Raw genomic sequence first — 115343 nt, 5'->3', positions numbered from 1 at the left:
CTCATTCCGGACATGCAGCCTCTTAATCTGCTTCCCGTCTTTGCTAACGGGGTTCAACCGTCGTTAAAGGGTGCAATCCCGACAGGAGGCTGGTTTGCACATTTCGCGCTCGTATCTTTTCTGCTGCCTAATTTGGTTAATCCGCAGAAGGCGATGAAGTGGGGGACTATCGCGGCTGTAGTAATTATGGTTACGCTGGTCTTAATCACGATGGCGACCTTATTTATATTCGGAGACATCACCTCTCAGCTGCAATACCCGGTCATGATGGCCATTCGTTATATTAACGTAGCCGATTTCTTCGAACATGTAGAGGCGATTATGGTGGCAATCTGGGTTATCGGTGCGTTTATTAAAATCTCGATTTACTTTTACGTGTTCGTGCTCGGAACCTCACAGCTGCTTCATTTAACCGAATTCCGTCCGATCGTATTTCCTAGCGGTATCCTGCTGGCCCTGTTCACGCTGTGGGTCTCTCCCAATATTCAAGAGTTCGCTCATTACCTCGGAACGAGTACGCCGTTTGAGAACATGACGTTTGAATTGGTTCTTCCGGCTGGCTTGCTTCTCGCCGCGATCTTGCGAAACAAATTCCAACCGCAAGTAAGGAGGGATGGAGGATGAACGACGCAGGTCGAAGATGCTCCGGCAAATGGCTGCTCTTGTCTGGTTGCGTCATTACCCTTCTCTCTCTCTCCGGTTGCTGGGATCGAAAAGAAGTCAACGATGTGGCGGTCATCCTCGCTACGGGTATCGATAAGAATGAATCCGGCGGCCTTGTGCTGTCCGTGCAAGTTTTTGTACCGAAAAAACGGAGCGGCGGCCAGGAAAACTCGCGATCAGGCGGGGGGGCACCCTCGACTTATGTGAGATCGGCCACCGGAGTGACGGAGGCTGATGCCTTCTCAAAGTTGCAAGAAATGTTCCCTCGCGATGCCATTTGGGGACATGACAAGATTCTGATATTTAGCGAGAAGGTCGCCAAGGAAGGCATTCGCGATACCGTCGACGTCAAGATGCGGTTTCCGGATGCTCGGATGCGATTGAAAATTTTTATCAGCGACGGAACAGCGAAGAGCGTACTTGCGCAGCAGCCTCCGCTAGAACAAAGCACAGCTAGCACGCTGCGGGCAATGACCAAGCTCCATTCCGTCATGGACGTGCCGATCAAATCGTTGGCACAAATGCTGGCCGGTAAATCCGGAGCAGCCGCATTACCGCTGGTTAAGAATCTCCCATCGGAGCAACCGTCGAGCCCTAATCAGTCAACACCGTACGTGAAGGGGACAGCCGTTCTCAAAGATGGCAGGATGATTGGGAAAATTGACGATGAATTAACCAGGTCGCTTCTCTTGCTTAGAAACGAATTAAGAACGAATATCTTAACGTTTGCTCCAAAAGAAGGGAAAGGCATGGTATCGCTGTCTTTAATAAGAAGTCATACTACAATGCGGCCTCGAATCAGCAATAAGAAGTGGAGCATGACAGCCAAAATCAACATCGAGGCGAGGCTAGTCGAAAGCACAAATGCCATTTCTTATAGAAACCCGCAATTAGCAAAACAATTGGAAGGTGAACTAAGCGAATATGTTGAAGGCCAAATAAAGTACCTATTTCAGCGAGTCCAATTGGAATTGCAGTCGGACATCTTTGAATTCGCCGAAATCTTTTACAGGAAATACCCGAACGAGTGGGAGCGCAATAAGGTGAATTGGGACGAGAAATTTCCGGAAGTCCAAGTTCACGTTCAAGTGGTTTCAAAAATCGTTACGCCAGGGTTAGTGGATGCTGGCGTCAACCGACCTGAAAACGAAGTGAAGAAGAAATAAAGGGGAAACCGCCATGAAATTGGGTTCTTTATTAGGGATCACGGTAATTTTCGTCATCATGATTGTAATGGAATGGCCAAAACTGCGACACCTCCGAAGAGAAAGAACCGCATTTGCCGCTCTTACGGCCATCGGATACATGCTTGCCTTGCTGCTGCTCTATTACCCGGAGGTACCTGGTCCAACGCAAATGTTCGAAACGTTCTATAAACCTTTGATCAGCATTCTGGAATAGAAATATGGTATAAATACAGCCAATAGTTAATCCATTTTGTGTGCTATGATGGAGATATTTGGAACGCTGCTTTCCGGATAATCAATCATCGGTAGAGGTGGGAACCAATGACGATTACGATTAGGGTAAACGGGGTATTAAGAAAGAGCGAGCGAAGCCCGAGGTCCTTGACTTATTTAAGAGAGGGGTATTAGCATGATTACGTTTAACCGCTTTAGTCAGCTTCCGGCTAACGAGATCGTCACACTATGGAACAAAGGCTTCGAAGGGTATTTCACGAATGCAGCCATGGATCTTGATCGATTTATGTCACGAACGGTCAATGAAGGGCTCTCTCTGGAGCATTCGCTGGCGATGATAATTGACAGCGAACCTGCCGGATTTGTGATGAACGGCTTTCGGACTGTCAATGGAGTGAAAACAGCTTGGAATGGCGGTACAGGAATTGCTCCCGCTCATCGAGGTAAAGGGTACGGAAAACAGCTTATGGCGCACAATGTACAGCTGTATCGGGAACAGAATGTGAATCATGCCTTGCTCGAAGCGATTATACAGAATGAACCGGCGATCAAGCTTTATCAAGGTGCCGGTTATCAAATAACAGGACAATTAGTTTGTTCCACACAGGAAGACGCTTTAGATCCCAGCATACTGCTGCCTAGCTTCCCGCAACGGTTTGTAATCAGGCATGCGAAACCGCGCGACGTCAGAATGCTCTCCTTCTATAATCACGATGCAGCTTGGCAGACAGGCTGGCAAAATCAGAATGATGGAGAATGCTGCATTATCGCAGATGGAGAAGATCTGGTGGGCTATGCGCTATTCAAACGAAATTACAGCGAAGACGGATTTCTGAATTCAATCGTGCTCTATCAATGCGAAGCAGCGCCGAGCAGGTCGGATTCCGGCAAGATTCTCAAAGCATTGCTCAAAGAAGTATTCAGTCCGCTGGAAATGCCTTATAAACGAATGACGTTGAATATCAGGCATACTAATGCGGAGCTTCTCGAGCTGCTTAATCGCCTTGGCTTCAAGCCATATATCGAACAAGTTCATATGTCGCTCCGGCTATAATGGACAACTTGCAACCGCTCTATCGAATGGCTTATGATTGTTTAGAAATGCTGCAATCATCTGTAATCATATGAAGGAGTGATTATTCGTGTTTGACATTATCATTATCGGAGCAGGCCCTGCAGGAGCTAGTGCAGGATTATTCGCAGCTAAGGCTGGCAAGAAGACACTTCTGATCGACAGCGATAAGAGCATGACGAAGAAGGCATGGATCGAGAATCATTACGGTTTGCTGGAAACGACAGGTCCAGAGCTCGTGGAAATCGGCAAGAAGCAAGCGGTTAAATTCGGTGCAGAGCTGATTCAAGATACAGTAGTCAATGTTACGAAGAGTGAGAACGGATTCAGCGTAGCGACGGAATCGCAGCAATTCGAAGGCAGTCATGTTATTGTGGCGACAGGGATCTCAACAGATCTGGCTGAGAAGATCGGTTTGTCGGTAAAAGAAGGCACTGAGCCGCGTATCAAACAAGTATTCGATGTGGATGCGAGCGGTAAATCGAACGTTGCCGGCGTCTGGGTTGCTGGTACAGCGGCCGGAGTCAGTGTGCATACGATCATCACTGCAGGCGACGGCGCTAAAGTTGCTATTAACGTAATCAGTGAGCTAAACGGCACGCGTTACGTGGATCATGATTTGTTGAAATAAATGTAGCTGAACCTGATAGATAATCAACAAAAGGAACTACCCTGAGCGGTAGTTCCTTTTGTTTGTGCGCCTGAATACGTATAGGCATGAGGGGAGAGAGTCGCATGATCTATGTCGTACAAGGTGGAGACACGTTAGAGCGAATAGCCGATCGCTTCGGATCAAGTGTCGCTCGGCTGCTGGAAGTGAATGTGATCTGTGACCCGCAATGGATTGTGGTAGGTCAACCGCTGCTGATCCCGGATGCAGGGATCGACTATCAAAGAGCAGGCGGATATCCCTATTATGTCGTTCAATATGGCGATACGCTAACCTGCTTATCGCCTCAGTTTCATCAAACACCGGCAGCATTTGCGGCTAGTAATCGACTTCCGATAGCAGCGCCTTTAACGGTTGGTAGTGAGCTTCTTGCTGGCTTCTCTGTGCCGGATCCGGCACGTTTAGCTTCCGAATGGGAACAAACCGCCACATCAGCAGCGTGTGATCTTAATTCCATGCAGCAGCATGGCATCTACTATATCGGTTCCTTTCAATGGGAGACACTCGGAGAATCGGCGGTTCCGTACCTTATGCCGCTGTTGAAACACGCCTGTGAGACGGTTCGGTATTACGCTGTAATGAGCTTAGGACGTATCGCAACAGGTGATGCAACTCGAGCTGCATTAGAATCGGCTGTACAAGATCAAACGCCGTATGTGTCAGAGCTTGCGAAGCTGGCTTTGCGCCGAGCGAAATTAGTGCCTGAGGTGACCAAACGGGTGCATCTCTTAACTGCGGATCAACGTTTGTATTCGGAACCTAACGGGAGTTCTGCTTCAATTCCACTTCCGGCTGGTACGGAGATCTTCTCGATGAGATGGAACATACCCAGCAGTACGAATGAAGAAGGTCCAAGAGGCGGATTGGAATATTACGATCAAGTGCAGGTTCGGAGCACCGGTCAGGTCGGTTATTTGGGCCGGGTTGGTTTCAACGATGCACAGATGATTTAATCGGAACGGGATGGTGGAAAAAGTACAATAACTACTGGAATCCGTTCATTGTCCGATATGCGCAACTCCTTGATAATAAAGGTAAACCAGCTTCATCCACTATCGAGGAGTGAAATGAACTATGCTGAATGCGGAACAGTTGAAGCAGTATCATGAACTGGGTTATGTCATCTTTGATCGCTTATTCACAGCCGAAGAAATGGACCGAATACGCGCCATTATTGACGTGTTTGATTGGGAAGGCGAAGAGGCGCTTAAGAAGGGCAGCAAAGGGTTCAACAACATTCCGAATCAAATCAATTTCACCTGTAATTTGGCCAGACGGCATGAGGAGCTTGAGAAATTTATCGGCGATCAGCGTTTTGTCGATCTGACCACTAGCGTATTAGGCGGTGACATTCGGCTGTATTGGGATCAATCCGTCTATAAACGTCCGGAAGCGAAGAAAGACTTCCCATGGCATCAGGATAACGGTTATGTACCGACTGATCCCGTTCATTATATGACCTGCTGGCTGGCGCTCGACGATGCCACGATAGAGAATGGCTGCATCTATATTCAGCCCGGCTCGCATCTGCAAGGTTATGTCGAGCATGTGCAGACGGACACAGGCTGGCAGTGTTATTTTGGCGAAGACCCCGGTCAACCGGTTCCCCTGCCTAAAGGCAGCATGGTGATCTTCCATTCGCTTCTCTTTCACCGCAGTACGCCTAATCAAAGTGACAGCACGCGCAAAGCCTATGTCATACAATATTCAGTAGAAGGCGCCAAGAATCCGGTGACGGGCAAAGTGTTCGACAATGGGCCGCTCATCGCTCAAGACGGTAGAGCGCTGATTGCCAAATGAGTGCCGTCATCGTCGTTTGTCTGCGGAATTTACAGGAGAATCGTCACGGTACAATGCTTGATCAGCTCGTCCTAGATGGCCATGATGTCTCGTTGTCTCATTGCCTGAATCAGTGCGTGGGCTGCAGAAGGGGACCGGCACTCTCCATCGATGGCTCCTGGATCGGTGCTGCCGATGAAGCGGCGCTTCGAAACGAGGTTGACGCGAGGCTGCCGAAATAATGTTTCCAAACTATACTACGGCTGGTGTAAACTAGGAGTATACTAGCTGATAGGATTGGCGGGGGAACCGGTGGAAACCAGATCGCTTACAAGCACTAGCTTCGATCAGTGGCAGGTCAACGTCTACATGGTCGATGAAGGTAAATACGAGACGCTAAATCATCAGCACATCATATATCCGAATTGGGTCATCAGCCATGTGCGGCAAGGCCAAGTGATTACAACGACGAATGGCGAACAGCACAAGGTACGTGAAGGAGGGGTTATGCTGCACCCTCCTTTTTTGCCGTTCTCCGAACGAGCGGACCAGTCCGGTTTGCATGAGTGGGTATCAGTTCAGGTTCAAACAAGCTATAACGTAGACCTGTTCCAGCTCTATCAAGTTCAGCCCGTGGTACAGCTGCTCGATGCGGAGGCGTATAGTCTCGTGTTCCAATCCATGCTTCGCACTTGGAAGAGCAGCTCATCCTTTCGCGAAGTGTCCCTCGCAGCAGACATGCTTCGATTGTCTACGATGATTCTCGAGAGCTGGGAAGCGCATGGTAGAATCGGACGCAGCGAAGCCTATTCCGCGAAGTATGACAGGTTCTTCCCAATCATTCGTTATATGGCGGACCATATGGCGATGAAGCTTTCTCGGGATATGCTGGCGGAGAAGGTACATTTGAATACGAATTATTTGGACCGGGCCTTCCATGAAGCTTACGGGATTAACCCGATGCAGATGCTCAGGCAGATGAGGCTGAATAAAGTGAAGCGTCTGCTTGAGACGACAGAAGAGCCGCTCAGCCAGCTGGCGCAATTATGCGGATTAGGTGACGCTGCCTACTTGAGCCGTCAGTTCGTGAAAACCTTCGGCATGACACCGGGCAAATACAAGCAGACGATTCGCTCCGCACAATCGAATTTTATGGCGGATAAGAAATAAAGAACCGGTGAAGCAAAAGTAACTGACTTTTGTTCACGCGGCACAAGTGGTACGATAATTAGGAAGAGTTTACAAGTTTGCAAAGTTGAGAGGAGTGGCAAGTAACAATGGAGAAATCAGGAATCAAGGCGATTCAGCTAAATATGCTGGTGAATGCGAATGACTTCATTGTCCACGCTGCTATCGTATGGGACGAGCAGGAGCTTATCCTTGTGGATACCGGAATTCCCGGACAAGTAGACGTGATTCGTGACGCGTTGGCGAAGGAAGGCTTCAATCTGGATGATCTGACCCAAATCATCATCACTCACCAGGATCGTGATCATATTGGCTCGCTTCCGGAGCTTGTGGAATTGTTTGAGGGGCGCGTTGAAGTGCTTGCTCACGAAGTTGGAGTCCCTTACATTGCCGGCGAGCTTCCGCTTCTGAAGAGCAAGACTCTGGTGCCTCCGGTTAAGGTGAATACCGTTCTGAACGATGGGGAGCTGCTGCCTGTTGCCGGTGGTTTGCAAGTCATCTATACACCGGGACATTCGCCGGATCACATCGCGATCTATCACATCCCAAGCAAGACGCTGGTTACAGGCGACTCGTTGACCTCAAACGAAGGCGTGCTGATGCCGCCGGCCGCAAACTTTACCCCGGACTGGGAGACGGCGATGGAGTCGGTTAAGAAATTCCAGAAGCTTGATATTGCAACAATGATCACCTATCATGGCGGCGTTTGTACGGATAATCTGCAAGAGCGATTGGCGGATATCGTGAAATGAATCCACAAATGATCATGATCCTGATTAAATTTCATTCCGTTCATACGGGGAACATGCAAGTGTCCGAATAATAGGGAGGAGATGTGTGGAAATGAATCAAGAAGTGAGCAGCTTTATTGAGGAATTGAAACAACCATGGCAGGCGGAGGCTTGTAATCAACTTCGTCAGATGGTTCATCAAACCGTGCCGGCGATCGATGAGCGTATCCAGTACAAGAAGCCGCATTTTCTGAAGGACGGCAAATACGCAGCAGTCATCAGCACGGCCAAAGATACGGTGACGTTCATGATCTTCAATACGACAAACGTTGATCTGTCTGGAGGTAAATTCGAAGGACCTGTAGAGCGAAGATGGATGAAATTTCGTGAAGGGGATCCGATTGATTTGCCACTACTAGCTAAGGTGCTAACCGAGGCGTCGAACACATTATAGGCGAGAGAGAGCGTGCACTCATCATGTATAAGGCGATATTGTTCGATCTAGACGGAACGCTTACCGATCCGAAGCAAGGAATAACCCGAGCCGTACAGTATGCGCTGGCGAAATACAAGATTATCGAAGATAATTTGGATCTGCTGGAGCCGTTTATCGGGCCGCCGCTTGCGAATTCTTTTCAAGAACGATACGGTTTCTCAGCGTCAGAAGCACGAACGGCGGTGGATTACTATCGCGAATATTTTACGGATAAAGGGATCTATGAGAATGAGTTGTATGGCGGTATACGAGAGCTGCTCGAACTGTTAGTAGAGCAGAAGAGGACTATCATCATTGCAACGTCCAAACCTACTGTATTTGCGGAGAAAATAGTAAGCTACTTCGAGATCGATTCTTATTTCGACTATGTCTGTGGCAGCAATCTCGATGGCACGATGTCGGATAAAAGTGAAATTATCGCGCATATTCTGCAATCGCAGCAGCTTACAGCGGCATCAGCGATAATGATCGGTGATCGCAAGCATGATTTGATCGGCGCTCAGCGTAACGGAGTTGCTTCTATTGGAGTAGGGTACGGCTATGGAAGCGAAGAAGAATTACAGGCGCATTCGCCGGAGTATTATGTACGGAATGTGCGGGAGCTGCAAGAGTTGTTTCAGCATGCAACAGCCGTTTAAGTCTCGCATTGGACTCCGTCAATCGATTAGCTTAATTGCTCTGCATAACTCAACCAACTGATGAACACCTTGAAATTGATTCCGAATTCGCGCATGAATGCCTTGGATTGCGGTCTCCGTCAGCTTCATGGCTTGCTCGACGCTCTGGTGCTCTACGGCATGAACGATATCCTTCAAGTTACGGAGCAGATACACGGTGCTTCTCAGCGTTCTGATAATCAGGATCTGGCGGATATGCAGAGCGGTGTACAGCCGATAGCCGTTGTCCGAGTCGCGTAATGGTGTGAGGAGCTCTTCCTTCTCCCAGTGACGCAGAGCAGCTGTCGTAACGCCGGCTAGAGCAGCCGCTTCTCCAATCGACATGGGATTCTTCCTTCTTGTATCAACGAAATCCGGCAATGCCAGCTGATGAAGCAGCTCCAAGGTCTGATCCGCTGCAGTCTTATCCTGCTGCAGGAGAGCTTGCTCCTTGTTCACGAGCCAGAACGCGGCATTCATCTGGCCTGCCTGAATGTGACGAAGAACATCACAGGTGACGGCAACGCCGAAACCGGCAAACATCGTTCGTAAGCACCGGAAATAAGCCAAATGGATATCCGTATAGAGACGGTAGCCGTTAGCGCCGCGTTCCGGAGCCGGAACAACACCCCAAGACTCATAATGTCGCAGCGCGCTTGTACTGAGGTTCAGCGCTCGGGCAATTTCGATTGGTTTGTATGTTCGTTGCATCTCTTCACCTCGATTCAAGAGCGTTAATGCTCAATATTACCAGAAGCTTGGAAGACTGGCAATTGCCTGAACGGTCGCTTGAATATGCGATCGTTCAGGCTTTTTGTTTGCTCTTCAACTTGATATGTAAAAATTTTAATATAAATCTATTGACGGCAGCCTGCATTGTGTAGTATTTTCTTAAAGGCCTAATATCTTATTCAGTAAGATAATGAGCAGGTAAGCAACTGATTAAGGAACGTAACGCATTGTTCAGAGCGGAGGGAGAAGGATTACACATTCAGGCGGAAATAAACTAGCCGAGCTTCAGCTCCTCATGGAACGTTTTGCGCAGAGGGCGAAGAATCGGATTAAGCTGCTTGAGAATCCGTTCAACCTCACCAGCGGTCATATCTTCGTATTGATGTATTTGCATCGAACGGGAATTTGCCGGGTGAATGATGTCGTGAAGCTCCTCGGCATTACATCAGGTGCTGCTACGGGATTGACGGATAAGCTTGTTTCACTTAGCCTCATTGAACGGACGAGACCGGAGGATGACCGCAGAGTCGTACAATTAAGCTTAACGGAGAAAGGCAAGGAAACAGTTGAGCTCATCCGTAAACAGCGAATGGAATGGTTCACCGGCTTGATTGGACAGATGGAAGATGATCAGGTAGATCTCATCACGGATGCGTTTAAGCTACTATTGCAAGCACTCGAGGAAAAATGACAGAAGGAAGTGGTACGATGACAAATTTAAGTCCAAAACAGCTTCGCTGGATCGTGACAGGACTTATGCTTGGCTTGCTGCTCGGATCGCTCGATCAAACGATTGTATCGACGGCCATGCCGCATGTAATTGCTGAGCTCGATGGTTTTAGTCTGTATAGCTGGGTATTTACGATTTATATGTTAACTTCAACAACGGCTGTTCCGATCTTCGGGAAGCTCGCCGATTTGTTCGGCAGAAGACTTGTGTACTTGATCGGGATGGGGTTGTTCCTTGTAGGATCGGCACTTTGCGGTCTGTCGCATAATATGACGGAGCTCATCATTTTCCGTGCGATTCAAGGTATCGGTGCAGGTGCGCTTATGCCAATCGCGATGACCATTATCGGAGACATCTATCCGCCGGACCGTCGCGGCAAAATGCAAGGTATTTTCGGCGCTGTATTCGGATTGTCCAGCGTTCTCGGTCCTGCAGTCGGCGGATTTATCGTTGACCATATTGCTTGGCAGTGGATATTCTACATTAATCTTCCGTTCGGGATATTCGCAGCCATTATTCTATCCATTGCACTGAAAGAATCAAGAAGCTCGGAGAAAAAATCGATCGACTGGGGCGGTGCATCTACGCTCACAGGTGCGGTCGTAGCTTTCTTGCTCGCTATTGAGATGGGCGGAAACGGTACATCCGAAGGCGGCATCACGAAATATCCGTGGGATTCCCCGCAAATCATTGGCTTGTTCGGAGCGAGCCTGCTGCTCATTCTGATTTTCATTTGGATCGAATCCAAAGTGAAGGAACCGATCATTCCACTGAAATTGTTTAAGCTTCAAGCGATTTCGGTTTCCAGTATTGTTGGTTTCATGATGGGCATGGGGATGTTCGGCGCGATAACGTACATTCCGCTGTATTCACAAGCAGTAATAGGGACATCGGCTTCGCACTCCGGTTACATTTTAACTCCGCTCATGCTGTCCTTGATTCTATCCAGCATCCTTGGCGGGATTCTGATTAAGAAGCTGAGCTACCGTACAATCGTAATGTCTGCTATGGCGATTATGACGGTCGGCTACCTGTTCATGTCGCAAATGGATGTGAATACAACCAGTCTGGAACTGATCCTGTACATGATTATTATCGGTTTCGGTATGGGAGCGCTTATGCCTGTACTCACAATCGCAGCTCAAAGCGCGGTTGGCCATGATCTGCGCGGTGTTGCAACTTCGACTACGCAATTCACACGCTCCATTGGCGGTACTGTTGGTGTTGCGATCATGGGCGTTATTATGACGAATCACATGACGAGCGGGCTTAAAGATATTCAAAGTGATTTCACAGATATCCCGGCAGATAAGCTTGCTCAGTTTGCCAATCCGCAATCCTTGCTTCAGCCGGAAGTGAAAGCACAAATTCCGGATAAGCTGCTTGCAGCCTTGCAAGGAATACTGAGCAATGCGATCACATCGGTGTTCGTGATCGGTATTGTAGTTGTCTTGATCGGTTTGGTTGCGGCTATCTTCTTCGGCAAGCTGCGTATGCCTAGAAGTGAAGAGAGCGCGAAAGCTGTCAAAGCTGAACTGAATATGCATTAGCTTCAAGATGGTGGACAGGTGGACAGTTGACAAAACTGTCCACTTTTTTATTTGCACCGATTCAGACACTGACGCTGTTCAAAGCTCTGTACAGAAGAAATGAGTAAAATAAGCGTTTTCCACTGAGACTAATATAGGGGTGTTTAAATATTGGGAAGTCATAAATCCAGAGCTATCCATTATGGTTGGTTAACGCTTTGTATTGTGCTGGCTTGCATTGTCTTTCTGCAGTTTAGAGCGTTGACCAATCAACGTAACGAGCAGCAAGAGATGCAGGCACTCTACGAGGAGAAAACGAATGATTATTTTCTGGAAATGCTTGCGAACTTGAACTCCTTTCAGCCGTTAGTGAAATCCTTGACCGAAATATCAGCTATCCATGATATGAAAGATCGCATTCATAACCAAAAGATACTCGATCTCGCCAAAGAACAGGCCAGCCAAGTGACCAATCAATTTGTGCTGTTGATTCAGGCTGCGGATCTCAAAGAGAAGGACCAGGAACTTCGACATCGAGTCAATAACTTGATTATGACCTCCCAGCAGCAGGAGGATGCAGCGCTTCTGGCTTTTGAAGCCGATCTCTGGAGAACCGTGTATAACACGAGCTCGAGGTACTGGTTAGGAAAGCCGCAGGTGATTGATCAACTATCACTTGAAGCTAATCGTGATGCCGCACTGGAGATGGCTAACCTGGATAAGACCATGCAGCAATTCAAAGAACGCGCGAACGAGATGAGGATGAGTGATCGATACGCAGGCATGCAAGTGGATTTCGTTACGTTATTAAAGAAGGACTTGTTGGAAGGTCTTGTCCCCCATTTGAAGAAGTTGACTGCTGTCAATGAGTCCTTCAACAAACGGAAGTCAGTGGGCTGAATGGATCAGTGGCAAAAAAATCCATACAAACCCTGCGGAAGCTGATATAATACGGCTTATTACTAATTTTCCGAAGAGGTGAGCTGCAATGTACATACCGAAACCTAGAGCGGGAGAATATAACTCCGTATGGGACAATTATTATGCAACGGTCGATGAAGGTGACATCCATCAGCTTCTCATCAATCAAGGGAAGCAAATTTGCGATTTGTATAGTTCGCTGACAGAGGAACAAAGTCTGTATCGTTATGCGGAAGGCAAGTGGAGTCTCAAAGACGTGCTGGGTCATATTATCGACACCGAACGCATGATGACTTACCGGATTCTTGTTGCCGGCAGGGGCGATTTGACACCTATGCCAAGGCATGCAGATGTGTATGTGAGTTTGACGAATTTTGATCGTCGTCCGTTAAGTGAACTGATCGAGGAGTACCGCACAGTGAGAGCATCCTCTGCATCGCTGGTAAATGGACTGACGGAGACGGAGATTCAGCAATTCTGCATTCTCAATGAAGTGAAAACGTCGGCTGCTGCCGGTGTGTATTTCATTCTTGGACATGCCCAGCATCATATGAATGTTGTGCATGAACGATATTTACCTCGTTTAACTTAAACTAGGAACCGCCGCGATCATCGTTCGCGGCTTATTTATATTATCGCTAATTCCGGTCATGAAGGAGCATCGTCAAATGCTGAAACTGTTTGAGTACAACTGGCAGGTCCGTGGGGACTGGCTTACATGGTGTGAGAACGTATCTGAAGAGGAATTACTGAAGAAACGTGTAGGTGGAGCAGGCAGTATTCTCTATACGCTGTTTCATATTATCGATGTCGAACACAGCTGGATCAGCAGCTTGCAAGGCGGGACTATGCCGGAGCTGCCGCCTTTTGATGCGTATGCTTCGATCGGTAAAATAAAGGAATTTTCGGCGCAATGTCATGCTGAAATCGCCCCATTCGTATATGGTTGGAATGACAGCTTGGAAGAGAAGATTCTGTCCGATATCAATGATGTAGGTGACACGGAGCGTTTTAAATACGGCGAGATTATGAGACATGTCCTTGCTCATGAAATTCATCATATGGGCCAGTTGTCGATTTGGTCGCGTGAGCTGGGATTGAAGCCGATTACGGCCAATCTCATCCGAAGAGGACTGTTCGAGTAGTATGATGCTGACGAGGAGCGTAAGTGGATGGCCAACAGCAGATTAAATCATAAAGCGGATGTATTTATAAGCAGTTCCAAGAAGTGGCGTGAAGAATATGAGGAGTTACGAAATATCGTTCTGGATTGCGAGCTGACGGAGGATTTCAAATGGATGCATCCTTGTTACACCTTCCAGGACAAGAACGTCGTCTTAATCCATGGATTCAAAGAATACTGCGCACTGCTGTTTCACAAAGGTGCTTTGTTAAAGGATCCGCATGGCATCTTAATTCAGCAAACCGAGAATGTGCAAGCAGCACGCCAGATTCGGTTTACCAGTGTACAACAAATCGTGGCCATGGAAGCCACCTTGAAAGCTTATATTCGCGAAGCTATTGAGGTGGAGCAATCCGGCTTGGAAGTGAACTATAAGAAGAACACGGAATATACCGTTGCTGAAGAATTTCAATCGAAGCTCGATGAAGTCCCGGCCTTGAAAACAGCGTTCGAAGCCTTAACTCCGGGACGACAACGAGCTTATCTACTCCATTTCGCTGAGCCCAAACAATCCAAAACACGAGCGGCGCGGGTCGATAAATATATGCAGCAAATTCTCAGCGGCAAAGGATTAAACGATTAGTTGCCTTCTTCCATGAGCTGCTTAATCAGACGTTTCGGAGCCGCGTGCAAATAGGCTTCCTTCAGCAGAAGGCTCATTTGATCCCAATCCGAAGGCGAATTCACGCCGACCCAGCCGCGATGTCCGATATACTTCGGTTTATAGAATTGATCCTGCTGCAGTATGATTTCTTGATTCTCCAGATCAGACTTAAACGTCATGCCATAATCGCTCATAATGATAAACGATTTATCTTTCACTTTGAACGTCGTATGACCATGTCCGTCGATGATTTCGGTTGTTTCGGGAAGTCGGCTGCAAATTTGTCTGACTTGCTCCAGCATGCGAATGCCTTCCGGTGTTTGCATCCCAATAGGGTGGTTCATGTTCATGTTGATGTCCTCCTTATGTATAGTCAGGCTGTCTGTTCCTCCTAGACAAGCACTGCATTCTCCTTATATAAACATGACAGGAAAGAGTTCGCATTTCAAGCAGATCATGCTGACTGCAACCTTTTGATCCGCAATGGAGTCAGTATAAGAGAAGTGCAGCTTGACTAATGAGGGGGTTAGAGAATGAAAACATCCGTTCTCTTTATGTGTCTACTTAGTGGAGTCGTCCTGGCAGCAGGCGTGTGGAGCTATATAGTTGTTCAAACGATCTAAGTAGGTTTTGTTAACTTTATTGATATAGCAAGTGAAGAGAAGAAGGTGGCCAGTCTGCAATTGTCGACCAGATGGCGAAGGATTCGAGCTTCAACCATTCTGCTGGGAATCGTCGTGATTCTCGGCGGAATGTTACTCTTGCTGGTGAGAATGCTGAATTCGCATCACACACCGAGAGTGGTTCGATATCCTGCGCATGATTATCTCTATACGGAGCGAGAAGCATCGAATGGATTCCAGCTTCATGTGCTGCAAACGCAGCCATCGAATATCACCTTCGAAACGATACGCCAGAATATTGCGTTATCCGATTATTACGGCATAAACGGTGGATTCTTCTATGAGTCCGCACTGCTCAGTATGGCGGTTGTGAACGGTAATCCGGTTGCCGGCGCATTAAATCATTATGGCTCCGGATCGGAAAATGCCAAGTACCCGCGCGGCACGCTCGTATGGGATGAAGCCGCTAATAAACTGAGTGTGCAGGTAGTATCGCATGTTTCTGAGCTGCGGGTAAGGGATCGAGCACATTTCTGGGCGCAAGGCGGAATTAGCATGAGCCTCGGTCGTGATGCAGTATGGCTGATGAATGCACAGCTTGAGCATGCACCTAATATGGACGAGGAAAGGCTTCGTACTGCAGCCGTATATGACAGCTCCGGGATGCTGTACCTAGTCGTTAGCAGTACAAAGGGAACACTTTCAGCTTTTCGATCTGCTATTATAGAGCAAATTGGAGAGGGTCAGCTGGCTGACGGGATATTTCTCGACGGGGATGGCTCATCGCAATTGCAAGCTGCCGAAACGGTGCTTTCAGGTGACAATAGGCCGGTCGTACAGATGATTAGGCTTATTCATTGAGTACTTTCCCAACATTCTACATTTACATAACGCGAAACGTGAGTATGCTAAGTTAACAGGGATTTCAATCGCAACATGAAGGAACAGACGCCGCAGTATATGAGGCGTCTTTTCTTGTTTTCGGTGAGGTTGGCATGGGAATTGCTCATTCAGCAGGTAGATGGCAAGTAGGAGATCACTGCGCGCGAAAGGCGCGGAAGGAGCGCGTTGAATGAAGAAGCATCGCATCTATGTATCCGTTGCGGAGCCGTTTCCGGGACCTAACGCGAAAGCGCTGCTAGAGAAGCGAAAGCAATATGTACCGTTAGGCATTGGCAATACGACGCCGATCTTTGTACAGCAGGCCAGCGGTGCACAGATAACGGACGTGGACGGCAATGTGTTCCTTGATTTTGCCGGTGCGATCGGCACGCTTAACGTCGGGCATTGTCCGCCTGAGATTGTGGATGCTGTACAGAAGCAAGCTTCGCATTTTATCCACACCAGCTTCCATGTGGCTATGTATGAGCCCTATATCCAGCTGGCAGAGAAATTAGCAGAGATTACACCGGGGAATTATCCGAAGAAAACCATACTGCTGAACAGTGGGGCTGAGGCGGTGGAGAACGCCGTAAAGATCGCGCGGAAGTTCACGGGGAAGCCGGGTATTGTGTCGTTTACGCGGGGCTTTCATGGACGTACATTGCTCGGAATGTCGCTTACCAGTAAAGTAAGACCTTACAAATATCGAATGGGGCCGTTTGCGCCAGCTACTTATAAAGCCATGTATCCATATCCGCTGCACAGACCCGAAGGAATGACAGAAGAGCAGTATGCCGCATTCTGTGTGGCGCAATTCGAGGATTTTCTATTGACGGAAGCCGCCCCCGAAGAGCTGGCAGCAGTCATTATGGAACCGGTGCAGGGCGAGGGAGGATTCATCGTTCCTCCTGTTTCATTCGTGCAAGGCATCTATGAGGTGTGCCGCAGAAATCAGATTCTGTTTATTTGTGATGAAATTCAAACCGGCTTCGGACGAACGGGAACGATGTTTGCTTCGAGCTATTTTGGCATAGAACCGGATCTGATTACAATGTCCAAATCTCTTGCAGCAGGCATCCCGCTAAGCGCCGTTACCGGTCGAGCAGAGATTATGGATGCTCCGACTCCGGGGGAGATTGGCGGTACGTACAGTGGCAGTCCGCTTGGCTGTGTCGCGGCACTTGCAGTTATTGAGAAGTTGGAAAGAGAAAAGCTCTGCGAACGTGCTACGGAAATCGGGAAGCGGATCATCGATTGCTTCACGGCTCTGCAAGAACGAGTTCCGGTCATTGCGGAAGTGCGCGGTTTAGGTGCGATGTGCGGCGTTGAATTTATCGATCCCTCGTCCAAGACGCCGATGAAGGAATTTACAGCGAAGGTCATTCAGGCTTCCTATGAGGCAGGTGTCATCTTGCTTAGTGCGGGCATCTATGGCAATGTGGTTCGATTCTTAACGCCGCTGGTCATAACAGATGAACAGCTGCAAGAGGGGCTGGATATCCTAAGTGATATCGTGGAACAGCTCTATTCGCAGGAACAACAAATCAGTTAAAGGAGGCTTGGCGGATGTTAAAGAAGCAGCTCTATATAGGTGGAGAGTGGTTGGAGGCCAAGTCCTACACGAAGTTGACAGCGCCATACTCCGGTGAGGTACTAGCAGAAATTCCGCTCGCTGACAGAGAGGAGACGGAGCGCGCAATCGAAGCCGCATACTCAGCAAGAGGGGTCATGGCGAAGTTGCCCGCTCATAAACGGGCCGCAATATTGGAGACATTAAGCCGCCTGCTGACCGAGCGCGCAGGGGAGGCAGCCCGAATGATCGCAATGGAGGCGGCCAAACCGCTTAAAGCTGCGTTAGCAGAAGTGGATCGTACCATTCAGACGTATAAGTTTGCTGCTGAAGAAGCGAAACGGCTCAGTGGCGAGATGATTCCGCTCGATGCCGTACCGGGCGGCGAAGGGCGAATCGGGTATACGATGAAGGAGCCGATTGGCGTCATCGGTGCGATTACGCCGTTTAATTTCCCCATGAATCTGGTCGCGCATAAAGTAGGGCCTGCCATTGCTTCCGGTAACACAATTGTGCTCAAGCCGGCATCGCAAACGCCGCTGTCCGCATTCTTCTTGGCCGAATTGCTGGAAGAAGCGGGTCTTCCCGCCGGTGCGCTGAATGTGGTGACGGGCTCTGGTTCCGTTATTGGAGATGTCATTGTTAAGCACGATAAAGTGAAGGCGATCTCGTTCACAGGCAGCCCGAAGGTCGGCATCGGTATTCGCAATCATGCCGGCTTGAAGCGTGTTGCGCTTGAGCTGGGCTCGAACTCTGCATTAATTATAGATAAAGGTGTCCAATTGGACAAAATCATTCCGCGCTGCGTGGTCGGCGCGTTCTCCTATCAGGGTCAGGTATGTATCTCCTTGCAGCGTATTTATGTGCATGCGGATATCTATGATGAGTTCGTTGCTGGATTCTGCGAGGCTGCAGCTAAGCTGAAGGTAGGCGACCCGCTTGATCCGGACACCGATCTATCGGCAATGATCACGCAAGGTGACGTCGTTCGCGCACTTGCCTGGATTGATGAAGCGGTTGAGCAAGGAGCAGTCGTTGCATGTGGAGGAAGCACTTCATCCGCAAAAATTCTTCAGCCTACCGTGTTATTGGGAGTAGATCGTTCCGCCAAAGTATGCTGCGAGGAAGTATTTGCTCCAATCGTGCTCATTAACCGGATTCGATATGTGGAGGAAGGAATCGAACTCATTAACGATTCCAGGTTCGGTCTCCATGCCGGGATCTACACGGATCGTATTCATACAGCGCTCGATGCAGCGGAGAAGCTGCATGTGGGAGGCGTCATGATTAACGATATTCCTACGTTCAGGGTGGATCACATGCCGTATGGCGGCGTGAAAGAGAGCGGGGTTGGCCGCGAAGGAGTCAAGTATGCGATCGATGAAATGACGGAAATCAAAACCGTTATTATTAATCGGACCTAGCCCAACCCGAATATACTATAGGAATCCACCTTCGAAGCAGGTGATTCTTATGAACTCCCGGTACGGGTTCGGGATGTATCAGCAGCAGAAGGCGCATATGCATATGTCGCCGCAGCTGCAGCAGGCGATCAAAATTTTGCAGCTGCCGACGACTGATTTGCTTGCGTTTATTCGGAATGAGCTTGAAGAGAATCCGTTCTTGGAAGCGTGGGATGGTCAGGGAGGAGCCGGACTTGGTACGGACTTCGCACGAGGTCCGCGAAGCGCGGCTCCACTCGATTACATCGCAGCAGATCAGGGGCCGACGATGGAGAAGCACTTGAAGGAACAGCTTCGTTTCGATTCGGAGATCACAGGTGCTAGGAGGAAAGTGGTCGACTTTATCATCGGAAATTTAGATGCAAACGGCTATTTGGACTGCCCGCCGGAGCAGATTGCTGCCAAACTGAAGATACCGCTTGCTGAGGTTGAGCAAGCGTTAAGTGATGTGCAAGGATTAGAGCCCGCTGGGGTCGGTGCCAGAAATTTGGCGGAATGTTTGCTGCTGCAAGTGAACCGAACGGAGGGCTTCAGCCCGCTGGTCATCCCGTTGATTACTTCACATCTGGAAGTGGTTGCGGATTATCATATTCAGAAATTAATGCGACTGCTGCATGCCTCGCATGAGGAGATCGTATCGGCCATCGCCTTCATCAGATCGCTGAACCCAAGACCCGGCGCCGTCTATCAGCCGAAACATGCCGATTACATCATCCCGGATGTGCTTATTCGAATGGTTGGGGATCAGTTTGTCGTATCCATTCAAGAGTCGGCGGCACCAAGACTAACGATGAACACCACGTATGTAGGAATCGCGAAGGAGCTGGGGAATTCGGATGAATCAGCACGATATTTCCTGGCGAAACGAAGCGCCGCTGCATTCTTGCTCAAATGCTTGGAGCAGCGCAGGCTGACGCTATTGCGGGTGACAAGAGCGATTGTGGAAGAACAAGCTGCTTTCTTTCGCGGAGGAGCGGATCACCTCAAACCGATGGTGCTCCGGCAAATTGCGGAGAAAGTAGGCTTGCATGAATCGACTGTCAGCCGAGCGGTTGCAGGCAAATATGCACAGACGCCTTGGGGCACCTGCGAGCTCGGTTATTTCTTTCCGTCGGGCTACAACAGCGGGCAGGAAGATGCGTCAACAGCAGGGAGTGTAAAGTCGAAGCTGCGGGAGATGGTGGAGCAGGAAGCGGGCAGTACGCCGTATTCGGACCAACAGCTGGCGTTAATGCTCGAGGGAGAGGGCATTCCCATTTCCAGGCGAACGGTCGCCAAGTATCGGGAGGAGCTTGGCATTGCCTCCTCCTTCAAACGTAAACGAGCCAAAGAGCAAGGGCCATAACTAGTAGTGCTCCGGGAGTATTTTGCACCATAAATTCATATCCTCGAACTTGTCATAGATATCGCAGTTCTTCGTCAGTCGACCCTGATAGTCATAACCTAATTGAAATAACGCGGCATTCATGCCGAAAGACAGTGCGCGTGATAGGGAGTAAGCAGAGCGGATATTACGTAGCTGTAAATCCTCTTCCAGCACATGAAGCAGCTGTCGCATTAGACCATGTCCGCGATAGGCAGGCAGCGTGAGGCAGTCCGTGAGCTCTGCATTGCGGAATTTGGTGTTGATTTCGGCAGAAGCCGCACTGATGATACGACCCTCATGCTCCACAACAACAAACACTGTGCCTTCTTCCATGACATGAGCCACATACGCGGGATCATTCATTGGAATCGGATAGGTTTGAAAAATCTGTCCATATAAGGAGGCCAGCTCTTGAGCATCCTTTGCGTCAGCATTGCGAATGGAGAACGGTTCCGCTAACGGTTCTCTATCTGGCTTCGGTTGCAGGGCATACACTTGCTCCAGAATGTGATCCTCTTCGATCCAGTGATCGCTCGCGCGTCTGGCGAGGTCGGTATATTTGGCCATACAGTACGCATCTTGCCCATCAAAATATCCCTTGTAAATCCCTTCAAGCATATAGCCCTTGGCTAGCAAGCTTCGCATATCCGTTTCCCGCGCCTTAACGAACAGTTTCGTAAACAGTGGATTGCCCATTAACTCCGTGAGACGGCTGCACAATGCATCCATATTTCCCTCGTAGTTGTAATCATCGATCCGCAGCCGCATGTTGAATTCATCTCTGCATAATTGAAGGGTGAAGTTGCTGCCCTGTTCGGTTTCCATCGCATAATACTGCTTATCGTTCTGATTCGATTCCATGATGAGTGATCCTCCAATCCTGTTTCCGTTATTCTACATGGTATAGATGCAAAATCAATGCCAGATTAGTGAATTCGCAGCCTTCCGGCCCAAGTTGGCACCGAAATTGCAACAAGAATGGGCGAGAAGATAGGCCGATTGGAGGGGAAGCGATTGACGCGGGAGCATTTGATCAAGCCGCTGCTAAGTGCCCACTATCCGAAGATTGACTATGGCAAAGGCGTATTTCTGTACGATGAGCATGGAAAAGCATACTTGGATGCCTCGTCAGGCGCTGTAACGGCGGGGATCGGGCATGGTGTGCAAGAAGTAATCGATGCGATGCTGGCTCAAGCGCAGAAGGTGTCTTTTGTCTACCGATCCCAATTTACGAGCGAGCCGGCGGAACAGCTTGCGAAGCGGCTTAGCGACATGGCGCCGGGCCATGATTACTGGTCATTCTTCGTGAACAGCGGCTCTGAGGCAACGGAAACCGCAATGAAGATTGCCATTCAATATTGGCAGGAGCAAGGTCGACTCGGCAAAAATAAAGTCATTTCCAGACGGATGAGCTACCATGGCATCACGCTCGGAGCGCTGTCGATGTCCGGTCATGTCACCAGGAGAAGGCGGTTTGTTCCGCTGCTTGAGGAGCTGCCGGTTGTAGCAGCGCCGTATTGCTATCGGTGTCCCTTGTCGGCGCCGAGCTGCGGGCAAGCCTGCGCGGAAGACTTAGAGACGAATATTAAACGAATTGGCGCAGAGCATATAGCGGCTTTTATTGCAGAGCCGATTATCGGAGCGGCCGGAGGGGCTGTAGTTCCGCCGGAAGGCTATTATGAACGGATCAAAGCGATCTGCGAGCAATACGATATTCTCTTCATCGCCGATGAAGTGATGACCGGCATCGCACGCACAGGAGCGATGTTTGGGATGGAGCATTGGGGCGTCGAGCCGGATTTGATCGCCCTCGGTAAAGGGCTTAGTGCGGGTTATACGCCGATAGCAGCTACGTTAGTGAAGGACCGAATCATGGAGCCGATTCTAGCCGGTTCGCGGATTGTCATGTCCGGCCATACGTTCAGTGCAAACCCGCAATCCGCGGCAACGGCCTTGGCGGTTCTCGATTACATCGATGCCGGGCAGCTCGTAGGTGCCGCTGAGGAGAAAGGCAGCTATCTGCTGCAAGCGCTGAAGAGGATTGCTGTTAACTGCGTGACGGTCGGCGATGTTCGCGGCAAAGGGCTGCTGCTCGGGTTGGAGTTTGTCGCCGACCGGGCGAGCAAGCGGGTTTTCCCGGTTGCGCTCGGTGTAACAACGCGGATCGTAGAGCGCGCGCAGAGCAAAGGGCTGCTCATTTACCCTGCGGCAGGAGGCGTGAACGGTGAGGGCGATGCCGTCATCATCGCTCCGCCGCTTGTTATCACAACCGAAGAGATGGATCTGCTGGCCTCGCTGCTTGAAGAAACAATCGTGGAAGTGATGGGGGAGGTCATGGGCGGATGACGAAACAGAAGACGATCGCTATCGATGAAGCGCTTAGGTGGATCGTTGATGGCTGTACGCTGATGTATGGCGGATTCGGCGGGATCGGAACCCCTCCGACACTAATAGAGGCGATTTTGGATAAAGGTGTAAGGGATATCACGCTTATCGGTAACGATACCGGGTTTCCGTGGATTGGCATTGGTCGCTTGGTCACCGAAGGACGTGTTCGGAAAGTTATCACGTCGCATATCGGCTCCAATCCTAATGCCGGTCGCATGATGGAGGATGGTCGGATGGAAGTGGAATTCTATCCGCAAGGCACGCTGGCTGAGAAGATCAGGGCAGGCGGAGTTGGGCTGGGCGGTATTCTTGTCGATGTGGGGATCGGTACTACTTTGGAAATAGGCAAGGAGAAGGTCGTGGTGGACGGCAAAACGTATCTGGTTGAACCGGCGCTCACGGCAGATGTGGCTATCGTTCATGCGTTGAAGGCTGACGAATATGGGAATTTAATCTACGACAAGAGCGGTCGCAACTTCAATCCGCTTGTTGCCATGGCAGGTACGCGGACGATCGCGGAAGCGGATGAGATTGTTCCGTTAGGCGAGCTTGATCCGGAGCGTATCGTGACGCCGGGAATCTTCGTTGATGCAGTCGTTGCAGGGAAAGGAGTGAACTGGCAATGGGTGTGGGAGAAACAAGCCGCGACCGGATCGCAAGGCGAGCCGCCCGTGAAATAAAGGATGGGATGGTCGTTAATTTGGGGATCGGCATTCCGACGCGAGTGGCTGATTTCATTCCCGAAGGCATCCATGTGACCTTCCATGCGGAGAATGGAATCTTAGGAACGGGGCCGACGCCGGAGGCAGGCGAGGAAGATGGGTTTCTGTGCAATGCGGGCGGTTATCCGGTAACCCTGGCGATCGGCGCATCTTATTGCGATAGTGCCATTGCTTTTGCCATGATTCGCCGTGGTTGCATCGATATGACGGTGCTCGGAGCGCTGGAGGTCAGCGAGCAAGGGGATTTGGCCAATTGGATCGTACCCGGTAAACGGACGGCGGGAATCGGCGGTGCGATGGAGCTGGCGCAGAAAGCGAAGCGCGTCGTAGCCGTGATGAATCATGTTAATCGCGACGGCAAGTCGAAGATTAAGAAGCACTGCGAGCTGCCGCTTACGGCACAGCGATGTGTCGATTATATCATTACGGAAATGGCGGTCATGGAAGTGACGGATGAGGGTCTCGTGCTGAGGGAAGTGATGTCTCCTTTCACGATTGAGGACGTAATCAGCTGCACCGAGGCCACGCTCCTCATACCGGGCAAGGTTGATTACATCACGTAGCCGATGAAGGAGGCGGACAGCATGGACCTGAAGGCGCAAATTCATGAATGGATCCAGCAGCACCGTGAGGAAGGCATTGGACTGCTGCAGAGTTTGGTCCGAATCGCCAGTACCCAAGGCAATGAACAGGAAGCGCAATTGCTCATTGCAGGCAAACTGTTCGAGATGAAATTGGATGTGGATCTGTGGGAGCCCGATGGTGCCCTGCTGGAAAAACATCCTTATTTCTATTCGCCGAGAACGAGCTTCTTCGGCAGTCCGAATGTTGTGGGCATCCTGCGAGGAAGCGGGGGCGGCCGTTCGATTATTCTAAACGGTCATATGGATGTGGTGCCTGAAGGCGATCGCTCGCAGTGGCGCAGTCAGCCATACAGCGGTGAAGTGGTGGACGGAAAGCTGTATGGGCGCGGCTCATCGGATATGAAGGGCGGCAATGTCTCGTTGCTGCTTGCGATACAAGCGATTCGCAGTTTGGGGATTTCGCTGCAAGGTGATGTCATCTTTCAAAGCGTTATCGAGGAGGAAAGCGGAGGAGCCGGGACTTTGGCGATGATTGTGAAAGGGTATAAGGCCGATGCGGCATTGATACCCGAGCCTACGAATATGCGGATCTTTCCAAAGCAGCAGGGGTCCATGTGGTTCCGAATCGTGGTGAAGGGCCGCGCGGCGCATGGGGGAACACGGTACGAAGGCGTCAGCGCGATTGAGAAAAGCATGCTCGTGGTCGCTCATGTGCTGGAGCTTGAGCAGGTGCGCAATGCGAGGATCCATGATCCGCTCTTTGCGGATAATCCGATTCCCATACCGATTAATATCGGTACTATTAGCGGCGGCAATTGGCCATCTTCTGTGCCTGACACGGTGACTTTGGAAGGTCGAATGGGGGTTGCGCCGGAGGAGTCGCTTGAACATGCCAAGGAGCAAATGGCCACTTGGTTGGAGCTGCTGGAGGAGAAGGACGAGTGGTTTCGCGCTGCGCCGCCAGTGCTGGAATGGTTCGGCGCCAGGTGGGTGCCGGGAAGCGTCGATCCGGCACATGATTTGGTACGAATCGTGGCGGAGCAATACACGTCGGTGACGAATCAACCGGCGGTCTTGGAAGCTTCGCCGTGGGGCACAGATGGCGGGCTGCTGACGGTTCTAGCCGATACGCCATGTATCGTATTCGGACCCGGCCTCACGCAGATGGCCCATTACCCTAACGAGCATATCGAGCTCGACGCCGTGTTCGAAGCCGCCGAGATTATCGCGCTCACGCTCACGGAGTGGTGCGGGGTTGAAGAGGAAGCGGCTCGGAAAGGGGATAGTGCGGGAGCAGGGGGTGTGACTGACAGAGACGAAGAAGCTGAAGCTGTTGTAGAGGTTGATGTCGGTGCGGAAGTGGCGGGAACGGTAGTGGAAGTGGAAGTGGAAGTGGGAGCGGAAGTAGCAGAAGTGGGAGCTGAAAATGCAGAAGCAGAAGCAGAAGTAGAAGTAGTAACAAAGGCAGAAGCAAAGCAGTAACATAGTAAGAGTAACAGTAACAGAGGCAGTCGAAGGAACAGTCGCAGAAACAGTAACAATAACTACTCGGCAATAAATGATGATGCGGTAATGTGTGGCGAAACGATACAAAATAATCTAACGAATCCCAGAGGTCTTATTCCAGCCCAATCAGCCACTAAATTATTCTAACGAATCGTAGAGGTCCTATTCAGGGAAATTCAGCAATATCGTGCTTGTTGACCCCAAATAAGACCTGTAGGATTCGTTAGCGTTTCAAATCCAGTTGTTTTGCCCAAATAAGGCTTCTCTGGTTCGTTAGCGGTTTGTATGGGGTAACACACCGCCCAGCCGGCATAAATAAGCCGCCTCAATCGCGCTTCGCGCTACTATGAGGCGGCTTATTTGCTTTTTCCACGACTATGGGTGGCAGCATTCCATTTGTTGTGAAACAGATCTGATGCCCGGCTAACGCCGTCTCACACTTACTCGCTCTTGTCCTCAGGCTCGCCCTTCGGCGCGCCATCCCCGCCAGCGGGAGCAGCCTGCTGCTTCGCGCCTTCGCCGGCAGACTGATCCTGTCGCGCGCGCATGAGCTTCTGCTTCATCTCGTCGCGTTTCTCGCGTTTGTCCTTGAGCGAGTGGTGGTCGGCCGCCTGCTCATACAATTTGCGTCTGCCGATGCGGCGCAAATTTTCCGGCACCAGGTTGAAATTTTCATCTTTGATGAGCGAGATGATGCCGGTGCTGGGCGGTTGCTTCTCTATGCCGTAGATCTCATTGAAATACGCATCCGCTCGGCCCGGCACATAATTGCTAGGCTCGGGATAACCGACGATAACGCCTTCGTAGTTACGCAAGATCACCTTATCCTGACTTTGCGAAATAAGATAGTTCGGTTGAAGTGCGATTTTACCCCCACCACCGGGAGCATCAACAACGAAGGTAGGCACTGCATACCCGCTGGTATGGCCGCGAAGCGCTTCAATAATCTCCAGACCTTTGGAGACAGGCGCCCGGAAGTGGCCGATCCCTTCGGATAAGTCGCATTGATAGATATAGTAAGGTCGTACGCGGATTTTGACCAACTCGTGCATGAGCTTTTTCATGATATGGGTACTATCGTTGATGCCCGCGAGGATAACCGATTGATTACCGAGCGGTACGCCGGCATCTGCCAGCATCGCACAGGCTTGCTTTGCTTCATCTGTTATTTCCAGCGGATGATTGAAATGCGTGTTCAACCAAATCGGGTGATACTTGCGAAGCATCGTGCACAGGTTCTCCGTAATCCGCTGTGGGAATACGACCGGCGCCCGTGTGCCGATCCGAATGATCTCGACATGGGGAATCTCGCGCAAGTTTTTCAATATATATTCCAGAATCGTATCATTAATCAACAACCCGTCCCCACCGGACAACAACACATCCCGAACCTCCGGAGTATTGCGGATATAAGCGATGGCATCGTCCATTTGCTTCTTCGGCACGCCCATGCCCACTTGGCCGGAGAACCGGCGGCGCGTACAATAACGGCAGTACATCGAGCATTGGTTCGTCACAAGGAAGAGTACTCGGTCCGGATAGCGATGCGTTAGTCCCGGGGTTGGTGAATCTTCGTCTTCAAAGAGCGGATCCTCGAGATCATATTTCGTCTTCAACAGCTCCGCAGAAATCGGAACCGACTGCAGCCGAATGGGACAGCGCGGATCATCCGGATGCATGAGGGAGGCATAGTAAGGCGTAATGTTAAGCGGAATCGTTTGCGTCGAAATGAGCACACCTGCCTCTTCGTCGGGCGTCAAATTGACCACTTGCTTCAGCTCATCCAGCGTCTTGATTGTATGCGTGAGCTGCCAGAGCCAGTCATTCCACTGTTCGTCCGTCACATCTTTCCACAACGCTACTTGCTTCCAGTGCCTCTTGCTGCTTAGGGGCACCTTGTCCGTCCTACCATCGTTTGACATGCTCATGATTGGCGCACCTCCACGGAAATTTGCTACTCACGCATATTGGTGCAAGAAACATGCCAACCTTGCCAAACGCCGCCCATTCCACGCAAAAAGGGCCTCTGCCTACAAGCAGAGGCCAACCTGTCGCCAACCATCACTTCATCCGGCCAATCAAGGTTTCTTCGTAATTCCATATCGATTCAGTTTATATTGCAAGGCCTGCCGTTTCATGCCAAGCTCTTGCGCAGTTTGACTTACATTAAAGCCATTCTTCTGAAAAGCAATTGCAATGGCCTCACGTTCCATCTGCTTCATCCGCTCGGGCAGTCGATCGTTACTACTACCACTATCCACCTCAGCGATTACCCGATCCGTCAGCAGTCCTCTGGGTAAATGACGTTCTTCTATGGTTTCCTCATCGATTTCCACCATATTAAAGGCAGATTCAATCGCATGACCCAGCTCGCGAACATTACCGGGCCAGCTATAAGCAGTCAATCGTCGCAGCGCATCAGGCGAGAGGTTCTGAATTTGCAGTCCAAACACCGGATTCAGCTTCTCGATAAAATGGCTCACCAGCAGCGGAATATCCTCTTCTCGTTGCTGCAAAGGAGGGAGCTCGATCTTCACCACACTCAGCCTGTAGTATAAATCATACCGCAGCAGCCCTTCTTCCAGCGCCTGCGCCGGATCCATATTCATTGCGGTAATGATGCGAACATCCGCCTGCTGTTCATTCATCCCGCCAATCCGCCTGACCATGCCATCTTGCAGCACCCGAAGAAGCTTTGCCTGCAAATAAACATCCAGACTGCTCAGCTCATCCAGGAATAATGTGCCGCCGCTGGCTTGCTCGAACAGACCCGCCCGATCGACCGCACCGGTAAACGCGCCTCTTGCCGTACCGAACATGATGCCTTCCAGCAGATCAGCAGGAACAGCGGCGCAGTTCTGTGCAACGAAAGGGCGATTCCGCCTGGCTCCGGCGTTGTGAATGCTTTGAGCGAACAACTCCTTGCCGGTACCCGTCGGACCGCAAATCATGACGGGGGAAACCGTTCGCGATGTCTTCTTCGCAAGGGTTAAAGCGTCTTGGAACGGTTTGCTTCGGCCGATGAGGTCGCTGAACTCGTATCTTGCCGTCCCTTTATTCTTGTTTTCCTTCTGTTTCGCCTGATAGAGCTGATGCCGAAGGTCGAGAATCTGATCGTGCAGCTGCACAATGCTCGTAATATCTTTCGCGACTTCCAGTGCACCGATCAATTGGCCATTGTCATAGAGGGGATAAGTGCTATTAATGGTCATAATCCGTTTACCTGTCACGTTGAAATAGGTTTGGATATGGGCGGGCAGCTGCTGACCGGTCTGAAGCACCTTCTCAAGCGTGCTCGTTTCCTGCGTAAGGGAAGGGTAGAGGTGCAAAATATTTTTCCCGAGCACTTGCTCCCGGTCCAGCCCGTCAATTTCAGCCATTTTATCATTGTAGAAGACGGTATTGCCTTCCTGATCAATGAAATGAACACCTACATCAATCGTGTTGAGGATCTTCTCAAAATAGTCGGACACGATGCTGTTTCGATCGGACATCGTTCGCTCGCCTCCATGCCCAGCTGCGATGATCTGAATAAATTTACACGCTATACACAAAAGTTATGCACCATGCCGAATAATCATCACCCAGAAACCAACCTAGCATACTGTGTAGGAAGGTGGTGATGATACATGACATTTACACTTGCAGCATGGGTGACCTACACGATGTGGGCAATATTTGCCCTGATGATCATTGATTTTGTTATAGCCTTTTCCAAGTCTTTCTGGAAAGGGTCTTTCGATACAACATTTCTCGGCTATTTGAAAGACATTGTCTTCTATGTACTTCCTCTGAATTTTCTGCTTTCGATGGTTTCCATCGACCCGACTACTTACACGCTGATCGTACTTTTCTTCATAGGCGGCGCTTCGGTCATCTATAAGTACGTAATGGATATCATCGGTCGATTCAAAGAGTAAAGAAAATAGAATTGCTGATGGGGCTGCGAGGGGGCAAGCCCCGAACGGCCTCTTTTGGTCTGGGTGCGTTTAGGATATAATTGGGAGGTCACACTTTGGCACTATTTAAATAATTCCTGTAAGGAAAGGTTAGGTGCGTATTCATGAAATTTAGCGAGTACCGGTACGAACGACCGGAAGTTAAAGAGTTTGAACAGAAGTTTAAGTCGCAATTGGAATCGTTCCTATCCGCGCAAACCTACGACGAGCAAGACCTTGCAATGACGCAGTTAAACCAACTTCGCAGTGAGTTCGATTCGCAGGCGCAAATCGCGAGCATCCGCCACTCCATTGATACGAATGACGAGTTTTATAAAGCCGAGCAAGATTTCTTCGACGAAAGCGGCCCGATCGTGCAAGAATACATAACCGATTACTATCGCGCACTTGTGGGTTCCAAGTTCAGAGCCGAGCTTGAGCAGAAGTGGGGCCGTCAGCTGTTTCAATTGGCCGAGCTGTCCCTCAAGACGTTCAGTCCAGAGGTCATTGAGGATCTTCAGCAAGAGAATAAGCTGACGACCGAATATTCGAAGCTGATTGCGTCTGCCAAAATCATGTTCGAGGGCGAAGAGCGGACATTGTCCCAGCTCGGGCCGTTCCAACAATCGAAGGATCGCGATATGCGCAGGCGTGCTATGGAAGCTTCATCCGGCTTCATGGCAGAGAATGAAGCCACTTTCGATCGGATCTATGATGATCTCGTGAAGGTACGCACTAAGATCGCGAAGAAGCTTGGTTTTGCCAACTATGTTGAGCTTGGATATGCACGAATGAGCCGCACGGATTACAACGCAGAGATGGTTGCTAACTTCCGTAAGCAGGTGCTTCAATACATCGTGCCGGTTGCCTCGAAGCTGAAAGCTGCGCAGCAGGAACGAATCGAAGTCGATACATTGCTTTACTACGACGAGAATTTCGTATTCAAGTCCGGCAATGCGGCACCGAAGGGTAATCCGGAGTGGATCGTGAAGAATGGCGAGAAGATGTACGCGGAGCTGTCTCCGGAAACCGACGTGTTCTTCCGTTTCATGCAGGATAACGATCTGATGGATCTGGTAGCGAAGAAAGGCAAACAAGGCGGCGGCTATTGCACGTATATCAGCAAGTACAGTGCGCCTTATATTTTCTCCAACTTTAATGGGACTTCCGGCGATATTGATGTGCTGACGCACGAAGCCGGCCATGCTTTTCAGGTGTATGAGAGCAGAAGTTTCGCTGTACCGGAGTACAGCTTCCCGACCTACGAGGCTTGCGAAATTCATTCGATGAGCATGGAGTTCTTTACTTGGCCTTGGATGGATCTGTTCTTCGAGGATGAAGCGGACAAATACCGATTCGACCATCTGGCAAGCGGATTGATCTTTATCCCCTATGGCGTGACGGTGGATGAGTTCCAGCATTTCATCTACGAGAATCCGGATGCAACTCCGGCAGAGCGCAAGCAAGCATGGCGCGAAATCGAGCGTAAATACTTACCGCATCGCAACTACGCGGACAATGCGTATCTGGAGCAGGGCGGATTCTGGCATAAGCAGGGTCATATTTTCAACAGTCCGTTCTACTATATCGACTACACATTGGCACAGATCTGTGCGTTCCAATTCTGGAAGAAGATGCACGAGGATCGTCCTGAAGCATGGGCAGACTACCTGAACCTATGCCAACAAGGCGGAAGCTTGTCGTTCACGGAGCTGGTGAAGGTTGCCGGTCTGAACTCCCCGTTCGATGATGGCTGCGTAGCTTCTGTCATTGGCAGCATTGAGAGCTGGCTGGATGAAGCGGCACCGAATGTTGAATAGGATTTGTTGGCTAGAAAACCGCCGTTTTGGCGGTTTTTTTGTGTGCAAAACAGGTTTCTGTGCGGAGGTGGGGAAATAGAATACAGAGTATTGTAGGTTTTGTGAAAAAAAGTTTGAACCCCTCAGATAGATTGCAGCTTCGGCTGGCATCTCTAGATATAGGTTGACGAAAGGAGGCAGCGAATTGTTGGTTTCTAATCATGCTGATCAGGAGCGCAAGGACGAGAAAGTGCCGGTTGGGGAAGCGGAACTGGTAGCTCTTGCGAGAACAGGTGACCCGGATGCTTTCGGGGAGCTTGTCCGAAGGAGCCGGGCCAAAGCCTTTCATTTGGCCTACTCCTTAACGCAAGATCATCATCTTGCAGAGGATGTGGTGCAGGAAGCGCTCGTGCGGGCATTTCTTCATCTGGGATCGCTCGTGGACAGCAGCCGATTCGCCCCGTGGCTCAAGACCATTGTGCGGAATGAAGCCAACATGAAGCTGCGCCGAGGAGGGCCACACCGCAGGGAGCGGCCGTTCACCAGCTGGAGCAGCAAGGAGATTGCTGCAGTTGAAAGAGCGAATGTTGCCTTCGACGATCCATATAACATGGATCATGTGCTGTTCCGCCTCGGCAAACTTGCGCTTGATGAAGCGAAGCAGGCGAATGATCCCTCGGCTGCCTTACTGCGCAAAGATTTGGTCGATGGCATTCGCGGCATGATGTACTGCTTAACCAGTCGGGAGAAGCGAATCTTCGAAGCGTATTTCTTCGATCAGCTGTCGCCGCAGCATATCGCTTCCTTAATGGACACCGCAGTCGCTAATGTGTACAACAGCATTTCGAGATCACGGCAGAAGCTGCAGCAGGAGCGCATTCGTACGCAAATCAGCATGTACATCGAGGGACGCAAGAAGGTAGGGAAACCGGCAGTGAAGCTGCTCGCTCCACCGCAGTACAAAATCACATGGAAGGAATGAGAACGATGGAAATGATAGCGAAAACCGATTGCAGCTGGAGTCATAATACGGATACGGCGGCGGTGCACAGTATTGTGCAATACACCGAGCTGGCAGGTATGACTTTGGTAGAGGTGATGGGGTACACGGCGCATGCTTTTCGGATCATTATTGACCAAGAAGCGGTAGAGGTGGGGAGTTATTCTTGCTTCGATTGGAAGCAGCATCATGAAGCAGCTTTGAACAATCTTGGATTCTCGGTTGAATATGCCGGCAAACAAACGAACAATCCTCCAACACCTGAAGAGCTTGAGGAAGGGATAGCGCTTGTGCAGCAGGCGATCGATCGAGGTATTCCCTCGCTAAGTTGGGATCTCTTCATCCCGGAGTGGGGCGTGATCTATGGTTATGACGATAATCGGCGGGTATTCCAATGCAGGGATGTTCGTCAAGATGGTGAGCTGCCTTATGAGAAACTAGGGCGAGGCGAAGTAACGGAGCTTTATGTGCTGGGGATAACGGGGTATCAGCCAGTCGATCGGAGATCCATGTTGAAGGGCGCACTGGAGCTTGCGTTGCAGCATGCCAAGGAGCCCCTGAGGGAACTGGACAAAGTGCCTCACCGCAACGGAATCGCTGGCTATGATGCGTGGATCAAAGCGTTCACGAATCGGACGGTCGAACCTTTCGGCAACAGTGTTAATGGAGTGAAAGTTTGGGATGCCCGTGAATTTGCCGTAAAATTTCTGGAAGACATCGTGGCAAACTGGCCGGAGGAGAAGGAAAGGGACTCGTCGCAGCTTCGCCAACTCGCCTCTGAAGCTGCCACCCATTATCGGATCGTGGCAGACCGTCTTGGCGCACTAATAAGCTTGTTCCCGTTCCCGCAAGGAGGCGAACCGAATCAAGAGGCGAGTGCTACTCGTGCGATTGAGCTGCTGCAAGATGCCAAAGCCGCGGAGATTCAAGGAGTTCGAGTTCTGGAGCAGATGCTGGAGACATTGAGCTGAAGTTAGTTTAGAGGCAATAAGCGGAATAGCCGCTTATTGCCTCGCATGTGATCGAACCTCTCCTACGCCTCATATAGTAGCTATATAAGCAACTAAGGAGAGTGCGGTATGGAGGAAATTTGGGAGGGGCTTCTCGAAGTGCTGGCGGGCATCGGCGTGTTGTTTTTCATCTTGAGTTCGTGGTTCTGGTTTGCGGTCGGAGGCGTAAGCTGGATTCTGTACGCAGTGTTTGTTCATGGCGATACCATGCACTATATTTGTCTGGGTATCACGGCCTGGTGGCTTATTACGCTATGTATCTCCAGTGAGACCAAAGATGGACTGTGGGGCGGTTAGCGCTCTATTCGAGATAGATCATTTTGCGCGTCATTCCGCCATCGATCACTAGATTTGTTCCCGTTACGAAGTCATTTCGAGGATCTGTCAGATACAGACAGGCTCTGGCAATGTCTTCGGGTTTGCCCACCCGCTGCGACGGATGCTGGTGATGATCCTCTGGCCGAAGCTTGGCGTAATCGCCTGTCTCGATCCAGCCGGGACTGATCGCGTTTACGCGTATCCGATCCTGCCCAAGCGAGACCGCCAGCGCATGCGTAAGCGATAGAATCCCGCCTTTGGACGCGGCATACGCTTCCGAATTCGGCTCGGACATGGTCGCTCGCGTAGATGATATATTTACGATTGCTCCGCCGTTGCCGCCGGTTTTCATTACTTTGGCCGCTTCGCGAGCACAAACAAATGTACCGCGCAGGTTCGTATTAATGACGCGGTCCCATTCCTCGATCGTAAGATCATAGACCGATTTCCATATGCCGAAACCGGCATTGTTAATGAGAACATCAAGCCGTCCCACACGCCTCGCCAACTCCTCGAAGCAGGCTTCGATGGATGCGGGTTCACTCAAATCCAGCACGCGGCTTATTGGCCGATCAAATCCTTCTGCAATTATAAGCTCCGCAGTTCCTTCCAGCGACTCCTCATTCTTATCCACGATTATGACCGTTGCTGCTTCCCGCGCATAGGCAAGTGCCACATTTCTACCAATTCCATTCCCTGCGCCGGTGACGAGCACAACTTGGTTCTGAGCACTCAAACGGATCCACTCCAATTCTGTTCTTGTAATGCTACTGTATACGATAATTAGGTTGTGTTGTCAAACACATAATGCTCCTAAACCTAACAATAGGCTGTCCCAAAAAGCGCGGAAAGCGACTTTTTGGAGACAGCCTTCTTCGCGTGTCATAAACCTCACTTCATATATTTCTGCAGAAAGGTCAACGGAGAGTAAGAATTGTCGACTTCAGACAAACCATACAGCTCACTCCAATTGTAAATGACAAGGAAAGGTAACAGCCCGATTGCCAGAACAGCAATCAAGAAACCGAACAGCAACACCCGTAAAGCCTTCGTGGCATTCATTGCTTTTCATCTCCAATCGTGAAGTCGTATTAACCCGCTCCTTATTACCTTATGCCGCCCAATCGCGCAATCGGCACTTTTCTAAATAATTGGATGTTAATTCATGTTGTGGAAAATACTAAGCCTACTTAACTCAAGTGAATAAGAAGGAGAGATCATGATGGCAACGGATTCGAAACAGCCACAAGATGAATCCAGACGAAGGTTTCTAAAATACTCCGGTACCGCTCTGGGAGGAGTTGTCCTAGGTGGTGTAATCGGCGGATTAATCGGCTCCAACACGAAACAAACAACGAAGGACGAAGAGCCGGCAGCACCGGCACCGACATCCGAAACGAAGGACTACAATCAAGCGCTGATGTTCTTCTCTCAGGATCAGTTTCTGACTGCGGAAGCTGCAGCTGAACGGATTTTCCCGAAGGATGATCTTGGACCGGGAGCCAAGGAGTTAGGCGCCGCGTTCTTCATCGACCACCAAATGGCAAGTTCTTTCGGAACCAACTCGCGAGATTACATGTCGCCGCCGTTCTACAAAGCGGAAGCCTCGCAAGGCTATCAGCTTACCTTCAAGCGCAAGGAGCTGATGGCGCTTGGCCTCGATTCGCTCAATTTGCACAGCAACTCGAAGTACCAGAAGCAGTTCGTGGACATCACCCCTGAAGAACAAGATGAGGTTCTGACCGCATTTGAGAAGGATGACGTGCATTTGAAAGGGGTTCCGGCTTCAACCTTCTTCTCGATGTTTCAGAATCTGACGATTGAAGGCGTCTATTCGGATCCGCTCTACGGAGGCAATAAGAACATGCAAGGGTGGAAGATGAGAAATTATCCGGGCAACCAAATGAGCTATTCCAAGGAGATCGAGAAGGAAGTTTTCGTCAAAATGGAACCGCTTAGTCTGGCTGATCATCTCGATATAGGTTAGGAGTGATGGAATATGGCGACTAAACTTCCGAAAGTACCTGTCGTAATCGTCGGAATGGGCTGGGTTGGCGGCATTATCGCCGCGGAATTGTCGAAAGCCGGCATTCAAGTGGTCGGGCTGGAGAGAGGGAAGGGGCGAGGGACGCAGGATTATTTTCACGTCCACGATGAGCTTCGATACGCGGCTCGCTACGAGCTGATGCAGGACTTGTCCAAAGAAACGGTGACCTTCCGAAATACCTACAAAATGCGTGCATTACCGATGCGCACTTACGGATCTTTCCTGCTTGGAGACGGACTTGGCGGGGCAGGCGTGCACTGGAATGGCCAGTATTATCGGTTTCTGCCGTATGATTTTGAAATCTACAGCAAGACGGTTGAGCGATATGGGAAGAAGAAGATTCCCGTAGGGATGACGATCCGCGACTGGGGCATTACATACGATCAGTTAGAGCCGTATTACGTGATGTACGAGCAAATGTCAGGGATATCGGGGGAGAAAACGACACCTCCGAATGTCGGTGCGATGTCTAAGCCGTTTGCAACGGAACCGATGAAGAAAACACCGGGAATGAAGTTGTTTGAGGAAGCAGCCGGTAAGCTTGGCTACCATCCTTACGTTATTCCTTCGGCAAACTTGACGGAAGTTTATAAGAATCCGGACGGTATTGAACGCGCTGCCTGCCAATACTGCGGCTATTGTGAACGATTCGGCTGTGAATACGGAGCGAAGGCTGATCCTGTCGTCACCGTTCTTCCCGTCGCTCAGGCATCCGGAAAGTTCGAGCTTCGCACGCACTCGAATGTGACTTCAATCCTGCACAACGGTTCGAAGGCAACTGGTGTCACCTACATCAACACGCCAACCGGGGAAGAGTATATTCAGCCTGCGGATGTTGTGATTTTGGCCAGCTATGTGTTCTCGAATGTGCGTTTGCTGCTTATGTCCAAGCTGGGTAAGCCGTACAATCCGGACACTGAAACAGGTGCAGTCGGTCGCAACTATGCGTATCAAGTCAATGGTGCGAGTACAAGCGCATTCTATGAAGACCGAGAATTCAATCTGGCGATGGGCGCAGGGGCGCTCGGCAGCAGCTTGGACGACTTTAACGGCGACAACTTCGATCACAGCGATTTGAAGTTTCTGCATGGGGCTAATATTCGGTTTACGCAAACAGGACTTCGACCGATTCAATATCAACCGGTTCCGGCCGGCTCTCCGAAATGGGGGGCAGAGTTCAAGAAGGCTACCATTCACAACGCCAACCGAATTCTATCGGTCACCGGTCAAGGGGCGAGCATGCCGAACCGCTATCACTTTCTCGATTTGGATCCGGAATATAAGGATGCGCTTGGACAGCCGCTGCTGCGCATGACGTTTGATTTTGAAGAACAAGACCGGGAGCTTGTTAAATTCATTGCGCAGAAGACAAAGGGAATCGCCGATGGCATGAGTGCCACCAAAGTGGAGATGCATGATGCGCTTAAGCAGTATAACATCGTTCCGTACCAATCCACTCATAACACGGGTGGGACGATCATGGGCAGTGATCCGAAGACATCGGTAGTGAACAACTATCTGCAAATGTGGGATGCCGAAAATGTGTTTATCTGCGGGGCTTCCAACTTCGCTCATAACAGCGGCTATAATCCGACGGCGACGGTTGGCGCTTTTGCTTATCGGGCTGCGGAAGGGGTCCAAACCTATCTTAAGAAAGGAGGACCTCTTGTGTGAGCAGCGGTAAAGGCCAGGCGAAGGAGCTGCTGGACCGTGATTTGATCGTTCACTTGTCGGAGCTGCGCAAACGTCTGATCTATGTCGGGTTATGGTTTCTGGTCGCTTTTGCAGCCGGGTTATTCGAATCACCGCGCATTATCCGGTTCATCAAGTCGCATCTGGGCGGCATTCAAGTGGAATGGAGCGTTTTTGCCTTATCGGATGGGCTCGTTGTATACATGAAATGTGCGCTTCTGATAGGGATTACGATCACGCTTCCGTTCCTGATGTATCATTTCTGGGCTTTTGCGAAACCCGGAATGACGGAATCCGAAGCCAGAGGCACGCTGATCTATGTTCCGATGTCTGTTCTGCTCTTCTTATTAGGCGGTTCGTTCGGGTATCTGGTCGCGCTGCCGATGATGATTCGGTTCATGATCAAGCTCAATCAATCCATGGGAGCCGCCGAAGTGTATGGCATTCAGCATTACATGTCGTTCCTGATCAGCTTCCTGCTGCCGATGGGCATCGCCTTTGAAATGCCGCTCGTGATGACCTTTCTAACTCGAATCGGACTGCTTACACCGGAGAAAATGAAACCCGTTCGCAAATATGCGTATGTCAGTTTAGCGGTGCTTGGTTCTCTGATTTCGCCGCCGGATTTCGTATCCCATCTGTCTGTCACGGTGCCGCTTATTCTTCTGTTTGAGATCAGCGCACTGGGCTGCTCGATCTACTACAGACGGAGGCTGAAGATTGCGATGCAGCCGGCACAGTAAAATAACTTAACAATTGGAGGTGCTCCTATGTTTAACAATATTGGTATATCGGGGCTGATCATTATTTTCGCCATTGCGTTAATCGTGTTTGGCCCTGCTAAGCTTCCGCAGCTTGGACGGGCGTTCGGAGATACGCTGCGCGAATTCCGCAATTCCACCAAAGGAATTGTCGACGATACCCCTGATGAGAAGACGAACATTATCGAGATCGAATCCAAGCGTTAAACCTATAAGGAGGAAGCTACAATGAAAATAAGATTACTGGTTATCGCAGCAGTATTGGCGATGGCGGCGTTCGGTCTGGCAGGCTGCGGCGGGAAGGATAACGACAACACCGGGAATAACACGAATAACGGAGCAAATTCCGGGAATAACACGGGTACAAATACGGGGTCGAATAACAGCAGCGGCGGCAATACGATTACGGTGAAAGCCTCCAATTTCAAATTTGATCAAGAGGAAATCCATGTGAAGCAGGGCGACAAAGTGAAAATCACTTTGCAGGACGAGGAAGGCGTGCATGGTTTTGCGATTGATGATTTCAATGTCGATATCCAAGAAAATAACGGGACTGCGGAGTTTACGGCTGATAAAGCCGGCGAGCATCCGTTTCATTGCTCGATTATGTGTGGTTCGGGACATGCGAAGATGGTCGGGAAGTTGATTGTAGATTAGTTCGTGATTTGCGAAGGAAGCTGCCGGGAACGGCAGCTTTCAGTCTGTCGAGTAACCCGTGTTGATACAATGTCGTTTTATTAGCTTCCGGTACGGTAGTTCTATGTACCTCCGTGATGAGTGCATACTTTGTCGTCGCATTCCAACGCTAACGGTTGTGACAGTGGTTATTTGGCATAAATTAGCCCTTTTTATAGTCTAACGGTTGCCAGCGAGCTTATTTAATCATATTCCCCTTGGAATCGATCCATTTGTTGCAAATAACGACTGTGGCAACCGTTAGATTTTCAAAAAGGCTTATGTGTATGAAATAGCCACGCTGGCAACCGTTAAAATGTTATTCATGAAGTATAGACAACAAAGCAGCTGCCCGAGACTTTCTCGCGCAGCCTTCACTTTACCATATATTTTAATACGACACCGCGTTAATATATTATTTGGCGTTATTGAGCACCGCCGATTCCAACCGACACAAAGGTTGTTTCCCAAATGGAAGTTTACTTATGACGTGCAGCGGAACTTGTACGTATGTCCACAGCAACAAGAGCTGCCTTACCGGACGACAGACCGTGAAGGGTACCGATAATATGCTTCGGATCCAAAACGATGTGCATCCTGCCCCATGCTTGAGAAATGTACACGATCCTGTAACAAGCGAAAGATTGTCACGAGGAACATTTGGGAGGATAGTAAGGAGCAAGTGCGGTTGAACCGCCTTAGTAAGTCGGGCAAAAAGCTGTACAAGAAACGAAAAGAAACAATTGAACGAAGCTTTGCGGATGCTAAACAGCTCCACGGGTTTCGCTATTGCCGTTTGCGGGGGTTACGCAACTTGATGGAACAAGTGTTGATGACCGCCGCCGTACAGAACATGAAAAAAATCGCCCTCCATCTAGAACGGAGGGTTTAGGGGTGAAACCGTCCTTATGCTTGTATTTTTCACTCCCTAAAAAACAAAGAGAAACCCGCCGTTAAAAAAACAGCAGGTTTCTCTACAATCTGGAAGCTGCCGGGAACGGCAGCTTTTTTGGTTTTCCGCGCCGATCGTGGATTGACGATTTCAAGTTCGTTGGGATAACATTACGTTAACGTAAGTTATTTGGGAAGAGAAGGGAGAACGCCGAATTCCGCATGGAAGGAAACCTTAAATTTACGATGGAAGACATCACAGAGCGACTAGGCATTACAGCCAGAACGCTTCATTACTACGAGGAAATTGGGTTGCTTCCTACGGTAAGTCGAACGGAGGGCAGGCATCGGGTTTATGACGAAGAGATGGTGCTTCGCATTCAACACATTCTGAGATTGAAAGAAGTTCTTGGTGCATCGCTGCAAGAAATACGTGATATTCTGCAAGCGGAAGCTGACCTTGATCGCCTTCGAGCAACGTTCTATGGGGATTCGCTTACGGAGAACGAACGAGAGAATGTGCTGGATGAAGCGACGGACCGACTACGGGACATCATCCGTCACATTGAGGAACGGATGGAGAAACTGCAGCTGTTAAAGCAAGGGTTTGCAGAACGTCTCGATCGCGCGACTCGCTTGAAACATCGCTCTTCAGCTGCGTCGGCGGATTGAGTGAAAGGGGAGAACGAACGTGGATGCTTCGCGAAAATGGTGGATATTATCCGTAACAAGCCTTGGTTCCTTGCTGTCTGCACTTAACTTCAGCACACTTATTATTGCGCTGCCGGATCTGCTAACAGGCTTACAAGCTTCGCTGATGCAAGCCATGTGGGTGATGCTCTCGTATATGGTGGCTCAGACGGTTATGGTACTCATGGCCGGCTCACTTGCCGATCGGTTCGGGCGGAAACGGATTTATATTGCGGGGATGCTGCTGTTTACTGTTGTATCGCTGATCTCAGGGTTCGCCGAGCATGCGCCGCTGCTTATTGTGTTTCGGATCTTACAGGGCATCGGCGGCGCCATGGTTATGGCCAACAGCACGGCGATTGTCGCTGACGCTTTTCCGAAGGAAGAGCTGGGCAAAGCACTCGGCATTAACATTATGGTCATCGCGGTTGGTCAAATTATCGGTCCCGTTCTTGGCGGCTGGCTGACGACGGCTTTTGGCTGGGAGTGGACCTTCTGGTTTAACGTTCCATTCGGCGTCATCGGCGTCATCTGGGGACTGGCGGTCATGGGGATCAAGGATGATAAAATTGCCGCTCCTAAAGCAGGTGGATTGGACATCGGCGGGGTGGTTACGTATGTCGTTTCTATTACTGCCTTGTTGATTGCCTTGACATGGGGTCCGATTCAAAGCTGGACGTCGCCGGTCGTATGGATATCCGGACTATTCTTTATCGTACTTTTTCCCTTATTCCTGCGGTTCGAACGGAGACATCCAAACGCGCTGCTGCATTTGCCATTGTTCACGAACAAAATATTCTCCTTCGGCATCATATCCGCTACACTAAACGCCATTGCACGGATGGCCGTCATGTTCATGCTTATCTTCTACTTCCAAGGGGCACTGGAGAAGGATGCGCTGGTGGCCGGCATCATGACGATCCCGCTCGCGGCAGGCATGCTCGTCGTATCGCCGCTTGCAGGCAGTCTTGGCGACAAATATGGGGAAACGACGCCGGCCACCGTCGGCTTGTTCCTTAGCATTATCGGCTTGGCGGGACTTGCGCTTGATACGAATCTGGCAACGCCTTTCTGGCATTTAGCGCTTTATATGACAATCATTAGCATCGGCTCGGGGTTGTTTAATTCGCCGAATTCCAGCAGTATTATGAATGCGGCCGGCGCCAAATATCGCGGCGAAGCTTCCGGGATTCGCTCCCTCACGACGAACATGGGGATGATGCTCAGCATTGCGTTCTCGATGCCGATCGTCACGCATAGCATTCCACATGAAGCGATGCTTGCGATATTCTCGGGAACACAGGTAGGCATGAAGGGTGCAGAATCGTCGTTGAATGGATTTATCAGCGGTCTGCATGCCGTATTCTGGCTCATGGCGGCGCTGATGGCGCTCGCTGCGGTCATGTCTCATCTGCGCGCGAACAAACGAATTACTAATCATGGATAAGTAAGGAGACTTTCATTGAAATGCCGGATCGAACGATATTATTAAAGCTATGGGGTGTTTCGTTGTTATGGGGCGGCAACTATGTTGCCAGTGCCTACATGCTGCGGGAGTTTTCGCCAATATTTCTGTCCTTCGCAAGACTCGTCGTCATGTCGCTGTTCTTAATCAGTGTTGCTATGATTCGCCACTCCATGAGGAAGCCTAGTCGAAGAGAGATCGGCTTGCTTTTATTGGCTGGTATATCCGGTACGCTCATTAATCAGCTGTTTTATTTTACCGGACTGCAGTATTCCACGGCAGGTAACGCCGCCCTAATTATTGCGTTGTCGCCAATTGCTACGACATTGCTGTCGCGTATTTTCTTGAAAGAAGAGATTACGCTGGTGAAAGTAACCGGAGCGATCGTAGCGCTTGTCGGCGTCGTTTGCATCGTGCTCTACGGCGGTAAGGAGCTTGGTATTTCCAAAGGTGATGTTTACCTGCTGATGGCCATGCTCGGAATGTCCGTTAGTTTGCTGTTCATTCGTAAGCTGACTGTCTCCATGTCTTCGTATGAGGTGACGATTTATTCGACTGTCATTGGTACGATTCTGATGTCTCCGGCCGTTGGCGTTGAGGCTTGGAACGGCAACTTGCATGGCAGCCATCATTGGCTGGTATGGCTGCTCCTGGTAACAGTGGCTGTAATCGGCCAAGGTCTGGCTGGCTTCTGGTGGAACCAAGGCATCGCAGTTGTCGGACCATCGACTAGCGCCATGTTCATGAACATTCCGCCATTCGTCGCCATTATCGTGAGCTTCTTTGTCCTTGGTGATCCAATCAAAGCCGCACAGATTGCCGGGGGCATTCTGATCTTAGTCGGCGTTGCCATCACCAATATGAAACGCCGTCAACCACAGGTGATAGCCGCTGGCGTTGATGTGAACGGGTAGTTGGCAAACGCGGGGCAATGATGAAGCGGGTAGTTAAAAACTGATGTAGAGCTCAAAAGAATAGCACCGCAGACATGCGCCGATTGCAAGGCCATGTCTGTGGTGTTTTTAATGTGTTCTTGGTGCTGAGAGACGGATATTCCGACTCTCAGCATCTTTTGTAAGTGGTTTTCCGATTGAGAGTCGGGTTTTCCTACTCTCGAGGCACAGTATGGTGGTGGTTGGCGACTGCGGCGGGCGACTTTGGCAGAGTCCTTCGATTGTGTGCGTGAAAGGATTGACAGGAAACCAAATGGTTGTATATAATCGGAATCGTAAAGTGAAACCAAATGGTTTCGTATTAATCCGACAATCAAATAAAGCGAGGGAATTGGATGTTGTTTAGTGACATTAATTATTGGGCGGTATTCGTTACGGGTGTACTATCTTTGGCATTGGGATTTCTATGGATGGCGGTCATTTGGAAGAAGCCGTATCAGCGGGATATGTACCCGAACGTTACAACTCAGCCAAGCAACGCTGCTAAGATGCAGTCCTTTATTATCTATATTCTCGTTTCGTTCGTGACCTCGATCGCCTACGCAGTTTGCTTACAGCTGTGGCAAGCCGGCGGACAAGCTTTCGATTATGACGGTGATTCCTTTGCCGGTGCATTCTGGTTCACGATGCTGCTGGCGGCAGGCTATACTTTACCGTTCACCATCGGCAAGAAAGTATGGCAATTCAAGAGCTGGCTCGTTGTAGCTGTCGATACGTCCTATGAAGTCGTACGCTTTACAATGCTGCTGCTCATCTTCTGGTACTGGAATTAAACGCTTCACGTGACTATACCCGGTGAAAGAGCGGATAAGCTCGCACCGGGTATTTTTGTAATACAACGGTTTTCTATTGGAATAATTACACCATGAAAGGCATATCTGCCAATGCTCCGCATACGATTAGGCGAAGAATGCGAGGAGAGGGATGATGCTGACATGGCCGCGAACGAACAGCAGCTGTCGCAAATCGCAATGGCAAATTTGCCGAGTGGTGCGGAGCTGATGTTACTCAACCAGTCTGCCGCGAATGCGGCGGTTTGTGCAGCTGATTTAAACGGAGACCGATTGCCTGAGATTGCTGCAGTATACCGGCTTCGCAACCAGCTTCATTTGGTGGTGTTGCAGCAGAAGAACGGGGTATGGGAAAGAGCAGCCGATATCCAAGGGCATGGCCACGGTGTAGCGCAGTTGATGGCGATGCCGGTGCTGCGAGCAGGTCAGAACAATCTAATCGTAGGCTGGCAGATCAACGCACAGTGGTCGAAGCTGTCTGTTTATGAATGGAGCAAGCAAGGGTTTAGAGATGTCGCGCCGTCTGGCATGAGTTACAGTTATATGGAAGCCATGGATATGCCGGGCTACCAGGGTCAAGACGGGAAGGCAGAGCTTGCAATTTGGATGCAAAATAGCGGGGAATCCTTTCACATTGACGTCCTTCGTTGGCAGGAAGGAAGCTTTGTACCTGCGCATGATGTGTACAGCTATTATTTTCCACATGTCGTCAAGTACTATGAACGCCTCGTTTGGCGGTATCCGCAATATCCGCTGTATTGGTATCATCTCGCTGATGCCCAACATCGCTCCGGACGTGCAGAACCGGCGTTGGTGTCGGTGCATCAAGCACTCGCTTTCGCTCAACCGACTCGGGATACACTTCTTGAGCTGGAACAGTCGATCCGGGATGTGCTGGAGCCTGTAAGTGCATCTCGAGCCGTGGGATTATTTCCTGCGTCGCTGAAGACGGTTAAGGGCATGAGATGGGGCTACATCGACAATAGGGGCAGGATGGCGATAGACCCGAGGTTTGACGATGCCGGTGACTTTCAGGAGAACGGATTGGCAGTGGTCTCCGAGAAAGGAAAATATGGCATCATTAACGCATCCGCTCAGTTCATCGTCCCACCCATTTACGATTCAATTGGTACATTCTCAGAGCAGCGCGCCTCTGTAATCGACAGCCAAGGGTTTAAGCTGATCAACGAAAGCGGCACGGTGTTGACGAAGAAGGCCTATCCATTTATCGCAGATATGCATAACGGCAGAGCGGTATTCTATGACACGCTTCCCGGTGCTTCAGGTGAGAGTACGATCAAATATGGCTATCTGGACGCACAGGGCAATGTTGTGATTCCGGCTCAATTTGAGGAAGCCAATGATTTTCAAGGAAATAAGGCACTTGTCAAGGTAAAGGACAATGAATATGCCTTAATCGGTCTCGATGGCCGGCGGCTTCATACCTACAATTATGCGAGTGTCGGACCGCTCGGGGATGGTTTGCTATCCTTCCAGCGCGAGCTTGCGGGTAAAACGGGCTATATGGATGAGAGCGGGAATATCGTGATTCAGCCTACCTTTTATTCCGCATTCCCATTCGAGGATGGCCGCGCAATCGTGAACACCTCCGATGATTTCAGGTCGAATTACGGGGTCATTAATAAGCAAGGTGCATTTATCATAAAAGCAGCGTATAACGACATTCGAAGCTTAGGAAGCAGGCGGTTTGCAGTAGGTAATGCCATCGATCCCCAGCAGCCTTTTATCGGTTCGATTTATGCTATCGCAGATTGGGACGGTAAGCTGCTAACGGACTTCAAGTACAGTGATGTCGCTGATTTCAAGGATGGCTTGGCTTCCGCATCGGATGTGAAGCAGACCTTCTTTATCGATCTCACCGGCCAACCGGCTGCAGGTTATCCGCGCGTTAACGGCAGCGGTACGCTTACTCTGGAAGAAGGCGGATTGATCAAGGCTTACGTGGATCAGCGGCTCTCCTATCTGGATCGCACCGGTCGAATCGTCTGGAAGCAAAATACGATTATTCCTCTGAAGGAGCCTTACTTCGTCAAGGAAGAGAAGTATAAACCGAATCGAGATTATCTGGTTTATTATCCGCAGGTGGAAGGGATAGCTGACCAAGCCGCGCAGAACAAGGTTAATGCGAAGCTGCGGGAGCTATCTCAAGTAAAGCCGATTCCGGAGAATCAGAAGCTGGATTATTCGTACTCCGGCGATTTCGATGTCTCCTTCTACAAGCAGCAGCTGCTTCAGCTTGAGCTGACCGGCTATAATTTCCCGTTCGGAGCCGCGCACGGGATGCCAACTAAGAAATTCGCCATTATCGATCTCACGACCGGCCAAATGTTCGCGCTCAAGGATTTGTTTAAGCCCGGCAGCAACTATGTGTTGGAGCTTAGCGAGATTATTGGCAAACAAATCAAGGAAGATCCGCAATATTCGTACGTGTTTCCGAATACCTATAACGGCATTCGTCCGGATCAGCCTTTCTTCGTCTCCGAGAACGCCCTCCATATTTATTTTGAACCCTATGAAATTGCGCCGTATGCGGCGGGATTCCCAACGTTCACGATTCCTTTTGCCCAGATCAGATCGATTCTCGACACGAACGGAGCGTTCTGGAAGTCGTTTCATTGATCGAGTTGATGCATGCTGGAAGAGTCGCGATTTCTTCGCGGCTTTTTCTTTTATGTAGAAGGAGGTTGGATCTGTAAAATGGAATGTATATAGTTCGCTTAAAGGTTAGTACGGTGAGTAGAGATAGATCGAATAGGATTGGTGATCAGGGATGAAGGATGACGTGTTGCAAGCGAAAAAGTGTCCCATTTGCCAGAAGCGGAATCACTGTGAAGGAAGCGAAACCTGCTGGTGCAGCAGCGTTGTGTTTCCTAGTGGGATATTTAAGCTAGTGCCAGCTGACCAGCTGAATAAATCATGTATTTGTTTGGATTGCTTGAACGAGTTTAAGAAGGCGAATGAGGAAATAGAGAAATAGTCGTTGGGAGCCTAGGCCATTATCAAATTGGAGGGGACTAAAGCTTATGTTTCCAGAGATAACGAAGCATCCGGACTATTTAAGCCCGCAATCGTTCGCATGGTGTATGGAACTGGCAGCAAGGACAGGTAAATATGAGTTTACTTGGAACAGCGTAGTTGAAGGCGTTTCAGGGGAAGCTGTGCTGACGGAGAAGCTTGCGGCAGTTATTGGCGGAAAAGTGCTCGATGTTGGATGTGGCCACGGCGAATACACCAATCGTTGGGCAGCTGATGTTGAAGAGATTGTAGGTTTGGATGTAACGGCGGGATTTCTGGATACGGCGAATCTCCATCGGAAACCGAATGTCCGTTATGTTCAAAGTGATACGCATCATTCATTGCCATTTGCAGATGATGCGTTTGCTGTGGCTTACACGAAGAAAGGACCGAGCAGCTGGTATAAAGAGGGGAACAGAGTCGTTCGTCCTGGCGGTAAAGTAATCCTCTACTATCCGGGTGATGGAAATGGAGAGGGCGGAGAGCTTGGATTGTGTTTTCCGGGAATCTTTCCGACGCCGACGGTGGGTACGCCGATCTTGGATCGCGTGATGGAACGGCTGGAAGCGAGCGGGCTTGCCGTCATTCATATGGATCGGATTAGAGAGACGGTTTGGATTCCATCTGCCGAAGATGTGCTGAACATGCTGTGTTTCGGCCAGCGGGACAGCTACTCGAAGTATGTGCGGGAAACTTGCTATGCGGAGATAGCTTCGCAATTCGATAAGCATGCCGCTGTGCAGGGAATCCGCACGACCGGATTTTATTATTTGATTGAGGCTGTTGCTTCTGGTTAGAGGGGCGACGTTAGGGGAGTAGTTGAGAGTTCGGGGCGGCTGGCCGGCTTCCCCGGCGGCTGCCGATGACCGAATGTATCAAGCGCTTTCACTTGTTTTTCGTGCAAATTCCGACATATGCACCCGAAGATAGGTTGCTGTGCGCCAATGCTGATCACGCTGCGCATATAGCTCCCCGACGATGTTGGCTACAATATCCAGTCTATTTTTCCGGAATCAGAATGAGATACAGCTTTACAGCCATACTAATTCAGGGCTCTCCGAGCACTCATGCACGAAACTGCCGGAGCGACAGTTCAATCTGAACCCTAGTTTCAATGTCGTATCTGAGAGAAACGTCAGGATTTCATCCGACAATATCTTGCAATGTGATGCATCAATCGGAAGATAAGTTTAGTATTTCTGAATCAAAAGTGATATTTTAGAAAAGATACTAGCAGTCTACTCTATCGACATCCATTACGTGAGGTGAATCATTGTGAAAGTTAGTCAACATGAAATCGACACTCTAACGCTAAGTGAAGAGAATATTCAACTTGCCGAAAACCTGATCCGCGTTAACGGATATGTAATCCTTGAAGGCGTCCTGCCGAAGGAGAAAGTCGCCGAACTTAAGAAAGCGTTCACAGACGCGATGAACTGGTTCATCGATAAACACGGTAAAGAGATTTATTTGAATAAAACGGGCTTCAACGAAGGCACGAATCACTTGGGTATTTTCCTTCCGTTCGAAGCGCCATTCAACGATTCCTTGGTTATCGAGCATCCTTTTGCGATTTCCATCATGGATCGTATTCTTGGCAAAGATTACTCGGTTACGCTGTTCTCCTCGAACACATCGCTGCCTGGCGGTCAGAAATCGCAGCCTGTTCACCCGGATTACGGCGCTCGTTTCGGCGATTTGTGCACGACGCACCTGCCGATTACGGATCTTGTGTTCAACATTCCGCTCGTCGATGTTCACGACGGCAATGGCCCAATGGAAATTTGGCCGGGCGGTACGCATTTGCTGCCGGATAACTACTACGGTCCAAACGGCCCGGATCCCGAGAAATTGGCACCGCATATGCATTCGATGAAAGTCCATATGCCTGCAGGCTCCATCCTGCTTCGCGATGTACGTATGTGGCACCGTGGAACACCTAACCGTGGTAACGAAATTCGTCCGAACCTTGCTCTTATCTACAGTGCAAGCCATCGCGATAACCGCGTTCAAATTCCGCAAGAAACGTACGAGCAAATGTCGGATCGCGCCAAGCACCTATTCCGCTGGCAGAAGATCGGCTTCCCGGCTATCGAGCCAACTCACGAATAATTTGAAGAAGGACTACAGAATCGTTATGATTTGTGTAGTCCTTTTTTTAATTCCAACAAAGGGGGAGATCAAGATGAAAGCTGCACAAATTTACAATGAAGTAACGACATCGGTCAAGCTGCTCGCAATTACATTCGATGATGGACCGAATCCGGAATGGACGCCGCAATTTATACAAGTATTCAAGGAGCATGGTGCGAAAGCAACCTTCTACGTACAAGGGACGAATATGGAGAAATATCCAGATGTCGCGAAACGAATGGACGCGGAAGGGCATGAGTTCGGCAATCACAGCTACACTCATCCGCATATGGCAAGTTTGAGCAAAGAGGAGCAGTCGGAGGAGCTTCGTCGCGCCGAACAAATCATTATCGACGTGATTGGCAAACGTCCGACCACGTTTCGGCCACCTTATCTGGAATACAATGACGACCTTATCGCCGTATGCGAGCATTTCAGGTATCCCATCATTCATGCGACGAATCTCGATACCCGTGACTGGGACATGCCGGGAACGGATCACATCGTGAATGTTTCACGCGCTGAGATTCGAGAGGGAAGTATTCTCTTGTTCCATGACGGATTCGGAGATCGGTCGCAATCGCTTGCGGCCATTCAAATCCTGGTACCGGAGTTAATTGAACAAGGGTACAAGCTTGTTACGATTAGCGAACTACTAGCTGCAGAGATCAAATAACCATCCCTCACTCCGCTTCGCGAATACGCCGAACGAAGCTTTCCGCTGCAACGGAGAGCTTCTTATCACGCCTCACTGCAAACCCAATCTCCCGAGTCGGAAGAGACACATCCAACTTGAGCTCGAGCAACCTCCCGCTGCGCAGCTCCTCCTCTACAAAAGACCGGCTGATCAATGCCGCCCCATAGTTCAAACTTGCGAATTCCGCCAATAAATCAACGCTGCCCAGTTCAATATCCGGCCGCACCATTACCCCTTTTGCGGCAAACCATTGATCCACAAAGTTACGTGTACTGCTGCCGGGTGAGAGCAAGATCAAAGGCAGCTCAGCCAGCTCTTGAATGGAAAGTGTCCGCTCGGCCAGTTCCTTATAATCCTCTCCGACAACAAAACAATCCTCGATCGTTGCCATCGTATGAATCAGCAGCTGTGGATTCTGTATGGGCAAATGCAGCATCGCGCAATCAATCTCACCATCCAGCAGGCGCCGAGTGATGTCGGGCGTTTTGCCATGAGAGAGACGGATTCGAATGCCCGGATGCTCCCGGTGAAAGGTATTCAGATGCGGAAGCAGCAGATGCTTGATTAGCGAATCGCTCGCACCGATCCGGATTTCACCGGCATGTAACTGCTTCAGATTGCGCAGATGCTTCTGCGCGGAATCCAGCATCGAGAAGGATTGCTCGACATAGTCGAGCAGGGCCTGACCTTCGGCCGTGAGCTCGACGCCTTTGGATAATCGGTGAAAGAGCTGCACGCCAATCGCTTCCTCCATCTGCTTGATGGCATAGCTAATTGATGGCTGCGTGACATGCAGCTCTTGTGCGGCTTTCGTTAAATTTCGGTGACGCGCCGTATGCAGAAAGATCCGATACCACTCTAAATTGATCATTTTGACATAAACCACCTTTATGACAACAGTCGAATATTCCGATTTCATTTATTCCAAGTATCTCATTATAATCGGGATAGATCAATTACTCCTAAAGAGGTGGACGGAAATGGTAACGATACATCCGGATTTAGAAGCGCGTTCTCCGTGGTCGGCGAATAACGATCGACTTGAGGTAAGAATCAGTCCTCCGAAGTCAGCGGTTGAAGGTACGATTCGAGTGCCTGGTAGTAAAAGCCTCACCAACAGAGCGCTTATTATAGCAGCGCTTGCCCAAGGGAAATCCGAGCTGCACGGCATTCTGAAGAGTGACGACTCGTATTGGTGCATCGATTCGTTAAAGAAACTTGGCGTAGCTGCGGCCGTTCAGCAAGAGACGGCTTCCATTGAAGGCTGCGGCGGAGAATGGCCGAATTCATCAGCGAATTTATATGTCGGCGCTGCTGGAACGGTGGCAAGATTCTTGCCCGGCGCGCTTGCGGTCGGTCATGGCAAGTGGACAGTGAGCGGCAGCAAGCGGATGAGTGAGCGACCGCAAGCTCCTTTGCTTGCTTCATTAACCAAGCTCGGTGCGAAATTCGAATACACGATGGCCGAACATAGCCTTCCCTACATGCTGGACGCATCCGGTCTGAATGGCGGCGAAGTTACGATTCCCGGCAACACATCCAGTCAATTTCTAAGCGGGTTGTTAATCGCTGCCCCCTACGCGAAGGAACAGCTAACGATACGCATTGATGGAGAAGTTGTTCAGAGAGACTACGTTCAGATGACACTGGATATGATGGCTGACTTCGGTATTGAAGCTGATGTGGCAGCGGATGGTCAATCCATCACGGTTCCTCAAGGAAATTATGAAGGAAGAACCTATCAGCTGGAGCCGGATGTCTCCACTTGCTGTTATTTCTGGGCTATTGCAGCACTGACCGGAGGCCGAGTTCGGACTGAAGGCATCCATGCGGCGAGAACAAGTCAGCCTGATATCGAGATGCTGCAGATTTTGGAGCAGATGGGATGCACGGTTACACATGGTGAGAATTACGTTGAGGTGCAAGGAACGGATCAGCTTAAAGGCGGGTTCACGCTAAGCATGAAGAAATGGTCGGATCAGACTCTTACGGTTGCGGCGATGGCAGTGTTCGCAGATGGTCCTATTACGTTAAAAGATGCTGAGCATATCAGGCATCATGAATGCGATCGTATCGCAGCGATTTGTGCAGAGTTAACTAAGCTGGGAATCCGGGTAGAAGAGCATCAAGATGGTTTAACGGTTTATCCGGGCATGCCGGTGCCGACGTTGGTAGATTCCCATGACGATCATCGGATGGCCATGGCGCTCTCACTTATTGGTCTGCGGGTTCACGACATCCGAATTTCCGATCCCGGCTGTGTCTCCAAGACTTGTCCGGGGTATTTCGAGCAGCTGGCCGGACTTGGTATCCAAGTCGACTATTAATAGAGGGAGGCCAATCTAATGGCAGGCAATACATTCGGTGAACGGTTCAAAATCACTACCTACGGAGAATCGCACGGCGCTTCAGTTGGCGTCATTGTGGATGGCGTTACGCCAGGCGTTGAAATCGATGAAGCTTATATTCAGAAGCAGATGGATCGGCGTAAACCGGGACAATCTTCCGTGACTTCGCCTCGCAAGGAATACGATATCGTTCATATTGAGTCCGGTGTGTTCGAGGGCCGAACAACAGGGACACCGCTCTTCATCATTTTGCATAATCACGATATGAGGCCGGAGGCGTATGGCTCGATTCAGCATGCTTTTCGCCCCGGACATGCGGACTTTACGTATTTGCAGAAATACGGCATTCGCGATCATCGCGGCAGCGGGCGTGCTTCAGGCAGAGAAACAGCGGCCCGTGTAGCCGGAGGTGCAATCGCACGCAAATTGCTTGAGCGACGCGGTGTTGACGTCATCGCATATTCACGCGAAATCGGCGGCATTAAATGCGAAACCTTCGATGAAACCATCATCGAGCAAAATGCGGTTCGTGCCTGCGACCCAGAAGCTGCGAAGGCAATGATTCGCAAAATCGAACATTTAGCTTCCGTTGGCGATAGCTGCGGCGGAATCGTGGAATGCCGCATTCGCGGGGTGATGCCCGGTCTTGGCGAACCCGTCTTCGACAAATTGGATGCCGAGCTGGCAAAGGCGATGCTGTCCATCGGCGCGATTAAAGGGATTGAATTTGGCGCAGGCTTCGAAGCGGCTGTGATGCTGGGCAGTGAGCATAATGACGGCATGAACAGCGGCGGTTTTACAAGCAATCATGCAGGTGGCATTGTGGGCGGAATCAGCAACGGACAAGACATCGTGTTTCGGGTCAGCGTCAAACCGACATCATCGATATCCGTTCCTCAGCAGACGATTAACGTGGACGGCGAGGAACAAGAGATTCAAACGATCGGTCGACATGATCCTTGTATTTGCCCGAGAATCGTTCCGGTTGTAGAAGCAATGGCTTGCCTTGTTGTGGAGGATATGTATAAGCGACAAGCGGCTATGCTTGGCTGAGAATTAATGGTAAGATACGCCTGAGAACGAGGGAGGCGAGCAACCATGATATCCTACGTGTGGGAAGGCAGTAAGGTCAGACTGAGGCCATTGGAATTCGGCGATTGGGAGGACTATCATCAGAATGACCGCGATTCTGAAGGTGCTCGGCTCAGCGATATGATTCATTTTCCAAGAACCGAAGAGGGTACGAAGGCATGGGCGGAGGAGAAGGTCGACCATCCGGTGGAAGGCGACAATATATGGCTCTCCATTGAGACACTTGATGGAGTGCTGGTCGGAAGTCTGTGTACGAGCAATTGTGACCCGCGAAATGGCACCTTCAAGTACGGCATTGCGATCTTCCGCGAGCATTGGCGTCAAGGCTATGCGTCGGAGGCGGTTAGGCTGATTCTTGGTTATTATTTCGAGGAGCTGCGCTATAACAAGGCTAATGCCCATGTTTATGCATTCAATAACGGTTCCGTTGCGCTGCAAGAGCATCTGGGCTTTAAACAAGAAGGCCGCCTGCGTGACATGATCTTCACGAAAGGCAAACATCACGATGAATATATCTACGGGCTCACGAAGAGCGAGTATGAGGCATGGCTGCAGGAGAAATCAACGATGGAATAATGCATCGTTGATTTTTTTTATTGACTTGTCATCCTTACCCATATGATAATCGAGTCACTGCTGGTAATTATTAGAATTTGTAGTAGTCATTAGTCTTTTCAGAGGAGAAAAGAGGGATGGTATGGCTGTCATTCAAGTGGAAAATTTGCGCAAAGAGTTCAAGCGCAACAAGAGCAGAGAAGGGTTATGGAACAATGTCAAAGGGCTTGTCTATCGCGAGTATGAAACCAAGACGGCCGTTGATGACATTTCGTTCACGATCGATAAAGGGGAAATTGTGGGATATATCGGCCCAAACGGGGCGGGCAAATCCACCTCGATCAAAATGCTCGTCGGAATTCTCGTACCAACAAGCGGTCGGGTTATCGTAAATGGCATTGAGCCTTACAAGAATCGTGAGCTGAACGCGATGCGCATTGGTGCCGTCTTCGGTCAGAAAACGCAGCTATGGTGGGATACGCCCGTCATCGATTCACTCAAGCTGATGCGATACATGTACGATATTCCACTCGCCAGATTCAACGAGAATATGGAGCGCTTCACGGATATTCTTGGTTTGGAGGAGTTCAAGCATGTAGCCGTAAGGCAGCTCAGTCTTGGACAGCGAATGCGGGCGGACTTATGCGCTGCACTGCTGCATGACCCGGATATTATCTATCTGGATGAGCCAACCATCGGACTGGATGTGGTGGTCAAGGAGAAGATCCGTAACTTTATCCTCGAAATCAACCGTGATCGCGGAACGACAGTTATACTCACAACCCATGATATGTCCGATATTGAGAAGCTTTGCAGCCGCGTCATGGTTATTGATCAAGGCAAGCTGATGTATGACGGGAACCTGGAACAATTGAAGAACGACTTTGGCACCGGCGAACAGATGGTTGTGGAAACGGATCGGATATTCGAGTCCTCTCAAGAGCTGAGCGAGCTCGGCGTGACGAGCGTCAGTGTTGACGGTAAGAAGACGCAGCTGGTCTATGACAAGAAGCTAATCAACTCCTCGATGCTGATCAAATGGATTATGGACAGGTACGAAGTGAAAGACTTTGTCGTCAAGGAAACAGACATCGAAGAGATCATACGTACGATGTATGTCGAGCGGCTTCCGCTTGAGGCTGCTGCGGATCGGGAGCGTGTTTTCGTATGAGACTCGCCCTCTATCGGGAATTGACGCTGAATTCACTTCGTCAAAATATGGCTTTTCGGATGGAAGTATTCATGTTTCTGTTTGGCCAGCTGATTAAGGTTTTCGTGCAGGTTTACATCTGGTATGCCGTATTTGCCGGACATGCGCAGGTGGATTCCGGTGCAGGCAGCATCTCTGTAAAGGAGATGGTCACCTATGTAGTCATCAGCTCGTTCATCTCCGTATTCGCAACGAATAATGTCATCTTCTGGGTCGGGAGAAAAGTAAGGAACGGCGAAATTGCGATGGAGCTGCTGAAACCGGTGAATTTTCGCTTCGTCGCATTCTTTCATTCGCTTGGACAGAACGTATACCGCGTACTCTTCGAACTCATTCCGCTCCTATTGATTAGCTGGTATTTCTTTCGATTAGAGCTGCCGACCGGCTGGAATGCGGTGGCTTTCGCAATTATGCTCTTCAATGCCTTTCTACTCAACTTCCTCATCAACTACATCATCGGTTTAATTGCGTTCTGGTATGTCCTCGTCTGGCAAATTAATGTGCTGCTAAGCGGGCTGATTCGCTTGTTCTCCGGAGCCTTCATCCCAATCTGGTTCTTCTCCGGAACGTTGACGACAATTTCCTATTGTCTGCCGTTTCGGTTGATTTACTATGATCCAATCTCCGTTTATTTAGGCAAAACGAGCGGGTTAATGGACGTTGGCTTCGTTATTTTGCAGCAGGTGGGCTGGATCGTCGCGTTGCTTCTTCTGGAACGGCGGATGTGGGCAAGTGCGGTGAAAAAACTGGTCGTGCAGGGAGGCTGAACATGCGGTTTCTGAAATTATATGCCCGTTTTATCCCGATCTATTTCAAAAGCAAATCGGAGTACGGCATCATGTTTTACTTGGATTTCCTCGGATTCGCAATGGGACATATCGTCAATTTCTTGATCATCTGGGTCATGCTCGACCGATTCAACACGATTAATGGCTGGGGAATGTACGAGGTCATGCTGATTTACACGATGAATATGTTTACGTTCGGCTTAGCTTCGATTTTCTTCTCGTTCCAGATGTGGGAAGTAGAAGACATGGTCGCACAAGGCACATTCGATGTCATGCTCGTCAAACCGGTCAACCCGTTCGTCCATATGATTATACGGACATTCGGGCATTTCTACTTAGGTGATGTGATCATCGGGATTACGATGTTCATCGTGTGCTTCAACCATCTGAATGTACATATGGGATTCACCGAATTGCTCATCCTTGCTGTCGTTCTGCTCGGGGCAACCCTTGTGCAAGCGGCTTTCATCGTAATTACCGGCTCGATGTGCTTCTGGTTCACTCGTTCCGGTGCATTGATGGACATGGTTGTGCACGGGATTCGTTCGTTTATGGATTATCCCATATCAATCTACAACAAGTTTATTCGCATTCTCGTTACCTTTGTCGTTCCCTATGCTTTCGTCAACTTCTATCCGTCACAGCTGATCTTGAACAAGACGGGGGAGACACTGTTCTCGCCGATGCTGCCTTATGTTGCACCGGTTGTCGGACTTGCGCTGTTCGTGCTCGCCTACGCAGTTTGGAACAGGGGACTTAATAAGTATCAGGGGACAGGAAGTTAACTGTTGTTCTCAAGGCTGCCTTTGGCAGTCTCTTTTTATGTGATAAATAATACTTATTACAAGTATAGAATAATGAAGGTTCTGTTTATCGATTTGGGATGCTACACTCTAACTGAGCGATTATTGTTGGAGGTGGACGAATGGAGATTTCGAGCATATCCGAGAGCTTCAGAAGATTTGCCGAGAAAGAATGCAAAGGGACAAGCAGCTTGTATGAGCAGCTTTCAGGCCGAATAGCGGGAGACGATGACCTGCTTCGCATGGCCTCTGCCAGTAGAGAAGGGCAGCCAATCCCGAACCTCTTCCTAAGTGCGATTCATTATTTGCTTCTAAGCGGCATTGAGCATGACTTAAAGGATTATTATGCGTGTATTGTGCCGAATCCGAAGGACGCTGCAGCAGCTTTTGAACCTTTCAAGGCATTCTGCCTGCTCTACCGAGATGAACTTGTTCAATTGCTGACTACGAAGCTGGTTCAGACGAATGAGGTTCGCCGCTGTGCGTATCTGTATCCGGCGTTCTGCCTCATCCACCATCTATCGAACAAACCGCTTGCATTGATCGAGATCGGAACGAGCGCCGGACTGCAGTTGTTCTAGGATAAGTATAGGTATTCCTATAGTCATGTCGATGGGTATTATGGCAATCCGCAATCCCAATTCACCTTGACCGCTTCTCTGCGCGGACCGAATCTTCCATTCCTCTACTCGGATAGTCCTCCGGTGGCGTCCAGGATCGGCATTGATCTCCATGTAAATCAACTCCATCAGTCGGAGGATCGAATGTGGATGAAGGCTTTAATTTGGCCGGAGCATCGTGAGCGTATGAACCATTTTGAAGAGGCGGCAAGTTATTTTGATCATCAAGCTGTTCAACTCATTGAAGGCAACGCCTTGGCATGTTTGGATTCGGCGGCAGTGACGACCTCTGAGGATCATGCCTTGTGCATCTTTCATACGCATGTGGCTAATCAACTCCGTCACTCAGATAAACACCAATTAGTTGAACAAATCCGAATATTGGGGGAGACAAGAGAGGTCTATCACCTTTACAATAATATGTGGGATCTTGATTTGAATCTCGATACCTATAGGGATGGCCGGTTTCAGAGTATGCGGCTAGCCGAAACGGATGGGCATGCCAGGTGGTTGAGTTGGAAACGCTAGTTTAGAGATGGTCATGACCACGTTTAGCCGTATTAAGAAATAAGGATGTGACTAGGGTGTTCACGGAGAGCGAATATTTCGATGAGCAATTCAAGGATATCAAGTTTAGCAAAGTGGAAGTCGTCGCGGTCCATTTCTACGATTGCACGTTTACGAATTGTGAGTTTAGCGAAACCGTATTCGATGAATGCAAATTTACCGGATGCACGTTTAACCGCTGCGATTTGAACCTCATGAAGGTTGCTGACAGCAAGTTCTCTCAGGTTCATTTCATGCAATCGAAGCTAGTCGGGATCAATTGGTCGGAAGCGGAATGGCCGCGAATCGCAGTGCCGAGCCTGCTCAAATTCGAAGATTGTACGTTAAATCACTCGACCTTCATCGGTGTCGCATTGCCGCAATCGTCGTTCACGAATTGTTCTGTCAAGGATGTTGATTTCCGCGAAGCAGATCTGTCGAAAGCGAATTTAAGAGGCTCGGATTTCACGGAAAGTATGTTCGGTGACACCAATTTATCCGGAGCAGACCTCTCCCACGCGCTTAATTATCAGATCGATCCTAGCCAGAATCGAATCCGCCAAGCGAAATTTATGCTGCCCGAAGCGCTTAACCTCTTGTATTGCATGGATATTGTGCTCGATGAAGAGTAATTGACGAAGTCGCGATGAATCGCGGCTTTTTTGTTATGTATAAATATGGATATGAAAATGGCCGGTCTCCTGATATATTGAAGAAAGCGCTTTAATTATGGTGGGCAAATCAGTAATGGGAGGCTTGAACAGAGATGAACAAGGTGCTGACTGATTCACAGATTGAGCAATTTATGGAGCTGGGTTGGGTCAAAGTCGAGGAAGCATTCCCGAGAACGTTGGCGCTGGAATGCCAAGACTTCCTTTGGGAGCAGCTAAGACGATATGAGATCGATCGAGATAACCGAGATACGTGGCATACACCTATATTGTTCATGAAAGAAAACTTTCGAAGCGAAGCATTTGATCGATGCAACACGGACCGGCTTGGTGATGCTATTGAAGATCTGATTGGAGAGGATCGCTGGACACAGAAGGTATTGTGGAATGGCGACGAGGACCGGAATTATCCGAGCTGGGGCTGGTGGCCGGTTAATTTCAATCTTGGTGCGAACGAAGAGTGGGATGTTCCGGCAACCGGCTGGCATTGGGATGGGTCTCATTTTCACCATTTCGTCGACGCCCGTGAGCAGGGTTTGCTGTGTTTGTGCATCTTCTCGGAGATCGGGCCGCATGGCGGGGGAACGTTAATTGCAGAAGGCTCCCATCAAGTTGTCGCCCGTTACTTAGCCACGAAGCCGGAGGGAATGGATCCGCATGAAGCGATTGCAGAGTGTAATGTCTGGCATCCCTGGATGGCCGCGCTAACAGGAAACGCAGATGATTCTTTCTTGCCCGGAGCGAATCGTGTTGAGAGGTTTATGACGAACGGCTTTACCGACGAGCACGGCACTTTACTTCGGGTAAAGGAGACGACTATGTCGCCGGGCGACGTTATCTTATGCCATCCTTTTCTCTATCATACCCCCTCGCAAAACCATAGCGGCGTGACCCGTTTCATGTGCAATCGAACGACGCCTCTCAAAGAGCGAATGAACTTCGATCGTAGCGACGGCAGTGCGTATTCGCCGCTTGAGCTGAGCATTAAACGTGCGCTCAAGCTGTAGGCCGGAGGTAGCAAAGTTCTCGTAGAAATAGTAATTGCTTCCAACCACGATCTCATATACGATGAAGATACTTGTTATTTCCGAAAGGAGTGAGCGGCATGAAACGCCGGGCTACGACCACTACTGCAACAATTATTAAGGTGAGCGTGAACTGAATAGGTGGGTAGACACAGTGAGTCTGCCGTGAAGAAGGATGTTTCTGTACTATATTTCTGTATCGGGATAGGTTTGTTTGCGTATGCAAGCAAACCCTAATGATCAGAATTATGAGGCCGCAGGCAATATGCCTTGCGGTCTTTTTGCGCGCAAAAATAAGCTTATGACGCGGAGGTCACCTGAATATGTTAAAGCTGAACTATTTATTCCATAATGAAAACTTGGCCGAAATGATTCTGAGGAACTGGGACTATGATGCAGAGTCGACTGAGATGTTTCAATATTACCGGATATCATCGAATGCGATTTATCCGTTTCGCAAGAAAGGCGAGACACAGCTGCTAAGGTTTGCTCCTGTTGGGGAGAAAAACCGATCGAATATCGAAGCCGAGCTGGCATTCATTAAGTACTTGCACGAACATGAGTATGGCGTGCTGGTGGCCGTGAAATCCAATGCAGGGGAGGAACTCGCAGAAATTCAAACGCCTTGGGGCGACTATTACGCCTCCGTATTCGAGAGAGTGCCTGGATCTGCGATGAATCAAACTGACCTTGCCGACGAGATCGTCTTTAGCCACGGCCAAGCGCTGGGTGAGCTCCACCGGTTATCGAGCGAGTATGAGCCGGGGGATAAACGAAGATGGTCATATAGCGAGGTGCTGGATTGGATTGATGATCAGATCAAGGAGCTCCCGAATGAAGCAGCAGCCAGGACGGAGGTCCAATTGCTTCGCGATTATTTTGCTGCTTTACCCATCCATTCACGAAATTATGGTTTGATCCATTATGACTTCGAATACGACAATGTGTTCTATGATCATGAAACGAAGCGTTGTTATGCGATTGACTTCGACGATGCCATGTATCACTGGTATGCGATGGACATCGAGCAAGCGCTGGACAGCTTGCAGGACTGTATTTCGGAAGAGCTGTATCACCATAAGAAACAGTGTTTCTTGGAGGGATACAGCACGGCATATGATTTACCGGAGAACATGGAATCGGTATTACCGGCGTTGAGGCGTTTTGCAAATGTATATGGTTATGCGCGATTAATTCGATCCGTTGCGGAGAAATGGGATCATGAACCGGAGTGGATGAAGCACTTACGAACGAGATTTGCGCAAGCCATGAGCAGAAATTCGACGATTTTCGGCACGAAGCTCTAATAGGCGACACAAGAGTACAGAGGCTCCTTCATTGAGCCTCTGTACTGGCTTCAATAGGTAACGCGAAGGATAATAAATTGTTGTTGTGAATATCGATTACTCGTTATATAATCAAATGTGCCCGAGCACATAGCGATTGAAACCGTTCCCAACGTGCCGGACTCAAACACGCGATCCCGCGAACCATCGGAGGGAGAACATGAGTAGATACGTAGTTGAAACGCTCAAGCAAGATGGCATAACCATTATTAAGTTGTCTGATACATTAAGCGGAAGTATTGCAGAGCTGCTGCCGGAAGTTGGCAATAATCTGTACAGCTTTACGACTGATGGACGCGAAGTCATCAAGACTTCCGTAAGCTTATCTACGCTGAAGAACGAGAAATTTGCCAGCTCGAAGTACGGGACTCCGGTGTTGTCTCCACCTAACCGGATTAACAAAGGTACATTTACGTTTCGAGATCGTACGTACCATTTTCCAATCAATGAACCGCCGGATTATCATTTACACGGAGAGTTGAGCGTAAGAGCATGGGAAGTGCTTGATTGCGGTGCATCCGATGAACAGGGAGCATGGGTTACAAGTCGTTTGCGCTATGAGAATTACCCGGACATCCTGGCATATTTTCCACATTCATTAACGTTCACGATTACATACCGGCTGCTTGACGGCAAGCTGGGTATGGATAGCTGCATAAAGAATGAAGGCTCCGATGAAGCGCCATTCGCTTATGGATTGCATCCTTACTTCTCGCTGCCCTATGAAAGCGACCCCTATCTTACACTACAGGTTCCTGCTGCAGCAGAATGGCCCATTACGAATTTATCTTTCGTAACGGGACGTCCAGCGGTAACGGAGCTGAGCGAAGCGATCCAATCCGGAATCGAGCTAGCCGATTATCCGGAGCTTGGATGTACGCTGCTCACCATTGATCCGGAGTCGGATTTCATAAACCGTTTAGTACTGCCTAATGCGGGCTATACCATCGCCTACCAACTTGATGCGCAATTCCCATTCGTGCTGTTGTTCCGACCGAACTGGGATCAAGCTTTCTCCATTGAGCCTTATACCTATGTAACGGATGCATTCAATCTTCCGTATGAGCAAGAGTTAACGGGTGTCCAGGGTATAAAAGCAGGAGAAGAGCGCACGATAACAACTTCACTTTGGATCGAATCCAATAACTAGGCAAGGAACGAAGGAGGCATAAAGATGAAACAGCTTGATTTTCAAACCATTATTCGGCCTGAAATGCCCAAACGGATGGATTACCGGATAGGATGTATCGGATCCGGCTTTATTATGCGGGATTGCCACCTAGTCGCTTATCGCGATGCCGGATTCAATCCGGTTGCCATTGCGTCCCGTACGTATGAGAATGCGAAAGCCGTAGCAGAGCTGCGTAATATCCCTAAGGTTCACCGTACGTGGGAAGAGCTCGTGCGCGATCCGGAGATCGAAATTCTCGATATCGCATTGCCTCCGGATCGTCAACTTGACGTAGTCCGCGAAGCCGTGAAGCAACCGCATATTAAAGGGATTCTGTGCCAGAAGCCGCTTGCGATGAATTCACAAGAAGCTCGTCAAATCGTCGAGTTATGCGAGGCAGCAGGGGTCAAAATCGCCGTAAACTCCAACATGCGATATGACCAATCCATCCGCGCGCTTAAAGCGATTCTTGAAGGCGGATTCTTGGGACAGCCTGTTCTTGCAACGATTGAAATGCGTGCGATTCCGCACTGGCAGGGCTTCCTTGAGCAATATGAGCAAATCGAGATTCTTAATATGGGTATCCATCATATTGATGCGTTCCGTTATCTGTTCGGCGACCCTGAGAAGATCACAGCCGTTACGCGCAAAGACCCGCGCACGAAGTTCTCGCATATCGATGGTATTTCGCAATACACCTTCCAATATGAGGATGAGTTGATGGCGACTAGCTTAGATGATGTATGGGCTTGGCCGGGCGAAGGCACAGAGAAGGATATTTACATCAAGTGGCGCGTCGAAGGTTTGGATGGCATGGCTACAGGTACAATCGGCTGGCCGCGTTATCCGGAGCATTCGCCAAGCACGCTGGCATTCACGACCCGTCAGCAACCGAACGAATGGATTCGCCCGGAATGGGATTCCGTTTGGTTCCCGGATGCATTCCAAGGAACAATGGCACAGCTGCTGCGTGCCGTGGAAACAAACAGCGAGCCGGAAATCGGCGGACGCGATAATTTGAAGACCATGGCGGCGGTTGACGCTTGCTACAAGTCCATTGCCGAAGGCAGGACAGTGAAGTTATCGGAATTCATTTAAGCCAAAATATAACGCGCGGAGGTCATCATTATGTTATCAGTCGGTATTTTCAACGCTTATTATCCTTATTCGCTTCAGGAATCGATCGCTAGAATGAAGAAAGACGGTTTCTCATGCGTGCAGCTGGACTTGGCTTTCAAAGACATGGATCTATCCTTCGATTCCTTGACGAAAGAGAAATGCCGCACCATTCGCGATGCATTCCGTGATGCGAATCTGCCGATCGTCTGCATCTCCGGTTATACGAACCTGATTCACCCGGATCCCGAGAAACGCAAACAGAACGTCCATGGCGTTAAGAAAATTCTTGAATTTGCTCGTGAACTAGGCAGCCCGTACGTGGTGAGTGAGACAGGTACTTACAATACGGAGAGTGACTGGGTATGGGATCCGAAGAATGCAACGGAAGAAGCGTACGAGGAAGTAGCAAACACGATTGAAGATCTGGCTAAATTTGCTTACGACAACGGCTCTGTTTTCTTGATTGAGAACTACGTTAACAACGTTATCGGCTCTGTGGATCAAGTATCGCGCTTGCTCTCGGATGTCAATCATCCGGGACTTGGCCTACTGATGGATCCGACTAACTATTTCACCGACAATAATATCGATCATATTGATGAAACGTTGAACCGCATCTTCAATGCAGTTGGCGATAAAGTCAAAATTGCGCACGCCAAAGACTGCATGCGGGCTACTGATACGCTCGAGAAGCATGCTGATATTGACGCTTCCGAGTCTCACTCATTCCGTGGTGCAGGCGCAGTCGAACTTCCGGCTCCGGGCCTTGGCAATTTGAACTATGACTTGTATCTGGAGCGTTTGGCGAAGCTTCATCCGAACATTCCGATCATCATTGAGCATTTGGAAGAAGAGGACATTCCGCGTGCGAAAACGTTCCTCGACAATAAACTCAAATCAGTTGGCGTATAAAGGCTCTTGTGAGAATAAATCATTCGCTCTATAATAAAAGGTGCCCGAGCACACCTGGGCAATAGGAGCGAATTATGACCGTAACCATTAGAGAAATTGCCAAGCAAGCAGGGGTATCGCGAGGAACCGTTGACCGGGTGCTTAACGACAGGCCCGGCGTGAAACCGGATGTTCGCGATCGAATTCTTAGCATTGCAGCTGAACTGAATTATGTACCTAATATTGCTGCCAAAGCGTTAGCGTATCAGAAGAAACCTCTTGTATTCGGCATTATTATGCCGCCGCAGGAAATTCAGTTCTTCGAAGCGATTCGTAACGGAATCAGCGTTGCGGCAGAAGAGCTTAAGGATCTTGGCGTCCGACTGGAGTATCGATTCGTCGATAATAAGAGTCCGGAGGAAGGTGCGGCTGCCATTCGCGAGCTTGTCGAAGCTGGCGTAAGCGGTATTATGTTCTCCGTCATGGACGATGAATTGATTCGTGCAAGCATCGATTACGCTGCTGAACGGGCAGTACCGATTGTCACGTTCAACTCGGATGTAGAGCTCAGCAAACGGATTTGTTTCGTGGGGCAGGATTTGCATAAGAGCGGGATGGTTGCTGCTGGTTTGATGAACCGTGTTCTGCAGCCGAATGCCAAAGTGTTGATCGTTACCGGTAACCTGAAGTTCCATGCACATCGTTCTCGGGTTGAAGGATTCAAGCAAGGACTTGCGGAGCATGGCAATAAGCTTGAAGTGCTTCAAGTCATTGAAGGCTTTGACCGATATGCAGATACGTATCTTCACCTTGATCTTGCACTGCGTACACAACATGATATTAGCGGCATCTACATGGCGACAGGCGATATTGGCGCATGTGTTGACGTTATCAAGCATCATAAGCAAGAAGGCGCACTTCGAGTTGTCTGCAACGATCTGATTCCTCCGGCTATTCAAGGCCTTCGTGAGCGGATCATTGATTTCACGATTGTACAGAATCCGGAGAGGCAAGGGTACTTGTCGCTGCGTATCCTGTTTGATCATGTGTTTGCAGGGAAGCAGCCGGAGTCCGAGCATCATTATACAGAGACACATATTTATATTCCCGAAAGCCTGTAAGGCTTTCTTTTTTGGAGAATGACGTGCCCGCGCACGAATAGAAATAAATAAGGAGGCGGTCATAGTGGCAATTGTCGTACAACGAAGAGACTACAGTTTGAAAGGCGTTGAAAGCAAACGTGCGGATGAGAAAGGTCTTGCTTCCGCAGAGTGGCATCAAACCCCAATCCCTCGTGCAAAGATGAAGGAATTGATGAAGAGAAAGGATGGTCCGGCTATCCGAGATACGCTGATCTGGTTTGGCGGACTCATTATCCTTGGATTCCTTGCTTATCAATCTTGGGGCACATGGTGGGCAGTTCCGGCGTTCTTCCTGTACGGTTTGCTTTATGCAACACCAGGCGATTCCCGCTGGCATGAATGTGGACACGGTACCGCTTTTAAGACACCTTGGATGAATGACGTCGTTTATCACATTGCTTCGTTCTTTGTCCTGCGATCGGCTACGCCATGGCGCTGGAGTCATGCCCGTCATCATACCGATACGATTATCGTAGGCCGCGATCCGGAGATCATTACCGCCAGACCGCCGGTTTGGAAAATCCTATACATGCAAATTTTCCACTTGTACGGCGGCCCGCTGGCAATCAAAAGCTTCCTCCTGCATACATTCGGTAAGCTGGATGAGCAAGAGAAAGACTATATTCCGGCTTCCGAGCACCATAAAGTGTACCGTGAAGCACGTGTTTACATGCTGATTATTCTGGCTGTTATTGCAGCATGCATCTACATGGGCAGCATTCTGCCTGCAATGTTCATCATTCTTCCTTCATTCTATGGCGGTTTGCTTGTACTCACGTTTGGGATTACGCAGCATTTGGGTCTGTATGAAGATGTGTTGGATCATCGCCTGAATACGCGGACAATCTATATGAACCGGGTATTCCGTTTCCTTTATTGGAACATGAACTACCATACGGAGCATCATATGTTCCCGATGGTTCCGTTTCACGCCTTGCCTAAACTCCATGAAGTCATGAAATCCGATTGCCCGGCAGCTCGACCGAGTCTATGGGCAGCCCTCAAAGAAGTTATCGGCGCGCTTCGCAAGCAGAAAGACGATCCGTCTTATGTTGTCGTTAAGCCGCTGCCGGATACAGCCGTTCCTTATCGCTACGGTCCTAATTTGGACCAACTAACAAGGAGTGAAGCATAGTGTCAAACCAGGAATGGGTAGAAGTTTGCGATGCTGATGAAATTGAAGTAGAGGATGTAATCCGTTTCGATCAGGCAGATCGTTCCTTCGCTGTGTACCGCTCCGACAAAGGGGATTACCACGCGACTGACGGTTTCTGCACACATGGGAAGTACCATCTGTCAGAGGGACTTGTAATGGGGAAGCAAGTGGAATGCCCGAAGCACAACGGTCGCTTTGATATTACAACCGGTGCGGCAGTACGCGTTCCTGCTTGTGTGGATTTGCAGTCCTACCAGGTCAAAGTAGAAGATGACAAAGTGTTTATATTGATTTAATCGTGCATTACGAGTAGGCATCGAATGGATAGGGAGAAATTCCTGTTCGCTCGGTGCCTTTTATTGTATGATTAAACTTATATTGGTTTAATATTCCAAATTAGAGGTATGTTCTATGAGTGTCGCAATCGTCAATGGTCCGAATTACTATGAGCCTTGGAGCGAATTTACGATAAAAGATGCCGATGGATATCAGAATACTTTTGGTGGCGGAGTAAGCAAGAAGATAGATTAGGTTCTGCAAATACAGCTGTCTGAAACTAGGCCGCCAGCATCCGGAAGGATGAGGGCGGCTTTTCTATACACAAGAAATAAGCGTAGTGCAGCAAGCGCGACTTCCTAGATCGGGAACTAGGCATTCCAAATGATTTCGACCCGAACTCCACCGAGTGAGGATGAAGAGAACCGAATAACGGCGCGTTCTCCGAATTCCAGAACAAGCCTTCGATACACGTTCCAAATTGCGTGGCCCATATCCTCATTCAGTGTAGAATGTAATTTATCATGTAGACGGCCGATTTCTTCCTGGGTTAGTCCTTTTCCGTTATCTTCAACGACGATGATATTCATCTCACTACGAACTTGTCCTGAAATGCAAATTATACAAGGACCTTTCTTCTGTTCAAAGCCGTGAATGATGGCATTCTCTATAAAAGGCTGCAGAAATAAGTAAGGTAGTTCCATATCCAGCATTTCTTCCGGAATGTCGATCTGGTACTGCAGCCTTTTCATCCTTAATTGCTGAATCATGAGATAGTTGGTGACCAACTTCAGTTCATCATGAAGAGGTGCCGTACGCTTCTCCAATCGTGTCGTATAGCGGAAGAATTCCGCTAAGCTCAGTGCCATTGCTTCAACGGCTTCATCGTTTCCGGAGCGTGACATATTTTGAATGAAAAACAGACAGTTGTACAAAAAATGCGGATTGATTTGAGATTGAAGCTGCTTTAACATGGCCTCGCGCGCGAATAGTTTTTCCTTATAAACATTCTCGATAAGCTGTTCGATTTGTTCCGCCATCTCATTGAAACTCCCGATTAAGAAATCGAATTCATTCTTACTGGTGTCACGAATCCGCACCGCATAATTACCTTGCTTAAACTGAGTTACCCCCCAGATCAGCCTGCTAATGGGGAGTTGAACGTTTCGATAGAGCATGAAGGAGGCCGTAATTCCCGTTGCCAGCAGGAGAACGATAGAGAAATAGAATAGATTTCGGGTTTGCGTAATGGGCTCAAGAACGCGATCGAGTGGCGTGTACCCAATCATATACCAGTTCAATGTTTTGGATTTTGCGAAATACACCATATATTTTTCTCCAAGGAGCTTTAGGACTTGGCTGCCTTCATTCGGAAGCAGACTTGTATCCAGCCTAGCCGTAAGCTGCTGAACCATTGAATTATCAGTCGTTTGTCCCATAATCGGTGCACGGCCGGGGGAGTAAAAGTAGGCTTCCATTTGCTGACCTTTCGTAAAATCACCCAGCATATACCGAATATTCTCAGGAGTAAAGCTTGCCCGCAGAATAACATTCGCGTCGTCGATTACTTTATTTTGCGAGTAGGGGGAGAACAAGTATCGTTCAAAATAAGACTGATATTCCTCATTGATTCCCTGATTCCTCTTAAATGTCCACGATTCGGAGATGGCCCCTGGTAAATCAGGATATTCAAATTCACCAACGGGATAAGTGCCGACAGTTTGTTTAGCAGATATGGAATACACGCTTAAATGATTCGCGAATTGATTGGATACGCTTTGAAGAACAAGTTTTCTCTCGATCGTATTAGCAAGTTCCATCTGCTCAAATGGCTTCAATCGACCAAGGTAGGCGAAATCAATGATGCTTGGATCACTGCTTAGCGTAACAAGTACTTTCGATAATTGGTTTACATTCCCATCAAGCTGGTTGACCAGATAGACAAGCTGATTAAGCCCGGATTGCTGCTGCGTATTTTTGACTACGTTTATACTTGCTTGATTAGAGAACCAATACAGAATATTAATCGGGATTAGCAGAAGGAAAATAATGAAATTCATTTTATGAAAGGTAGTCTTATTCGTTGATGAAACTCTCATAAATGCCCCCTGACTTTAGCGCTTGGACTACTTCTGATCATTCGACGCATGGGCTCCTCTTCCTGCTGATGTATTTGTCTCAGAGCGGCTTGTTGGAGAAAATAGGAAAACATCTTTAAATAGTGACACGATATTGGGTATTTGATCTTTATAAGTTGAAAGCGCTTTATTACTATGGAGGTAGGTTAGTTTCCTTATCCAATTAAAGGGGTGACGGTATGCTTAAAAGTCGGCCAATTATCATGTTGCTTGTCATGCTATTGTGCACAATGACTTTGTTTACGGCCTGCAGCGGATTCCCGGATGACGAACAGAAGAACGCAAGTAACGACAAATCGACGACTGATCGATCCAACAACACACAAAAGAATGATCAGCAGGTACAAGAACCGGATGTGCAAGAGGACAATTCTGCGGAGAATGCCACCGTTGTTGACGGGAACTTATCAGGGAAGTTTAATCCCGAGGTAACGATTACCACCGTTCGTGGCGTTGCTGCAGGTGTTACATTCAAAGATGGTGAGAATGTCGATGATAACGTACATACGAAATGGGCGAAAGAGAGGTTTGGAATCAATATCAAAAATCTTTGGTCTGTAACGGACCAAAACGACGCCTACAAAACAAAACTAAGGCTTGCTCTCTCGTCGAATGAGCCCATGCCCGATGTGATGATTGTCTTTGATGCAAACTTGGCTCAAGACCTTATCTCTTCCGGCAAATTCATGGATGTCGGCGAGACATTCAATGAAAAGGCTGCGCCGATCTGGAAAGACGCGTTGGAAAAGTATGATTATACTTGGAACCCTTTCAAGAAGGATGGCAAGAAGTATGGTATTCCTCTATTGACCTATGGTTACGGCTCGGATCCCGTACTATGGATCCGTCAGGATTGGCTGGATCAATTGAATTTAAAGGCGCCGGAGACGATTGACGATGTAGAGAAAGTGATGGATGCATTCACCAACCAGGACCCCGATCAAAACGGCAAAAAGGATACGTACGGCCTTGTCATTGCACCGAAGGCTAGTTTGGCAGACGGCATTGGCAATTCCACCTGGATTTTCGGTGCCTACGGCGTCGTACCGGAGCAATGGAATATGACTGCAGACGGCAAAGTCGGTTATGGGCCAGTACAGCCTGAGATGAAAGCAGGCTTAGAGAAGCTGAAGCAGTGGTACGACAAAGGCTACCTACCTAAAGACTCGGGATTGTACGACGGCGGCAAAGTGGCTGAAGTAATCAGCAAAGGTACAATCGGTATGATCGCGGGACCTCAGTGGCTTCCGTGGTATCCGTTCCCTGATCTGGTTAAGAACGTTCCGTCGGCCAAGATGAAGCCGTACCACATTCCGACCGGTCCGGACGGACTAGCGGGTCGTAACGGCACGGTTCAAGGCGGTTCGGCCATCCTAATTAACAAGGACATCGAACCTAGAACCCTGGATGCACTATTCGTTTATTTCAATTACTTGTTCGAGAACCTGGCATATCCAAGAGAAGGCAGTGAGTTTGAGCACGGGTATTTCGAAGGTTATGACTGGATCATGAAGGATGGTCAGCCTACCAGGAAAAACGAGGATCTGCCTAACGGCTATATTGACTCCAAGAAGTATTTCCTGCTGTGGGAAATGCCGCAAATTCCCGAAGCCAGCGTAGAGCCGATGATTAAGCGTTACAAAGGAGAGGCTCTGTCAACGCCTAATGATCTGTTCTATAAAGATCATCCGGAGGATCAGGTTCAAGGGTACGGTAAAATATTGGAGCAGGTTGATGCCTCTAAAGTAAATGTTTTCAACGGTGCGCCTACGGCAACCATGAAGAAGAAGTGGGAACTTCTTGAGAAAATAAAACAAGAGACGTTTAGCAAAATCATTTTCGGCAACGCTCCGGTAAGTGATTTCGACAAGTTTGTTGACGAATGGAATTCCGCCGGTGGCGATGCGGTGACCGCTGAAGTGAACGAATGGTACCAATCGGTCTCCCAATAAGGAAGTCAGCATAAATAAGCTTGGATTGGTCAAAGTGGCAAGAAGACTTTGACCAATCCTTCATCTAAACGGAACAGCGTAAGAAGAAGGAAGGTGGCCACAAAGGATGCTGACGAAACTACGAAAATCACGCAAAAACGGATGGCCGCTGCATCTCATGCTGCTGCCTGCCGTTATTTTCACTTTCGTGTTCAGCTATGTACCGATCGCCGGCCTTATCATTGCGTTTCAGGATTACCAGCCTTGGCTTGGTTTCGTGAAATCCGAGTGGGTGGGACTGGATCATTTTCAATTTATGTTCGAATACCGTGACAGCAAGCAGGTAATTTGGAACACGTTCTTAATCGCACTTTTAAAAATCGTTTTTACGACTCTATCCAGCATTGTCTTTGCCGTCCTCCTCAATGAAATGCGAAAAGTCATTTTTAAACGGACGGTGCAAACGCTCGTTTATTTGCCGCATTTTCTGTCATGGGTCATTTTAGGCGGCATATTGATCGACTTATTGTCCGTTGACGGCGGGTTAATCAACCGTGTGCTTGGCAGCTGGTTTGGGATTGAACCCATCTTCTTCCTGGGAAGCGGAAACTGGTTCCGTTTTACGGTCATTCTTAGTGATATATGGAAGGAGTTTGGCTTCGGAACCATTATCTTTCTCGCTTCGCTAGCCGGAATTAATCCATCGCTATACGAAGCTGCCGAGGTCGACGGGGCGAATCGGTGGAGGCAAACATTGCACATTACTTTCCCTTCCATCATTCCGATTATTGTCGTCGTGGTCACCTTATCACTTGGGAATATCCTGAATGCCGGATTTGATCAAATTTTCAACTTATATAATCCAATGGTTTATGAAAAAGGCGATATTATCGATACATTCGTGTACCGTATGGGGATTGTGAATGGGGATTTCAGCTTTTCCACAGCGATCGGACTTTTCAAATCAGTTGTTGGGATGCTGCTAATCATTATCTCGTATCGGATGGCCTATAAGTTTGCTAATTACAGGGTGTTCTAGGGAGGGTGCTATGTATTATAAAGCGAAATCCTATAAAACCTTCTCGGCGATTAACTATGTATTCATGTTTGCGTTATCGCTTCTATGTATCCTGCCGCTCATTCATGTACTGGCCGTTTCTTTAAGCGGATCTGCGCCAGCCGGGGCAAATTTGGTCAATTTCTGGCCAATCGATTTCACCGTTGATGCATATGCGAAAACGATCGACAACCGTTTCTTTCTTCGGTCTTTGATTATCTCTGCGGAACGGACAATTCTGGGTACAGGACTTAGCATGTTCATTATTACGCTGGCCGCATATGCGTTATCGAAAGAAAACCATGTGCTGAAGTGGCGTTCGGCGTATACGTGGTATTTTCTCTTTACGCTACTGTTCAGCGGGGGGATTATCCCGAGTTATATATTAATTCAAAAGCTTCATATGATGAATACCATTTGGGCGTTGGTGCTGCCGGGAGCTGTGAATATCTGGAACCTCGTCTTGCTTATGAATTTTTTCCGTACAATTCCGAAGGAGCTGGAAGAGGCAGCACTAATTGACGGGGCCGGCCATTTCAAAACGATGATGACCATTTATATTTCGCTTTCCATGCCGGCCATCGCAACATTGTCATTGTTTACGATGGTGTCCCATTGGAATTCGTGGTTCGATGGTATGATCTATATCGCAAGGGCGGACAACTATCCGCTGGCAACCTTTCTCCAAACGATCATCGTACAGCAGGATTTTACGAAAATGAATTTTGATCCGAAAAATCTGCAGGATATTTCGAATCGGACCGTCAAAGCCGCTCAAATCTTTATCGGTGCAATGCCTATTCTTCTCGTTTATCCGTTCCTTCAGCGGTATTTTGTGAAAGGCATCGTACTGGGTGCGGTAAAGGAGTAAATCAGCTCTTTATCATCGTTTACGATATTCTTGAGGGGTTAACCCGTAATGCTTCTTAAACTGCTGGATGAAATAGGGCCGGTTGTAGAAGCCGAGCCTATCGCAAATCTCGAAGATTTTGGAGTCCGTATTTTTCAGGAGATAGGCTGCATGCTCCATTTTGATACGTGCTATATAATGTACCAATTTCTCGCCGGTTTCGAGCTTGAATATCTTCGACAAATACACCGGATGTAGAAAGACATATTCAGCAAGCATTTGTAAGGAAAGGTCCTCCGTCCTGTTAAGGTGAATGAACTCTTTCACTTTGTGGATGATGGCGCTTCGATGGTCGTGCTTCTCCATGTCCAGAACCATGGTTAATTTATGCAGTACGGAGAGTGACCAGTTCTGCAGTTTTTGTACCGACATTGCAGGCGATTTAGCAACCGTACGTACGAAATCCTCTTCAAGAAGGTCAGAAAACGTTCGGTTGTTCTTATGCAAAATGTAGGAGAATGACGATGTGATGACAAAAAAAGCCTCCAAAATGTGCTCGGTTGATTCATATGCACCATTCAAATCGCTGCAAATTCGCTCGATTTTCACCTTAACTTCCTGCCAGTTCCCGCTGTCCAGCAAATGAAGAAGTGAAGGGGGTTCGTATAATCTTCGTGAATATTTTGCCTGATTTGGTGCGCTGTCTGCCGACATGGCTGTGAAAAGTCCGTTTTCTCTTCCGAAATGTTTCATTATACCGGATATTGCAGCCTGATAATGCGTTCTCACATCCTCAGGAAACGTGCCACAAGGGCTAAGTAGGATGGAAATGTCGCAATGCAAGAAAGTATGGACGTTATGCTGAAGTTGCAGTGCCTTTTCTTCCAGAACAGGATATTTTGTCGCCTGGTCGCTGTTTCGGAACCGGACTAGGAAAACCAGATAATCGAACTCGTCTTTCGTATGCCAGATATCAAAATGAGACTCGAGTGTTTCTTTGGCAATATTGCAGATTCCATAATCCAGAAGCGATAGTCCGTTACTATCAAGAGTCGTTGCTTTCACATCCTCCATCCGGATCAGCATGAAACAAAACGGCTCATTCTCTTGATAAGGGATCCCATAGAGTTCTAGTTTCGTTTGCAATGTTTCTTTGGGGTACCGTTTACCCGTAATCAGTTCTAGCAGGAGTTTCTCCTTAAGTACTGGAATATGTTCCTTCAGTGCGTTGATTGCACGCTGATAAGAACCGGCTTCTATCCACTGCCGTTTGATGTCTTCGATCACGTTTAATACGGAATTTACTAGAAGCTCGTAGCGGATCGGCTTAAGCAAGTAATCATCTGCCTTGTTTCGAATGGCTTGCTGTGCGTAAGAAAAATCGGAGTATCCCGTTAAAATGATGCATCTGGTTTTCGGGGAGATTTCGTGGATCTTCTCTATCAGTTCAAGTCCGGTCATTTCGGGCATACGAATGTCCGAGATGATGATATCTACGGAATGAGCATCTATAATCTCGATAGCTTCATCACCTGAATAGGCTTTGAACACACGATGGATATCATGTTCGAACCAAGGGATGTTGTCAGCTAAACTATCAACATGATCGGGTTCATCATCGATAAACATGATCTGAAACACATCAGCACCTCCGGTTTATGCGTCTACTAATCATTTCGACTTGATGGTGCAGTCTCCTTTAATAGGGAAGTGGTTCCAAGATAAGTGAAATTTAAGAGTATGAAGGAGGAGCTTACATGATAATGACTCATGAAGATGTAGCTCGATATCATAGAGACGGTTTTGTGTTAGTGAATAATTTGTTTGCTCGTGAAGAAATTAATCAAATGATCCGAGAAATTGAAGATGGCGAACGGGTGGCAGGGACAACGTATAGCAACGATGATCGCTCAGGACTAAAGGCCAAACTGGCGATCTGGTTCGAACTGGGGTCTGACTTATGGTCTGCTGTGTCTACATGTCCCCGCTTGGTGAACAACGTAAGTACCTTATTAGGCGAGGATACCGCTTTCTTTCACGGCAAAGTCATGCTGAAGGAGGCTCGTTCAGGTGGGGCATGGGAGTGGCATCAAGATTATGGTTATTGGTATGATCAAGGTTTTATATATCCCAATATGATCAGCGTATTTATTGCCCTGGATGCCGCAACAATAGAGAATGGCTGCTTGCAGGTGCTACGTGGCTCCCATATGCTCGGCCGACTGGAGCACGGGAAGGTAGGCGGGCAAACCGGTGCCGATGTGAACCGCATCCAACATATTCGGTCGATGTTTGAGCTTGTTCACTGTGAGATGGAACCGGGCTCCGCACTGTTCTTTCATAGTAATCTCTTGCATAGCTCCGCTCCGAACTTGTCGGACTACCACCGTCGTACGTTCGTCTCTTGTTATAATGCGACTAGCAATCCGCAGCTTCAAGGTGATAGGGTTAAGCAGTATGATTTATGTCCGGTAGGTTCGGATAATTGGCTGAAGGAATTCTAAGTACTTGAGACAATCATCGATTAGCCGCCTCTTGCAAAGAGGCGGCTTTGTTCGATTTACATGACTATTAACGCAGTATATGAAGCACTTATGGGCCGCAGGGTACAAGACTATCAGCATGCTTAATAATACAAAATATGACAAAAATAGCGATTGTCGGTTACTTCGGCTACCTCTATAATAAAGCTATATCTAACATTATCGATAATCGATAATCGATAATGTTAAAAGGAGCAGTGAAAGCCATACGCAGTCCTCATGCGGATTATCCAATCAACTCGATAAGCGAACATGTTTATGCGGAATTGAAGAAGGTTATTCTTGAAGGCGTGCTCCAGCCCGGTGCAAGACTAATCGTGACAGAGATTGCGGGTAAATACCAAATCAGTCAAGCACCTGTACGTGAAGCATTGGAGCGGTTGAAGCAAGAGGGCCTCATATCGGGTATTCCGAACAAAGGCTCTGTCGTATCTGCGATAACAGCGAAAGAGATTAGAGATATCTTCGTCCTGCGCGAAATCATCGAGGGATTTGCGGTACGGCAATCCATGCCGCTATTAACGGAAGAAGACTACGAATATCTTCATCACATTATCGGCGAGATGGATATTGCGAATCGGCAGCAGGAAATGATGCGCATTTTGGAGCTGGATATGGATTTCCATGCCTTCTTCTACAAACGTTGCGATAATCAGGCTGTTCTGGAGCTGTGGAATCATATGCGCTCCAAGGTCATGCGTTTCATGGCGATTTCCAATCGTCATCATACCACCGAGGTTCTGGCAGAGTGGCATCTATTGCTTATCGATGCTTTACGCTCGGGCGATCCGGATGCGGCAGCGGCGGCTTTTGTAGGACACATGCACGCTTATAAGATGATTGATCTGGAATAGCAGCATGAAAGAAGCATGCAGCTGATTAACATCCGTTCGTAAAGGGGAGAAAAGATGCTAAGCGAAGGGCTGTTGTATAAGGATGATGTTATTTTGACGTGGATGCGAGACCGATTTCTTCAAGATCTTGTCTTGGGTCTCAAGCCGAAGAGTACAAATTTGAAAGATAGCTTATCTCGGTTGAATTTGAATCCCTACTTCACTTATCCTGCATTAGCGCTGCTTGAGCCTTCTACGTCTAACTTGGAGGAACAAGAGAAAGTGCTTCTTGAGGAAATGCGGGATTATTTGCAGCAGCAGATAGCCGGTCATACCGGAAGTATTGTATTTATGGATGATCAGAATCGTCTTGCCTTGTTGTTCTCGTGGGTATCCAAGGCGGAATTGGAGAACATTCAAACCAAGGTGAGCAGGCAATTCAGCCTTCAGGTCAATATTGCTGTTGGCAATCCATGCAGTCAATTAAATGATATCAAACAATCGTATAAACAAGCAGCCTGTGCGCTGCAAGAAAAGTTTTATCGCGGAATTGGCCATATCATCTATTACAGCGAACTACCCGAATACTTGGCATGCTCTGATTATCCGACAGACAAGGAGCTTGACTTGCATGAAGCTTTGAAATCAGCAGACACTGCTGCCGATATTGAAGAGGCTGTTGAAGTCTTCTATCATGCCATGCTTGAGCAAGGACCGGTAGACATCAAGTCTATGTATGAATTGACGGCTCGCTTATTAATTGGAACGGAGAAGAAGCTGCTTACTTCCGCTAATTATGACAGCGCTTACAATAAATTGGAAATAATGTCCATTGCTAAGATGCAAACGTTGCAGGAAATTAAACAATATGTCTGTGATTTCTTATCCGGCGTTAGAGAAGTCCTGTCCTATGATCAGAAGGAGAGCCACCGAAGCATTATTAAGAAAACCATTCATCATATGGAGCAGGAATACCAGGCATTATCGCTGCAAAGCGTCGCGCAGAAGGTTTATATGACACCGACCTACTTAAGTTTACTCTTTAAGCTGAACACCGGCAAAACCTTTATCGAGCATTTGACGGATATTCGGATCGAGAAGGCTAAGAAGCTGCTGGTCAGCACGCATTATAAGAACTATGAAGTGGCAGAGCAGGTTGGGTACCAAGATCCTCGTTATTTTAGCCAAATCTTCAAGAAGAAGGTAGGCGTATCCCCTACGGAATATCGAGAGACGGTTACGAATTAGACGATAAAGAAGGACTCCGAAGAGCGTTCAACTAACGCTTAGACGGAGTCCTTTTTCATCGCATAGGATTACAATCGCACGTCATGACTATCGGAGCCGCCGGCCAATTTTGCCGCTTCCTCGAGCTCCTTATTCCATGCTAAATGACGGTATACCTCCGCAGCTTGATCGCTTTCGAACCAGCTTGTAAAGTCATTCCACATCGCCAATGTCCAATTGGAATCGATTTGAGCGGTCGAAAAGACTCCTTGCTTGAGACGGACGAAGCCGAAGATATCGCGAACCTGAGATTTCTCCGCCTGTACGACCGTAAGCTCGGCAAGGTGCGGAGGGATGAAGATCACGCCTGCAGGCGTTCCGAGCACGATATCCCCGGGGAGGCAAATCGCCTTTCCGATGCGGGTAGGCACATTCATGCCTACCATCGTGACATCCGCGATGGCGGTAGGGTCGCTGCCCCGATAATAAACATTGATATTATCAATCTCGACAATTTGCTGATTATCGCGAATGCCGCCCCATATAACCGCGCCTCCGCGTTTCGTGCGTGTAGATATGGCTGTACTCAGATTCCCGCCAACATAAGTCCCGAGATGGACTTTGTCGAACATATCGACAACGACAACATCGTCCTCCACAAGGGAATCAATGACCCACTGGTTGAAGAAGCCTTTGCGACCTTCCTGCTCATGACCGTACTTAAGGAGAGTCTCATGCAGATCAGGACGCTTCGGAACCATAACTGCGGTCACTGCGCGGCCGACCATCACGTTGTCCGGATGAATGATTTTGAATTCACCTTCGAATTGAAAGGTGTAACCGTGGTTCCATAGAGGACCCCATGCTTCCTCCAATGTGATTTTGCGCATGCGGCGCAGCACATCCTCCGAAACTTTAGGACGGCCATTCGGGAAGCGTTCACCCTCCCATAGCGGGGTTAGCTGGACAATATCTTCCGGGTTATCGAATCTCATATAGAGCACCTCTCTCGACAGGTTTAGGGAATGAATTCTTTTCTTAAGTCTATTGTTATGGACAACTCGCAGATTGTCGATGCGAGATTCTTAAGGCATTTTCGCAGGAACACATAATAATTTCACCTATCCCGCAATCGTTTTAAATAAATCCAACCATTTCGTAAAATTGTCACCTTCACTCTTGTAACCGTTTTCTATTAGAGTTAAGACGAGCTACATCTTACAAAAAAATTACTATATCCTTTCAAGAGGAGGAGATCCAGGGGTGACAACCGAAACGTTAGCCCAAGCACCACGCACGGAGTCGGCAACAGCTTCCGTACGCAAGCGTAAAAACAAGGAAGAAACGAATCTAGCCGGGTATCTATTTATTGCTCCGTGGTTAATCGGATTTTTGCTGCTTACGCTATGGCCGATCGCGCAATCCTTCTATTTATCGTTCACGGAGTATTCGTTGTTGGAAGCCCCGGTTTGGACCGGAACAGACAATTACGCCAATATTTTCACCAATGACGATACGTTCACCAAATCGTTAAGCGTAACGTTTATGTTCGTTCTAATATCGGTCCCGTTAAAACTATTCTTCTCGCTGCTGGTCGCGATGGCGCTGAGCAAGAACATTCGGGGGATGAACCTGTACCGGACGGCGATTTACTTTCCTTCCTTAATCGGCGGCAGCATCGCGGTAGCTGCACTTTGGCGCAATATGTTCGGTTTGGAAGGCTATATCAATCAAGTGCTGTCATGGTTCGGCATACAAGGCTTAGGCTGGATCACGAATCCCGATACCTCGCTTGGAACACTCATTCTGCTCAACGCCTGGCAATTCGGTTCAACGATGGTCATCTTCTTGGCAGGACTAAAGCAAATCCCTCAGGAACTCTACGAGTCTGCATCAGTAGACGGAGCCGGGCGATTCCGTAAGTTTGTCAGCATCACCTTGCCGATGCTGTCGCCGGTCATGTTCTTTAACCTCGTGCTGGGTATCATCGGGTCCTTTCAGACCTTCACTTCGGCTTTCATCATCACCAAAGGCGGCCCGATCAATTCGACTTACATGTATGCGCTATTCCTGTACGAGAAAGCGTTTAAACATTACCAAATGGGCTATGCTTCCGCACTGGCATGGATTCTGCTGGTCATCGTTGCGGTATTGACCGCGCTCAATTTCTTGGCCTCACGTTATTGGGTATTTTACGAGTCGGACGGAGGGAAGGCCAAATGACTACGATTCGGTTCAAGCTATCCAATCATTTGTTTCTCTCTTTATTCTCGCTCTTGATGCTTTATCCGGTGATCTGGTGGATCGGCGCTTCCTTGAAGAAAGCAGAAGAGTTGCGATTACCCACGATTTGGCCTTCTATTCCGATGTGGGAGAATTACAGCAAAGGCTGGAACTTCTCTGCCGACTACAGCTTCGCTCACTTCTTCGGCAACACGCTGCTGATGGAGCTTGGCAACGTAACGGGCGGCGTGCTGACAGCAGCGCTCGTAGCCTACGGCTTCGGTCGGCTTCAATTCAAGTTTCGCGGCTTCTGGTTCTCGATTCTGCTGCTTACTATGATGCTGCCTGGTCAGGTTACCGTGGTGCCGCAATATATTCTCTTCAATAAGCTCGGCTGGGTGGACAGCTATATACCGCTGGTACTGCCGCACTTCTTCGGTGGCGGAGCCTTCTTCATCTTCCTGCTGGTTCAATTTATTCGCGGCATTCCGCGTGACTTGGATGAAGCGGCCAAAATCGACGGCAGCTCCGTGTACGGCATTTTCTTTCGTATTATTTTGCCGCTGATCAAGCCTGCACTTGTTACGGTAGCGATCTTCACCTTCATCTGGAGCTGGGACGATTTCTTTGCCCAAGTGCTGTATATCAGCTCTATCGACAAGTTTACAGTCGGTCTGGCACTTCGGATGTTTATCGACCAATTTGACATCCAGTGGGGACAGCTGCTTGCCATGTCCTTCCTGTCCATCATGCCATCGGTGATCATCTTCTTATTTGCCCAGAAGTATTTTGTGGAAGGGATTTCCACGACCGGTTTGAAAGGATAGCCCATCACTATGAAAGTATGAGAGGAGATTGGAAGGATGAGAAGAAAATCAGCCAGTTTACTATTGTTGAGCTTGGCCCTGACGCTAACGGTAACAGCGTGCAGCAGCGGAGGTGGAAACGGCAATACGAACGGCAATAACGCTGCGGGTACCGAGACCGGCGCAAATAATGAGCCGGCGAAGGATAACAACGAGGCGACCCAGTTAAGCATTATGTGGTGGGGACCGGATGCGCGACACGAAGCAACGAAGAACGCACTGTCGATCTATACCAAACAGCATGCCAATGTGACGTTTAAGCCGGAATTCATGGCCTGGGACGCCTATTGGCAGAAGCTCCCGACGCTGGCCGCGTCCAAATCGATCACGGACGTGCTGCAAATGGATGCCGCATTCCTTCAAGAATATGTAGCAAGAGGGCAGCTGGAGGATTTGTCTGATGTGGATTTAAGCGGAATCGTGGATCCGAAGGTGATCGAGAATCTGAAGATCGGCGGTAAATTATACGGGATTCCGCTGAGTCAGAATGCGGCGGGGATCGCATTCAACAAAGAGGAGCTGGCGAAATACGGCATTGCGCTGCCGAAGCAGAACTGGACCTACGATGAGTTCTTCCAATGGGCGAGGGATGCACGCGCCAAGCTGCCGGAGGGTAAATATCCGATCGGGGATTCGGGCACTTGGGATTCGTTCAATTTCTATCAGACCTCCATGGGCAAGGATCCGGTCATGGCCGATGAAGGCAAGAAGTTTACTCTCGATAAAGACTTATTCATGACCTACTACAAAACGTATGAAGAATTCCGTAAAGCCAAAATCGTTCCGCCGGCGGAACAGGGAGCCGCATTCCTCGAGAATGACCCACAGGCTGATCCGATGGCATCCGGTGTGCTTATGACACGCGGAGCGACGACAGGTTCGGTTAGTGCACTGGAGCAGCTGATGCCAGGCAAAGTAGGCGTCGTCAACATGCCGGTCGGTCCATCCGGAGGCGGCTGGGCACAATCGACGATCTTCCTGAGCGTGAGTGCGAATTCCAAGCATAAGGATGAAGCGAAGAAATTTGTACAATGGTTTATTTCGGACAAAGAAGCCGGCAATGCGCTTGGACTGACACGCGGTATTCCCATTAACCCGGAAATTTACAAAGTTCTTGAGCCGACGCTTGAACAGAAGGACAAGCTGGGCAAAGAAATCTATGATCTCTCGGTTGAGAAGGCGTTGCCGTTCTATTCGGCTGCTGCAGGATTCTCGGAGTGGGTGGATACGTATAAGAAAGAGATGGAGGCTGTCTCGTACGGACAACAATCCATTGAAGATGCTTATGACAAGATCAACAAAATGGGTATGGATTTGGCAGCCAAAGCGGCTTCGAAATAATCTCGGACTTCGTTTCCGAACCAGAGGAGATCACGACTATGAAACTAGCTGAATTTTTCTCTTCACAGCCCTCACAGCTATGGGAGCTTGCGAAGCAAATGAACGTGAACTATGCGGTTGGCGGCCTTCCCTGGGAGGAGAAAACCGAGAAAGCTTGGGACCTGATGCCGCTTATTCGCATGAAGCAGCGGTATGCCGATCACGGCCTGTCCCTATTAGTCATTGAATCCATGCCTCCGAGCAATCATATCAAGCTCGGCACACAGGGACGCGACGAAGAGATCGAGAATTTCCAGAAGTTCATCCTCAACATGGGGGCAGCCGGCATTCCGGTACTCTGTTACAATTTCATGGCGCAGTTTAATTGGTTCCGCACGTCCACAACGACCAGAGCTCGCGGAGGAGCTCTCGTTTCCAGCTATGATCATAGCCTGATGAAGGATGCGCCGCTAACGGAAGCAGGTGTCGTGACGGAAGAGCAGCTGTGGGAGAATCTTCACTATTTCATGGAACGGATTGTTCCCGTTGCAGAGGAAGCCAAAGTCAAGCTGGCGCTTCATCCGGATGATCCGCCGATTACGCCGATTCGCGGCGTCTCGCGTATTCTTCGCAGCGCGGATGCGCTTCAGCGTGCGATTGATTTAGTTCCCAGCGCATATAACGGCATTACGCTCTGCCAAGGAACAATGGCAACAGCGGGGGAGGATATCCCAAGCGTGATCCACCGTTTTGCCAAGCAGGATAAGCTATTCTTCGTCCATTTCCGCGATGTGAACGGTACGCCGGAGAAATTCGAAGAGACCTTCCATGATAATGGCAAAACGAACATGTTCGAAGCGATGAAAGCCTATTATGAGGTCGGATTTACCGGACCTGCGAGACCTGACCATGTGCCGACCATGGCAGGCGAAGCGAACGAGAATCCGGGTTACGAGCTGCTAGGCAGATTATATGGGATCGGTTATATAAATGGTTTGATGGAAGCAGCTTCGGCAGGGTAACACAAAAATACAGTCCGCAGGTGGTTTACACGACCTGCGGACTGTATTTTTATTTATATCAGCTCCAAAGCCGGTCAGAAGAATAGTATTTATTCCACTGATCTGTCGATTCCCACAGGCCCGGGATCTCAGGATGCAGATGCTGCTTAAGCAGTTCATCATTTAAATCGTCAATGCCAAGCCCTGGCGCATCCGTTAGCGTTATAAATCCATTCTGCACCAGCTTCTTCGGGAGTTTGCTGCCAATTATGATATCATCCCACCATTCCACTTCGCAGGAATGATACTCTAGGGCAAGGAAATTCTCGGTGGCAGCGGCGACATGGGCGGCAGCCAAGCATGCGATCGGGCTTTCCGCCATATGAATCGCCATCGCGACACCATAATCCTGCGCCATATCACCAATCTTCTTCGTTTCCAGAATTCCGCCTGATGTAAGGACGTCAGGGTGGATGACCGAGACGCCGCCGGCTTCGAGAAGGGGCTTGAAATTTTCCTTCAAGTAAATATCTTCCCCGGTACAGATAGGCGTCGTAACTGCACGTGCCAATCTTGCATACTGCTCCGTATACTGCCAAGGAATCATATCTTCCATCCAGGCGAGATTGAATTTCTCCACGCGTTTGCCTAGTTTAATGCAATCCTCCAGCCCGATATGACCAAAATGATCAATAGCAAGCGGTACTTCATAGCCGATTACCGCTCGTACATCGAGCACATATTGCTCCAGTATATCCAGACCTTTGTCCGTCACGTGAATGCCCGTGAACGGATGGGCGATATTGTGAATATCATAATGACGATTTCGAATGTCGCAGACTTCTGCCTCTGTCAGACCGGCAGCGTTCAGCTTGTAGCGTCTTCTTGACTTGTCTATCATTTCTTCTATGAAACCAAGAGGCGCGCTCAGCGTTCCGGGTTGATCCATCAGTTGCCCGATGCCCAGATCCATCTTGAGGAAGGTAAAACCGTCGTCCATCCGTTTCTTAAGTGCAAGACCCATGGCTGTCCCCGTATTTTTGCCGCTGACGTCCGTATCGCAATACATGCGAATCTTGTCTCGAAACTTACCGCCAAGCATTTGATAAATCGGCACGCCATACGCTTTGCCTGCCAAATCCCACAGAGCGATTTCAAGTCCGCTGACACCGCCGCCTTGACGGGCATGTCCACCGAATTGCTTGATCCGGCGGAACAGCTTGTCGATATTGCACGGGTTTTCGCCCAGCAGCCTGCCCTTTGCAATTTGAGCGTAGACCTTGTCGGCCCCGTCGCGCACTTCTCCAAAACCAACCAGCCCTTGATTGGTATACACTTTAATCAAGCTGCTATGAAACGGACCGCCAACAATGTCGGTAAAACGGATATCCGTGATGCGAAGTTCAGATGGATTGGAATGTGTATTCACATGTGCAAGTGTTTCTTCATAGGTGTTTGGCTTATTCGTCAACTCATTCACCCCGATTGAATAGAAATAGCGATGCATCTTAATCTTAGTGAATTCCATTGGTCGGTCGCGATACCGTAAAATTATGATTTCGTTTGTTTTCTTTGGAGAAAAACAAGGTCCGGTACCTGGCCTAAAATAAATGACTTATGCTAATATACTTCTAATATATTCCTAAACTATCCTTGTTATTATGATCATGTATCCGATGCAATTGCTATGCCCAAACTATATGAAAGAACGGAGAATGGTACAATGGAATCTTATTTGCAAGAGAAAATTGAATCATTACGTTTCGAAATGACTGAACGGGCATGTAAGCACGGTAGTCTCACAGATGAGAGAGTCGTCAATGTTAGTCAGCAGCTGGACAGGTACATCTTCGTGTATCAGAAGCTGCAGCGCAAACGATATCAACGCAAATCATAATCATCCAATCGGATGAATAACACCCAAGCTATACCGAGCAGTTGCCCGGTTATGGATTGGGTTTTTTGTTGGGTGGCCGGTAAGTTCTACCCATGGATGAATGAATAATGGTAAACTGGAGCTGTTATATTTTAACAGAATAAGCTGGAGATAAGGAGCCGCATATGAATATTTCGTTTCTATCGAAAGAGGAATATCTGGTAGATGGCATTCTAGTGGACAATCTATTTGACCGGCTCTACTGTATCTTTGATTTGGAAGGCACAGGCATTCTTGCAGAGCATGAATCGATTACCCAGTTTGGTGCTGTTTTATTTCATAAGGGTCGGGTACTGGATACGTTCACATCACTGGTAAAATCCTTCAAGCCAATTCCGGAAGCTGTCCAGCAGCTAACCGGAATCTCGAATGAAAGCTTAGTGGATGCGCCAACGTATGCTGAAGTTTATCGCAGCTTTGTTGATTTTTGCGGGGATGCTGTGCTGGTTACCCAAGCGGGGTATGAGTATGATATCCCCATGCTGAAGAAACATTGTCTCTTGCATCATGTTCCTTATGCGGAGAGTACAGTTATCGATACGAAAGCATTGTTCGCTGCAATCCATCCGGAGCTGGATGATGTGTTCTCAACGGATTATTTGATCCACTATTATGGGATCGATGATGCTGATATCAAACGTCACGATGCTGCTGGTGATTGTGTGTTAATTAGTCGTATTCTAATGAATATTTTAGCTGAGTATCGAACGAAACAAGTATCTGAATTTGATCTGACAGAAGGCTTGAAGGTGAAAAGGTTCATCATTCCGCAGATGTACCTGACCTAGCGGGGGGTGAAACTTCTTCGACTTGTTGAACGTATGGGAAATTAGCAGCGTTGCTGCTTCTGTGAAGAATGGAGTTGAAGGTACTGAACTTATTCATGTCCGATCTAGATGGAACGCTGCTCAATTCGAATCAGAAATTAAGTGATTACTCGATTGGGGTCGTGAATCGTCTGATTGCTGAAGGGCATCACTTCTCTATTGCAACTGCCAGGTCGATCGACTCTGCTGAGAATATTATTGCACCGCTGAAGCTAACGCTGCCGATTGTTCTCTTTAATGGCGTGTTTATCTACGATCCTATTAGACGGGTAAATATCGTTTCAAATTACCTTACCAATGACATCGCTTCGCACATCGTGGCCAAGTATGAAGAGAATCAGCTATCACCAATCGTCTATGCAGTTAATGCGCAAGGTGAGAATAAAGTTTATTACAAAGGCATCACCAACAGAGGCGAAGAAGATTATATCGGCGATCAACTGAACGATGTTTCGATGTTTGAATTGGCGGATGAGAAATACGCTGTTTCCAACGCACATCCGATATTAATAGACATGGCTACTAGGGTTATCGGAAGTAATGATGACAATGGAGTAGCGGCGTATCTGGAGAAGTTACTTGATGGGATGGACAATGCTCGGGGCTAGGGGGAGAACCGTGTGGCTTGGATGAAAAAAACGAAGAAGTGAGGGTGATCACATGTCAGAGGACCTGAATCGTCAACTGCTCGAGGCCAAGGAGCGCATGTACCATTACCAGAAGGCGCAGCGCAAAAGCGAGGAGCTCAACAAGAGACTCCATTCGCAGGAACGCCTCATTATCCAATATGAAGTCCAGCTTGAATCCGAGCAAGCAGATGTCGAGCGCTTAACGGGTTTGACGTTGACTAATATTTTCCATACCATCCTTCGAAGCAAGGATGAACAGCTTGACATGGAAAGACAACAGGCACTGCAAGCCGCGCTTAAGCTGCAGGAAGAGAAGCAGCGATTAGCCGATACGCAGGATGAATTGAAACGAATCGGCGATGCGCTTGCTGCATTCAGTAGTGCAGAGTACGACTATCAATCGTTGATGAAGGCGAAGGAAGCGGCGCTGCGCAGCGGAAGCTTCGGCTCTGAAGAGCTAAGAAAGATGGAAGAGCAAATTGCGGAACAGACCCTTCTAGTGAAAGAGATTCATGAAGCGGTAACGGCAGGCAAGCGAGTAATGGCTTCGCTGGAGGATGCTTCGAACAGTTTGGATAAAGCGGAGAACTGGGGCAACTGGGATTTATGGGGCGGCGGAGGAGCAATCAGTACCCATATCAAACATAACCATGTTGACGACGCCAAAGGGTATATCCATCAAGCGAATCATCAATTGCACAATTTCCGCGATGAGCTGGATGATCTCAATCGGAGCATCCATATCGTCATCGATATTAGCGGTACGCTGAAGATGGCTGATTATTGGTTTGATGGCCTGATTGCGGACTGGATTGTCCAAGGTCGCATCAAAGATTCACAGCAACAAACCTTGGATGCGATTCATAATATTCGTCAAGTTCTCAAACAGCTCGAAGCGGAGTATACCAAAGCAGAAGCCGCACGCAGCGGCCTCGTCACGAAGCGTCAAAGCTGGATTGAAGATACGAAGAGCGAGTAATGGGTAACAAAGTAGATGGCTCCTCTAAAGTAGAGGAGCCATCTTTATTTATGTTGGAGCAGAGCGACGAAAGATTCGGCGGCGTCTGCAGCTCTAACGAACCGTACAGGTCTTATTCTCACGATAATGGACTCTCAGAAATTCTAACGAACCGTAGGGACGCTATTCAGCCGAAATGGGCAGCTTAGTGCCGTGATTCGGCTGCTGCGCTTCCACCATTACAGCTTCACCCAGGCCGTCAAACCATCCGGTTCATCGGGGTTGATCCCTTGACGCTCCGCGCTCGAGAGGGCAACGATCTGTGGGATGAATAGGAACGGGATACCTTGAACCGGCACCTTAAGCTCCGATTCCGTCATAATGGCAAGATCAACATCATCTGCGGAGATGTTTGCAGCAGCATCGCCGAAGGCGATTACCTTCGCGCCGCGTGCACGAATGTCTTGCATCAGCTTACGTTGATGCTCGCTGCCGGCACCGGTAAGATGTGCGATAACAAGCGTTTCCGGCCCAACCGTCACCATCGGACCGTGACGGACATCCAGAACATGAAACGCATGGGCTTGCACCTTCGCGATTTCCGTCAGCGCAATTGCGCCTTCAGCAGCAAGGCCGTTCAGCTCTCCATCGGCGAGGAGGACCGCGTTCGTCCAACCATAGTCGCTTGCTTCACGGATTGCCGATTCTACACGTGCCATATAAGCTTCACCTTGAGCAATCGCAACTGCGATGTCGGCAAGAACGAATTCATCATTGCCAAGAAATGCGGCGATCATGAGATTGGCCGTATAGAGATTGGTGACGGTTCTCGTCTGGCAGACGCTGTGGTCAAACGCCCATGGAAGCGATAGTGTGAGATCTGCAATTTCAGATAGGGCGGAACCAACCACGCATGAGATTGCTAGTACCGGCGCTTCACCACGTGCTTTCAGCAGCCGAACGGATTCAACGATTTCGCTGGTAGAGCCTGAGCGAGAAGGGGCAACGAGAAGTGAATCGCTGAGCAGAGGAGCGTAAGCTGCAGCATGGAGCAGCAAATCACCGCCTGCAAGTGCAGAAGCAGGTATTCCTGCACGTAAGCGAACGGAGAACGCAGCGGCTACACTGAGCGTAAAGCTCGAACCGCAGCCGATAAAGGTGACTGAGCGTTTGCCTTGCGAATGAAAGAAATCGGTAATCACGGTGCGATTCGTCAGCATGTAGTCGTACGTTTGCTGCAAGGACGAATATTGCGATTTTATTTCCTCATAGGTCAAGCTCATCGGAATCCTCCTCATAATAGGTGTTGTCGATGTGTATGCCTTTATAATAGATCGTTTCGTTGATGTCATCAATCATTATTTGATTTAAACGATCAAAAAATGATTGTAAAGATCAAAATAACCCGATATGATAATCTTATCAGAGTCATAATCTTCCAATGCTAGTTTCGGTATGTAAAGCAGTCATTCAGAAACGACAGGAGGCTCCTTCCTTATGCCACTTCTTTCATCCACCCGTATGCTTCAGCAAGCCAGAGCCGGTAAATACGCCGTAGCCGCATTCAATGTTCACACGCTAGAGATGCTCCAAGCGGTAACAGAAGCAGCAATTGAAACACAATCGCCGCTAATCATTCAATCCACAGTAGGTACTGTCAAACATTTGGGCCCGGAATATATCGTTGCCGCGGCTACCGTTGCTGCCAATCAAACCGGATTGCCAATCGCGCTGCATCTCGACCATTGCACCGATTTCAATCTCATTGTAAGATGTATCCGCGCAGGCTATACCTCTGTTATGATGGATGCTTCCATGCATCCATTCGATGAGAATGTACGGCGAACTGCGAAAGTGATAGAAGTCGCAGAGGCGGCCGGTGTTAATGTAGAAGCGGAATTAGGCAAGGTTGGAGGCGTGGAGGACGATATCATCGTGGATGAGCTTGAGGCATTGCTTGCCGATCCGGATGAATGCGTGAAATTCATGGAACTAACAGGTGTCCATACGCTCGCTCCTGCAATCGGTACAGCACATGGCATTTATAAAGGAACGCCCAATATTGATTTTGCAAGAATAGCATCCATCGCTGATCGAATTGCCGCACCTCTTGTGCTGCATGGCGGTTCGGGCATTCCGGCTGAACAAGTGAAGCTGGCGGTATCGCTTGGGATGGCGAAGATGAATATCGCGACCGAGCTTCGCATTGCCTTCTCGGATGCGATTAAAGACGTTTTTGCAAACAAACCAAGTGAGAATGATCCGCGCACCTACATGGTGCCGGCCAAACAAGCAGTGAAACGGCTTGCCATGGAGAAGATGCAGCTATGCGGCTGCGTAGGCAAAGCTATCGAAATGCGCTAATGATGGAGGAAAGAGCATGCTGCAATCGAAAGGCGATCTTCGCAGAACGAAATTGCTTGAACGGATTAAGGAATCGGGCAAAGCCTCAATCGGTGATTTAATGGAAGCCACGGACAGCTCGATCGCAACCGTCCGGCGGGATCTGGAATGGCTCGAGAAATCGCACAAAATCATTCGCACCATTGGAGGAGCCATCTATGATGAAGGCAGCGGCAGAAACGCAGAGCTGGCTTTTGCCGAGAAACGCGATGTCAGCCGAGAAGGTAAGGAGCGAATCGCTGCGGCGGCGGCTTCATTAGTAGAAGAAGGCGACATTATTTGTCTCACCGGGGGCACGACCACGTTCATGATTGCCAAGGCGCTCAAAAACCACCAAAACATAACCGTCGTTACGAATGCGGTCAATATCGCAAACGAATTGTTCGATGCCGAAGGGGTCCAGGTTGTTGTATCCGGCGGAGTTATGCGGCATAAGAGCTATGAGCTTATCGGCCCGCTGGCAGAGAGCGTCATTGAGAAGCTGAACATCACGACAATGTTCCTCGGCGTTGACGGCGTTTCCAAGGAGCATGGGTTTACGACTCATAATGAACTGGAGGCACGTATCGCTCAGCTCTTCATCGCTCGTTCAAGTAAGGTGTACGCCGTGTTCGATAAAGCGAAGCTGCAGAAAACAGCGCTGTTTACCATCCTTCCATACGATAAAGTAACAGGTGTAATCACAGATCTGAATGATTGAGAGACGCATAGGGTTGATAAAAGGCGCAAGCAATGCTTGTCGCTTTTTTTGTTTTGCTGCAGGAATTGTGATAATCAATAAAATGATGAAGGTGCGTAAATTTCGTAGATATCTTTTCCGCGTGTCTTCTTATATTTTGAGTGTAAGGAGTACGGTATTACATCCAATTGGGGGAGTTGAACTGCTGGTGGAAAAAGGGGCAAAGAAGGCGGTAAACTTGGGACGCTTGTATCAAGGACCATTTCAGATTGAACAAGATGATGGCTGGTACACGATCTTTACAACGACTCCATCAAACAAGCCGGTCCGCAATCCAGGCTTGGGATTGATTGCATATGCCTGGGAGGAGAATGGGCCATCCATTCAAGCTAGGCAAGGGCAGGAGACGATTGAAGAACATGTAGAGAAGCTTGCAAAGCTTCCTTATGTCGATGTTCTCTATATTCGCTGCGATTGGAGAGATGTACAATCCAGCCCCGGACAACTTGACCTTCATCCGATCTGGGAAACAACGTTTGCTGCCGCTGAACGATATGGCCTCCGCGTTGCCTTCCGTATTCAGCTGTCGAGCCCTAATATTCAACCGGCAAGGCTCGCCATGCCGGATTATTTGCACGATCAAGTACCGCTGGTCAATATCGGCCGATTTCATAATCATGACTTTGATTACTATGAGCCTCGCTACGATCATCCTGCGTTTCAAGCTGCATTCACGGAGTTAAACGAGCTGCTCGCTGAACGATTTGACGGTAATCCGATCATCGAGTTTGTGGATCTGATGATGTATGGCTTCTGGGGAGAAGGTCATACGAATGATCTGAAGAATCCATTTCCCGATTACACAACGGCAGAGCATACCTTCATGTCTATGACCAGAGAGCAAATTGAACGTTGGAAATATACGCCGCTTGCAGTCAATACACAGCCTGACATTAGCCATACCGGTAATCGTACGGTTAGAGAGTATGCGATGAATGAAGACTGCTGGGTACGGACGGACAGCATCATTCTGGATGAACCGGAGCAAATTGAAGTGATTGCGGGGCGGGCGGCTTGGACCGCAGCTGTTATAGAGGATGGTTACTACAGGCATTTCAAGCAGGAGAAGCTCAAATTCGATAGCGGGAATGTCGATGTCATTGCAAACTCCATGCTGCATGCGCTGGATATCGGCGGGAATTATTGGGGGTTATGGACAGAGGCAGATGCGATAGCCGGTTATCACGAGCTGTACCCGGAGGGAATAGATACGCTTCAGCGCCGATTGGGCTATCGGCTTCGCCCATCATGGGTGTGGCAGCGAAAACGTCAGGGGACGGATGAGCTGGTCATCGCACTCGCCAATGACGGAGTTTCAGGCGTTCCAGGCACATTGTGGTTGGAAGCCGTAAACGCAGATGGCTCGGAGAAAGTGCGCGGCAAGCTGGACAAGGGATGCCCGCTGCCTGGTAAGGTAAGTCTGGCTTCGATGATTCTGCCTGCATCTTGGCGTGATCAAGTGATTAGACTATCTATCGAGCTTGAAGTAAAACCGGGTCAATATAAACAAGTAAACTGGGCATGTGCACAGAAAGTGAACGAAGACGGTTCGCTGTCGATTCAATTGAAGGCCCATGAGGATACCGATTGGCGGTGCGGCGTCTAATGCTAACCATCGGATTAATCGGCTGCGGCTGGCATTCAAGGGCAACACATGGACCTTGCTTAAAGCAATACAAGGAGACGATTGGCGGCATTCGTCTTACAGCTTGCTGTGATGTAGATGAGGAGGCAGCTGAAGCCTATCGGGCGGATTTCGGATTCGAGCGGGCTTACACGAGCTACGCACAGATGCTTGTGTCCGAACAATTGGATGCCGTATGGGTTATCGTTCCGGAACATCTGACTGTCCCAATCTCGCTGCAAGTCATGCATGCCGGTATAGCTGTATTCATGGAGAAACCACCGGGTATAAACACAGCAGATGTTATACAGCTCCAAGAGCTTTCGGCTAAGAAAGGTATCCGGCATCGCGTTGCATTTAACCGTCGATTTATCCCGATGACCGCCACGCTCATCGAAAAGCTGCGCGAACATGCACAAGAACACGATAAAGAAATCTACAGCATCACCTATGACATGATAAGGATTAATCGCAAGGACGCTGATTTCTCCACAACAGCGATCCATGCCATTGATGCGGCGAAGTTTATCGCCGGCTCCGAATATGGGTCGCTGCGGTTTCAGTATGATGATTTGTCAGGATTAGCGCCGGGACTTATTAATATCATAGCTGAAGGTTGTTTCCGCAATGGCGTGCGTGTCAATCTGAACTGTTATCCGTATTCCGGTTCAGCAAGGGAGATGGTCACCGTAAGGGGGGAGGGCTTCTCCTATGAGCTGCATTTGCCGCTTATGGAGAGCCTGGACAGCTTCGCGGGGCTCATTTGTTCGGAGAAGGGGAAGGTTGAAGTCCTACGCGAGGAGCGGGAGTGGACGACGTCATTTGGATTCTACCACGAGAATGCCAGCTTCCTGGATGCGCTGAAATCCGGCGGGAATTTGACGCAGGATCTAAGCTCCTCGATCCAATCCGTCGCCGTCATGGAAGCCATTCGTAATCGCGCAGAAACCTATCACGGATAAAGGGAAAGCCGCTTCTATTCACGGTTAATCGTGAAAAGAAGCGGCTTTTCTTATCCTTCAATGAGATACTGCTGCTTACGGAATTCGCTTGGCGTAACGCCGCTAATCTTCTTGAACATCCGGTTGAATGAATTAATGTTCTGATAACCGACTTGGGTGGCCACATCCTGAATGCGAAGATCAGCGCCTTTCAGCAGCGATTTGGCCATATCAATCCGGTAATTGTTGATGTAATCGATAAAATTCATGCCAGTCTTGGTCTTGAAATAGGTCGATAAATAGCTGGCAGAGATATTAAGCTTATCCGACAATATATCAAGGGTAATATCGTCCCGGTAATGCTGCTCCATATATTTCATGACAAACTCAATGATATTGTCGCGAGCCGCTTTCTTCTCATTCACGCGAGCCATCGCGAAGGTGAGCAGCTGGATTACATAGTCCTGCAGCTCATTCTGATTCGAACAGCTGCGTGCTTTGCCGGACAATGCCAGATGACTCTGAAGTGCCTGCATATCGAGATGAAGGGATGCGAATGTTTTGGTCACCAGTTGGACGATGTTATCTGCAAAATCATAATACTGGCTAGCCGTTGCGTCTTTCTTATCTAGCTGCCCGAGTACTTTAGAGATGATTCGAAGCACGAATTCCTCATTGCCCGATGACAAATTCGTATAGAGCTCTTGCTCTTGGCCGCCGGTCATTGCAGCTTGCCAATCCGGCAGAGGCTCGGCCGCAGTAATGATTTGAGTCACATTCCCTAGCTTCCGGTAGTCAATTAAAGCTTGAACTTGTTCGTAAGCCCGCGTTAAATCAGATGAATTGCGATAGAGGCTGCCAACGCCGATCGTAATGGACCAATAGCGCTGGTCGAGATCGAAGACGGTCTTCAAGCTGCTGAGAAAGGCTGGGATATCCGCTAGAATCGAATCGCCTATGACAAGCGATAGAATGAGATCATGCTCAAGTTGAATCGTTTGCGTTTGCACATACGTCTTCAGGTGAGAGTCAATATACTCGCGTACGAAGAAAGAGGCTTTACCTCCATCCGCGTCGATCTCACGGAAGAACGAAGGTGTAAACTGCAATCGAAACAGGAGAAGGCGGTATGGCTCCTGGATGGAGAAGTCGTATAACTCCTGATCCTTGAGCTTAATATTTTTGATTTTATTCATAAAAGCATAATAGCTGAGCAGGGAGTTTTTGCGGCTGTTGGCTTGATCGATCGTGTTGTTCGTTTGAACGAGGTGACGGACCTGATCGTTGATGTAGTTGAATTCATGTATGCTGCTTTGAACAGCAGATGGCGCGTTTAACGTCTGAATGGACTGCATAATATTCTTAACCGGATTATGGAATCGTTTGGTGAAGAACCAAGCTGCGCAGATGCTGATAATGGCGAACGCGATCAGTAAGGTGAGCAGAATCGAGTTGATTTTGCTAATTTGAGCTGAGATCAGATTATCGGGAACGATCTTGACGTAACGGATACCGGTGACAGTGCCTACTTTGTTGAAATAATAGATATCGTTCTGGTTCACATAATTCTTACCGCTCTCCCATGCAGGCAGAGTGGCTTCAACCTGCTCATTGACGTTATCAGCCGCTAGGGGGTTCCCGGCTGCATTTAGGAGAATGAATTGATCTTGTGAGGAATCATGGAACTCGTGCAGCATCTTGTTTAAATCAAGCATGATAATCACTTGATAATCCGGGAAGAACTTGTTCCGGACAATAACCGGCATATATCGGCCTTTAGGCGTCAGTCGGTTGATTGTTTTCTCTTTGAACGTGGAGGAAGGCAGAATGCTGTAGCTGCTTGACTTGTTGAATTGCTCCGCCCAGAAAGCAGGCGAATAGTCCGCGCTTTGGTAGTATTGACTGAACATTTCATTGGCGCCGGCACCACGGTCACCGGAAATGATAAAGTTGCTTTTCTTGAAATATATGAAAATATTTTGCAAGGCGATATCTTTATGCCCTAAGTAGCTGTTAATAGAGCGCATAAGAGAGCGGGCATTCAAGTAGTCGAGGGTGGAGCGATTCAGCGTATTCAATTTCTCGTCTAGCAAGAGATCAAGTCCAATATTCCGGATCTGATTGAAATGATTCTCGTATTTCTCGATGGTTTTATTCATGCTTAAGGTATTGTATTTGATGACTTCGTCTGTGGCGTGATTCTTCAGTAGGGTGAAGGAGAAGAAAAAGAATGAGATGAGAGGGATGAGGATGGCTAGAAAGCTAAGTAAAAGCTGAATGAATAGGGAGCCTGCAGCTTGCTTAAGGAGCCCGATTTGTCCCATTGTTTTCCTCCTCTTCTATGGAATACATGAGATGTCCCCATAGTAGCATCGGGAAACTGTTAAATCAAGGTAGAAATTTGTACTTATAGGAAATTCCCCTTGTTAGATAAGGAGGAGATCGAAGCACATCCTGTCGAATAACATAGCAAAATGATCGTGTCGAACTCGGTTTAAGGAGGGCAATCGTGTGAAGAAGAACGGAGTAGCAGGTATGCTCATCATCGCCATGTTCGCACTCCTTGCTGCATGTAACGGTGAGGGAGAAGACAGTACGAATAATAGAACCAATCCGGCATCAACAAAGGCCGGTACATCAGCAGATAACGGTACCCAAGCCATAACCGGTGACGCAGTCCGCGTTTCTTATATGGACGGCTTATGGGACGCAGCCATTCCATCTCCGGATGGTCCTGCGGTTCAAGCCATTAATGAGAAATTCGGCATCGATTTTAGACCTCAATTCTATTACATGCAGGAGTACCCGGATAAGCTTGCAGTCACTATGGCAGGCGGCGATTTACCGGATATGATCGGCCTTGAGAATCCCGATACAGGCTTCATCAGATGGGCGAAGCAAGGCGCGTTCCTGCCGTTGAATGATCTTATTAAGAATTACCCGACGTTATCCAAAATCCCGCAGCCTGTATGGCAATCGGTTTCTGTCGACGGCAATATCTATGCCATTCCTAGATGGTTTACGAAGAAATACGGCAAACATCCGGTGATTCGGAAGGATTGGCTCGACAATCTGGGCTTGCCGATGCCAACCAATTATCAGGAATTGCGCGATGTACTAATTGCCTTCACCAACAATGATCCCGATAAGAACGGGAAGGATGACACGCTTGGTCTTGGTTTATCTTCCGTGGGAACCGGTCTCTTGTACGGAGCTGCAATGGGAGCAGGTTACGACTCGGCCGCCTGGTATGATCGGAATGCTGCAGGGCAGCTCATTCCCGGCACAATTTCGGAGAACAACAAGGAACAGATCCAATTTCTAACCGAGCTTTACTCGGCAGGCGCTATTGCCAAAGATTGGGCCGTATCCAAAATGAGCGATGTGCGCAATGATTTCTTCTCCGGCAGGTTCGGGATGTATTTCGAGCAGCCCTATGATTTCAATGAAAAGCGTTTTACAGCACTTAGGGAGCTGCAGCCCTCTGCGAATTTAGCCGTCATCCCGCCTTTTCTGCAGAATGACGGACAAAGCGGGTATGTCTCTACCGGTAAAGGCGTCTATCAGATGATCATGCTGAATGCAGAGCTGAAGGAACAGCCGGAGAAGGTGAACCTGATACTTGGCATGATCGATTATATGAGCAGTTGGATTCCATGGGAGAATCGCAATCCGGCGAACGGGGATTTTGACTGGCAGTACGGAGGCGTGAATCAGGGCTATGAGATGAAAGACGGCATACCGGTCGAGAAAGCAGATGCCCAAGACTTGCGTCCCAAAAACTACTTGATCGGCCGCTATTGGGCACCAAACGATGAAGCGGTTCAACCGCAGTACACCTTCTCAGATCCGCTGGCAAAGCAGTTCGTGCAAGATGCGGTCGACACGTTGAAAAGGTATAAGTTTTACCGGAACCCGGTGGATTACATTACTTCTCCACTGCGCAGCGAGAAGGAATCAGAACTTGAACAAGCGTTTACGGACCATGTAACGCGTATGATTGTCGGTGATGAACCCCTCTCAAGGTGGGATGAAGCTGTCCAAGAATATCTAAGCAATGGCGGGCAAGCGATTATTGACGAGGTGAACAAGCTCATTAAGGAGCAGCATATTTCGCCGGGATGGGAATAATGCAGTAATAAATAAGGGTTGTCTTCAAAGTGTGCCGGGCACTTTGGAGACAACTTTTTTTGTTGTTCAAGCCAGAGTCGGTGTGGCGACCTGGTCGATTTTATTGTTACTTCACTTTTTTTCACCTGAACGAATAAATCGTTGAAGCAGTCAAAGAACAGTCGATTTTCATCAAGGCGCTCATCTTATACGCTTGGTGTGAGGGGGAAGCGCCTTTCATAACCAATCAAGCTAACGGAGGAGATTGCGTGAAGAGTAGAAGGTCACTGATAGTCCTTCTCGTTATGTCCCTAGCTACGACTCTTGGCGCCTGCAGAGGAGAAAATAACCTCGCACAGAAAAGCACAACGAATTCTTCGAACAACAGCACGGCAACCACTGACAATGCACCTTCAACCACCGGTGCCGATGAGCCTGCATCCGGAATCAAGGAGAGGTTCACGGTTTCGTATATGGATGGACTTTGGGATTCAGCGATCCCCGCTCCTGAAGGTCCGGCGGTTACGGCAATCAATGAGAAGTTCAACATTGATTTCAAGCCTCAATTTATCTACATGCAGGAATATCCGGATAAACTGGCGGTCACGATGGCCGGGGGCGACCTGCCGGATATGATCGGCCAAGAAGGACCTGACGCCAATTTCGTGAGATGGGCGACGCAAGGCGCGTTCATGCCTCTCAATGACGTCATCAAGAGATACCCGACATTATCGCAAATTCCACAAGAGATCTGGGATGCGGTATCGGTCGACGGCAATGTATATGCCATCCCGAGATGGTTTCCTAAGAAATATGGTAAACGTCCGGTCATTCGTCAAGACTGGCTCGACAACCTCGGCCTCATGATGCCTACAAACTATGAAGAGTTGAAGCATGTACTTATCGCCTTCACGAAGGAAGATCCGGATAAGAACGGCAAGAACGATACGCTCGGAATGGGGATTTCCTCAGTCGGAACAGGTCTGCTATACGGCGCAGCGATGAGCGTAGGGTGGGACTCCGGCGCATGGTACTACAAGAATGACAAAGGTCAGCTCATTCCGGGTACGATTACGAGCCAGCACAAGGATGAGATTCAATTTCTCGTGGATCTATACAAAGAAGGCGCGTTATCCAAAGACTGGGCAGTCGCAAAGCAAAGCGACGTGCGCAACGATTTCTTCACCGGCAAATACGGGATGTATTACGAGTAGCCGTATGATTTCAACCAGAAGCGTTTCACTGCCTTAAGGGAGCTGCAGTCTACTGCTAATCTGGCCGTTATTCCTCCATTCGAACAAGAGGACGGACAAAGCGGCTATATCGCTTCCGGCAAAGGCTTCTACCAAATGATTATGCTAAACGGCAACCTAAAGGATCAACCGGACAAAGCGGATCGTATTCTCGGCATGCTCGACTATATGAGCACATTCGTTCCTTGGGAGCAGCGCAATGCGGATAATGCGGATTTTGACTGGCAAAATGGGGGTCTGGGCAAAGGCTACGAGATCAAAGACGGAATCCCGATCGATCTTCCTGATAAGCAAGACTCACGTCCGAAGAGCTACCTCATCGGTCGTTATTGGGCGCCAAACGAAGAAGCGGTACAGCCGCAGAACGCGTTTACAGATCCGCTGGCGAAGCAGTTCGTGCAGGGTGCGGTCGATACGCTCAAGTCAGTAAAGTTCTACAAGAATCCGGTGGATTATATTTCTTCGCCGGTTGCAAACGAGAAAGGATCGGAGCTTGATCAAGCCTTTAATGACCATGTCACACGGATGATTGTCGGCACTGAGAAGATGGAGAAGTGGGATGCTGCGGTCAAGGAGTATCTCGACAACGGCGGTCAAGAAATGATCGATGATGTGAACAAAGTTCTATCGGAGAAACATGTAACGCCAGGTTGGGAGTAAGTCCGTACAAGCAGCCCTATGCAGGAACCCTTGTCGGTGTAGGACGAGGGTTCCTGCCTGTTACTAACTGAGGGAGGAACATACAAATGTGTCCGATATCGAACCAAGAGCTATATGAATGGTGCAAAGTGCCGGTTAACGAGCTGATGGATCACAAGGCGCGTCGGATTCCTTTTCGATTGGTCAGGGATTCAGTTGAAATGGGAACGATCATGGCCAGAGAATTTGCCGATGATATTCGTCTGGCAAATGAAGAGAGGCGTTCATTCCGAGCGATCGTGCCTTGCGGACCGAAGGCTTGGTATGAACCGTTCGTCAAGATCGTTAATGAAGAGAGCATCTCGCTTGCGAATATGACGGTGTTTCATATGGATGAGTGCTTGGATTGGGAGGGGAAGCAGCTCTCCCGCAATGACCCCTATAACTTCAGAAGCTTCATGGAGACCTATTTCTATGACGGGGTTCGGCCGGAGCTTGCCGTTCCTCAAACGCAGCGATATTTCCCGGTTCCATCGGCGATTGAGACAATCAAGTCGCGTATTGCTGAAGCTCCGATTGATCTGACGCTTGGCGGTTGGGGTCAGGATGGCCATCTGGCTTACAACCAAGCAAGAAGGCATCCATACAGCTCAATTACGGTGGAACAGCTCCGTAATTCAGAGATCCGGGTACAGGATAATAACCTCGATACGATTATAGCTCTCGCACAGCGCACCTTCGGTGGCGCGTATCAATTCGTGCCGCCGATGTCAATTACCCTTGGCATGAAAGAGTGCCTGTCAGCTAAGAAAATAAGGATTTACAGTGATACCGGTGCTTGGAAGCAGACCGCTCTCCGCGTAGCCCTATTCTCAGGGGAAACGGTCGAGTATCCGATGACCTTGCTTCAATCTCATCCGGATGCGCTTATTACAGCAACACTTGAAACGGCTGCACATCCCATTGCCGAACATCCGGAATGGGAGTTTAACGGGGTGCGTGTATGAGTACACTTCGGCCCGTCTCGGGTACCCAATATCGATATCGCCGCCTTATCGGAACCGGTGGAATCGGCTCAGGCATTTTGTTTCAGCTTGAAGGAAATCAAACCCTAGGCAGAAATGAGAGCCGCCTCGGCGTGCTGACGAATAATCAAGATTTCTGCAAGCTCCATATTATTTGCCATTATCCGGCCGTCTTACTGAGCGAGCAGAAGATAGACGAAGACCGTTTCGAGCTATATCCAATCGGCAAAGTGGGAACCGACTTAGAGGGGAAAGCACTACTAGAGCAGTTGGTTGCTACCGGGATGTCCACCGATTACGTGAACAGCCTCTCAGATGCCAAAACACTATTCAGTGTTTGCTTTCAGTATCCGGATTTGGCCGGCGGCAATATAACGACTTCGAATAGTGCCAGTGAGCGCGTAACGCCGCAAGATATCAACTGCGCATTAGAGCAGCTTCCACCAATCGGACAGGCAGAAATTGTGCTTGCCGCTCCTGAAGTGCCACTTGCCGCTCGCATCGCGCTCCTCGAAGGAGGCCGAGCACGGGGGAGTTTCAATGTCGCAGCCTTGCTGTCTTCCGAAACGGCCGAGTTCGAACAGCTTGGCGGATTCGCACGCACTGATCTGCTTTCCGTTAATCGCGATGAAGCTCTCCGCATCGCCGAATTAACTGAACCCGAAGAGCAGGTGGAGTGCGGAGGCTATCAACTGGCAGCGATATGCGCGTGTCAACTCAGCAGCCACAATGCTGAGATAAAGATGATCATGACGGACGGTGCAGCCGGCTGTTACAGCTTTGAGAACGGCCGCATCACGCATACCCCTCCGCTTAAGGTTGAGGCCGTTAGTACAGCAGGTGCTGGCGATGCTTTGCTTGGCGGTGTCATTAGTGGCTTGAGCTGCGGCTTACCATTCACCAAGGCGTACAACGATACCTATTTCGCTGAAACACCGCTCGAAAGTGCGGTTGAGCTTGGCACTTTGATCGCGGCGCTGGCCGTTACTTCGCCACATTCCATTTATCTTGAGCTGAATGTGAAGCTGCTCTCCGCTTTTGCCATCAAGAATGAGCTTCCGATGACTTCCGCTTTCCGGCACATGCTTGGTGCAGATCAAATATAAGAGGGAGAGTGCAGCACGATGAAGGTGAAGGTACGACTAGTGCAGCGGTTTCACGCGGTCAGCAGAGAACAATTTCTGGCGCTTGAGAGCCAGTTTGCCAAACTCGAACGTGAGAATCCGGCGTTTCCTAAGGGTAAACGCTATTTGCCTTATAGCGGCAGAGAAGCTGGAAACACATTGATCTGGGAGTGTGAATTCGACACCCTGGAAGCGGCTAACCAAGCGCTCGCTTTCCTCGAGCAGGATACGAGTCATGAAGAGCTGGCCCAGCAGCAGCTGCCTTATTTTCAAGATGCCTATACCGAAATCTATCGATTGTTGGAGGACTAACCATGACGAAGATGAAGATTCTCCCGATTGAGGAAGTCATTCCTGAGCCGACTATCATTGTCATCTCTCCGCATTACGATGATTTCCTATTCTTTCTGGGCGGTTATGTGCTGGAGCTGAAGGAGCGAGGTCTCCTCCATACGAAAAATTTCCGCATCATAAATGTATTCTCGCGCAGCAATTACTTGGCACATACCGGAAGCGGCAATTTCGATGCAAGTCTGGATCGCATCAAGCTGGCAACCGGTAAGCGGCTATTGGAAGATCTGAATTGTATCGATGAGCTGCTCAGCCCATACAGTTACGGCTACGAGCTGCTTGCTGAATATGAATGCTTCACTAGAGGCAAAGCGCTGGCAAGCAGCGAAATGGAGTTTCCGCATGGGATGTTCGTGGATTTCGATGAGCGAGATCAAGAGATTTACAACCGGATGCTTGAGCGAATAGCTCAGTTGGCGATGCTTCCGGATACGGCTCTGGTATTCCCGATTGCATTCAAGGAGCATATCGACCACTTCATCGTGCGTGAGGCTGCGGTGCGAACGGCAAGTGAGCTTGGCAGCGAGGCGCAGGCAGCCTTTTATTTTCAAGAGGATAAGCCTTATGGCGGGATCGCAACGGAGGAGGAAGAGGCGCGAATCCAAGCTTTTATCAGCAAGCATAGTTTGGAGCGGCGCGGTTATCGCCACCATCCAGAAGTCGTTGTGGAGCTTGCCTTCAAACATTACATCAGCCAAGTCGATGAGGTATACCGGCTTGGTGTTCTTAATAGGGCAGATACCTTAAGCAGGATGTACGAAATTCCATTTCCATGTGATCAGCTATTTCGCTATGGACGGTGAGGTAGACATCAATCAACGCGATTGTAGATGAAGGAGGCGGCTTGAAGGTGGAGAAAACGTATGACATCACCTACGAAACGAGCTTTGGCGGTGAATATTCAGAACGATTGCAGTCGTATGCAGGCGAGAAGTTGAAGCTGTTCTTCGTGCCAAGCGTGAAACATGGCCGCGAGATCGTCGAATTTATTCGCCGAACCGGCGTGGCGTATGAGACGGTAACGATCGACAGAGCTTGGGATTTGAACAAATGGGGAATCGGCGATTATTACGATATTCGGGCATCGGTCGATGATCAGCATATTATGTTCGACAACTTAGAGAAGGTGTTGACCTCAGAGGAGCACTTTGATGCGCTGGTTATTCCGGCAGTTAATGGCTGGTCGCATTTCACAGCTGTATCCAGAGAAGCGATTGTTCGCCGCGTAGAGGCTGGCGCGGGACTCGTGTTAATGCGTCCTTTCCATGGAGAGGACAAGCTGAGGTCCACAGAGCTAGAAGCGCTGTCGCCGCTCGTGAACCTATTCGAAGAAGGGTTTGCTGTCGACAATAATGCCGGAGAAGGTTATCCGAAGGTAAGATTTGACTTGTTGAAATCAGGCCGATGGACAGCTGCAAAGTCGCACTTTATAACTAGCGGAATTCCACTTGAGCTGTTGCCTTGCGAGGAGCTGGCTTATTATCCTTATCAAGCGGCCGGGGAGGTGTTAATTGAAGCTGCGGATGGATCGCCAATTGCTGCGGTTAAGAGCTATGGCAAAGGCAGAGTGGTCGCGTTCGGCTACTACCCGCGCGATATCCTGCCTCAGCATAAAGCGTTCACCGGTAAGGAATCCACCTACGACGCGGTCATTGACAGATGGGCTGGCGCGAAGAGCAGCTGTACGTTTGCCTATCTGGAATCGTTCTATGAGCTTGTCTACCGAAGCGTGCTATGGGCTGCTCAGCGCGAGACCGATTGTTTAATAGAGCCTCCGGTACGCAAGGAACAGGAATGGAACGTTCGGACTTCCGGTTCCTTGGCTCCGGATCGTATCCAATATACGATCAAGAATGCGTATGATGACATTGTCGCAGAGGGGAATTGCGATGGCAGTGTGCTTCCATTGCCGAGGCAGCTCGCGAATGGTGGCGAATTTCGTGTTGAATTGAACGCTTATGCTGCGGAGGCGTTAGTAGACTTTGCGACATTCGGCCTCTCTCAACCACTTCAGACCTTTATCACTGAAACTGCGCTTAGCAATCAGTCACTTCAAGTGGGAGAAAAACTGCAAGTGATGCTCAAGCTGGAAGGGATAGCTGCCGGTGAGTTGAGTGTTCAAATCGTAGATGATTATGGCAATATCCTGCAGCAATCGGTGACGGCATTTAAGAGCGGCAGTGATCAGTTGACTCAGGAATTCCGCGCAGCGGCAATGAAATCGATGCATGTTACGGTGCAAGCAGATGTGAGAATCGGTAATCATCTGGTGCAGCGCTGGACGTCGGAGCAAATCGTAGTGAAGCCGTATCAAAGACAGATCGAGGACTTCGAAGTGTTCACAGCTCCGCAGAATCGGGGCCATGGCGACTTTCTCGATCTAATCGGCGAACGTTATCATGAGATCGGCATTACCGGTTTGTTCCCGGGCAGCTCCAAAACACTCACAATGTCAGGGGCAGAAGGCCTTGGCGTGTACTGGTATCATCGAGGACCGTATGTGGAGAGGAAGGAACAATATTACCGGACGAAAGATAAACAATATCTCGTTCGCATTCCTTGTCTGAATGATCCGGCGTTCTGGCAAGGGCTGCAGCATAAAATCACCAGCAAGGTCGCGCAGTTCAAGCACTTCGGTCCCATTGCTTATTTCGCCAATGACGAAGGCTCACTCACCTGTTACACCGATGAGCTCGACCTCTGCTTCTGTTCTCACTGCATAGGAGAGATGAGAGAGTGGCTTAAGCAAGAATATGCAGGCGACATCGAAGCGCTCAACCTATCTTGGGGAACCGCATACAGCACGTGGAATGAGGCGTATCCGCTTACACGCGAGGAAGCGAGAAGACAAGCCAGCTATGCACCGTGGGCCGATCATCGCCGTTTCATGGAGAATACGTTTATTGAAGCCTACCGGCGAATCGCTTCCATCGTGAAGAGTGAAGACGAAGGCGGCGTCATTCGAATGTCCGGCTGCCAAGCGTCTACGGCCTATTCCGGTTATGATTATTACCGCTTGCATCAGCATGTTGGTTATTTTGAAGCCTATGGCGTCGGTAACCAATACGAGTTCCACCGTTCCTTCGCCAAGCCCGGAACCATTATTGGCGGCTGGTTCGGGTATGGGGTCGATGGCGCGACTGCGAAGCATGGCGTATGGCATGGCGTCTATCACGGGCTTACGTTATGCAATATTTTCTGGGAGTTCAGCATGCTGAACCCGGACTATTCACTCAGTAATAGTGCAAAGGACCTCAGCGTGCCGTTCAAAGAAATTCGTGAAGAGGGAATCGGCAAGCTGCTGCTTCATGTGGCTGAGCGGGATCATTGCGGCATCGCCATTCATTATTCAATGGCCTCCGTACGCGGGACAACGATAGCGGCGGACAGGGCTCGTTTCGAAAGCAACCGTCAAGGCTGGATCGACATGCTGGAAGATAGCGGTTATCAATATTCGTTTGTGGCTGCGCAGCAGATCGAAGCCGGTGAACTGCTAAGTAAGGACTACAAGCTTCTCGTGCTGCCTTATTCCATCGCGCTTAGCGCAGCGGAGGCGGCCGAAATCACTCGTTTCGTTCAGCAAGGCGGCGTCATCATCGGGGATATCCAAACGGGATTGATGGATAAGCATTGTACTCCACTGGCACAAGGACAGCTTGACGATCTGTTTGGGATCGAGAGGCTTTCGACTGAGGCGGAGCCGTTCTATAACAATGATGGCTTCGTGCCGAATGCCGATTTCTCTTACTTCACACCGGATGATTCGTTTCAGGATGTACGGATTGCGGAATTCGGTATCCGTTCAAGAGATGGACAGCCGGCTTTCCGCGACGACTTCATGCGGAAGATCGCAGCCGTGAACATTCGCCAATACGGCGAGGGGAAAGCCGTATATCTGAATCTCGCGTTGGCGGAGTATACGAAGCTTCGTCGTCAAACGAATGGAGGCTCGGCACTTCGTGAGCTGATCGGACACGTGATGGGGCTTTCGGCAGCCATCAAGCCAGCCGAGCTTACGCAGGTCGATGGCAAGGCCGTTCATGCCGGCTGCGAGAGCTTCTATTACACGAATGGGAACGCGGCGTATGTGGCCGTGCTCCGCAAACTAAGCGACGTGCAATCGCTGGGTCATGATGGTTTGGCGGTTGGAGGCGGGAAGAAGGAGGAGGCAGAGGCCTCGCTGCTTCGATTCCAGTTTGCCAGCTATGCACATGTCTACGACATCCGAGAGCGTCGTTATTTAGGCTATACAGATCACGCGGAATTCTCGCTTGCCGAAGGCGATACGAAGCTATTCTCCTTGCTGCCTTGTCAAGTTACCGACCTAGGCGTGACAGCCAATCGCGAATGGAAACGCGGAGCAACGGAACAAATCAGCTTCGCACTTGAAACGAATCCACTTGCAGAACCAGACTTTGAGAGTGTGATCAGCATTCATATTAGCGCGCCGGACGGATCGAGAGATTGGCTGTATTCCGATAATATTCGTTTGGCGCGGACCAATTACGTTCATGAGGTCGCAGTTCCTTACAACGCGCGCACAGGAATTTGGACCGTGACGGCGAAAGATACAGCGACTGGTATTTCCACCCAATTTGAAGTGACAATCGTATAGGGCATTCAACTCGGAATCCGGAGGTTGAGAGATGAACGATTATTTGACGGCGCATGCAGCTTGGGTGACGACAGGGAACTGGATCACGAAGGATACAGCCATCGAGTGCGAAACGCCATTCATGAAGGATATGCTGAGCAGCGTTGCAAGTAAGCAGACGAAAGATACGTGCTATAAACGGATCTCATTCCGGTATGGCGTGACGGCAGCTGTCCGTGCGATCATCCGCGAACAACTGAAATGCGAGTATGCAGAGCATGAAGAAGGTTACGTGATACATCTCGCAGCCGATGAAATTACGGTTTACGCGGAGCAAGAACGCGGTTTGATGTATGGAGCGGTAACCTTGTCCAAGTATGTGGATCGGAGCCATGGTTACGTCAATGAAGGCATCGTCTACAACATTCCGACCTGTCCGATTAGAGGGCTGAAGGTATATCTCCCAACGGAGGATGGCATCGCATATTTCAAGAAATTCGTCGACATGCTGGTTCACTTCAAATACAATACCGTTGTCATTGAAGTCGGCGGGGCAATGGAATATAAGAAGCATCCTGAGATTAACGAAGGCTGGGTTCGTTATTGCGAGGAAATGTACGAATACAGCGGCAAAACGATCGTGATCCAGGAGAAGACCTTCTCCTGGTACAAAAATTCAATCCATGCCGAGAACGGCGGAGGCCGCTTCTTATCGCAGAAACAAGTTCGTGAGCTCGTCGATTATTGCAAAGAACGTTGCTTAGACGTCATACCGGAAGTGCCATGTCTCAGCCATTGCGATTATTTGCTCATCAATCATCCCGAAATTCGCGAACGTCATAACGATCCTTATCCGGATACGTATTGTCCATCTGACGAACGCTCTTATGAGCTGCTGTTTGATGTGCTAAGCGAGGTGCTGGAGGTGTTTGAACCGAAGACGGTTCATATCGGACATGATGAGCTGTACTCCATCGGATTATGCGACAAATGCTCAACCAAACCGGCTGAGCAGCTATATGCCGACGACATTAAGCGCATCTATACCTACTTGCAAGAACGCGGCGCACAAACGATGATTTGGAGCGAGAAGCTGCTGAACGCCATTACGTCTGATGGCAAAACCTACGGCGGCTCCGAGCGAAGAATGGTCGATTATGAAACAGGCGTCTATATGGGGGAAACGATCCCTGCCACGTACAAAGCGATTGATCTGGTTCCGGGCGATATCATCATGATGCATTGGTATTGGGGCATTGAGCGGCATTTCGACCAACCGTTTATAGAGCGAGGGATGCCGGTTGTATTTGGTAACTTCGATGGGCCATCCTTTGCAGACTGGAGTACTCGGCTTAGCGATGGACCGCTCGGGGGTATTATTTCCAACTGGAGTGCCTTGAAGGAAGAGAATCTGCAGCGTAACGGCGTGCTGTTCTCGATGGCTTATGCAGCTTATCTGTTCTGGCGTGATTCGTACGACGATACGGTGCACGAGGAAACAGCGAGTTCTGCTTTTGAAGAGCTGTACCGCTACAGGTATCGTGAGGCGCTTCGAGAAGCGGGAACAAGTGCCGGAACTTCGTATGTGGAGGTTATTCATACGACCGATCATATTCGTGAGTACCATCAATTCATTGACGGCATCTATCTAGACAATAAGGAATATCGAATAGGCGAGTACGTGCTTGAGTACGAGGATGGAGCGCGGATTAGCGTACCGATTACGTATGGCTTCAATATCTCCAATAAGGATCGGTTCTGGGATCGAAAGCTGTCCAAAGGCAGCATTCACACAGCGGCTCAGTATAGCGTGGATGCGATTCTTTATGAAGCAGCTTTCACCTCTTTACCGGTGCAGATCGGCGAAGAAACCTATTATAAATGGCTGATCACCAATCCATTCACGGACAAAACGATTACTGCGGTTAGGTTGTTGGTCGATAATCCGGTATCCGGAAACATCTGGGTTCGAGCCATCAATCAAGTTCCCGATCTTGCTGATGCGTCGAAGGCACAGGTTCCGGAACCCATTCGTATCCTCGGAGAGGCGAATTTGGCATCCAATTAGTCACATTGTTGGAAAGCATGAAAACGATGAGAGACATAAAAAACCGACGATAGGCATTTCGTCGGTTTTTTTCTATAGTATGGACATTCTGAAATACGCGGAGGTGAAGAACAGCCGAATTGCATCCTGTAATACGCCCCAAAGGGCAGGCGGGTACATCCAAGGCGCAGTCATGACCCGGTGAACAAACCAAACAAGGAGGAAGAGGATGAGAAGAAAATCGTTGGTTGTGCTTTTTGCATTGTCGCTCGTCATGGGGGTATTCAGCTTCACGCCCCAGATCAAGAAAGCTTATGCTGCTACGATCTACGAGGTTGGCCCTGGCAAAACATATACCAATATCGGGGATGTTCCGTGGGAATCCCTGGTCGCAGGCGACACAGTCAAAATTTACTGGAGATCAACGCCTTACAAAGAGAAGATCGTCATCTCCAGAATGGGTTCGTCAACAGCTCCAATTACAGTAACCGGTATACCGAACGCCAGCGGCGTACGGCCGGTTATCGACGGAAACGGTGCAACGACACGCTCGGCGCTTGATTTCTGGAACGATAACCGTTCGGTCATCAAGATCGGCGGCGCCAGATTCGCAGGCAGTGCTTCCGATCCATCAACAGGCAACCTGCCGAAATACATCACGATCGAGAATTTAGAAATTCGCGGTGCTAAATTAGGCTACAACTACACCAATAATGCCGGCACATCTGTAGCTTATGTCAAAGCAGCTTCGCCGATCTTCGTCGAGTACGGCGAGAACCTAACCTTCCGCAACAATATTATCACTGATGGCGGTAACGGATTGTTCGTTGCGAGCTCAGACGCCGGCGTTTCGCGGAATATCCTTGTCGAGAAGAACTATATCTACGGCAATGGCAACAGCGGCAGCGTCTACGAGCATAACATCTACACGGCTGCGATTGGCATCACGTTCCAGTACAACCGTTTAGGCGATCTATGCAGCGGCTGCACGGGAAACAATCTGAAGGACCGTTCAGCAGGTACGGTCGTTCGTTACAACTGGATCGAGGGCGGCAATCGTCAGATTGACTTGGTGGAGGGCGATGATGCGACTGCCATAACAAGCGATGCCAGTTACAATAAGACATTCGTCTATGGCAATGTACTTATTAAGCCCAATGATACTCGTAACCCGCAATTCATCCATTATGGCGGAGATAACGGCACAACGTCACTATACCGCAAAGGAACGCTGTATCTGTACAACAACACCATTATTTCGAATCGGACTACCAATTCTACCATGCTGCGGTTATCTACGAGCAGTGAAACAGCGGATGTGCGCAACAACGTGTACTATAAGAGCGTTTCGACGTCCTCGCTTCGCATCATCGACCAGACAGGAACGGCAAATCTGTACAACAACTGGATTAACACCGGCTATACGAATATCGCTGCAGGATCGGGCGGAACGGTGACTCATTCCGGCACGATAACGGGGACGTCACCGGGCTTCACGAATTTCTCGACGCTCAACTTGCGTCCTACTACGGGGTCTGCCCTTATTAATGCCGGCACCTCATTGCATGCAAACGCAAGTGCTTACCCGGTCGGCAACGAGTATGTGCAGCATCAATTATCCGTGGCTCGCGCAGTGAACGGAACACTGGATATCGGGGCTTTCGAGTATTAGAAATCCGCATCATGATCAGGGGAGGAGAACCGGTTGGTTCTTCTCTTTTTTTATGATTCAGGTCAGATTTTAAACTAGTCGAAGAAGGATGAAGGTTCGCAAAAGGCTACTGTAGTTTGCGAGGTCAATCTACGGTACGTTCAATGGGAAAGGTGACAATCAAATTTCGATTTCAGGAGGTTCGCAGTAATGGTTAATCAATTACCCAGAAGGGCTTTACTGATTACGATTATGGCTTCCATGTTGGTTTCGCTGCTCATGATCGGCAGCGTTCGTTCAGCGGACGGAGCGGCAGCGCCATTCAAGCTGAAGGCGTTATTTAACGTCGATGCAGAAAGCGGTGTCTATGACGCCGAAAAAAGCTTCGCATTCGAGGTGGATCAGAAGGACGGATTTCAAACGTTCAAGCTACCTGTCTCTGTATTCAAAACGCTGGTTGCAGACGGCAAGCTGGGCAGTATTGCTTTTGTACCCGCAGAGGCTTCGCTCAATGACGATGGTGAAGCGGTAGGTGGATGGCCGGCAGACAAGGATGCCGTTTACGTGGACAAGATTAACCTCGGCAGCACGTCCATCTACTCCAATCAAGCGGATAAGCCGTTTTACTTTCAGAACTTTGCCAGCGAAGAAGATCTGTACAATACCTATTCCATTAACGGGATTGAATCGAAGGATTGCGGGGTCAACGACTCCAAATGCGTGGCATTCTCAGTGGCCGGAAACGCCGGCACCTCTTGGATGATCTACAAGGAGCCGATCGATCTGGCAGGCTTAGCAGACTCGGATAAGCTGACGTTTCAATTCGATCTAAGCCGTGTGAAATACGACAACTGGGAGCCGGATTCCTCGAAGAAGCAGCCCGGCGTGAATGAAGCGCCGCCGGCTACAATCGAAATCGGTCCGGGCAAAACCTACGAGAACATCAATGATTTTGCATGGGAAACGCTCAAAGCAGGCGATGTTGTTTATGTGTATTACCGCGAAACGCCTTACAAAGAGAAAATAGGTATTTTCGCAGAAGGGACGAAGGAGCAGCCGATCATTATTCATGGCGTTCCCGGTCCAAACGGTGAACTTCCGAAGATTGACGGTAACGGCGCTGTGTTCAGAGCACAGAATCCGGTTCCGAATGCGAATCGCTCGTTGGTACGTATCGGCAAAGACAGCAGGCCGGCGAAGTATGTGACGTTCGAGAATTTTGAAGTCTTTAACGCGCACGCCACTAAGAAGTATGTGAACGCAAGCGGAGCCCTGGCCAGCTATGGATTCAATGCGTCCGGTATCTGGATCGACAACGGCGATCACGTCACGCTTCGCAACAATAAGATTCATGACAACGGAAACGGCATATTCGGGACATCCTCGATGTATGTATGGGAAGGAGCGGTAATCGACTATACCTCGAATAATCTGCTCATCCAAGGAAACTCCATCTAAGGCAACGGAAACGTCGGCAGAATGTTTGAGCATAACAGCTATATCGCGGCAATCGGCACGGTATACGAGAATAATCATTACGGCGATTTGCTGCCGGGTTCACAAGGGTATGGCTTGAAGGACCGCGGAGCCGGAACGGTTGTGCGGTACAACTGGATCGAAGGCGGCAGAAGGCAAATTGCGCTTGATGATGCCGAGGATTCACCGCGCATCGTATTCGATCCTACCTACAATAACTCGTTCGTTTATGCCAACGTGCTGATCGAGCGTGATCACTTATTCGATACGTGGGGCGACGATGAGATCATTAACTTCGGCGGCGATAACGTAACGGTTCCGGATCGTCATGGAACGTTGAACTTCTTCAATAACACGGTAGTGACGTACAGACAGCAGCGTGTTTATGGACAAGATGGCGTGCCTGGATTGAAGGATCCGGGTCGAACCGAACGGACGGTTCTGTTCTATGCACCGGGCAAACATGTGGATGCGCGCAACAATGTTTTCCATCAAGCCGGCGCTAATCCGGCACCGATTGTTATTACGGATGATGATGGTTCAATCGAGCTGCGCAACAACTGGTTTACGGCAGGCTACTTTTACGATTTCAATGAGCCGTCTCGTGTGCCAGCTAAGAACATAGGCACGTTGACGGGAACGAATCCGGGATGGATCGATGGTTCGCTTAGCGGGCAGAACTACAAGCTCAGCGCAGGCTCTGCCCTCATTAATGCCGGAGCGGGATTGCCTGGGCAATATGATGATTTGATCGAGAAGCAATATGTGCTGCATCAGAATAGCGAGAAGCGACCGGAGAAAGGCATACTCGATATCGGCGCTTTCGAGTATGCGAAGAACGGCGGAAATTAACACGTTTATGGATTGGAGCGGGGCGTCGATTGCCGGTGCCCCATCTCACCTTTAACCAACATCTACTTAACGGAGGTACTACCTAATGACTACCCATACCATCGGCATTATTATGAATGGCGTTACAGGACGAATGGGCACGAACCAGCACTTGATCCGATCCATTCTTGCCATTCGGAACCAAGGCGGTATCCAGCTTGCGAACGGGGATACGATTATGCCTGATCCCATACTGGTCGGGCGGCAAGCGCATAAGCTGCAGGCGTTAGCGCAGAAACACGGTGTTGCGAAGTGGAGCACGGACTTGGAAGCTTGCTTGGCTGATTCGAGTTATTCGATCTATTTCGATGCGCAGACCACGAATCGACGTGCTGAGAGCATTAAGCAGGCGATTACGGCAGGCAAACATATCTATTGCGAGAAACCGACGGCGGACAGCCTTGAACAATCGCTTGCGTTAGCGCGCTTAGCGAGAGAAGCCGGTGTCAAGAACGGCGTTGTGCAGGATAAATTGTTTCTGCCAGGCTTATTGAAGCTGAAGCGGCTCGTAGATTCGGGATATTTTGGCCAGATCCTGTCCGTACGGATGGAATTCGGTTATTGGGTATTTGAGGGAGATTGGCAGGCCGGGCAACGTCCATCGTGGAATTATCGCAAGGAGGATGGCGGCGGTATAATCGTCGATATGTTCGCGCATTGGCGTTATGTGCTAGACAATTTATTCGGGGAAGTGAAAGCGGTTTCGTGTCTTGGAGCGACTCACATCCCGCAGCGGGTGGATGAGCAAGGTGAGCGTTATGCCTGCACCGCCGATGATGCAGCGTATGCGACATTCCTTCTCGAGAATGGCATCGTCGTACAGGCGAATTCCTCTTGGGCGGTGCGGGTAGATCGTGATGACTTGCTTACGATACAGGTGGACGGAACGGAAGGCAGTGCCGTAGCCGGACTTAGGGACTGTAAGGTACAGCATCGCGTGAATACGCCGAAACCGGTGTGGAATCCGGACATCCCCAATCCGTTCCAGTTCACGCAGCAGTGGCAGGAGGTACCGGACAATCTAGTGTTCGAGAACGGCTTCAAGGTGCAGTGGGAGCTATTCCTGAAGCATGTCGTTGACGACGAGATGCCATTCCGATGGGATCTGTTCGAAGGCGCGAAGGGTACGCAGATGGCGGAGCTTGGACTGCAATCTTGGGCGGAGCGCCGCTGGGTTGACGTTCCGGCTTTGCAGCTGTAGGAGGTGCGATCTACGATGACAATGATGGGAAAAACGATCAGATTGCCTCGTGCCGGCGGCGAGTTATATGATTACAAGCTTGCAGGATCAGCGCCGATTGCCTCACCTTCCGTCCCTTTGCTGGGGCGGATTGCCTTCTCCGCCGTGCATGTCGTCTGTGATCCTTTTGCCGAAGCGGAGCCGCTGCTTGGTGCAGCCATTGATTGGCAGACCACGATGGCGTATCGCCATCACCTGTGGTCGCTCGGCCTTGGCGTAGCGGAAGCGATGGACACGGCCCAGCGGGGAATGGGGCTTGATTGGCTTCGCGCCAAAGAGCTGATCGGAATTTCCTTGAAGGAAGCAAGTTCGGTGCAGGGGAAAATCGCATGCGGTGCCGGAACAGACCAGCTGATGCCCGGACCGCAAGTTACGATTGATCAGGTCATACGCGCCTATGAAGAACAATGCGAATATATCGAGAGTCGAGGCGGGCAAGTCATTCTGATGGCAAGCCGGGCACTGGCTGCCGCTGCGAAGTCGCCGGAAGATTACGAGCGGGTGTACGGCACGATATTGCGCCAAGTTTCTCGCCCGGTTATTCTACACTGGCTCGGCGACATGTTCGATCCCGCGCTGGCCGGTTATTGGGGAGAGCGCGATGTTGACGCAGCGATGGACGTCTGTCTTCGCATCATCGATGCGCATCAAGATAAGGTGGATGGCATTAAGATATCGCTGCTCAATGCGGATAAAGAAGTGCGGATGCGGCGTAAGCTGCCAAGCGGTGTTCGTATGTACACGGGCGATGATTTCAATTATCCCGAGTTGATTCTTGGCGATGAGCAAGGGTATAGCCACGCATTGCTCGGCATATTCGATGCGATTGCGCCGGTAGCCGCAGCTGCGATTCATGCGCTGGATCAAGGGGATATTGCGCAGTATCATGCGTTGTTCGATCCGACTGTTCCGTTATCCCGGCATATATTCCAGCGTCCGACTTATGCGTATAAGACAGGCATTGTGTTTATGGCGTATCTGAACGGACATCAATCTCATTTCCGAATGCTGGGCGGTGCGGAAGGTGCCAGGTCTATCATTCATCTTTCGGAGCTGTTCGCGTTAGCTGATCAAGCAGGACTGCTTGCGAAGCCGGAGCTGGCAGTTCATCGCATGAAGCAAGTACTTGCACTGGCAGGCATAACGTAGAGGGGAGTGACTGGCTTGGAACAACTGACAACCTTCAAGCGACTGAGCTTGAATCAAATTACGACAGATCGATTGTCGCTGCCAGAGGCCGTGGAGGCATGCGTACGTGCTGACATTCCATCGATTGCGCTGTGGCGGCATAAATTAGCGCAGACCGGATTAACCGAAGCCAAGCGGCTGATTCGCGATGCCGGACTTCATGTTTCGAGTTTATGCCGAGGCGGCATGTTTCCGGCCGCTACTTCAGAAGAACGCCGGCAACGGATGGAGGATAATCGGCGTGCGGTCGAAGAAGCGGCTGAGCTCGGAACGGATGTCCTTGTCCTTGTCTGCGGCCCAGCCCCGTATAAAGATATTGCCGCGGCTAGGCTCATGGTGGAGGAAGGGATCGCCGAGTTGGTTCCCTATGCGGAATCACATGGGGTTAAGCTTGGCATTGAGCCGCTTCATCCGATGTATGCGGCTGAGCGTTCGGTGATCAATCTGTTGTCGCAGGCGAACGATATCGCCGAGAGGTACAGACCGGATCAAGTCGGCGTTGTCGTCGATGTCTTTCATGTGTGGTGGGATCCGGCTTTATATGAACAGATTGCTAGAGCCGCCGGTAGAATTGTCGGCTACCATGTGTCCGATTGGATTGTGCCGACTCCCGACCTTCTAATGGGGCGGGGCATGATGGGGGATGGGGTTATCGATCTGCGGCGCATAAGGGCAGCCGTTGAAGCGGCAGGTTATATCGGTCCAATCGAGGTGGAGATTTTCAACAGGGCGATCTGGGATTTAGATGGCGATGAGTCGCTTGCCTTAATCAAGAATCGTTACTTGGAGCATGTGTAATGATCGGAGGTGATGTTCATGAGAACCTATTATGACGCGGATCAAGTACATAGTGAAATTCCTTATGAACCGATCCCTGATGAAGTCAGGGCGATCTACTTGCGTCCGGGGGAGCTGCTGTCTATTCAGAAGCAGTTCCCTGTTGCCTATCAGCCGCTCGGCACGTTGGAATGGCATGGGCGACATAATCCGCTTGGCGTCGATTCGCTCAAAGCCGAGCATTTATGCTTGGAAGCGGCGAAGCAGGCAGGCGGCGTCGTGATGCCTACGATTCATTTTGCAGCGGATGCTTATTGGGATGCTGGGTTTGGAATCGGCTATGGTATGGACGCGACTGCAGGCTACCAGCTGCCGGGTTCGTTCTATGCGATCGATACAGCACTATTCTCCGCGTTGTTACTTAACGCATGTCGAAACTACTTGAATCGGGGCTTTAAGCTCGTCGTGCTCGTATCCGGTCACAACCCCTCCATTCAGCAAAATGTACTCGATGAAGTATGCTACCATTGCAAATCTCCCGAAGGTGTGGAGCCGGTCTGTTTTACGATGGATTATTTGCTCATGGATGCGGATGATCCGCGCCGTGCCAGTGATCATGCGGCAGGCATTGAAACGAGTATGATGCTGCACTTGAACAAGGACAGAGTCAACATGACGGCGAATCTGGGGCATGCTCGGGAGCATCTTGGTATCGGCGGTTCGATGCTGTATTCGGATGCTACAGCGGAAGAAGGCGAGCTTCGGTTCAATCGACAGGTCGCTGGTTTGGTCAAGTT

107 protein-coding genes and 3 pseudogenes (2 of these 110 cut by a window edge) are annotated in these 115343 nt (G+C 49.3%); 96 read left to right on the top strand and 14 right to left on the bottom strand.

The genetic code is table 11. The features are described 5' to 3' along the window. From AC0YN4_RS05165 to AC0YN4_RS05110, 12 genes are all read left to right on the top strand, one after another. Positions 1-624: the 3' portion of a GerAB/ArcD/ProY family transporter gene (locus AC0YN4_RS05165; RefSeq protein WP_475779731.1), read on the top strand. 486 nt of this gene lie to the left of the window's left edge; the window shows 624 of its 1110 coding nt (coding positions 487-1110); its start codon lies beyond the left edge, outside the window; its stop codon occupies positions 622-624. Further along, positions 621-1829: a Ger(x)C family spore germination protein gene (locus AC0YN4_RS05160; protein WP_475779732.1), complete on the top strand. Its 1209-nt coding sequence runs from the start codon at positions 621-623 to the stop codon at positions 1827-1829. The genes AC0YN4_RS05165 and AC0YN4_RS05160 overlap by 4 nt, the downstream gene beginning before the upstream one ends. A gap of 13 nt (positions 1830-1842) precedes the next feature. After that, positions 1843-2064, top strand: coding sequence for a hypothetical protein (locus AC0YN4_RS05155; protein WP_475779733.1), 222 nt, complete (start codon positions 1843-1845; stop codon positions 2062-2064). A gap of 195 nt (positions 2065-2259) precedes the next feature. Continuing rightward, entirely contained in the window at positions 2260-3138 is an 879-nt protein-coding gene (locus AC0YN4_RS05150; RefSeq protein WP_475835335.1) for a GNAT family N-acetyltransferase, read from the top strand. Positions 3139-3226: 88 nt separating this feature from the next. Continuing rightward, positions 3227-3787: an FAD-dependent oxidoreductase gene (locus tag AC0YN4_RS05145; protein ID WP_475779735.1), complete on the top strand. Its 561-nt coding sequence runs from the start codon at positions 3227-3229 to the stop codon at positions 3785-3787. 104 nt (positions 3788-3891) lie between these two features. Beyond that, a complete protein-coding gene (locus AC0YN4_RS05140) occupies positions 3892-4779 on the top strand; it encodes a LysM peptidoglycan-binding domain-containing protein (RefSeq protein ID WP_475835334.1) in 888 nt (295 codons plus the stop codon). Positions 4780-4900: 121 nt separating this feature from the next. Next, a complete protein-coding gene (locus AC0YN4_RS05135) occupies positions 4901-5626 on the top strand; it encodes a phytanoyl-CoA dioxygenase family protein (protein ID WP_475779737.1) in 726 nt (241 codons plus the stop codon). Next, the gene (locus AC0YN4_RS05130) at positions 5623-5847 is read left to right on the top strand and encodes a hypothetical protein (RefSeq protein WP_475779738.1); all 225 of its coding nucleotides are present in this window, start codon (positions 5623-5625) and stop codon (positions 5845-5847) included. Before AC0YN4_RS05135 ends, AC0YN4_RS05130 begins: the two co-directional genes overlap by 4 nt. 70 nt (positions 5848-5917) lie before the next feature. Continuing rightward, entirely contained in the window at positions 5918-6775 is an 858-nt protein-coding gene (locus tag AC0YN4_RS05125; RefSeq protein ID WP_475835333.1) for a helix-turn-helix domain-containing protein, read from the top strand. A gap of 107 nt (positions 6776-6882) precedes the next feature. Next, the gene (locus tag AC0YN4_RS05120; protein ID WP_475835332.1) at positions 6883-7545 is read left to right on the top strand and encodes an MBL fold metallo-hydrolase; all 663 of its coding nucleotides are present in this window, start codon (positions 6883-6885) and stop codon (positions 7543-7545) included. Between the two features lie 91 nt (positions 7546-7636). Continuing rightward, positions 7637-7978 carry a DUF1801 domain-containing protein gene (locus AC0YN4_RS05115; RefSeq protein WP_475779741.1) on the top strand — a complete coding sequence of 114 codons (342 nt, stop codon included), beginning with the start codon at positions 7637-7639 and terminating at the stop codon, positions 7976-7978. Positions 7979-8001: 23 nt separating this feature from the next. Further along, complete coding sequence (locus tag AC0YN4_RS05110; protein ID WP_475779742.1) at positions 8002-8658, top strand: HAD hydrolase-like protein; 657 nt, start codon at positions 8002-8004, stop codon at positions 8656-8658. Positions 8659-8676: 18 nt separating this feature from the next. Here AC0YN4_RS05110 and AC0YN4_RS05105 read toward each other — a convergent pair whose 3' ends face one another. Then, the gene (locus AC0YN4_RS05105) at positions 8677-9387 is read right to left on the bottom strand and encodes a MerR family DNA-binding transcriptional regulator (protein WP_475835331.1); all 711 of its coding nucleotides are present in this window, start codon (positions 9385-9387) and stop codon (positions 8677-8679) included. A gap of 316 nt (positions 9388-9703) precedes the next feature. Between AC0YN4_RS05105 and AC0YN4_RS05100 the strand changes: the two genes are divergently transcribed. The 6 genes from AC0YN4_RS05100 to AC0YN4_RS05075 all read left to right on the top strand — a co-directional run bounded on the left by AC0YN4_RS05100 (position 9704) and on the right by AC0YN4_RS05075 (position 14354). After that, positions 9704-10099 (top strand): MarR family winged helix-turn-helix transcriptional regulator, encoded by a 396-nt coding sequence (locus AC0YN4_RS05100; RefSeq protein ID WP_475779744.1) that lies wholly within the window; start codon positions 9704-9706, stop codon positions 10097-10099. Positions 10100-10116: 17 nt separating this feature from the next. Beyond that, positions 10117-11688, top strand: a complete 1572-nt coding sequence (locus AC0YN4_RS05095) for an MDR family MFS transporter (RefSeq protein ID WP_475779745.1) — start codon at positions 10117-10119, stop codon at positions 11686-11688. 150 nt (positions 11689-11838) lie between these two features. Continuing rightward, positions 11839-12567, top strand: a complete 729-nt coding sequence (locus AC0YN4_RS05090) for a hypothetical protein (protein WP_475835330.1) — start codon at positions 11839-11841, stop codon at positions 12565-12567. Positions 12568-12655: 88 nt separating this feature from the next. Continuing rightward, positions 12656-13180 carry a DinB family protein gene (locus AC0YN4_RS05085; RefSeq protein ID WP_475835329.1) on the top strand — a complete coding sequence of 175 codons (525 nt, stop codon included), beginning with the start codon at positions 12656-12658 and terminating at the stop codon, positions 13178-13180. A gap of 76 nt (positions 13181-13256) precedes the next feature. Then, positions 13257-13733, top strand: a complete 477-nt coding sequence (locus AC0YN4_RS05080) for a DinB family protein (protein WP_475835328.1) — start codon at positions 13257-13259, stop codon at positions 13731-13733. A 27-nt stretch (positions 13734-13760) separates the two neighbouring features. Then, positions 13761-14354 (top strand): YdeI/OmpD-associated family protein, encoded by a 594-nt coding sequence (locus tag AC0YN4_RS05075; protein ID WP_475835327.1) that lies wholly within the window; start codon positions 13761-13763, stop codon positions 14352-14354. On the opposite strand, the gene AC0YN4_RS05070 is transcribed toward AC0YN4_RS05075, so the two are convergent. Beyond that, positions 14351-14725: an MmcQ/YjbR family DNA-binding protein gene (locus AC0YN4_RS05070; protein ID WP_475835326.1), complete on the bottom strand. Its 375-nt coding sequence runs from the start codon at positions 14723-14725 to the stop codon at positions 14351-14353. The genes AC0YN4_RS05075 and AC0YN4_RS05070 overlap by 4 nt on opposite strands. A 333-nt stretch (positions 14726-15058) precedes the next feature. Here AC0YN4_RS05070 and AC0YN4_RS05065 point away from each other — a divergent pair, with 333 nt between their 5' ends. From AC0YN4_RS05065 to rpoN, 4 genes are all read left to right on the top strand, one after another. Continuing rightward, positions 15059-15859 carry a hypothetical protein gene (locus AC0YN4_RS05065; protein ID WP_475835325.1) on the top strand — a complete coding sequence of 267 codons (801 nt, stop codon included), beginning with the start codon at positions 15059-15061 and terminating at the stop codon, positions 15857-15859. 211 nt (positions 15860-16070) lie between these two features. Further along, positions 16071-17432 carry a 4-aminobutyrate--2-oxoglutarate transaminase gene (gene gabT, locus AC0YN4_RS05060; RefSeq protein WP_475835324.1) on the top strand — a complete coding sequence of 454 codons (1362 nt, stop codon included), beginning with the start codon at positions 16071-16073 and terminating at the stop codon, positions 17430-17432. A gap of 14 nt (positions 17433-17446) precedes the next feature. Further along, positions 17447-18874 (top strand): aldehyde dehydrogenase family protein, encoded by a 1428-nt coding sequence (locus AC0YN4_RS05055; protein ID WP_475779753.1) that lies wholly within the window; start codon positions 17447-17449, stop codon positions 18872-18874. Positions 18875-18923: 49 nt separating this feature from the next. Continuing rightward, the gene (rpoN, locus tag AC0YN4_RS05050) at positions 18924-20258 is read left to right on the top strand and encodes an RNA polymerase factor sigma-54 (protein WP_475779754.1); all 1335 of its coding nucleotides are present in this window, start codon (positions 18924-18926) and stop codon (positions 20256-20258) included. Here the strand turns inward: rpoN and ablB are convergent, their stop codons facing one another. Next, positions 20259-21140 (bottom strand): putative beta-lysine N-acetyltransferase, encoded by an 882-nt coding sequence (gene ablB / locus AC0YN4_RS05045; protein ID WP_475835323.1) that lies wholly within the window; start codon positions 21138-21140, stop codon positions 20259-20261. 153 nt (positions 21141-21293) lie between these two features. Here ablB and AC0YN4_RS05040 point away from each other — a divergent pair, with 153 nt between their 5' ends. The 4 genes and pseudogenes from AC0YN4_RS05040 to AC0YN4_RS05025 form a co-directional block, all read left to right on the top strand. Then, entirely contained in the window at positions 21294-22625 is a 1332-nt protein-coding gene (locus AC0YN4_RS05040; protein WP_475779756.1) for an aspartate aminotransferase family protein, read from the top strand. Continuing rightward, positions 22622-23347 (top strand): CoA transferase subunit A, encoded by a 726-nt coding sequence (locus tag AC0YN4_RS05035; RefSeq protein WP_475779757.1) that lies wholly within the window; start codon positions 22622-22624, stop codon positions 23345-23347. Before AC0YN4_RS05040 ends, AC0YN4_RS05035 begins: the two co-directional genes overlap by 4 nt. Further along, positions 23290-23952 (top strand): 3-oxoacid CoA-transferase subunit B, encoded by a 663-nt coding sequence (locus AC0YN4_RS05030; RefSeq protein ID WP_475779758.1) that lies wholly within the window; start codon positions 23290-23292, stop codon positions 23950-23952. The genes AC0YN4_RS05035 and AC0YN4_RS05030 overlap by 58 nt, the downstream gene beginning before the upstream one ends. A 21-nt stretch (positions 23953-23973) precedes the next feature. Continuing rightward, a pseudogene (locus AC0YN4_RS05025) lies at positions 23974-25230 on the top strand (peptidase); the annotation flags it as partial. 689 nt (positions 25231-25919) lie between these two features. On the opposite strand, the gene kamA reads toward AC0YN4_RS05025, so the two are convergent. Continuing rightward, the gene (gene kamA / locus AC0YN4_RS05020) at positions 25920-27401 is read right to left on the bottom strand and encodes a lysine 2,3-aminomutase (protein WP_475780103.1); all 1482 of its coding nucleotides are present in this window, start codon (positions 27399-27401) and stop codon (positions 25920-25922) included. 156 nt (positions 27402-27557) lie between these two features. Then, positions 27558-28973 carry a sigma-54 interaction domain-containing protein gene (locus tag AC0YN4_RS05015; protein WP_475779759.1) on the bottom strand — a complete coding sequence of 472 codons (1416 nt, stop codon included), beginning with the start codon at positions 28971-28973 and terminating at the stop codon, positions 27558-27560. A gap of 135 nt (positions 28974-29108) precedes the next feature. Between AC0YN4_RS05015 and AC0YN4_RS05010 the strand changes: the two genes are divergently transcribed. The 5 genes from AC0YN4_RS05010 (at position 29109) to AC0YN4_RS04990 (ending at position 33523) form a co-directional block, all read left to right on the top strand. Then, entirely contained in the window at positions 29109-29399 is a 291-nt protein-coding gene (locus tag AC0YN4_RS05010) for a hypothetical protein (protein WP_475779760.1), read from the top strand. Between the two features lie 143 nt (positions 29400-29542). After that, positions 29543-31237, top strand: a complete 1695-nt coding sequence (locus AC0YN4_RS05005; RefSeq protein WP_475779761.1) for a M3 family oligoendopeptidase — start codon at positions 29543-29545, stop codon at positions 31235-31237. Between the two features lie 184 nt (positions 31238-31421). Beyond that, positions 31422-32198: an RNA polymerase sigma factor gene (locus AC0YN4_RS05000; protein WP_475779762.1), complete on the top strand. Its 777-nt coding sequence runs from the start codon at positions 31422-31424 to the stop codon at positions 32196-32198. A 5-nt stretch (positions 32199-32203) separates the two neighbouring features. Next, positions 32204-33187, top strand: a complete 984-nt coding sequence (locus tag AC0YN4_RS04995; protein ID WP_475779763.1) for a hypothetical protein — start codon at positions 32204-32206, stop codon at positions 33185-33187. Between the two features lie 108 nt (positions 33188-33295). Then, positions 33296-33523 (top strand): hypothetical protein, encoded by a 228-nt coding sequence (locus AC0YN4_RS04990; RefSeq protein WP_475779764.1) that lies wholly within the window; start codon positions 33296-33298, stop codon positions 33521-33523. Between the two features lie 4 nt (positions 33524-33527). Here AC0YN4_RS04990 and AC0YN4_RS04985 read toward each other — a convergent pair whose 3' ends face one another. Both AC0YN4_RS04985 and AC0YN4_RS04980 read right to left on the bottom strand, forming a co-directional pair. Then, positions 33528-34280 carry an SDR family NAD(P)-dependent oxidoreductase gene (locus tag AC0YN4_RS04985; RefSeq protein WP_475835322.1) on the bottom strand — a complete coding sequence of 251 codons (753 nt, stop codon included), beginning with the start codon at positions 34278-34280 and terminating at the stop codon, positions 33528-33530. Positions 34281-34435: 155 nt separating this feature from the next. After that, positions 34436-34606: a hypothetical protein gene (locus tag AC0YN4_RS04980; RefSeq protein WP_475779766.1), complete on the bottom strand. Its 171-nt coding sequence runs from the start codon at positions 34604-34606 to the stop codon at positions 34436-34438. A 157-nt stretch (positions 34607-34763) separates the two neighbouring features. On the opposite strand from AC0YN4_RS04980, the gene AC0YN4_RS04975 reads away from it, so the two are divergent. From AC0YN4_RS04975 to AC0YN4_RS04905, 15 genes and pseudogenes are all read left to right on the top strand, one after another. Continuing rightward, on the top strand, positions 34764-35531 hold the full coding sequence (locus AC0YN4_RS04975) for a gluconate 2-dehydrogenase subunit 3 family protein (RefSeq protein WP_475779767.1): 768 nt from the start codon (positions 34764-34766) through the stop codon (positions 35529-35531). A gap of 12 nt (positions 35532-35543) precedes the next feature. Further along, positions 35544-37265: a GMC family oxidoreductase gene (locus tag AC0YN4_RS04970; protein ID WP_475779768.1), complete on the top strand. Its 1722-nt coding sequence runs from the start codon at positions 35544-35546 to the stop codon at positions 37263-37265. After that, complete coding sequence (gene tatC / locus AC0YN4_RS04965; RefSeq protein ID WP_256208267.1) at positions 37262-38026, top strand: twin-arginine translocase subunit TatC; 765 nt, start codon at positions 37262-37264, stop codon at positions 38024-38026. The genes AC0YN4_RS04970 and tatC overlap by 4 nt, the downstream gene beginning before the upstream one ends. A gap of 27 nt (positions 38027-38053) precedes the next feature. Beyond that, the gene (gene tatA / locus AC0YN4_RS04960) at positions 38054-38251 is read left to right on the top strand and encodes a twin-arginine translocase TatA/TatE family subunit (RefSeq protein ID WP_090975971.1); all 198 of its coding nucleotides are present in this window, start codon (positions 38054-38056) and stop codon (positions 38249-38251) included. Between the two features lie 21 nt (positions 38252-38272). Then, positions 38273-38701, top strand: coding sequence for a cupredoxin domain-containing protein (locus AC0YN4_RS04955; RefSeq protein WP_475835321.1), 429 nt, complete (start codon positions 38273-38275; stop codon positions 38699-38701). Positions 38702-39134: 433 nt separating this feature from the next. Continuing rightward, a pseudogene (locus tag AC0YN4_RS04950) lies at positions 39135-39611 on the top strand (transposase); the annotation flags it as partial. A gap of 221 nt (positions 39612-39832) precedes the next feature. Beyond that, complete coding sequence (locus tag AC0YN4_RS04945) at positions 39833-40282, top strand: MerR family transcriptional regulator (protein ID WP_475779770.1); 450 nt, start codon at positions 39833-39835, stop codon at positions 40280-40282. Between the two features lie 19 nt (positions 40283-40301). After that, positions 40302-41747, top strand: a complete 1446-nt coding sequence (locus AC0YN4_RS04940) for an MFS transporter (RefSeq protein ID WP_475779771.1) — start codon at positions 40302-40304, stop codon at positions 41745-41747. Positions 41748-41767: 20 nt separating this feature from the next. Further along, on the top strand, positions 41768-42679 hold the full coding sequence (locus AC0YN4_RS04935) for a DMT family transporter (protein WP_475835320.1): 912 nt from the start codon (positions 41768-41770) through the stop codon (positions 42677-42679). A 374-nt stretch (positions 42680-43053) separates the two neighbouring features. After that, the gene (locus AC0YN4_RS04930; RefSeq protein WP_475779773.1) at positions 43054-43491 is read left to right on the top strand and encodes a DUF1761 domain-containing protein; all 438 of its coding nucleotides are present in this window, start codon (positions 43054-43056) and stop codon (positions 43489-43491) included. Positions 43492-43653: 162 nt separating this feature from the next. After that, positions 43654-46149, top strand: coding sequence for a WG repeat-containing protein (locus tag AC0YN4_RS04925; protein ID WP_475779774.1), 2496 nt, complete (start codon positions 43654-43656; stop codon positions 46147-46149). 151 nt (positions 46150-46300) lie between these two features. Then, positions 46301-46507, top strand: coding sequence for a cysteine-rich CWC family protein (locus AC0YN4_RS04920; RefSeq protein ID WP_475835319.1), 207 nt, complete (start codon positions 46301-46303; stop codon positions 46505-46507). Between the two features lie 46 nt (positions 46508-46553). Beyond that, on the top strand, positions 46554-47342 hold the full coding sequence (locus tag AC0YN4_RS04915) for a class I SAM-dependent methyltransferase (RefSeq protein WP_475835318.1): 789 nt from the start codon (positions 46554-46556) through the stop codon (positions 47340-47342). 478 nt (positions 47343-47820) lie between these two features. Then, positions 47821-48657, top strand: a complete 837-nt coding sequence (locus AC0YN4_RS04910; protein WP_475779777.1) for a phytanoyl-CoA dioxygenase family protein — start codon at positions 47821-47823, stop codon at positions 48655-48657. Positions 48658-48730: 73 nt separating this feature from the next. Beyond that, complete coding sequence (locus AC0YN4_RS04905) at positions 48731-49354, top strand: polysaccharide deacetylase family protein (protein WP_475835317.1); 624 nt, start codon at positions 48731-48733, stop codon at positions 49352-49354. A 7-nt stretch (positions 49355-49361) separates the two neighbouring features. On the opposite strand, the gene AC0YN4_RS04900 is transcribed toward AC0YN4_RS04905, so the two are convergent. After that, positions 49362-50246 (bottom strand): LysR family transcriptional regulator, encoded by an 885-nt coding sequence (locus tag AC0YN4_RS04900; RefSeq protein ID WP_475835316.1) that lies wholly within the window; start codon positions 50244-50246, stop codon positions 49362-49364. Positions 50247-50355: 109 nt separating this feature from the next. Here AC0YN4_RS04900 and aroA point away from each other — a divergent pair, with 109 nt between their 5' ends. The 16 genes and pseudogenes from aroA to AC0YN4_RS04820 all read left to right on the top strand — a co-directional run bounded on the left by aroA (position 50356) and on the right by AC0YN4_RS04820 (position 66154). After that, on the top strand, positions 50356-51702 hold the full coding sequence (aroA, locus tag AC0YN4_RS04895; RefSeq protein WP_475835315.1) for a 3-phosphoshikimate 1-carboxyvinyltransferase: 1347 nt from the start codon (positions 50356-50358) through the stop codon (positions 51700-51702). Positions 51703-51720: 18 nt separating this feature from the next. After that, positions 51721-52776: a chorismate synthase gene (gene aroC, locus AC0YN4_RS04890; RefSeq protein WP_475835314.1), complete on the top strand. Its 1056-nt coding sequence runs from the start codon at positions 51721-51723 to the stop codon at positions 52774-52776. 45 nt (positions 52777-52821) lie between these two features. Next, positions 52822-53391, top strand: coding sequence for a GNAT family N-acetyltransferase (locus AC0YN4_RS04885; protein ID WP_475835313.1), 570 nt, complete (start codon positions 52822-52824; stop codon positions 53389-53391). A gap of 121 nt (positions 53392-53512) precedes the next feature. Further along, on the top strand, positions 53513-54541 hold the full coding sequence (locus AC0YN4_RS04880; protein WP_475779783.1) for an ABC transporter ATP-binding protein: 1029 nt from the start codon (positions 53513-53515) through the stop codon (positions 54539-54541). Beyond that, complete coding sequence (locus AC0YN4_RS04875; protein WP_475835312.1) at positions 54538-55347, top strand: ABC transporter permease; 810 nt, start codon at positions 54538-54540, stop codon at positions 55345-55347. The genes AC0YN4_RS04880 and AC0YN4_RS04875 overlap by 4 nt, the downstream gene beginning before the upstream one ends. 2 nt (positions 55348-55349) lie before the next feature. Beyond that, the gene (locus AC0YN4_RS04870) at positions 55350-56153 is read left to right on the top strand and encodes an ABC transporter permease (protein WP_475779785.1); all 804 of its coding nucleotides are present in this window, start codon (positions 55350-55352) and stop codon (positions 56151-56153) included. Positions 56154-56293: 140 nt separating this feature from the next. Further along, a pseudogene (locus AC0YN4_RS04865) lies at positions 56294-57319 on the top strand (DUF2332 domain-containing protein). A 56-nt stretch (positions 57320-57375) separates the two neighbouring features. Beyond that, complete coding sequence (locus tag AC0YN4_RS04860; RefSeq protein ID WP_475835311.1) at positions 57376-57969, top strand: pentapeptide repeat-containing protein; 594 nt, start codon at positions 57376-57378, stop codon at positions 57967-57969. Positions 57970-58103: 134 nt separating this feature from the next. Further along, positions 58104-59015, top strand: coding sequence for a phytanoyl-CoA dioxygenase family protein (locus AC0YN4_RS04855; protein ID WP_475835310.1), 912 nt, complete (start codon positions 58104-58106; stop codon positions 59013-59015). A 341-nt stretch (positions 59016-59356) separates the two neighbouring features. Then, the gene (locus AC0YN4_RS04850; protein WP_475835309.1) at positions 59357-60340 is read left to right on the top strand and encodes a phosphotransferase enzyme family protein; all 984 of its coding nucleotides are present in this window, start codon (positions 59357-59359) and stop codon (positions 60338-60340) included. Positions 60341-60539: 199 nt separating this feature from the next. Further along, complete coding sequence (locus tag AC0YN4_RS04845) at positions 60540-61529, top strand: aldose epimerase family protein (protein ID WP_475779790.1); 990 nt, start codon at positions 60540-60542, stop codon at positions 61527-61529. Between the two features lie 24 nt (positions 61530-61553). After that, positions 61554-62648 (top strand): Gfo/Idh/MocA family protein, encoded by a 1095-nt coding sequence (locus tag AC0YN4_RS04840; RefSeq protein WP_475779791.1) that lies wholly within the window; start codon positions 61554-61556, stop codon positions 62646-62648. 30 nt (positions 62649-62678) lie between these two features. Then, positions 62679-63581 carry a sugar phosphate isomerase/epimerase family protein gene (locus AC0YN4_RS04835; RefSeq protein ID WP_475779792.1) on the top strand — a complete coding sequence of 301 codons (903 nt, stop codon included), beginning with the start codon at positions 62679-62681 and terminating at the stop codon, positions 63579-63581. 74 nt (positions 63582-63655) lie between these two features. Beyond that, on the top strand, positions 63656-64681 hold the full coding sequence (locus AC0YN4_RS04830; RefSeq protein WP_475779793.1) for a LacI family DNA-binding transcriptional regulator: 1026 nt from the start codon (positions 63656-63658) through the stop codon (positions 64679-64681). A 64-nt stretch (positions 64682-64745) separates the two neighbouring features. Beyond that, positions 64746-65837, top strand: coding sequence for a fatty acid desaturase family protein (locus AC0YN4_RS04825; protein WP_475779794.1), 1092 nt, complete (start codon positions 64746-64748; stop codon positions 65835-65837). Continuing rightward, the gene (locus tag AC0YN4_RS04820) at positions 65837-66154 is read left to right on the top strand and encodes a MocE family 2Fe-2S type ferredoxin (RefSeq protein ID WP_090975921.1); all 318 of its coding nucleotides are present in this window, start codon (positions 65837-65839) and stop codon (positions 66152-66154) included. Before AC0YN4_RS04825 ends, AC0YN4_RS04820 begins: the two co-directional genes overlap by 1 nt. Positions 66155-66505: 351 nt before the next feature. Here AC0YN4_RS04820 and AC0YN4_RS04815 read toward each other — a convergent pair whose 3' ends face one another. Further along, a complete protein-coding gene (locus AC0YN4_RS04815) occupies positions 66506-68233 on the bottom strand; it encodes a cache domain-containing sensor histidine kinase (protein ID WP_475779795.1) in 1728 nt (575 codons plus the stop codon). A gap of 242 nt (positions 68234-68475) precedes the next feature. Here AC0YN4_RS04815 and AC0YN4_RS04810 point away from each other — a divergent pair, with 242 nt between their 5' ends. From AC0YN4_RS04810 to AC0YN4_RS04800, 3 genes are all read left to right on the top strand, one after another. Further along, positions 68476-70224 (top strand): extracellular solute-binding protein, encoded by a 1749-nt coding sequence (locus tag AC0YN4_RS04810; RefSeq protein ID WP_475835308.1) that lies wholly within the window; start codon positions 68476-68478, stop codon positions 70222-70224. A 106-nt stretch (positions 70225-70330) separates the two neighbouring features. Beyond that, positions 70331-71242, top strand: a complete 912-nt coding sequence (locus tag AC0YN4_RS04805) for an ABC transporter permease (RefSeq protein WP_475779797.1) — start codon at positions 70331-70333, stop codon at positions 71240-71242. Positions 71243-71252: 10 nt separating this feature from the next. Further along, positions 71253-72131, top strand: coding sequence for a carbohydrate ABC transporter permease (locus tag AC0YN4_RS04800; protein WP_475779798.1), 879 nt, complete (start codon positions 71253-71255; stop codon positions 72129-72131). A gap of 12 nt (positions 72132-72143) precedes the next feature. Here AC0YN4_RS04800 and AC0YN4_RS04795 read toward each other — a convergent pair whose 3' ends face one another. Then, positions 72144-73751 carry a response regulator gene (locus tag AC0YN4_RS04795; RefSeq protein WP_475835307.1) on the bottom strand — a complete coding sequence of 536 codons (1608 nt, stop codon included), beginning with the start codon at positions 73749-73751 and terminating at the stop codon, positions 72144-72146. A gap of 116 nt (positions 73752-73867) precedes the next feature. Here AC0YN4_RS04795 and AC0YN4_RS04790 point away from each other — a divergent pair, with 116 nt between their 5' ends. From AC0YN4_RS04790 to AC0YN4_RS04780, 3 genes are all read left to right on the top strand, one after another. Continuing rightward, on the top strand, positions 73868-74614 hold the full coding sequence (locus tag AC0YN4_RS04790; RefSeq protein WP_475779800.1) for a phytanoyl-CoA dioxygenase family protein: 747 nt from the start codon (positions 73868-73870) through the stop codon (positions 74612-74614). A gap of 221 nt (positions 74615-74835) precedes the next feature. Continuing rightward, positions 74836-75507: a GntR family transcriptional regulator gene (locus tag AC0YN4_RS04785; RefSeq protein WP_475835306.1), complete on the top strand. Its 672-nt coding sequence runs from the start codon at positions 74836-74838 to the stop codon at positions 75505-75507. Between the two features lie 54 nt (positions 75508-75561). Further along, the gene (locus tag AC0YN4_RS04780; RefSeq protein ID WP_475835305.1) at positions 75562-76734 is read left to right on the top strand and encodes a helix-turn-helix domain-containing protein; all 1173 of its coding nucleotides are present in this window, start codon (positions 75562-75564) and stop codon (positions 76732-76734) included. Positions 76735-76802: 68 nt separating this feature from the next. Here AC0YN4_RS04780 and AC0YN4_RS04775 read toward each other — a convergent pair whose 3' ends face one another. Further along, a complete protein-coding gene (locus AC0YN4_RS04775; protein ID WP_475835304.1) occupies positions 76803-77708 on the bottom strand; it encodes an RraA family protein in 906 nt (301 codons plus the stop codon). A gap of 373 nt (positions 77709-78081) precedes the next feature. Between AC0YN4_RS04775 and AC0YN4_RS04770 the strand changes: the two genes are divergently transcribed. From AC0YN4_RS04770 to AC0YN4_RS04755, 4 genes are read left to right on the top strand one after another with little or no spacing between them, the layout of a single operon-like run. Beyond that, a complete protein-coding gene (locus AC0YN4_RS04770; RefSeq protein WP_475780104.1) occupies positions 78082-78936 on the top strand; it encodes a carbohydrate ABC transporter permease in 855 nt (284 codons plus the stop codon). After that, positions 78933-79763: a carbohydrate ABC transporter permease gene (locus AC0YN4_RS04765; protein ID WP_475779804.1), complete on the top strand. Its 831-nt coding sequence runs from the start codon at positions 78933-78935 to the stop codon at positions 79761-79763. The genes AC0YN4_RS04770 and AC0YN4_RS04765 overlap by 4 nt, the downstream gene beginning before the upstream one ends. A 36-nt stretch (positions 79764-79799) precedes the next feature. Beyond that, on the top strand, positions 79800-81143 hold the full coding sequence (locus AC0YN4_RS04760) for an ABC transporter substrate-binding protein (RefSeq protein WP_475779805.1): 1344 nt from the start codon (positions 79800-79802) through the stop codon (positions 81141-81143). Positions 81144-81181: 38 nt separating this feature from the next. Next, the gene (locus AC0YN4_RS04755) at positions 81182-82144 is read left to right on the top strand and encodes a mannonate dehydratase (RefSeq protein WP_475779806.1); all 963 of its coding nucleotides are present in this window, start codon (positions 81182-81184) and stop codon (positions 82142-82144) included. Positions 82145-82202: 58 nt separating this feature from the next. Here the strand turns inward: AC0YN4_RS04755 and AC0YN4_RS04750 are convergent, their stop codons facing one another. Beyond that, on the bottom strand, positions 82203-83630 hold the full coding sequence (locus tag AC0YN4_RS04750) for a mandelate racemase/muconate lactonizing enzyme family protein (RefSeq protein WP_475835579.1): 1428 nt from the start codon (positions 83628-83630) through the stop codon (positions 82203-82205). A 216-nt stretch (positions 83631-83846) separates the two neighbouring features. Here AC0YN4_RS04750 and AC0YN4_RS04745 point away from each other — a divergent pair, with 216 nt between their 5' ends. The 4 genes from AC0YN4_RS04745 (at position 83847) to AC0YN4_RS04730 (ending at position 86494) form a co-directional block, all read left to right on the top strand. Then, on the top strand, positions 83847-84020 hold the full coding sequence (locus AC0YN4_RS04745; RefSeq protein WP_475835303.1) for a Spo0E family sporulation regulatory protein-aspartic acid phosphatase: 174 nt from the start codon (positions 83847-83849) through the stop codon (positions 84018-84020). 164 nt (positions 84021-84184) lie between these two features. Then, entirely contained in the window at positions 84185-84847 is a 663-nt protein-coding gene (locus AC0YN4_RS04740; RefSeq protein WP_475835302.1) for a 3'-5' exonuclease, read from the top strand. A gap of 95 nt (positions 84848-84942) precedes the next feature. Beyond that, complete coding sequence (locus AC0YN4_RS04735) at positions 84943-85494, top strand: HAD family hydrolase (RefSeq protein WP_475835301.1); 552 nt, start codon at positions 84943-84945, stop codon at positions 85492-85494. Between the two features lie 52 nt (positions 85495-85546). Continuing rightward, positions 85547-86494 carry a hypothetical protein gene (locus AC0YN4_RS04730; protein ID WP_475835300.1) on the top strand — a complete coding sequence of 316 codons (948 nt, stop codon included), beginning with the start codon at positions 85547-85549 and terminating at the stop codon, positions 86492-86494. 218 nt (positions 86495-86712) lie between these two features. Here the strand turns inward: AC0YN4_RS04730 and AC0YN4_RS04725 are convergent, their stop codons facing one another. Next, complete coding sequence (locus AC0YN4_RS04725; RefSeq protein ID WP_475835299.1) at positions 86713-87756, bottom strand: SIS domain-containing protein; 1044 nt, start codon at positions 87754-87756, stop codon at positions 86713-86715. 214 nt (positions 87757-87970) lie between these two features. Between AC0YN4_RS04725 and AC0YN4_RS04720 the strand changes: the two genes are divergently transcribed. From AC0YN4_RS04720 to AC0YN4_RS04705, 4 genes are all read left to right on the top strand, one after another. Then, a complete protein-coding gene (locus AC0YN4_RS04720) occupies positions 87971-88837 on the top strand; it encodes a class II fructose-bisphosphate aldolase (protein ID WP_475779813.1) in 867 nt (288 codons plus the stop codon). 16 nt (positions 88838-88853) lie between these two features. Next, a complete protein-coding gene (locus tag AC0YN4_RS04715; RefSeq protein ID WP_475835298.1) occupies positions 88854-89576 on the top strand; it encodes a DeoR/GlpR family DNA-binding transcription regulator in 723 nt (240 codons plus the stop codon). Between the two features lie 187 nt (positions 89577-89763). Continuing rightward, entirely contained in the window at positions 89764-91221 is a 1458-nt protein-coding gene (locus AC0YN4_RS04710; protein ID WP_475835297.1) for a hypothetical protein, read from the top strand. Then, a complete protein-coding gene (locus AC0YN4_RS04705) occupies positions 91221-92201 on the top strand; it encodes a Gfo/Idh/MocA family protein (protein WP_475835296.1) in 981 nt (326 codons plus the stop codon). The genes AC0YN4_RS04710 and AC0YN4_RS04705 overlap by 1 nt, the downstream gene beginning before the upstream one ends. 50 nt (positions 92202-92251) lie before the next feature. On the opposite strand, the gene AC0YN4_RS04700 is transcribed toward AC0YN4_RS04705, so the two are convergent. Further along, a complete protein-coding gene (locus AC0YN4_RS04700) occupies positions 92252-94504 on the bottom strand; it encodes a helix-turn-helix domain-containing protein (protein WP_475835295.1) in 2253 nt (750 codons plus the stop codon). 187 nt (positions 94505-94691) lie between these two features. Here AC0YN4_RS04700 and AC0YN4_RS04695 point away from each other — a divergent pair, with 187 nt between their 5' ends. The 16 genes from AC0YN4_RS04695 to AC0YN4_RS04620 form a co-directional block, all read left to right on the top strand. Further along, positions 94692-96311, top strand: a complete 1620-nt coding sequence (locus tag AC0YN4_RS04695) for an extracellular solute-binding protein (RefSeq protein WP_475835294.1) — start codon at positions 94692-94694, stop codon at positions 96309-96311. A gap of 248 nt (positions 96312-96559) precedes the next feature. Then, positions 96560-97504, top strand: coding sequence for an extracellular solute-binding protein (locus AC0YN4_RS04690; protein ID WP_475835293.1), 945 nt, complete (start codon positions 96560-96562; stop codon positions 97502-97504). 135 nt (positions 97505-97639) lie between these two features. Then, complete coding sequence (locus tag AC0YN4_RS04685) at positions 97640-98203, top strand: hypothetical protein (RefSeq protein WP_475835292.1); 564 nt, start codon at positions 97640-97642, stop codon at positions 98201-98203. Positions 98204-98289: 86 nt separating this feature from the next. Continuing rightward, positions 98290-99189 carry a sugar phosphate isomerase family gene (locus AC0YN4_RS04680; protein ID WP_475835291.1) on the top strand — a complete coding sequence of 300 codons (900 nt, stop codon included), beginning with the start codon at positions 98290-98292 and terminating at the stop codon, positions 99187-99189. Beyond that, positions 99186-100313 (top strand): carbohydrate kinase family protein, encoded by a 1128-nt coding sequence (locus AC0YN4_RS04675; protein ID WP_475835290.1) that lies wholly within the window; start codon positions 99186-99188, stop codon positions 100311-100313. Before AC0YN4_RS04680 ends, AC0YN4_RS04675 begins: the two co-directional genes overlap by 4 nt. A gap of 18 nt (positions 100314-100331) precedes the next feature. Further along, positions 100332-100643: a hypothetical protein gene (locus AC0YN4_RS04670; protein ID WP_475835289.1), complete on the top strand. Its 312-nt coding sequence runs from the start codon at positions 100332-100334 to the stop codon at positions 100641-100643. Between the two features lie 2 nt (positions 100644-100645). Continuing rightward, positions 100646-101485, top strand: coding sequence for a hypothetical protein (locus AC0YN4_RS04665; RefSeq protein ID WP_475835288.1), 840 nt, complete (start codon positions 100646-100648; stop codon positions 101483-101485). Between the two features lie 47 nt (positions 101486-101532). Further along, complete coding sequence (locus tag AC0YN4_RS04660) at positions 101533-105297, top strand: beta-galactosidase trimerization domain-containing protein (protein WP_475835287.1); 3765 nt, start codon at positions 101533-101535, stop codon at positions 105295-105297. 31 nt (positions 105298-105328) lie between these two features. Further along, on the top strand, positions 105329-107344 hold the full coding sequence (locus AC0YN4_RS04655; protein WP_475835286.1) for a family 20 glycosylhydrolase: 2016 nt from the start codon (positions 105329-105331) through the stop codon (positions 107342-107344). Positions 107345-107552: 208 nt separating this feature from the next. Continuing rightward, complete coding sequence (locus tag AC0YN4_RS04650; RefSeq protein WP_475835285.1) at positions 107553-108995, top strand: hypothetical protein; 1443 nt, start codon at positions 107553-107555, stop codon at positions 108993-108995. Between the two features lie 189 nt (positions 108996-109184). After that, positions 109185-110432, top strand: a complete 1248-nt coding sequence (locus tag AC0YN4_RS04645; RefSeq protein ID WP_475835284.1) for a hypothetical protein — start codon at positions 109185-109187, stop codon at positions 110430-110432. Positions 110433-110453: 21 nt separating this feature from the next. After that, entirely contained in the window at positions 110454-111302 is an 849-nt protein-coding gene (locus AC0YN4_RS04640; protein WP_475835283.1) for a hypothetical protein, read from the top strand. 85 nt (positions 111303-111387) lie between these two features. After that, positions 111388-112542: a Gfo/Idh/MocA family protein gene (locus AC0YN4_RS04635; protein ID WP_475779828.1), complete on the top strand. Its 1155-nt coding sequence runs from the start codon at positions 111388-111390 to the stop codon at positions 112540-112542. 24 nt (positions 112543-112566) lie between these two features. Then, positions 112567-113730, top strand: coding sequence for a dihydrodipicolinate synthase family protein (locus tag AC0YN4_RS04630; protein ID WP_475780105.1), 1164 nt, complete (start codon positions 112567-112569; stop codon positions 113728-113730). 15 nt (positions 113731-113745) lie between these two features. Further along, positions 113746-114567 carry a sugar phosphate isomerase/epimerase family protein gene (locus AC0YN4_RS04625; RefSeq protein WP_475835282.1) on the top strand — a complete coding sequence of 274 codons (822 nt, stop codon included), beginning with the start codon at positions 113746-113748 and terminating at the stop codon, positions 114565-114567. 18 nt (positions 114568-114585) lie between these two features. Further along, positions 114586-115343: the 5' portion of a creatininase family protein gene (locus tag AC0YN4_RS04620; RefSeq protein WP_475835281.1), read on the top strand. Its footprint extends 40 nt past the window's final position; 758 of the gene's 798 nt are visible here — the first part of the coding sequence; the start codon lies at positions 114586-114588; its stop codon lies off the right edge, out of view.

The sequence above is a fragment of the Paenibacillus sp. J22R3 genome (genome assembly GCF_056269305.1).
The sequence above is the reverse complement of the archived record's forward strand: the minus strand, read 5'-3'. Positions and strand labels throughout refer to the sequence as shown.

Bases quoted from the DNA above. Each gene is read 5' to 3' on its own strand.
- AC0YN4_RS04995 (WP_475779763.1), top strand. From the start codon at position 32,204: ATGGAAATGATAGCGAAAACCGATTGCAGCTGGAGTCATAATACGGAT.
- AC0YN4_RS05150 (WP_475835335.1), top strand. From the start codon at position 2,260: ATGATTACGTTTAACCGCTTTAGTCAGCTTCCGGCTAACGAGATCGTC.
- aroC (WP_475835314.1), top strand. From the start codon at position 51,721: ATGGCAGGCAATACATTCGGTGAACGGTTCAAAATCACTACCTACGGA.
- AC0YN4_RS04780 (WP_475835305.1), top strand. From the start codon at position 75,562: ATGCTAAGCGAAGGGCTGTTGTATAAGGATGATGTTATTTTGACGTGG.
- AC0YN4_RS04720 (WP_475779813.1), top strand. From the start codon at position 87,971: ATGCCACTTCTTTCATCCACCCGTATGCTTCAGCAAGCCAGAGCCGGT.
- AC0YN4_RS05100 (WP_475779744.1), top strand. From the start codon at position 9,704: ATGGAACGTTTTGCGCAGAGGGCGAAGAATCGGATTAAGCTGCTTGAG.
- AC0YN4_RS04750 (WP_475835579.1), bottom strand. From the start codon at position 83,630: ATGCATCGCTATTTCTATTCAATCGGGGTGAATGAGTTGACGAATAAG.
- AC0YN4_RS04705 (WP_475835296.1), top strand. From the start codon at position 91,221: ATGCTAACCATCGGATTAATCGGCTGCGGCTGGCATTCAAGGGCAACA.
- AC0YN4_RS05135 (WP_475779737.1), top strand. From the start codon at position 4,901: ATGCTGAATGCGGAACAGTTGAAGCAGTATCATGAACTGGGTTATGTC.
- AC0YN4_RS04900 (WP_475835316.1), bottom strand. From the start codon at position 50,246: ATGATCAATTTAGAGTGGTATCGGATCTTTCTGCATACGGCGCGTCAC.
- AC0YN4_RS05160 (WP_475779732.1), top strand. From the start codon at position 621: ATGAACGACGCAGGTCGAAGATGCTCCGGCAAATGGCTGCTCTTGTCT.
- ablB (WP_475835323.1), bottom strand. From the start codon at position 21,140: ATGGAATCGAATCAGAACGATAAGCAGTATTATGCGATGGAAACCGAA.
- AC0YN4_RS04875 (WP_475835312.1), top strand. From the start codon at position 54,538: ATGAGACTCGCCCTCTATCGGGAATTGACGCTGAATTCACTTCGTCAA.
- AC0YN4_RS04800 (WP_475779798.1), top strand. From the start codon at position 71,253: ATGTATTATAAAGCGAAATCCTATAAAACCTTCTCGGCGATTAACTAT.
- AC0YN4_RS04975 (WP_475779767.1), top strand. From the start codon at position 34,764: ATGATGGCAACGGATTCGAAACAGCCACAAGATGAATCCAGACGAAGG.
- AC0YN4_RS04645 (WP_475835284.1), top strand. From the start codon at position 109,185: ATGGTTAATCAATTACCCAGAAGGGCTTTACTGATTACGATTATGGCT.
- AC0YN4_RS05010 (WP_475779760.1), top strand. From the start codon at position 29,109: ATGACATTTACACTTGCAGCATGGGTGACCTACACGATGTGGGCAATA.
- AC0YN4_RS04640 (WP_475835283.1), top strand. From the start codon at position 110,454: ATGTTTGAGCATAACAGCTATATCGCGGCAATCGGCACGGTATACGAG.
- AC0YN4_RS05105 (WP_475835331.1), bottom strand. From the start codon at position 9,387: ATGCAACGAACATACAAACCAATCGAAATTGCCCGAGCGCTGAACCTC.
- AC0YN4_RS05130 (WP_475779738.1), top strand. From the start codon at position 5,623: ATGAGTGCCGTCATCGTCGTTTGTCTGCGGAATTTACAGGAGAATCGT.
- AC0YN4_RS04905 (WP_475835317.1), top strand. From the start codon at position 48,731: ATGAAAGCTGCACAAATTTACAATGAAGTAACGACATCGGTCAAGCTG.
- AC0YN4_RS04745 (WP_475835303.1), top strand. From the start codon at position 83,847: ATGGAATCTTATTTGCAAGAGAAAATTGAATCATTACGTTTCGAAATG.
- AC0YN4_RS04655 (WP_475835286.1), top strand. From the start codon at position 105,329: ATGAACGATTATTTGACGGCGCATGCAGCTTGGGTGACGACAGGGAAC.
- AC0YN4_RS04685 (WP_475835292.1), top strand. From the start codon at position 97,640: ATGATTATGCTAAACGGCAACCTAAAGGATCAACCGGACAAAGCGGAT.
- AC0YN4_RS04650 (WP_475835285.1), top strand. From the start codon at position 107,553: ATGAGAAGAAAATCGTTGGTTGTGCTTTTTGCATTGTCGCTCGTCATG.
- AC0YN4_RS04855 (WP_475835310.1), top strand. From the start codon at position 58,104: ATGAACAAGGTGCTGACTGATTCACAGATTGAGCAATTTATGGAGCTG.
- AC0YN4_RS04665 (WP_475835288.1), top strand. From the start codon at position 100,646: ATGACGAAGATGAAGATTCTCCCGATTGAGGAAGTCATTCCTGAGCCG.
- AC0YN4_RS04700 (WP_475835295.1), bottom strand. From the start codon at position 94,504: ATGGGACAAATCGGGCTCCTTAAGCAAGCTGCAGGCTCCCTATTCATT.
- AC0YN4_RS05120 (WP_475835332.1), top strand. From the start codon at position 6,883: ATGGAGAAATCAGGAATCAAGGCGATTCAGCTAAATATGCTGGTGAAT.
- AC0YN4_RS04790 (WP_475779800.1), top strand. From the start codon at position 73,868: ATGATAATGACTCATGAAGATGTAGCTCGATATCATAGAGACGGTTTT.
- AC0YN4_RS04755 (WP_475779806.1), top strand. From the start codon at position 81,182: ATGAAACTAGCTGAATTTTTCTCTTCACAGCCCTCACAGCTATGGGAG.
- AC0YN4_RS04870 (WP_475779785.1), top strand. From the start codon at position 55,350: ATGCGGTTTCTGAAATTATATGCCCGTTTTATCCCGATCTATTTCAAA.
- AC0YN4_RS04815 (WP_475779795.1), bottom strand. From the start codon at position 68,233: ATGAGAGTTTCATCAACGAATAAGACTACCTTTCATAAAATGAATTTC.
- AC0YN4_RS04760 (WP_475779805.1), top strand. From the start codon at position 79,800: ATGAGAAGAAAATCAGCCAGTTTACTATTGTTGAGCTTGGCCCTGACG.
- AC0YN4_RS04670 (WP_475835289.1), top strand. From the start codon at position 100,332: ATGAAGGTGAAGGTACGACTAGTGCAGCGGTTTCACGCGGTCAGCAGA.
- AC0YN4_RS04680 (WP_475835291.1), top strand. From the start codon at position 98,290: ATGTGTCCGATATCGAACCAAGAGCTATATGAATGGTGCAAAGTGCCG.
- AC0YN4_RS05030 (WP_475779758.1), top strand. From the start codon at position 23,290: ATGGGTGTGGGAGAAACAAGCCGCGACCGGATCGCAAGGCGAGCCGCC.
- AC0YN4_RS05005 (WP_475779761.1), top strand. From the start codon at position 29,543: ATGAAATTTAGCGAGTACCGGTACGAACGACCGGAAGTTAAAGAGTTT.
- AC0YN4_RS05070 (WP_475835326.1), bottom strand. From the start codon at position 14,725: ATGAACATGAACCACCCTATTGGGATGCAAACACCGGAAGGCATTCGC.
- AC0YN4_RS05015 (WP_475779759.1), bottom strand. From the start codon at position 28,973: ATGTCCGATCGAAACAGCATCGTGTCCGACTATTTTGAGAAGATCCTC.
- AC0YN4_RS04915 (WP_475835318.1), top strand. From the start codon at position 46,554: ATGTTTCCAGAGATAACGAAGCATCCGGACTATTTAAGCCCGCAATCG.
- AC0YN4_RS04725 (WP_475835299.1), bottom strand. From the start codon at position 87,756: ATGAGCTTGACCTATGAGGAAATAAAATCGCAATATTCGTCCTTGCAG.
- AC0YN4_RS05055 (WP_475779753.1), top strand. From the start codon at position 17,447: ATGTTAAAGAAGCAGCTCTATATAGGTGGAGAGTGGTTGGAGGCCAAG.
- AC0YN4_RS04805 (WP_475779797.1), top strand. From the start codon at position 70,331: ATGCTGACGAAACTACGAAAATCACGCAAAAACGGATGGCCGCTGCAT.
- AC0YN4_RS04810 (WP_475835308.1), top strand. From the start codon at position 68,476: ATGTTGCTTGTCATGCTATTGTGCACAATGACTTTGTTTACGGCCTGC.
- AC0YN4_RS04675 (WP_475835290.1), top strand. From the start codon at position 99,186: ATGAGTACACTTCGGCCCGTCTCGGGTACCCAATATCGATATCGCCGC.
- AC0YN4_RS04970 (WP_475779768.1), top strand. From the start codon at position 35,544: ATGGCGACTAAACTTCCGAAAGTACCTGTCGTAATCGTCGGAATGGGC.
- AC0YN4_RS05085 (WP_475835329.1), top strand. From the start codon at position 12,656: ATGTACATACCGAAACCTAGAGCGGGAGAATATAACTCCGTATGGGAC.
- AC0YN4_RS05095 (WP_475779745.1), top strand. From the start codon at position 10,117: ATGACAAATTTAAGTCCAAAACAGCTTCGCTGGATCGTGACAGGACTT.
- AC0YN4_RS04990 (WP_475779764.1), top strand. From the start codon at position 33,296: ATGGAGGAAATTTGGGAGGGGCTTCTCGAAGTGCTGGCGGGCATCGGC.
- AC0YN4_RS04955 (WP_475835321.1), top strand. From the start codon at position 38,273: ATGAAAATAAGATTACTGGTTATCGCAGCAGTATTGGCGATGGCGGCG.
- AC0YN4_RS04630 (WP_475780105.1), top strand. From the start codon at position 112,567: ATGGGAAAAACGATCAGATTGCCTCGTGCCGGCGGCGAGTTATATGAT.
- AC0YN4_RS04765 (WP_475779804.1), top strand. From the start codon at position 78,933: ATGACTACGATTCGGTTCAAGCTATCCAATCATTTGTTTCTCTCTTTA.
- AC0YN4_RS04740 (WP_475835302.1), top strand. From the start codon at position 84,185: ATGAATATTTCGTTTCTATCGAAAGAGGAATATCTGGTAGATGGCATT.
- AC0YN4_RS04980 (WP_475779766.1), bottom strand. From the start codon at position 34,606: ATGAATGCCACGAAGGCTTTACGGGTGTTGCTGTTCGGTTTCTTGATT.
- AC0YN4_RS04840 (WP_475779791.1), top strand. From the start codon at position 61,554: ATGAAACAGCTTGATTTTCAAACCATTATTCGGCCTGAAATGCCCAAA.
- AC0YN4_RS04925 (WP_475779774.1), top strand. From the start codon at position 43,654: ATGGCCGCGAACGAACAGCAGCTGTCGCAAATCGCAATGGCAAATTTG.
- AC0YN4_RS04920 (WP_475835319.1), top strand. From the start codon at position 46,301: ATGAAGGATGACGTGTTGCAAGCGAAAAAGTGTCCCATTTGCCAGAAG.
- AC0YN4_RS05110 (WP_475779742.1), top strand. From the start codon at position 8,002: ATGTATAAGGCGATATTGTTCGATCTAGACGGAACGCTTACCGATCCG.
- AC0YN4_RS05140 (WP_475835334.1), top strand. From the start codon at position 3,892: ATGATCTATGTCGTACAAGGTGGAGACACGTTAGAGCGAATAGCCGAT.
- AC0YN4_RS04850 (WP_475835309.1), top strand. From the start codon at position 59,357: ATGTTAAAGCTGAACTATTTATTCCATAATGAAAACTTGGCCGAAATG.
- AC0YN4_RS04730 (WP_475835300.1), top strand. From the start codon at position 85,547: ATGTCAGAGGACCTGAATCGTCAACTGCTCGAGGCCAAGGAGCGCATG.
- aroA (WP_475835315.1), top strand. From the start codon at position 50,356: ATGGTAACGATACATCCGGATTTAGAAGCGCGTTCTCCGTGGTCGGCG.
- AC0YN4_RS04930 (WP_475779773.1), top strand. From the start codon at position 43,054: ATGTTGTTTAGTGACATTAATTATTGGGCGGTATTCGTTACGGGTGTA.
- AC0YN4_RS04885 (WP_475835313.1), top strand. From the start codon at position 52,822: ATGATATCCTACGTGTGGGAAGGCAGTAAGGTCAGACTGAGGCCATTG.
- gabT (WP_475835324.1), top strand. From the start codon at position 16,071: ATGAAGAAGCATCGCATCTATGTATCCGTTGCGGAGCCGTTTCCGGGA.
- AC0YN4_RS05035 (WP_475779757.1), top strand. From the start codon at position 22,622: ATGACGAAACAGAAGACGATCGCTATCGATGAAGCGCTTAGGTGGATC.
- AC0YN4_RS04735 (WP_475835301.1), top strand. From the start codon at position 84,943: ATGTCCGATCTAGATGGAACGCTGCTCAATTCGAATCAGAAATTAAGT.
- AC0YN4_RS04830 (WP_475779793.1), top strand. From the start codon at position 63,656: ATGACCGTAACCATTAGAGAAATTGCCAAGCAAGCAGGGGTATCGCGA.
- AC0YN4_RS04785 (WP_475835306.1), top strand. From the start codon at position 74,836: ATGTTAAAAGGAGCAGTGAAAGCCATACGCAGTCCTCATGCGGATTAT.
- tatA (WP_090975971.1), top strand. From the start codon at position 38,054: ATGTTTAACAATATTGGTATATCGGGGCTGATCATTATTTTCGCCATT.
- AC0YN4_RS04845 (WP_475779790.1), top strand. From the start codon at position 60,540: ATGAGTAGATACGTAGTTGAAACGCTCAAGCAAGATGGCATAACCATT.
- AC0YN4_RS04775 (WP_475835304.1), bottom strand. From the start codon at position 77,708: ATGAGATTCGATAACCCGGAAGATATTGTCCAGCTAACCCCGCTATGG.
- AC0YN4_RS05075 (WP_475835327.1), top strand. From the start codon at position 13,761: ATGGCCAACAGCAGATTAAATCATAAAGCGGATGTATTTATAAGCAGT.
- AC0YN4_RS04935 (WP_475835320.1), top strand. From the start codon at position 41,768: ATGCCGGATCGAACGATATTATTAAAGCTATGGGGTGTTTCGTTGTTA.
- AC0YN4_RS05080 (WP_475835328.1), top strand. From the start codon at position 13,257: ATGCTGAAACTGTTTGAGTACAACTGGCAGGTCCGTGGGGACTGGCTT.
- AC0YN4_RS04835 (WP_475779792.1), top strand. From the start codon at position 62,679: ATGTTATCAGTCGGTATTTTCAACGCTTATTATCCTTATTCGCTTCAG.
- kamA (WP_475780103.1), bottom strand. From the start codon at position 27,401: ATGTCAAACGATGGTAGGACGGACAAGGTGCCCCTAAGCAGCAAGAGG.
- AC0YN4_RS05155 (WP_475779733.1), top strand. From the start codon at position 1,843: ATGAAATTGGGTTCTTTATTAGGGATCACGGTAATTTTCGTCATCATG.
- AC0YN4_RS04715 (WP_475835298.1), top strand. From the start codon at position 88,854: ATGCTGCAATCGAAAGGCGATCTTCGCAGAACGAAATTGCTTGAACGG.
- AC0YN4_RS04635 (WP_475779828.1), top strand. From the start codon at position 111,388: ATGACTACCCATACCATCGGCATTATTATGAATGGCGTTACAGGACGA.
- AC0YN4_RS05115 (WP_475779741.1), top strand. From the start codon at position 7,637: ATGAATCAAGAAGTGAGCAGCTTTATTGAGGAATTGAAACAACCATGG.
- rpoN (WP_475779754.1), top strand. From the start codon at position 18,924: ATGAACTCCCGGTACGGGTTCGGGATGTATCAGCAGCAGAAGGCGCAT.
- AC0YN4_RS04880 (WP_475779783.1), top strand. From the start codon at position 53,513: ATGGCTGTCATTCAAGTGGAAAATTTGCGCAAAGAGTTCAAGCGCAAC.
- AC0YN4_RS04945 (WP_475779770.1), top strand. From the start codon at position 39,833: ATGGAAGGAAACCTTAAATTTACGATGGAAGACATCACAGAGCGACTA.